We start from the raw sequence: 115343 nt of genomic DNA on the forward strand, positions 1-115343 counted from the left end.
TTATAGTGCTTATAAAACGTTTTTGAGAATACTTCTTTGATAGTCAGTTTTTTGTAGCTTAAATGGGTTGGAGAGAAAGAAAGCAAAGCCTCCTTTTTAACGAATGTAGAAGTATTTTTGTTGCGTAAGTGCTATAGAAATGAGTTTGTTATGGTTTTGTTAGAAAGGAGGGGATTAGTGTATTATTTTCTTAGGAAAAGCTTCAAGTTGGATTTCTGCGCTTATATTTTCATTCTGGTGTTTATCAAAAACAGCTGTTTTTATCTCTTCTTCAGATAGTTTTCCCCAATAGTTGGAGCCAATTTTTAAAACTTCTGTCGCTTCATCTGCACAAGGTTCAAACAACTTAATATGATATTTTTTGTGGTTGTAAAAGTTATTGTTCTCAACCAAAGAAGTGCCTTGATTGTAATATTTACAGGAGAGTTTTAAATTGGTTTTATTGTGTTTAAAATCATTGTTGGCGACCAAAAAAGAGGAACGTTTATTCATTTTGTGCAACTTGATGGCGTAGTCTTCAAATTTTATAAATTGGTTGTGGCTAATGTCAACAATGCCACCTCCCAGCATCCAAACAACAAGCCCAGAATGTCGACCATTACCTGTGAATTTTTTTAATGTATTATTTTTGAAAGTAGTTGTGCCACCCAACATAATAGAATTGCAGCTTGTCATTTTATTTTGCACAACTGTTGCTAGACTTGTATTTCGAACATTTAAAACTCTATTACAATGTTTGAAACAAGATTTTTTAACCCAAATTTCTGCTTGCCGTTCGGTTTGAATTGCAGTATAACAATGCTCAATGGTACAATTAACAAGATTGATATTGCAACCTTTCGATCGAATCAAATGCGTAGGAGCATTACCAGTGCCCTTGAACGAACAATAGATAAAACAAACTCCTTCTTTTGTATCCGGGGTATAATCATTACACTCTTTGGTAAATAAAAAGCCATTCCAATCGGAGCCATTTAATCCTACAAAATATATTTTTTGATTTTTGCTTCCCTTTGCTACCAAATTACCACTAACAATGATTTGAGTTTCTTTCGAAAAGAAAATCTTAGTTCCTGCTTGAATGGTTAAAGTGATGTCTTTTTCAACCAATAAATCAGTTGTGACAACATAAGGGCTATTGGCTTTTGTCCAAGTTGTATTTTGATCAATATTTTGACCGACATAAGTAGTGGCATTTGCACCAAAAAACGTACAAAACCAACTGCAAAAAAATAATACCAGCGATTTTTTACACAGCATGATGGATAGTTGAGAGTTTAAAAGAGGTATTCTGTGTAGTGATAGTAACGATTACCAAGCATAAAGTTGTATGGTTCGCTGTAGTTCTTTTTACTTTTTTAGCTCGCTAGGCTCGTGAGATCACAAGCTTAGTTACCAAAAAGATAAAAAAGCACATTCATACTTAGTTGATAATTAAAACCTTATCTCAAAATGCGCTAAAGTTGTAATTTATTGATTATCAACTGCGCAGCACTCATGAAGTACCACGTAGTAGCAGCGCAGCTAACTATTGAGATGGATTGTTTGTGAAAATACAATATTATTTTGATTTTTCTATTGCTTTATAGTTCAAATTGTTTGAAATGAACCTATTAAGGTGATAAAGCAATGCTAAGGCATTTGGAAGTAAATAACACGTGTCAATTGTTTTCGAATTGTTCTAATGTGTTAAATAATAAGTCTTTGAGATAAGTTTTAGACGTGTGTTTTTTTTGCCATTCAGATAAGGTATCAATTCTAATTTTTTCTTCTTGCAACTGTGCCAATTCATCAATTTGTTTTTGATATTTTAGCGAACGATTAAGTAAGGTTTTATACGCAGCGCCATTTTTCTTAATCAATTCAGAAATTCTTGAATATTCCCCTCGAATGTCACTAGCCAAATCATTAATAGCGTTGCATTTTTCTGTTGCAATCAATTGATTAGGTTGATAGACCAATTCCGCCTTAGTTCGAATGGCATCAATCGATATTTTGAATTGATTATGTAGTTGGTCTAGTTGTTCTAATTCTTGTTCGGCTGTTTCTAGCTTAGAAATCAGGTTCGTATGTAGTTTGTTCTGCTCTTTTTTTAAGGTAGTAAGCTCCTTAGTTTGCTTTTTTAGAAGCTTTTCTATGTTGTCATTTTGTTCTTTTTCTAAAGATTGTCTGTACAGATGTATCTGTTCATCAATTTTTTGGTTCAGTTCTTTTTCTTTTGCTAGAATTAATTTTTCTTGTTCAGCTTTTTCTTGCTCTAGTTTCTTTTGGGCGTTAATTAAATCAATATTTTCTTTTTCTAAAGCTTTGATTTTCTCCTCACACACCATGTTGAGACGTTCTGTTTCTTGCTCTATCTCATTAACTTGTTCTTGATATTTTTCTAAACGATTTTTTAATCTAAAAATAATAGGGTCGCCATAGAAAACCTCTTGAATGTCGCAATATTGTTGTAAGTTGAAGATAATATCATTGAGTTGTTCTTGTCTTGTTTTGACCCAAAAAGCCAATTCTATAGGATCATTTAAGATTTCTGGTTGGTTGGCTAATTTATCCAAGGCTTGGTCAAGTGCTTCCAATTTAGATTGGTTAATTTCCCATGTATTGACCATATTCAGCTTTAGGCCGACCAAATCGGATAGATTTTTTACTTTTTGTGGGGTGTCAAAATTTACTTTAGGAAGTTCTTGTGTTAGCAAATGGAATAGCTCCTTAGAAAAAAGTGGGTCAATATTAAAAGCATTGATTTTTTCTAAGAATACATCAAATCGTTTTTTTACTTCTTTGGGAGCAAATTCAAACTCCTCGGCTGAATGTAGATTACTTAATAAATCAATATAACTATTTAGTTCTGATTTAGAATTTAAACCTAGTTCCTTTCTTGTTTTATCTACTATTTTGTTAAACTGATATTTTAATTTCTGCTGTTGCTGATGGCTCTTATTTTTAATGCTATTTTTTTGTTGTATAAAAACCCAAAATTCTTTGCGTTGATTGATTTGGTTATTTGTTATTTGGGATTTGAAACGCTCTAATTCTTTTGCCGCTTTTGTTTTGAGTTTTTTATAATGCGAATTAACTGTAGACTCAAAATTTACATCTTTAAGCTTTTGTAATTCTCTTTGCTGTTCTGTCTCAAGATGCATCAAAGGTTTTTCATGAATTGATATTTTCCCTTTAATCGCACTAATGGCTTGTTGTATTTTAATTCTCAACGAAATAAAAGACTTAAATTCATATTTATTAAAAGCTGGTTGTTTTTTTAGTTTCTCTAAAAATGTCTTATTGGCTACTTTGTAAGCTTCTAGCTCTTTTTCTCGTGCCGATTCTATGTCTTTTTGTATTGTTTGAGTCCAAGTTTTAAGTTGAGTAATTTGTTGTTCTAAATCAGTTCGTTTAGAGAGATGCTGTTGAATTAAATCCAATTCTTTCTGCACTTTTTTTTCCGACTTATTGTTTAACTTGTTTTTTTGCTTTATTAGAGCTTGTTGTTTTTGATCTACTAATGTGCTTACTAATTTTTGAGTAGAGGCTATGGTTTTGTTGGTAAGTGGGCTTTTATCATCAATCTTTAAACGTTGATAGGTTGACGGAGAAATAATAACCTTGCCAATGTGATCAATGCCATGGCGAAACTTAGTTAAAAAAAGTTGCGGGGCAATAATAAGCAATAGTGCTAAGGCAAAAACAAAAAACATAGGATATGTAAATAGTAAAACGCCAAGAATGATGCTGACTAATATAGACTGAAGTAAGAATTCTCGGTGACTATGAAGGCGTTGTTTATAGGCTTCTTGTAACTCCTGAAGCAATACATTCTTTTGTAATGTTGGAGTAGGAAGGCTGATATCAGCAGATGTAATCCCCTTGTTGGGATATTGAGTTGCTGGCAAAGCAGGAAGTGCAATGGATAATCGATTCAGTAAGCTATTGGGGGTAAAATATAAATTAGATGGTGGAATGGTATTCTTAGGAATTTTAGTAAAGGGTAATTTTAGTAAATCTGCCAAGGTATTGCACCAATCTGCTGGCGAAGGACGAAACGAAGGGTCTTGGGCGCCATATTCGAAGCAATTTTGAAACAACTCTTGTACCTCTTTAGGTATGTGGAGGAATTGCTTATGAGGAGGAGGGATTACTTTAAAAAATGATTGCTTTTGGCTATGATGCACATACAAATCATTCTCAATTTTGTCATTAAGACCAACTAGATTTTCATAAGGAGAATGACAAGAGGCAGCAAAAGGATGTAAACCTAATAATAATTGATAAAAAATAACACCCAAACTAAAGTAATCCCAAGTTTCTAAGATGGTTCCTCTAGGTCCTTTATAATGCTCTGGAGGTGTATATTCGGGCGTTGCTACAGGAGCCGAAAAAATTGCTTTGCCATCTTTGATGACTTCAACCGAATCCATATCTACAACTGCCAACAAACCATTGGGTTGCATCAAAATATTATCTGGTTTTAGATCTACCAAGACATATTGACCGCTTGCATGAATTTGATGAATAACAACGGCTAGATTAAAGCAAGTGCGCAATCTAAGTTTGAGAGCATTGGGTTGCTGAAATGCAAACCGTTGCCAAGCCTTATCGGCTTTGCGAGGAAGCTTGGATAATGTTAATTTTGTGAGCTTTTTGCCTTCTATTTTTAGCAACAAAATACCAATAAATTGTTTGTCTTTATACACTAAATCTTGCACCCAACCAATAGAAGGAGCTTGATTTTTACTAAATGTAATCGGAGGGTGCTGCATCAAATACTGCATCTTTGCCTCCCGTTCTGCTGTACGTTTTTCAGGATAGTAGATTTTAGCAACCATATAACTATACGTTCTTGGGCTAGCAATGGCATAAATTGCTCCCTCTCCACCACTGGCAAAAGGTTTGTCAGAAATTTTTATTTTCTCCTTACTATATTTAGTATAAAAGTGTAGTTTGTTAGACATTAGGATTCTATTCGTTCATGATTTGTTGTAGGTGTAAAGGCACAGAGTAGGATTTATTCTTTAAATATAAAGGATAGATAATTAATACTACACGGATTTTTTAGTTTTTTGATGAAAATATAGAGATTTATCTTTTATTTGATTGATTATGAGTGTTTTGTTGGGTTTTGGCGATGTTGCCTAATTCATTGCGACTGGCACGCAGTAATGAGGCATAGAATACACAAAAAACAGTTTTTTGCTCAATACGCCTGTTTCAATCTTATGACTTATAATCGGTTTGCTTGTCGTCTAGCTGTTCTAGGCGGTTGAACAACAGGTCTTTAATGTAAATTTTGGTTCGATAACTTTCTTTCCATTGTATCAATGTCTCTATTTTAATTTTTTCTTCCTCTGTGTGCAGCGTTTTGTGTTCTATAGAGGTAAGCGCACGACCTAATTTTTCTAGTTGTACCTGTTGTTGTTTGAATTTATCAAGATTCACTAGACCTTTTTTGTATTCTTTCTTATGATTTTTAATATGGTGAATGGTATTTTGATGGCTATGAGCATATTGATGAAATGCTTGTTCAAGGGAAGCGTATTCTTTGTCATAAGCTTGTTTGTATTTGTCATAAACAGCTTCAGATTTGGATTGAACAGCTATTAAATCTTCTTCATATTGTTTAATAAGTAGTGTTTCTTCTTGATTGAGCGCTTCTTGCTTGTCGTTATAATCCTTTTCTAATTGTTCCCAATGCTGTTGTTCTTGTATCAACTGTTGGTGCAATTGTTCGTTTTTAACTTCCCAATCTTTTTGTAGCTTTTGTTGAGCCTCTTGATATGCTTGTGTTAGAGTTTGAATGGAAGTTTCTTTTTCTTGTAACCAAGATTGACTGTATGCATTCAATGCTTGTGAACATTCATCTTGTAATTTTTTTTCTTGTTTTGCTCTGTTAATAGTTTCTTGAGGAAGCAAATTCTCCACGACTTTGTTTAAGTTAGCTTCATAAGCTGCTTTTAATTCGTCAATGGCTTGTTGATGATAAAGGTAACTTTCCATCATGGTAGCCGTTTGAAAAATTTTTGCCGCTGAGAAGAAAGCCGTTTGGAGCTCTGTGTATTGTTCAAGATCTATTTCTATCGTTAGTAGATGTTCTTTTACAGAATCGACCCAATGTTCCATGAATCCACTATCTTCAGATAGTGGAGGATACTGGAGTAACCAATCAAGAGCTTTGTGTACAGCATCAAAAGCACGCATCATACTATCGTAATGTGATTTTATTTTCTTTTGGCGATGACGCAGCGTATAATTGGTAGTATGTCCCAAGCTGGCTTTTTCAATGACAATAGGTGTTGATGTTTGAGTATTATAAGCACTAGCTAATAGAATGGCATTAACGGACGGAATGGAAAGCCCCAATTTTGAAATGGCTGCTTGAATTTTTTGATACTGTTTTTGATATTCGAACAAAGCAAAATTAAGCGCCGTTCCATCCAAGGGTGTTGCCAGTAATCTTAAGGCAGGTTTGTATTGAGAGTTAAACTTACTGCCGACTTTCTTCTTAGCTGCTTTTAGTACTTTTTCTTTAGTAATTAGGTGTTTTTTCATCTGTTTGTGCAATTTTGACAAAAGTATTTTCTGTTGCTGTGTATAAGAAGCATACTTAGGATGATTAAACGCAATAGGATGTAAATCCTGTTGGAGTGATTTTAGGTCTTGTGCAAGTTGTTGATTAACAGTATCGCAGTGGGTTTTGAATTGAGAAAACGAATCAACGTGAATTTGCTTTATTTTTTGCGTATAATCTTCGTCTAACTGTTGGGCACTAACGGATTTTTCAGCGTTGAGTTGTTCTAATTCCTTCTTTAAAAGATCAATCCTTTTTTTGCTCTTAAATTGATGATGGGTATTGTCTTTTTCCAATTGGCGCCCCGTTGATTTGATTTGTTTAAATTGTTTGACAAATTGCTTTCTAATTGCATCTTTTTGACTCCACTCTTGTTGCCTAGCCTTTTCCAAAATTGGTTTTAATATACTCTTGATCCAGTGATTAAATTGTGCTACTTCTTGTTTTATTTTTTCTTGTTTGATCAAACCTATTTTGATTGGCTCCACAAGATTTTGAGTATGTTGTATTTGTTGAAGATACTGCTCCAACATTTTTTGTTTCTCATGCAATTTTACGACTTGCTGTTGATGTTGAAGTTCTTGTTGTTTTTTTGTTCGCAATAAAGCATCGTGCTCAACGTATAAGTTGTGGTTTATTTTGGATGATACCGTTTTGCCTACAGCTTGAATGATATCGTGATTCTTGACAAAGAAAAAGTGAATAGAGATAACGCAAAATAGAATTAACCCTATTAACAACAATCCTTGAAAAAAATAGATAATTCCTGATAGAACACACAAAAGCAGCAAGCCCATCATTAATTTGTTACGTTGCAACTGTATGCTTTGTTGATATGCCTTCAAAAGCAAGTCATAGGCACGATTCTGCGTATTGAGTCCTATTTTAGGATATTGATGCGTCAAGGAATTGGACAGTCCCTCTTTGATAGGAGGGAGGGAGGGAATGCGAATATCTAAGGGAGTATAATCTAAATTTAAATCGAGGTCAGGTACATAGTTGGCTGGTTCAAAATACAAATCAGAAGGTGGAATGTCGATTTTAGGAACCTTATCCGCAGCAATATCAAAAGGCAATTCTAATAATTCTGCTAAGGTACTACACCAATCCAGCGCACTCGGTCTATCAAAAGGATTTTTTGCCCCATTCTCAAAACAAGCTTGAAACAACTGCTGTACAGGAATAGGCAGCTGATGATAATGTTGATGTGGGGGAGGAATAACTTTAAAAGATGCTTTTTTATCAGCATTATGAACATATAAATGATGTTGAATTTTGTCGTGGAGACCTACTAAATTATCATAAGGAGGATGGCAGGACGCAGCAAAGGGATGCAACCCCAAAAGCAACTGATAAAAAATAACGCCCAAACTAAACCGATCCCATGTCTCATGAATTGTTGTTCGAGGATTGGTATAGTGTTCTGGTGGAGTGTATTCTGGAGTAGCCACTGGAGCCGAAAAAATTGTTTTGCCATCTTTGATGACTTCAACCGAATCCATATCTACAATTGCCAATAAACCATTGGGTTGCATCAAGATATTGTCTGGTTTTAAATCTACCAAGACATATTGTTCACTTTTGTGAATTTGATAAATAGCAACCGCCAAATTAAAGCAAGTACGCAAACGGAGTTGAAGTGCATTGGGATCTTGAAACGAAAAACGTTGCCAAGCTTTATCTGCACGGCGAGGTAGTTTGGCTAAGGTTAGCTTGGTGAGCTTTTTTCCTGCTATTTTTATTAATAAAATACCCAAAAATCGGTTGTCTTTGTACACTAGATCTTGTACCCATCCAATAGACGAATGTTGTCCTTTGGTAAAGTGAATTGGTGGATGCTCTAACAGGTATTGCATTTTTTGTTCCCGTTCTTTTGTTCGTTTGTTGGGGTAGAAAATTTTAGCCACCAAATGTCGGTAAGAACGAGGACTTGCAATGGCATAGATAGCCCCTTCACCACCACTAGCCATCGGCTTGTCGGATATTTTGATTTTTTCTTTGCTGTACTTTGTGTAAAAATGTAATTGATTGGGCATTGTCGTTCCGTTCAACAGCAGTTTATATAGTGTTTGACTAAGGTACTTTAAATGTACTTAAGAATTGGTAGAAAAGCTAGTTTTTGTAGAACGTTATTACAAAATAGCCCACTTAAAAGCATTCTTTTGATATTACTTTTAGTGGGCTATTGTCTACTTTTTGGAGTCTTAGAATAGAGGCAATTAAGTGTTATGACTCTAATAAATAATTATAATCTACCCATGCCAAATTCAATTGCAAAACAAGTTGTAGGTAACGCCTTTTAACTTCTATAATTTGCTCCAAACCTTGAAGGACATTCAAATAATCTAATTCTCCAATAGAGAATGCCTGTTGATTGAGAGCTTGTTGTTGTTGTAATGTTGGCAGCAAAACCGTTTCAAAGTAGCTTAGTTGCTTGGTTAATAACCGAATGTTTTGTACCGCTATTTTTTGCTGACTTTGCAATTGTTGTAATTGCCAAACTTTGCGTTGTTCTAGCATTCTACTATTTAAGGTATTAGCTTGAACCTGTGCCTTAATCCCTTTGGCAAATAAAGGAACATTCAAACCAATTTGACCTCCAAAGTTAGGAAATGTTCCCTCTGCTACTTGTAGTTGGATGCCTGTTGATAATTGAGGTAGTAATTGACTTTCAATTACTTCACTCTGCAAATCATTTGCTAGTTTACTTTGATGGATTTGCTCGACCAAAGGATGTTTGTCCAAATTGATTGGCGCAATCCTCGACGAGGAAGGAGTTAATGAAGTGTCAGCTACGTCAATGATGGAGCTATCCATTAATATTTGTTGAAGCAAAATCAATTGGTTGGTATAGTCTTGTTCCAAATTCATTTGTTGCCATTCAATTTGTTGTTTGGCAGATTGTGTTGTGATCAACGGAATTGCTCCAGTTTCGCCAACTTTTGCTCGTTTTTTGGCAATGGTTTCGATTTTATCATAAACGATCAACAATTCTTTGTTAAGCCCTTCTTGACTTTTTAAAAATAACAATTGCTGATACAAAGCAGCAACCGATCGCTCCAGTTGTTTTTGGGTCGCAACCTTTTGCCATTCGCCTGTTTGAGCGAGCGCTTCTTGATACACTGATTTTCGTTTGGCAACCTGAGGCAGGTTGAAATCTTGTTGTGCATAAAGGGCATGCACACCAGTTCCCGCAGCACCAAGTTCTTCCATGCTATACCCCAAACTTAAGAAAGGCTGATTTTTGCCTGCATCTTTTAAAATGCGCTGTTGTTGGATATATAAATCTTGTTGCAAGATCGTTGGATGTTGTGTTTTGACTTGTTCGATTGCTTCTTCTAAGCTAATAACTCTTTGCGCATTTAAACGCCAACACATTATGACAAAGAGTGTTGTTATCAAAATAAATCTATGCATGTGTTTTTTGTTTTAGTAAATAAAAAGTACAAGGAACGACTACTAAGTTGAGTAGAGTAGAAGAAACAAGTCCCCCTACTATGACAACAGCCATAGGGCTTTGGATTTCATTTCCTGCCTGCCCTCCAGCTAAGATCAAAGGAATTAGAGCCAGTCCAGTTGTAGTAGCTGTCATTAAAATAGGGTTGAGTCGATCCAAGGAGCCTTCTACAATGGCTTCTTTTAGCGATTTGCCTTCTTCTAACAAAACTTGATACCTTGAAATGAGTAACATTCCATTTCTGGTTGCAATTCCAAATAAACTAATAAAACCAATGGTACTGGCAATAGAGATAATTCCAGAATCAAAATAAATCATAAAAATTCCTCCAATTAAAGCCAAAGGTAGGTTGGTGAGAATAATAATAGACAGCCAGAATTCTTTGAATTCTCGTAAGATGAGGAAGAAAATAATAACTAAAGAAAACAAGGAAGTTAACAAGAGCATACTCGTTGCTTTTTGCTCGTTCTCAAACTGACCACCATATTCTAGGTGATAACCTTCGGGGAGCTGTACATTTTGAGCGATGGTAGCTTGAATTTCTTCTACAGCACTTTTTAAATCTCGGTTGGCAACATTCGTGGCAATGACTAGTTTTCGGTGTACATTTTCTCGACTAATGCGCTCAGGACTACTGTTGGATACAATTCGAGCTACTTTACCAAAAGGAATTTTATCCCCTTCAAAGTTCTCAATCAAGAGGTGCTCTAGTTTTTCGATTTTGTCCCTTGCTTTTTCTTCCAAACGCAATTTTAAATTAAAGCTACGCTGATTTTCGTATACTTGGACTACTGTTTTTCCACCAATAGCCATGTCAATAAAATTGGCAAATTGCTCTATACTAATGCCACTACGCGCTAACATTTCATGTTTAGGATAGATATAAATGTGAGGAATTTCTGTCTTTTGATCCAAGTTAACATCCACAATTCCATCAATAGAACTAATGTTCTGTTTGATCTCATTGCCAATTTGGAACATTTTGGTTAAATCCTCTCCAAATAACTTAATAGCAACATTAGAACGAGTACCGGAAATCATGTGGTCGATTCGATGTGAGATGGGTTGACCAATGTTAATGGTGACTCCAGGTAGTGCCCCAATTTTGGCACGAATATCTGCCAATACTTCACTTTTAGAACGCTCCTTCATATTTAAAGGAACCTCAATTTCAGAGGCATAATGACTTTGAGCATGCTCATCCATTGATGCACGACCAGTACGGCGACCTACCAAGTCTACTTCTGGTATTTCTAATAATAGTTGTTCTACTTTTGTTCCAATTTTATTGGTTTCTGTTAAAGACGTTTCAGGAGGTACTACTACAGAGATGGTCAAGGAGCCCTCATTGAAATCAGGCAAAAAGGAACGACCTAAACTAGACATTGTAACAATAGAAATAACCAACAAAACAAATGCAACTCCTAATACAACATAAGAACGGTTTAAGCTTAGCTTCAAAACCTTGTTATACAGACGCATTAAGCTGCGAATAACAATATTGTAGTTGATTTTTTGTGTTTCTGTTTCCTCTGCTTGGGCATCTGTTTTGAGTAAGACACTACATAGGGCAGGTGTAATGGCAACTGCTACCAATAAAGAAACGACAATAACGATTAAAAAAGCGATCCCTAAAGGCTGTAAAAGACGTCCTTCAACTCCACTAAGGAAGAACAAGGGCAAGAAAGAAGCAATAATAATCAAAGAAGAATTCAGAATAGAAGACCGGACTTCAAATGTCGCTTCATAGATAATCGTTAGTTTACTGCGTTGTTGATCAATAGGCAAGATGGCATTTTGACGCAGCCGTTTATAAACATTCTCAACATCCACAATAGCATCGTCTACCAATACACCAACGGCGATAGCCAAACCACCCAAAGTCATGGTGTTAATAGAAAAACCTGTCCAGTATAATACTAAAATACTTGTGAGTAGTGATAGAGGAATGGTAATAACGGAAATCAAGGTCGTTCGCCATTCCATTAAAAACAAGAAGAGGACTAAAATAACAAAGAAAATACCTTCCAATAAAACACGCTGTAAGTTATTAATAGAATTTTCGATAAAATCCCCTTGTTTGAATAGTGCCGGGTTTAACTCAACAGAGGTAGGCAAATTTTTGGCAATCTCTTGGACTGTTTTGTCAATTTCTTGAGTCAATTTTAAGGTGTTGGCACTAGGTTGTTTTAGGATGGTTAAGGTTAACGCATCTTGACCATTGATCGAAGCATTTCCTAACTTGGGGGCGCCTCCAATTTTGACATCAGCCAAGTCTCCAACACGGATAGCTACTTCTCCTTCCATTTTAACAAAGGCTTCTTCGATCTCCTGAATAGAGCGAATTCTACCTTTGCCAGAGATTAAATATTGTTTGCCATACTGTTCTAAATAACCACCAGAGGCATTGTGATTTAATTGTTCAATTGCTTGGTATAGTTCTTCTAAAGAAACATGATGCAACTTCATTTTGGCAGGAGAAGCCAATACTTGATACTCCTTTTCTTGACCTCCATAAATAATAACTTTGGCAACACCTTCAACGGTCAATAAACGAGGCTTGATATACCAATTGGCTAAGGTATTCATTTCAATTCCAGATAGAGAGTCGGAAGACATACCGATCATCTGAATTTCTCCCATAATAGAGGCGATTGGTGCCATGACTGGTGTTTTGACCTTGTCTGGCAAATCAGATTGTACGGTTCCAAGACGCTCGTTGACAATTTGCCGAGCACGATAAATATCCGTTCCCCAATCAAATTCTACAATAACACTAGAAAGTTCAGAGGAAGAAGTCGAGCGAATGCGTCGAACATTGGGGGCGCCATTTAAGGCGGTTTCTAGTTTGAATGTAACCAATCGTTCCATTTCTTCGGCAGACATGCCATGTGCTTCTGTCATGACCGTTACAGTCGGAGCAGTTAAGTCAGGAAATACGTCTACATCTACCTGTGTGGTAACCCAAGCACCTGCTAACATTAGCAAGACTGCGATGACCAACACAACAGCTCGATTGTGCAGCGCATTTTTTATAATTATATTTAACATCTAATTTTGATTTATTGTTGAGAACGTGGCAGCATACCCCATGGATTGTTCCTTAGTTTCTGTTGCCGCGTTTATGATGGTTAGTGATTGTGACCAGCGTGTGGATCCACCGTTCCAGCCATAGAGGCTAATTTTACTTGCAAAGCACCTTTGGTAACTACTTTGTCGTTAAGAGATAGTCCAGATAAAATTTCGACTACTTTACCGTCATTAACACCAATTTCTACCACTTGCTTTTCATAACTTTCAGCACTCTTTTGAACAAAAGTTACATAGCTTCCCATTTCTTCGAGGACAGCAGAGACAGGAACCGTTAGGCGCTTGGTATTGGCTTGTGTCATTAAAAAAACTTCCACCATAGCTCCTGGAGATAAATCAGGATGATTGTTAATCTCAAAATATAGTGGAATGTAATGTCCTTCTGCATGGCTGGTCATTCGACCAAAGGAAATAACTTTCCCCTCCAAGTCAGACATTGAATAAGCTCTATCGGTATAAGGATTGACAAAATTAGCATCTACGATGGTGGGTAATAACGAACGATAACGTGGGGAGACATCTACTTTAATTTGCACTCGACTTGTTTTAAGAATGGAGGCAAGAGGCTGTCCTGCTTTGACAAACTGCCCTTCTTGTACTAATAATTGAGATACAAAGCCTGTGGTAGAAGTGGTCACCAAATGGCGTTTTTCTCCTTTGTTGAATAATTTCTTAATGTTGTCAAACTCTGCTTGCGCCAATTCGTATTCATTTAAAGCTTGATCGTATTCTTTTTGACCAATAATATTATCGTCCATAAGCTTCTTTTTGCGATCCAAGTTGGCTTTTTGGCGATCAAGATTCGATTGTGCTTTTATAAAATTCATCTCTAAGTCATCCTCCATGATTCCCTTTCCTGTCACTGTAAAAAGCAATTCTCCTGAGCGGACTGCTGTACCAGAGGTTAGATTTTTTTTGCGGATATTGACAACTCCATCTCGTTTGGCAACCAATGTCGATAAATCAGTGGTAGAAGGTTCTATAATCCCTGAGGTGTGAACGACATTTCCAACAGGTCTTTGTTGAACCGTTTCCACATCAAATAAATTATTCCATGCTTCTTGACGTTGATAGCTAATACTTCCTGTCGGGTCTGCATTGGGATGCGTTCCTTGAAAAGCGGCTTCTTCGTTTTCGAATACAGGGATGTTATTAAGAACCAAAGAGCGTTTGTTTCCTTCTTTGCCAACAACAAAGATTAGTTTGTGTTGACCAGCGTTCGAAAAACTCAATTGTGCTTCATAGATACCTTTAGAGATGCTTTGACTGGGTAACTTTGGACCATTATTAATATGGATACTTAGTTCTGATGAAAGCGGCTGAAAACCATCTAGGGTTGTTAAAATGACTCGTATAGAGTTGGTTTTATTTATAATGAAAGGCGCAAACTCAACAAATAATTCGGTGTTGCCTTCCCATAATGTATAGGTGATGACCTCTAATTCTGGTCCATGATTATGCCCTTCGTGTGCATCGTGGTTGTGACCACTGTGATCATGATCATGTCCTTCATGATCGTGAGAATGGCAACCTGTTATGAATAACCAGCTAGCTACCATTAGTAGCAGGATGAATAATTTCATGTTATAAATGATATTTTGACACTTTGAAATACCTGATGTTGCCTAATTTGTAACCTGATGACGATGTAGTACAGTAGCAGATGACTAGCACAATTGGTAGCCCAAAGTGTTATTTTTAATAATTGTATGTTAGTATTATACTTTGTTGCATTATTCCTCGATTGTTGTTATTAAGGCTTGGAGGATAACGCATAAGTCTAGTTTTAGTGAACATTTACGACTAGATACGAGTCCTTCAAGGTTTTTACAATCAAACTTAGAGGAAAATAGAGTACAACATTGTGAGTTGGATAGTAGCAAACTCCATGGATAAATACACAATAACTTATCTCCTTCTATGTTGTTTGATAAGAAGTATACAAGTGAGATTATAGAAGACAAGTAGCATGACAAAACCGAATTAACAACCTCGTTTTGAGGCGTCATTGGGATGTTCTCTACTTGAAATATTTCCTAGTTAGTGTATTAATTATTGGAATTGCTGTTAGACTACTTGGGGAGGATGCCAAATGTCTTTAGAGAGGAGTTGTTTGTAATTGTCGGTAGGCATTGCCCATTCTGTTGGTTCTAAATTTTGTGTGTTGCCATTAAATGGGAGATTAGAGGCGTCAATAGCTTGGAAGCTAGGGATGTTTAGTATAAAATGACTAATGCCACAAGCACAAAAAGGAGTACAAGCGTGATGGTGGTTAGAACCTTCATCGTGGTGGTGGTGATTTTCATTGGTCACAACCGTTGTATGGGTACATTTTTCGTGCATGTCTATGCCTACTATATTTTCCATGACTTTAGTGTATAGCAAGGTGTGATTGCAAGGCACAACCATTAAACAAGTAAAATAAACACTATATATTATCAATAGAAAATGTTTCATACAGCTAAGATAAACAAAAATGATGCTCAAATCAACAACTGAATCTGCTTTTTTTTGTTTCAAGGCAAAATTAGTGATTGGAAATATACACTTCTTTTTATTAAGGTGTAAATAATTTTTCAATCTACTTAACTTTTGAATCTAAAAAGTAGTACCTTGTGTACTCATAATAGAATACAAGACCTCGCTATAAGAGCGAAGCAAATTAACAAAAGAGTTGTATCAATCAACTTGTATTTTTTATCTAAAAAAGTTTGTCGGAAATGTTTGATATTCAGCATCCTGATCGTTTTGTGAATCGTCATCTGGGCCCCAATAAAGAAGCATTAAAAGATATGTTAGCAACTATTGGTGTAGACTCTTTAGAGCAACTAATAGAGGAAACGGTTCCGTCTAATATTCGTTATAAAAAAGAGTTAAATCTTCCTGAAGCTATGTCAGAGTTTGATTACTTGAACATGCTTAAAGAAGTAGCCGCCAAGAACAAGGTGTTTAAATCATACATTGGTTTGGGATATTACCCAACGATTACACCTCCTGCTATTTTAAGAAACGTTTTTCAGAATCCTGGTTGGTATACTCCTTATACGCCTTATCAAGCAGAAATAGCACAAGGTCGTTTGGAAGCATTGTTGAATTTCCAAACTATGGTGAGTGATTTAACAGGTTTGCCAATAGCAAATGCTTCTTTGTTGGACGAAGGAACTGCTGCGGCAGAGGCTATGTACATGTTTTATAACAATAAAAACAAGCGTGCAAAAGGAGATTTGGCCAATCAAATCTTAGTTTCTAAAAAAATATACCCTCAAACCTTGGATGTTATTTATGCAAGGGCTGAACCATTGGATATTGAGGTCGTTCTAACAGATACTTTTGAGATAACAGATAAAACATTTGCTATATTATTACAATATCCTGACTTAAACGGGGAGGTGGTTGACTATAAGGCAATTGTAGAAAAAGCGCAAGCCAATAAAATACATACTATTGTAGCTGCGGACTTAATGAGTTTGGCATTGTTGACACCTCCAGGAGAATGGGGGGCAGATGCTGTGGTTGGAAATACACAGCGTTTTGGTGTGCCAATGGGCTTTGGTGGTCCTCACGCTGCTTACTTTGCAACAAAGGATGATTTTAAACGCCAAATTCCTGGGCGGATTATTGGGGTATCTATAGACAGTAGTGGAGATCGTGCTTTGCGAATGGCTTTGCAAACAAGAGAGCAACATATTCGACGCGATAAGGCAACTTCTAATATTTGTACAGCGCAGGCTTTGTTGGCTGTTATGGCAAGTATGTATGCGGTTTATCATGGTCCTGATGGTATCAAAGCAATTGCTGGGCGTATGCATACGTTAACACAAATCTTAGATTTGGAATTACAACGATTGGGGTACAAACAGTTAAACAGCTATTATTTTGATACAATAAAAATAGAGATTGATCCTACTCAAAGAGGAAAAATTAAAGATGCGGCTTTGGCAGCTAAAATGAATTTCTACTATGCTGATGAGCAATCTGTTCAAATTTCGTTGAATGAAGTTGTTGACATTCGTGCTGTAGCAGAAATTATAAATGTTTTTGCAGAGTTGAAAGGAGCAGCTGATGTTTCAATAGAACAGTTGGTAAATAAATACAAAGATTTAACCGTAAAAATCCCTGCTGACTTAGTACGAACAACGGCTTATTTGACACACCCAACATTTAATACGTATCATTCAGAAAGTCAGTTGATGCGTTACATCAAGATGTTAGAAAATAAAGATTTGTCATTGGTGCACTCGATGATTTCTTTGGGCTCTTGTACGATGAAGCTAAATGCAGCGACAGAAATGTTTCCTGTGTCTTGGTCTGAATTTTCAGATATACATCCGTTTGCTCCAAGCAGTCAAACAAAGGGCTACGAACAGCTGATTAATGAATTAGAAGATTACTTGTGTGTTATCACAGGATTTGATGCTTGTTCGTTGATGTCCAATTCTGGTGCACAAGGAGAATACTCTGGTTTGTTAGCCATTCGTGCTTATCATAAGTCAAGGGGAGAAGGGCATCGAAATATTGCTCTAATTCCATCTTCTGCACATGGAACAAATCCTGCTTCTGCAGTTTTGGCAGGAATGAAAGTGGTTGTAACAAAATGCGATGAGCGAGGAAATTTGGATATTAATGACTTAGCCGAAAAAGCCGAAAAGTACAAAGATAATTTAGCTGCTTTGATGGTTACTTATCCTTCAACACATGGTGTTTTTGAAGCAAATATCAAAGAAGTGTGCGCTTTGATCCACAAATTTGGAGGAAAGGTTTATATGGATGGAGCGAATATGAATGCACAAGTAGGGTTAACTTCTCCAGGAGAGATCGGGGCAGATGTTTGCCACCTAAATTTACACAAGACTTTTGCAATCCCTCATGGCGGGGGAGGACCAGGAATGGGACCTATTTGTGTGAACGAAAGTTTAGCGCCATTCTTACCCAAGCATGCTTTCCGTATGGTTGGAGGGAGTCAAGGATCACATGCCGTTTCGGCAGCACCTTGGGGCTCTGCTAGCATTTTGCTGATTTCTTATGGATATATTCGATTATTGGGGCGTACGGGTTGTAAAGCAGCTACCGAATATGCTATTTTAAATGCCAATTATATCAAAGCAAAATTAGAGACGGAATACGATGTTTTGTATACAGGAGAGCAAGGACGTGCTGCGCATGAATTAATTATTGATTTGCGTAATTTTAAAGCAGTAGGGGTATCTGCTGAAGATGTTGCTAAGCGTTTGATGGATTATGGTTTCCATGCTCCAACTATGTCGTTCCCTGTTGCGGGGACTATTATGATAGAACCCACCGAATCAGAAGATCAAGCAGAACTAGATCGTTTTTGTGATGCCTTGTTAGAAATTCGCAAAGAAATTGATGAAATTGCAACAGGCAAAGCGGATGCTCAAAATAATGTATTGCATAATGCCCCTCACAAACAAACAGTTGTTGTAAGTTCTGAGTGGGATCGACCATACAGTGTCGAAAAAGCAGTATTCCCGTTGCCTTATTTAAGAACGAACAAGTTTTGGCCACAAATAGGGCGGGTTAATAATGCCTATGGCGATAAGAATTTAATTTGTGCTTGTCCTCCAATGGAAATGTACGAAGAGGTAGAAGCGTAGTCTTATTTTAAGATAAAAGGTAATGAGCTGGTAATTGTGTCATACAATTATCAGCTTTTTTAATATAGGCTTAATATGGAGATAAAAAGCAGTTTGTAGATGCAACGAGTTAACACTTTTTAACGTTTGATTTACATCGGATCGGGTAAGTGTTGAAAAGTTGTAAAGAGTTTTTTTGCGTATAAAATGAGGTGTTAGAGGTGATTTACCGTATAAAAAACTACTAAAAAACCATCTTAAAACAATAAATTCTTTACAAAATGTTAAAATATCTCCGTTAAAATTGACTTGTTATTTTAATTCTTGGTGATTAAAATGTAACTTTGAGAGATTCTCAAGAAATAGAAAGCGCTGTGTATTGTAGTTTTATTACATTTTTAGAAAAGTATAAAGCTACTTTTACTTGTTGGAAGCTATTCTTAAGGTTAATAAAATAATGACGGTCACCCCAACAAGAACAACGTCCTATAGAGGATTACTATTATACGTAATACATATATTATTTTTTTAACTACTAAATCATATAGTTTTGGATAGCAAAAATTTTCCTCCAAGTTTAGCGCAACGATGTTGGCGTTATTCGCGTATCCTCTTACTAGCTTTGGGCTTTTTTGTCTTCGGCAGTCAAGATGCGAACGCTTCTCATTTTGCTGGTGCAGATCTCACTTATGAATGTGTTGGTAATAACCGATACGTTGTTACTCTAACAATATATCGAGATTGTGTTGGTGCAGGAATGGGAACTACAGAATTTATTGGTCTTACGTCTGCTAGTTGTGGGGTTACTCCTCCTAATATTGGTTTGCCAAGAGACACTTTTTATGAAGCATCTCAACTATGTGCTCCTGAATTAGCAAATTCAGCTTGTAAACCAGGTGGAACACTTCCTGGAATTGAGGCACATGTTTATCGAGATACAATTACTCTACCTCAAACTTGTACAGATTGGGTAATTAGTTGGTCTAGTTGTTGTCGAAATGCTGCGATTACAAACTTAGCATTAAACCAAGCTTCTTTTTACATCGAAGCAGGGATTAACAGTACTATATGTAATAGCTCTCCGACGTTTACATCAAACCCAACGCCTTATTTTTGTGCAGGACAATGTTACGATTATAATCACGGTGCTTTTGATCCAGAGAATGATTCGCTGCGGTATGCGATGAGTTGTCCATTGCAAGGAGCTAATAACTGTATTCCTCATGCGGCACCGCAAACAGTTCAACAGCCCTTAGTTACTAACCCTGCGAATAGCTTTGTATTGGATAGTGTGACAGGACAAATGTCTTTCTGTCTTGCACCAAACCAAACACAAATCGCTGTAGCAGCAGTAACAATTTACCAAATTATTAATGGCGATACAATGGGATATGTACAACGTGATATTCAAATGGTTGTTTTGAATAATGCGAACTGTACCTCTCCAGTAGGTTCTAACTCTCCATTGGTATTAAACGGAGGTTCTTATGATACGACAGCAAATACATTTGTTGTTTGTGCAGGGGAAACTTTAATCTTCGAATTGATTTTGACAGATCCTGATGGAGATACGATTCAAATTAATCCTGCAAATACGAACATTAATCAAGTATTTGGATCTAGCGCTTCGCTTATTTTACAAAACACAGCTCCTTTTAGACCAGATAGTGCAAAACTATTTGTTCAAGTACAAGCAGTTCCATCTAATATTGGTGTCAACCAGTTTACGATAGGTATTACCGATGGTGCTTGTCCTATTCCAGGAGACCAAATTTTAGGTTATAACTTGATTATACCAGGGGTTGAAGTGACAGCTTCAGATACCACAATTTGTCCTGGTATTGCCCAACAAATACAAATGAATGCGAATAGTTTCTCCTCGGTCGGAGCATTAGCAGCAGGAACTTTCTCTTGGACTCAATTATCAGGTCCTAATATAACATTTAGTGATGATACAATTCCTAACCCATTAGTAGACGTTCCTTCAACAACTTTAGATGGAGAAGTAATTACTTTACAAGTTACCTTTACAACAACACCAGACCCTGTTACAGGGACAAGTTGTGTGACAACAGATTCCGTTTCTATTTTCTTAAGTGCTTTACCACTAAGTTTGAATGTTTTTGCAACGGATACCTCTTTATGTCCGAATAATCAGCCTGATACAGTTTCGTTTAATACAGCGATTTCTGGACCAGGTATTGATTTGGTAAATGGGGTGTATTCTTGGACAGCCAATCCATCAAGTTATTTAGGTAATTTGACAAGTACTAGTATCAACAATCCAGATGCGATTGTAAGCGGAGGTCCTGGCGATGCGGTTACTTATGCTGTTAATTACACGTATGGATTATGTACAGGTTCAGATAGCATTCAATTAACTTGGAGAAATGCTATACCTCTAGTGAGTGCTGCTCAAGATACTATTTGTCCTGGAGATACAACTCAATTAACAGCTGTACTTTCAGATTCTATTATTGTAATTGACCCAACAGCATGTAGCACTTACACCGTAGATCCAATTCCATACGGACCTGTTGCAGGTTCGGGAACTTCTGTATCATTGACAGATGATGCAACGACAGGAGCATTACCAATTGGGTTTAGTTTTGAGTTTTTCTGTAATACTTATACACAGTTTGTTATTAGTTCAAATGGATTTATTTCATTTGATTTAGGCTCGCCTAATGGTTGTTGTTCTGGACAGCTAGTGCCTAATAATGGTTTTGGACCCAACAATGTCATTGCCTTAGCTTGGGAAGATTTGAACCCCAATAATGGTGGTACCATTGAATACTTTACAGTAGGTACTGCACCGAACAGACAATTGATTGTTAACTATATCAACGTACCTCGTTTTGGTGGTGCTAGTAACGTGTCAGGACAAATTGTGTTGCACGAAGGAACAAATATAATTGATATCCACAGTACTTCTATTACAGGTGCTGCATTTGATATTACTACACAAGGTATTGAAAATAATGATGGTACAGCAGGTTTTGCCGTGCCAGGTCGTAATGGAGTTGCTAACTGGTCGGCAAACAATGATGCTTTCCGTTTCACACCAGGTGTGGCATTCTTATTTGGACCAATTACATACAACTGGACACCAGGATTTGCTGTTTCTGATGCAGCAGCATACAACCCAGATGCATTCCCTCCGTCTACAACTACTTTTGTAGCACAGATTAACGAAAAGGGATGTATCTTAACAGATTCGGTAGAAATATTTGTGAATAGCCAAATTCCAGTTCCAACTGTTTCTTGTGGTACGCCTGCTAATCAAGCAACAACTGTATTGTTTGAGTGGGGTGGTTCTCCAGGAGCAACAGGATGGGAATATAGTTTAGATTCAGGTTTGACTTGGACTCCTAGACCATTGGCTGATAGTTCTTACTTAGTTACAGGATTGACAAATGGCGATTGTGCTAATATTTTAGTTCGTGCTGTTGGTGGTGCAGGTCCTTGTCCAACAAATGCCGCTGCATATTTAGAATGTTGCACGACACCTTGTCCAATGCCAACGACTTCAACAATTACTAATCTAACTTGTAATGGTTCGAACGATGGAACGATGACAATTGATATTGATGGAGGGGTTTTAGGAGATCATCCTAGTTATACCGCAACTTTATTTGACACTTCTGGTGCTCAAATAGGAACTCCATTTGTTACTCCTGCTGGAACATCACCAGCAACAGCTACCTTTACAGGGTTATCTGCGGGAGTATATTATGCTTACTTGACAGATACATTTGGTTGTTTTACCAATTCTGATACATTAGTAATTACAGAACCAGATACACTGATTATTTCTTTAGATAATACAACTTTAACGACTTGTTTTGGCGATGCAGATGGAACAGGAACTGTTCTTGCTACGGGAGGAACTCCTTCGTATAACTTCCAATGGGATGCTGCTGCAAATGGACAAACAACGGCTACAGCTACTGGATTGGCACGTGGCAACTATGATGTAATTTTGACAGATGCGAATGGTTGTATGGATACTTTAACAGTAACTATTAATTCTCCATTCCCTGCTGCTCCTGCAATTACGTTAAACTCTACACCAAGTACAAGTTGTGCTGGAGATGGTACGGCTACTGTTTTTGCTACCTTTAATATGGTAGGTAGTGCCAATGACTATACTTACACTTGGGCTAACAGTACTTCTACTGGACCAACAGCTACTAACTTGCCTTCAGGTATGGCAATTGTTACGGTAACAGATGTGAATGGTTGTCAAGCAGTAGATAGTGTTTTGGTTACAGGTAGCCCAACCGTAAGTATTACAGCTATGCCTGTAATTAATACTGGATGTGGTACTTCTGTAGGACAAATTACTGTAGCGGCTACCGGTGACCCTGCGGGATATACTTATCAGTGGTCTCCAAATGCAAATGGACAAACAACAGCTTTGATTACTGGTTTAGGCTTGGGTACATACGATGTTACTGTAACAGGTATTTCAAATGGATGTACAGCAACTGGAACAGCAATCGTACAAGAGGCAAGCCCATTGAACGTTGTTGGATTTAATGTTACTAACCCAACTTGTGGTGGTAGTGATGGAGATGCTACTGTACTAACAGTAGGAGCTACCGGCGCTTTATCTTACAATTGGTCCAATACTCAAACAACCAACCCTGCTACAGGTTTGGCTGCGGGAACATATTTTGTAACCGTTACAGATGCAGCGACAGGTTGTTCTGCAATTGGTGATACTGTATTGATTCAGCCTAATTTCTCAGCTAGCTTTACAGCACAAAATGATCCATCTTGTAACTTGTCAAATGGTAGTATTACGGTGACAGGTACTGTGACAGATGGTCCTGCTGGTCCATTTACATACTTGTGGAGTGATGGACAAACAACAGCAACGGCTACTGGTTTGAGTGCTGGTGTGGCATATACTTGTGATGTTACTTATCAAGGATGTACACAAACAGTAGGTCCTTTGACAATGAACAGTAGTACCTTACAAATTGCAATTACAGATAAAGATGATATTATTTGTAACGGAGACTTGTCTTCTTATGCAAATGTAACATTAGTAACAGGTGATTCAGCAACAACTACTTACTTGTGGTCTAATGGAGCAACTACTCAGAATATTTCTGGAATGCCTGCTGGAACATATACTGTGACAGCAACATCTGGTTCTTGTACCGTAACACAATCTATTACAGTAGTAGATGTTACGTTGACTGTTAATGCATGGATTGTAAGTGCAGGTCAAAAAACAGCAACTATTCAAGTAAATGATGTTGTTCCTATTAGTGGAGGGGTTGTGACAAATCACGCTAACCCTGTTTATACTTGGTCAGAAAGCAACCCTGCAATCGTAGATATTACAGATTCTACGGCAATTGCTACTGATGCAACAGGTAATCCTGGTAATGGTAGTTCTTGGTTGACATTCTCTGCAACAGCTGGACCTTGTACGGCTGTAGACTCTGTAATGGTAACTGTAGAATCTTACATGGGAATGCCAACAGCCTTTACGCCAAATAACGATGGAATTAACGATTTATTCCAACCTGCTGGTTTGCAAATGTCTGATAAGGTAATTCAATTTAAGATTTACAACCGTTGGGGACAATTAATGTATGATGATACTGTTAATCACTTCTGGGATGGTACATTTAATGGAGTACCTCAACCACAAGATGTGTATGTTTATGTATTTGAATATATTCCTTCTGTAGGTAACCCAATCTTAATTAGAGGTGAATTTACATTGATACGATAAGAATCAATTATTATCGAAATATATTAAAGCGACTGCCCAATTCGGGTGGTCGCTTTTTGTATGTAGTATGTGGTATTAGGTAAGTAATCAAAAAGAACTTTTGTACAAATACTTAAGGTTGAATTTTTCGAAAAGTAAGGTTGATTCTAGGTGTTGTAATACGTTTTGTTTTAGCAATTTGGTGTTGCCATTTATGTTGACTATCTCCTTGCATAAGCAAGAGACTACCCGGTTCTAGCAATACGGTAGTTTTTATTTTATGATTTTCTTTTTGGCGCAGTTGAAATTTTCTGGCAGTCCCCAAACTAATAGATGCTATTGTAGGTTGTGTTCCTAGTTCTTTTTCATCATCGCTGTGCCACCCCATACTATCTTGACCATCTCTATACAAGTTGGCAAGTACAGAGTTAAAATTTAGTTGTAATTCATGTTGTAATTTTTCTCGAAGCTGCTTTAAATCATTGTCCCAACCTTCTGCGGTTAAAGTCGTTTGAGAATAGGTGTACTGAATGTCTTTATCACCATACCAAGCAATCAGCCTAGGTTGCCAAATAGTCTTCCCAAACATACGAATAGGGTATTGTTGCCAATCTAAATTATGAAGCAACTTTTGATACAATACTTGGGCTTCAACTGTCGATAAAAAATTATTGTAATAAAGAATGTTATCTGATTGGCTTAATATAGAAATGGCTTTATTTTTGGAGCTCTTCATCTAAAAAAGGATTTTTAGTTGATATTTCAAAAGTGAATAATTATCTTGTATTAGCTCTCCATATATACAACATATATTCTGAAATATTAATTGATAAATTAGCAGAATAAATACTTAGAACTACTTTTAAAAGAAGATTACTGGATTAAAGATACAACTTTAAGACAACTAGATGTGTTTATTTAGTGACAGACAAAGTTTATTTTTACCCACAAAAAATTAAATAATATCGATTAAAATCTACTAGCAAGACCGCTAATAGATAAAAACACACACGTTATGGCAAAAGCAGGAAAGATAGTAAAAACAGTTCTCAAAGTAATAGGCGTTATTCTTATTCTAATTATTGGGGCACTGATAGCAATTCCTTATTTCTTTAAGGATGAAATTCTGGATAGAGCAAAAGAATTTGCCAATGAACAAATTAATGCAGATTTAGATTTTGATAATGATCAAGTGAGTTTATCATTGTTGTGGACATTCCCTAATTTTAGTTTTAATATTGGTGATTTATCCGTAACAGGAAAAGAGGAGTTTGAAGGAAAAAAGTTGGCTCAAATAGGCAATTTTTACTTTACACTGAATCTGATGGATGTTTATAATGGAGAATATCGCATTAATGGTGTTACTCTAAGTGATGCGGATTTGTATATAAAAGTATTGAGAAATGGTAAAGCAAATTATGATATATTCGAGACCGAACCTTCGAAAGAAGAAAAAGGCGGAAGCAGCGATTTAGAATTGGCTATTGATTATTGGTCGGTAGAAAATACAAATTTTGTTTATGATGACAGAACAGCTGAGATTTATGTTGAAGTCAAAAATTTGAATCATAATGGTAGTGGTGATTTCTCAACAACTGTATTTGATTTGGAAACAGAAACAGATATTGAGGCATTAACGATTGCAATGGGGCAAGTTTCTTATTTGAAAAAGGCAGCAGTTAATGTAGATTTTAATGCCAATATAGATTTAGGGAAAAAGGTCTACAAAATTCAAGATAATACCTTTCGTTTGAATGACCTTGTCTTGAAATTGGATGGAGAGGTAGCTCAACCATCTGAGGATGATTTGAAAATGGATTTGAAATTCAATGCTCCGAATACAGCATTTTCAGAAGTCTTGTCTATGATTCCAGCAGCCTATACCAAAGATTTTTCTTCTGTTAAAACCAAAGGAGATTTTAAATTTAACGGCTATGCAAAAGGAATTTTAAATACTAAAAAAGAAAGTTATCCTGCGTTTGGAATTGATTTATCGGTCAAAGATGCAGAGTTTCAGTACCCTGATTTGCCATTGCCTGTAGAAGATATTAATACTAAGATATCGGTAAAAAGTCCTTCTTCAAATTTAGATAAGATGGCTATTGATGTGAGCCAGTTTCATGTTAAAATTGGTTTGAACCCTTTTGATGCTATGCTGAAACTGCGTACTCCTATTAGTGACCCTGATGTGGAAGCTAAAATAGATGGTACTATCAATCTGACCGAATTAGGAAAGGCATTTCCAATGGAAGGTGTTTCAAAGCTTTCAGGAATTGTTAAAGCCAACTTAGAGACCAATACAAAGATGTCTTATGTCAATAAGAAACAATACGATAAGGTTAAGATGAAAGGCTTGGTGATTGTTTCTAATGCTAACTATGTATCTGCGAATTTGCCTCCTGTAAAGATTCATACAATGGCACTCAATTTTACGCCGAATAATGTTGATTTACAGAATTTCGATTTAAAAGTAGGGAAAAGCGATGTCAAAGCTAGCGGAAAGTTAGATAACATTTTAACCTATTTTTCTAGAGATAAAATCATGAGAGGAGACCTAAAAGTCATCTCTAATATGCTAGATTTTAATGAAATTTTAGAAGCAGCAGGTGGGGCAACTTCTACTTCAGAAGAGTCCTCTAAAACCACTTCAGAAGAAGAGTTAGCAACCAGTATGCAAGATACGACAAGCTCCAAAAAAGCACCAATCTTTGATAGTTTTGAATTTGGGATGGATGTAGACTTGAAGCAGGTAAAGTATGATGTTTATGATGTTAAGAACTTTACAGCTAAAGGTAGTTTTGCACCAATGAGAGCAGAACTAAAAGATATGAGCTTGATGATTGGGAAAGTAGATTTGAGGGCAAAAGGTACTTTGGAGAATATTTACGGCTATTTGTTTGCGGATGAAATCATAGATGGAGAACTCACTTTGTATTCTAATTATATGAATTTAAATCAGTTTATGTCTGAGGATGGAACGGCTGTAGAAAAAGAAGAAGAAATTAATGAGGTGCCTGATGATTTGAGTCAAGTGGAAAATGATCTAGAACCAATGCAAATCCCTGGCAATATTAATTTTACGCTTTATGCAACGTTTAAAACATTGATTTATGATACTTATAATCTGAAGAATGTTCAAGCAGAGGCGCATGTTTATGATCATATATTGGATATTAATGCGTTGAGAGCAAATGCTTTTGGTGGTGCAATGGCTATGAATGGGAAGTATGATACGCAAGACCCTGCTAACCCCAAATTTAAGTTTGGGTACGATGCCTCAAAGGTAGATATTCAAAAAATTGCAAAACAAGTAGGGCTGTCTAAACGATTTTTGCCAATCTTAGAATCTGTCTATGGGCAGTTCAATTCTGAATTTGAAATCAATGGTGTTTTGGATAAAAATTTATACCCAGATTTAGGCTCTTTGTCTGCGAAGGGAATTTTAAAGACATTTAATACTACGATTAAGAATAACAAAAGTTTGGACGCCTTGAGTGATAAACTTAATATGGAAGATTTAAGTACATTGGATTTAGGAAATACAACCAATTTCTTTACCATAGAAGATGGACGTTTGAAAATTGATCCTGCAACGTATGCCGTAAAAGGAATGGATATCATTTTTGGAGGGTCACATGGTTTAGACAATACGTTGGATTATGATATGAAAATGCGTGTTCCTCGTGAGCTTTTATCTAAGAATGCCGCAGGCGCAGCTGCGAATAATGCTGTCAGTGCAGGTTTAGGAGCTTTGGGCGCACAAGCAGATAAATTAGGTATAAAGATACAGGATAGTGAGTATTTAAATCTAAATGTAGGTGTCGGTGGAACGGTTAAGAAACCTAAATTTAATGTCAAATTATTAGGAGCAGGAGGAAACGGTGACAAAGGGTTGGCTGGGCAAGCTGTGGATGCTGTTAAAGAAGAAGCGCAAAAGGTAAAGGATGAAATAGAAGCAAAAGCAAAGGCGGAAGCAGAACGAATTCGTGCAGAGGCAGAAGCAAAACTAAAAGCAGAACAAGAACGTTTGAAAAGAGAAGCAGAAGAAAAGGCAAAACAGTTGGCACAACAGGCGGTAAAAGATCCAAGCTCTGTTGTTGATAGCTTAAAGAATATCGACCCAAGTAAGATTATCAAAAATCCTGGAAATATTCTTAAAAATCCTGGTGGTCTTTTGGGCGGAGATAAAAACAAAGATGGGAACAAAAAAGGAGACGATAAAAAAACAAATCCTTTTGGTAAATTTAAAAATCCTTTTGGACCGAAATAGCTTTTTTAGCTTTGAATAGAATGCTCTGCTCTTAGGAAATATTTGTCTTAGGAGTAGAGCATTTGTTTTTATTGGAAGTGCTGTATTCTGGGCAAAGGGAATTTTTTATTGTTAAAATGGTTTATATCATTATCTTTGTGAAACTAGAAGCAGATAGGATTATTATCTTTTAAAGATCTTGATTTTAAATAGTGAAAAGACAACGTCTAGCAAATTATTAACAAGAGTAACATGAACATAGAATTAACAATAAAGGAAAATGTATCTAAAGCCATTGAAACGCTTTATGATAAAAAAATAGAACTAAATCAGGTTCAAATCAAACAAATTCCCAAGCACTTGGAAGGAGACTATAGTGTCATCACATTTCCTTTTGCCAAAGTATTAGGAAAGAAACCTAACGAGATTGCTGCTGAATTGGCTACTCAGTTAATGGCGCAAAGCAAGGTGATTGCAAATGCTATTTCGGCGGGACCTGGTTTTTGTAACTTGAGTATAGGAGATGCCTATTGGACCGATTTTGTGAAAGAGGTTTTAAAAAGTGAAGCTTATGGACAACATCCTTCAAAAAACGAAACGGTGGTGGTCGAATATTCTTCTCCAAATACGAATAAACCGTTGCATTTAGGGCATATTAGAAACAATCTTTTGGGCTATGCAACGGCTGAAATTCTTAAGGCAGCGGGATACGATGTGAAAAAAGTTCAAATTATCAACGATAGGGGGATTCATATTTGTAAGTCTATGTTGGCTTGGCAAAAATGGGGGAATGGCGCAACACCTGCCTCTAGCGAAATGAAAGGAGATCATCTCGTTGGTTTCTATTACGTGGAATTTGAAAAGCATTTTCAACAAGAGTATTCGGCTTGGCAAGAAACAGAAGTTGGTCAGCAGCATTTGACTGAATGGCTATCCAATGAAAAGAATGTTAAAAAAGCAGAAAAAGCCATTGAAAAGCAAAAGCAAAAAGCAATAAAAGAGGCAGAAAAAAATGATATTCCTGTTCCAACAGAAAAAGAATTAAGCCTTAAATACAATTTGAAAAACTATTTTTATAAAGAGGTTTATAAGAATAAGTATTTTAATAAATATAGTGTATTGGGGACTGCAGCTAAGAATATGCTTCAAAAATGGGAGGCAAATGATGCAGAAATCAAAAACCTTTGGAATACAATGAACAACTGGGTTTATGAAGGGTTTAAGGAAACCTATGAAACCTTAGGGGTTAATTTTGATAAGTTGTATTACGAATCCCAAACCTATCTGTCGGGCAAACAATTGGTCGTTGATGAATTGAAGTCTGAAAACTCTATTTTCTTTAAAAAGGATGATGGTTCTACTTGGATAGATTTGACCGATGTCAAATTGGATGAAAAAGTGGTCTTGAGAAGTGATGGAACATCTATGTATATTACACAAGACTTGGGAACTGCTGCTTTGAGATTCCAAGATTTTGGAATGGATAGAATGGTGTATGTTGTGGGGAATGAACAAGATTATCATTTTAAGGTGTTGTTTGAAACCTTGAAACGTTTGGGGCATAGCTTTGCCAATAATTGTCACCACTTGTCATACGGAATGGTCAATTTAACAACTGGTAGAATGAAATCTAGAGAGGGAACGGTAGTGGATGCCGATCATTTGATGGCTGATGTTATTGCAAATGTAAAAGCGGAATCTGAAAGTAGAGAGAAATTGACGGAGTTAACGGAAGCTGAAAAGGTGAAAATTTGGGAGGCAGTTGCTTTGGGAGCTTTGAAATTTTATATCTTAAAAGTAGAGCCTAGAAAAACCATGACATTTGACCCTAAGCAATCAATCGACTTGCAAGGACAAACCGGACCTTATATTCAAAATGCACACGTAAGAACGCAGTCTGTTCAGCGAATGGTGGTAGAGAAAGGGATAGAATTGGTGTCGTATGATCATTATCAATTGAGCGATGTAGAGCGTGATATTCTTGTCTTAGTACACGAATTACCAAGTACTATTGAAAAGGCGGCTCAAAATTACAATCCAGCAGATATTGCGAATTATCTCTACGATTTGGCAAAAGAATTTCATAAGTTCTGGGGAAATACAACGATTTTGGATGCGGCTAATCCTGCGGCAACTTCCTTCCGTTTAGATATGAGCAAAGCGGTGGCGGTAGCACTCAAAGCTGCGGGGCAGCTAATTGGTATGCAAATGCCAGATAGAATGTAGTGAAAAACGATTTTAGTGATCATAGAGCAATCTAGCATTTTGTGTTAGATTGCTTTTTTGTTGTAGAGAGGACTTATTTAGATTCCAGAAAATAATTTCCAACCTTGCTTTGAATTTCAAATAATTGGTTAAAAAAATACTAAAAGTCCTTTTTTCAAATACTAAAATATAAAAAGTAGAGTTTACTTAAATAGGGAAATAGAAATTGTCATACGACTTTTTATTACTTACAACACACTTTGTTTGTTAAGTCAGAGAACAGGAAATAAACGATCGAATAGATACCTTTGTCTGAAGAATCCCTTATTTTTAAATAAAACAATACTTACTTATAAGACAAACTAATACATTGAACGAATAACTTACCGAGGCTAGGTGAGTTGTCAAAGGATTACAAAACAAGTTTTATAAAGTCTCTTAAATAGAGTAGTAGTTCGTTGATTTTTTACTTTTTTACCAAAAAGATAAAAAAGCACATTTATATTAGTTTGATAATCAAAATTTTAATGCAAAACGCAGCAAAGGCGCAACTTGCTGATTATCAAACTAATAAAGTTTTTCAACGAACTATTGATAGAGACAATTAGGGATTAATCATTCAATGTATGCAATTATTTAAGATTGTTTTTATTGCCGTTTGGGCAATATCCACTCAACATTTGGTCGCACAAGAAATAGAGGCAGGGCTATTGGCTTGTGAAACAGCTGATACACCAGACTTATTGGCGCCACCAATTTCCAATATTGAACATTATTACAAAGAACTGATCGCTAAAGAAGGGCAAAATGCACGCTATCGTGCAAGTGATTTAGCTTTGCAAAAATACGGCTGTGACAAGGAAGAGTACAGTGCCAAACTGTATAATTTACTAGCAGAAGAAGCCTTTTTGATGCAGAACTATGAGGTGGCGAAATTGTACTATGACAAAGTTCTAGAAACAGAATTTGTGGCAGATTATTTTGCACAAGGTTTAGTTGCAGATCGAGCTAAATTAACAGCATTAGTGGGGCTTCGTAATATTGCCATGCAAGAGGAAGATTATTCAACTGCTTTGATTTTTCATCAGAGTTATGTCGACTCGTTGGAAAAAAATTGGAGAACCATTGCTGCACAGAATAAATTGGAGCACGATAAAATATTTGCAAAATGTTATCAAGCTTTAGGGCAGTCGGAACAAGCCATTAATTATTTGATGCCTTATGCTTTTGGTGCAGTAGCAGGAACTTATGGTACGATTGATAAAGAGGCGATTGACTATCTAACAGATTTGTTACGCACAAAATATCCTAAGAAAATATACAAACAGTTTCTAAATAATATAGCAATGCAAATTTATAGTGAGGAAAAAGGAGGGAAGGTGCTGTTTTTTCTGCAAGTCCTAGATAATAAGATTTATTTCCAAAATGATTCGGCAAATTATCAATATCGAGTGGCAGAAAACGCCTCATTGAGGGGGCAGGCAGTGGCACATTATCAACGAAAATTGTTGAATTCTTATTTTTATCAAAGTCTATTTCGGTAATTGTAAACTGTTTTAGTGTCATAATGGCACCTTTGATGAAAGTTTTAATGTCATTTTGTCATTTGTTTTTGTGTTTTTTGTACTTTTTGTCGCTTTTTGTTCTTTTTTTTTGATTGGTATTGGATTTGACTAATAGAAAAGCAACAACACAACAAAAAATATTTTAACAATACAACCATTAATCATCTTGTTCAAATAGATAAACGTTGAAAGATGATTGACATTAAACAACACAACAATTATGAGATTAGTAACAAGAAATTTCAATAGACCAACAATCAATACTTTTCCTAGTTTATGGAACGATTTATTTGCGGATGACTTTTTTGCCAAGCAAGCTAAGAACAAAAATACCTGCAATCCAGTTTATACCAACACACCAGCGGTAAACATCAAAAATAGAGCAGGGCATTATTTTATCGAAGTGGCTGCACCTGGCTTCAAAAAGTCAGACTTTTCGGTAGAGTTAGAAGATAGTACCTTGACAATTGCTGCAAAGAAAGTTGAGGAAAAAGCGACAGAAGGGGCAGGCGAAAAAACAGAAAAAGAGAGCTATACGCATCGTGAATTTACAAGCCGTTCTTTTAAAAGAGCATTTACTATCCCAGAAAAAGCAGTCGATGTTGATAAAATTGAAGCAAGTTATGAAGCTGGAGTTTTGGTTATTTCAATTCCTAAAAAGGAAGTAGAAGAAACAAAATTAAATATTGATGTTCTGTAAGCACTACGCTGTTGAAACCACGCAGTAGCAGCGCAGCAAACTAAGTAAAGCGATTTTGCGAAGTAAATCGTATTAGTAAGAATAAACGCACAAGTTTCCTTGGTAGCTACTTAGATAGAAAGAAGCGTAGATGATGTATACAATAGAAGATAAGCAATAAGTAGTTGCCAATTGTTCACCCTTTAAAACAAGAAAATAATGAGTAGTAGTAGTAATTATAGGTTTCAAGTCGTTTCGGATTCGTTCCGAAACGACCATTTTTCCATCTCAAAAGATGTGGGGGGAGTTGGAAAAGTACGTCCCAATTTAGAAGCGGTTGATTTTATGCCAAAAGTAATCTCTAGAGAAAAAAATAAAAGTTAAACAAAACTAGAGGTTTGGATGTTATAAAGACATAGAAATTACAACAGAAGAGTGGTCGTTTAAGACTATTTAAAAATAAGAAGGTCGCTTTGCGATAGATACGAAAATTAGCACCCCAAGGTGCTATAGGTCACGTTAAGACAACCCAAAGAAAAAAAATGTGCTATCTTGATATATTCGAGATGGCTTTTTTTGTTTTAAGAGGCACCTCTATTTTTAGAAATGATAGACAATTCCATTTATAAATTGATACCTCTTTCGAAAAAAAAAAGTTAAACAAAACGCAAATTTTTTCAAAAAAAGTTAAACAAAACTGGAGGTTTGAGTGTTATAAAGATATAGAAATTACAACACAATAGTAGTCTAAGACTACTTAAAAATAGGAAGGTCACTTGACGATAGATGCGAAGATTAGTACCAGTAGGCGCTATAGGTCACGACAAAGAAACCTCAAAGAAGAAATTATGCTGTCTTGATATATTCGAGATAGCTTTTCTTATTTTAGGAAAGAAAGAGTTTAATGAAAAAAAGCAATCATTTCTTTAGCGACAAGATTTTCCAAGCCTTCTTTATGCCCTAGTAAATTATCATCAATAAATTGCTGTAATAAACAAAGAATCTCTTTTTCTGCTTTAGATTGCAAAGGAAGCATGGCATTGTTAAGATATATTCTACGAGGTGTTGTATAAGGAATTAAGTCATCGTCAAGGTTGGGTAAAAAATCAATTTTAATTTTTTGATTTGTATGTAATTCAAGTTGCAGCATTAAACTGCAAGGTTGGGGTGGAACCCAAGCATGAACTTGTTTGATTTCGGAGTAGTTGGGAATAAAGAAAACGGTCATATTGGTGCGGTGATGTTTATGTTAGCAAGCTCAAATCAAGTCTTGTTTTTTCATCCATTTTCTAGCTTCACGATAAGTAAGAGGCGACAACAAGTCTTGGTAAGATGTTGTAAAGTGTATCACCGCTTCTGCGTTAGTTTTGGAATATTCTCTCAATGCCCAACCACTAGCTTTCTGAACAAAGAACTCTTTGGAATCTGCACGACCTAAAATATAATCGAATAAGATTTGTTGATTGGTTTTATCTTTGTATTTTAATTGAAATATAATTGCTACCCTTTGCAACCAAAAATTGTCTGACTCAATCCATTTTTGGGTATAAGGAATGGTGTGTTTTGGATATTTTAAAAGCATTGCTCCAATAAGCCTTGGAGCTAAATAATCTACTGTATCCCACCAAGATTTTTGAACCACAAGTTGTTCCCATAGGTTTAACCAACTAGGAGATGATTTTTTGATAGATTGATGCATAAGATCTAATGCGTGGTATTGTAATTCACGATAAGGACTTTCCCATAAAGCCTGAACAAGTGAGGGAAGTTCCTCTAGGGTAGGGCGTGTTCTTGTTTCCCAAAACGATTTACATAATTTTTGGCGAGCAGGTTTTTTTAATCCAAAAAAATCAAATTGATTGCGCATATAGCCAGCCATAATAGGGGCGTCTACTGGGTTTTGGTGAGCACTTAGAAAAGTGCTTAACTCTGCTGTGATTTGTTGTGAATCCATGTAGAAAACGATTTGTAGCAACCAATTGAGAATACGGTGATTATTAAAATCAAAAATAAAATAAAATTTTTTATTTAATTAAACAGTTAGTTAAAATTTGACATGATTTTTGCTGTTGAAAAGGTACAAAAAATCAATCCATTTATAAAAAAAAAGATAGCTTAGAGAAGACTTCAAACTCAAGTTTATTTTACAAACGGGACTAGTATATATGTATAAAATTGGCGTTAGCAAGGTCGAGATGACCTATTTTAAAGAAGGAGCAGGAATGTTAGGGTATGGCATGCATTTTCATAAAATAGAAGGTGTAGAAACTCCCCAATATGCACGTGCTTTTGTTGTTGAAAATGACCATAAAAAAGTTGTTTTTGTGAATGCAGATTTCTGTTTTTCAACAAACTATCTTAAAACCAGAGTGCTTACTCGTTTAGTGTCGGAAAAACCAGAATTGGGCTATTCGGATGCAAATGTAATGATTACAGCACAGCATACACACAGTGCGGCGGGTGGGTATACTCAACATTTGGCGTATAATTTTACAACCCCTGGTTTTAAAGAGGATGTTTGTATGCGTTATGCAAATGCTATTTTTGATGCTATTGTCCTAGCAGATAAGAATAAGAAACCTGGCAATATCAGCCATCACAAAGCTATGTTTGATAAGGACGCTGAAATATGTTTTAATCGTTCTATTCGTGCTTACAATCAAAACCCAGAAGTTGGCGTACGTATTCCTATGAAAAAACGTCATTTGGCTGCTGATCGAACCATGAAATTATTGCGATTTGATGATGCTGATGGGAAACCTATTGGTAGTTTGAACTGGTTTGGCGTACACACAACTAGTGTTTCAAATCGCTATCGCAAGGTTTGTTATGATAATAAAGGATATGCAGCTGATATGTTTGAAAATTATCTTCAAGAGAAATATGATAACAAAGATATTGTAACAGGTTTTGCACAAGATGCAGCAGGAGATATTAGCCCTAACTTTATATGGGATCGTAGAAATAGAGAGTACCGTGGAAAGCATTTGGATGATTACGAAAGTGCGGCTTATAATGGAAAACTGCAAAGCGATAAAGCCAAAGAGATTTTTGAATCTGCTTCTAAGATTGGTAAAAAAATAGAAGGCGATATTGATTATTTATTGATGTATGCAGATATGTCGGATGTTGGTATTGACGAATCTTATACAGGAGGGCTAAAACATGAAACGACAAGTGATCCAACTTGGGGAATGTCTTTTTTGGAAGGAACCACAGATGGTCAAGGAGCAGCTAAGATTGTAGGGCAAGCAGTTCGTGTGTTTTTGGGATCAATTCGTCAAGTCGAAGTGATGGCAGCTAGAATGAGCAAAGACGAGGCACGTCAGAAAAGAGTAATTGGTTATTATAATGCGCATCACCCTAAGGCAATTGTTATTAATCATGCAACAGGGGTAACAGCAGGCGCTATACATCCTGAGAAGTTGGTCGTTCCTGGATTTGTTGATCCGTCGATTAAATTTATCAAATTTGCCAATAAGGTAGGTTATGGGAAAAAAACACCTTGGATACCTAAAATTTTACCATTGCAAATTTTTATTATTGGCAATATGGCAATTGTGGGCGTACCTTCAGAAATAACAACGATTGCAGGAGCTCGCTTGCGCAAGACGGTAGCAAATGTACTAGAAGAACGAGGCGTTTCAGAAGTTTTATTGTCTCCTTATGCGAATTCTTATGCAGGCTATATTACCACCTACGAAGAGTATCGTTTGCAATTGTATGAGGGAGGTCATACGCTGTTTGGCAAATGGACTTTAGCGGCTTATCAGATGAAGTTTAGACAGATGGCAGAGGAACTTTTGAAAGCTCCTGAAGATCGAAAGAAGGTTGCCTTACAGCCCGAAATATTCGATATGAAGGATATTTGGACAGGTATGGATGACTTAGGTATATTGGCTGCCTTAGAGGCTACGGATGAATTGCTTGAATCGGGAGAGGAAGAAGAAGAAAAAGACGAAGAAGAAGCGGTTTAATAAACGGTGTTATTAGTAATCACTATCCTAATCAATAATTAATGAAGAAAAGAACTTATCCATATTATAAAAATGCATTTGAAGGACAAGCAATGCCCTTTGCCTATGTTGATTTAGATTTTTTTGATCAAAACATAAAAGATATTCTAGAGCGTGCCAATAGAAAAAATATTCGGATTGCATCTAAGTCGATTCGTTGTGTTCAGTTGATGCGCCGAATATTGGATTATAGCGACCAGTATCAAGGAATTATGTGTTTTACTGCAACCGAAGCGGTTTGGTTGAGTCGCCAAGGCTTTGACGACCTGTTGGTTGCTTATCCTACGTTTCAGGCAAAGCATATTGAAGGCGTTGCCCAAGAAGTTCAAAAAGGGAAAAAAATCTATTTAATGACGGATAAGTTAGAGCATCTTCAGCAGATTAATAAAATTGGTGAACGCTTGAAGGTGAAAATTCCTATTTGCATGGATTTGGATGTTTCTAGTGATTTTCCTGGGTTGCATTTTGGCGTTTATCGATCTAGTTTGTGTACCCTAGAATCTGTTAAAATCTATTTGGAGCAGTTGAAAAAATTCCCTTTTGTAAACTTGAAGGGGATAATGGGCTATGAAGCACAAATTGCAGGGGTGGGAAATCAAGTGCCGCATCAAGGAGTTAAAAATAGGTTGATCAGAATATTACAAAGACGCTCTATTAAGGAAATACGAGAGCGCAGAGGAAAAGCAATCGAGTTGGTAAAGGAGGCAGTTGGTGCACTAGACTTTGTGAATGGAGGAGGGACTGGAAGTGTGGAAGTGACTAGCGAAGAGGAGGGCATTACAGAAGTAGCTGTGGGCTCAGGATTTTATACCCCTACTTTATTTGACAATTACGAGCATTTTCAACATTTGCCAGCGTCAGGGTATGCCATAGAGATTGTGCGCCAACCGCAACAACAAATTTATACTTGTTTGGGAGGTGGTTATGTTGCTTCTGGTCCTTTGGGGATCGACAAATTACCCAAACCTTATCTTCCCGATGGTTGTGAACTCTACCCCAATGAAATGGCAGGCGAAGTTCAAACGCCTATTTATTATAAAGGAAAAGAATCGTTGCAGATTGGCGACCCTATTTTTTTTCGACATAGTAAGGCTGGAGAACTATGCGAGCGATTCAACGAGTTGTTATTGCTGAAAGGAGGTAAAGTAGTAGAAAAAACAGAAACGTATAGAGGAGCAGGGCAATGCTTTTTGTAATGATGCGAATAGTTATTTTTATAATAACCATAAATGCCTAACCATAAAATCAATGGAGGGTGACTAAAGCTATCGGAAAAATATTAAATTTTTTGTAGCTTTATTAGCTACAATAGTTTGTTGATTTTTATACAGTAATTGCTTCCAATTTAACGGAACGATATTGCACGGAGTTAGTTTATAATTCATTAGCTTGTTCTAAACGAAAATTGTGAGAGAGGGCAACTAATTCACTATATTACTATAACATCAATTAATTTGCTGAAATGATAGAAGGACTTATCAAGAGCGTTGCTAAAAAAGGAACCCAATGGTCTAATTGGGCTGGTAATGTAGCGTGTGTTGCGGAGCATATTTTTTATCCTAGAACAGAAGCGGACATAATCGAAGTGATTCAGTTGGCAGCAAGAGAAGGAAAACAGATACGGGTGGTTGGAGAAGGGCATTCTTTTTCGCCTTTGATAGCAACGGATTGCTTTATTCTATCGCTCACTTATATGACTGGAATTATTGACGTAGACAAAGATAATTTGCAGGCAACAGCTTGGGCAGGAACGTCGATTAATAAGGCAAATGCAGCGTTGTTTAAGTTTGGAGTAGCTATGATTAATTTGGGCGATATTGATGTTCAGAGCTTAGCGGGGGCAACGGCTACGGGAACACATGGCACGGGAACTGCTTTCGGAAATGTTAGCACAGAGATTGTTGCCTTTACAATTGTTACTGCCGATGGTAGAATTCTTAATTGTTCTAAGGATGAAAATGCAAGATTATTTGCGGCAGGAAGAGTGTCACTAGGGGCTTTAGGAGTGATTACTAAAATAACTTTTAATGTAGTAGAAGCTTACAAATTGGAATATAAATCCTCTGCCAATGATTTTTATGAAACGTTAGATGCGTTAGAAGCTTACAATCAAAAAAACAGAAATTTTGAATTTTATTATTTCCCATATTCCAATCAATTGCAACTAAAAGAGTCCAATGTCACAGATAAGCCTATCAAACACAATAAAATTTTAGCTCATATCAATGATGTATTTTTGGAAAATACAGTTATGAAATTGGTCTGTAAAGTTGGGGTTGCTTTTCCTAGTTTGACCAAAACATTGGGTCGATGGATGGCAAAAGCAGTGCCCAAAGGTGTTACCATAGATTATAGCCACGAAATTTATGCAACTGTTCGTGATGTGCGTTTCAAAGAAATGGAATATAATATTCCGATAGAGCACTTTAAAACTTGTATTCGAGCGTTCAAAGAGCTGTTGGAGGAAAAGGAATACGAGGTGTTTTTTCCTGTGGAATGCCGTTTTGTAAAAGGAGATGATATTTGGTTGAGTCCAGCTTATGGGCGAGATTCGGCTTATATTGCTGTTCATGTGCCAGCAGCGGCTGAACACAACCCTTATTTTAAAGAGATGGAAGCTTTATTTATGCGTTATGACGGGCGACCACATTGGGGTAAAATGCACACAAGAACAGCAGAGAGTTTATCGGCTACTTACGAAAAATGGGATGACTTTTTGGCACTTAGAGCAGAATTAGACCCTAATGAGCTATTTTTGAATCCTCATCTTAAGAAAGTCTTTGGATTAGAATAGATAATATTGTTCCTTACTTGCCAATTGTAGTGTTTTTAAACACCATCCAATGAAATTTAGGATGGTTTTGATCTTTGTGTTTTAATTCATCTTTCATTTCTTGGTGCAATAGGGGCAAGGCGTGAAAAGGAACCGCAGGATAAGCATGATGTTCGGCATGGTACGGCATGTTCCACATTAAGAACTTGACAAAGGAGGGCGCAGCAATACTTCTCGTTTTTTCTAAAATAGAACCTTCGTGAGGAAGTCCGTTGTGTTCTGCTGCGGTGTAACTTGCCAACATACAATGCCCAATTAATAAACCTACGAACAATCCCCAAAAGCCATTGTTAACAAATAGAGCCAATCCAACGATGCTCAATTGCACCATCAATATTGCCCAAGATTCTAAGACTATTTTTAAACGAACTTCTGGACGGATAAACGGATAGACATTTTTGCGCATAAACTCTGGCATTCCCAAGGCTCCAACAATCGTCATTCCTAGTTTGAACATAAATAGAGGAAAGCCCGATAACCAAGTTAGGTAAAAAGGCAAACTGCTTACAACAGAGGGAATGGCTTTGCCGCCCAATGATATTTCTGGATCTAGACCAGGTTCGTGGGTATGGCGATGATGTGTAAAATGTAATTCTCTGAAAATACTAGAGGGGTAGATATAGCTAAGTCCAGTTATAAAAGCGATGATTCGATTGAGTTGGGGAGACTTGAAGGCTGTGTTGTGTACGCATTCATGTTGACAGGCAAAAAGACTGCAAACTAACATTCCAAATATTAATAAAAAAACAATTAATAGGATGGTAGAATGATTCCAACTCCACACAATTCCTATCCCCATACTTACAAAAAGACTATACATACTTATAAAACGACTTAAAGCAGTCGTATTATTTTTCTTCAAGAGTTTTTGCATGACTTGGGGATTTATATGGGGACTTTTGTAGAAACTTTCTTGCATAATCTTGATGTTTTGGCACTTAAAAACAAAGGCTTAGTGGCATGGTAAAATACCAATTTTTGATCTGAATATTTCTATGAAATAATTTTTTTTGAATAAAAAATTTAAAATCTAAGAAGGATTAATTCCCAGAACCCTTTTTTTTATTAAAAAATTAATATCTTGTTGTTTCGTGCTTGATTTTAAATGCTGTATTTTTTGGCAAGATTATAGCCACTTATAAAGCATTTGATAGCACAGATAGACAAGATATTATATCATAAAAAGGTTCTTTTAGAGACAATTGGAGAAAACTATTCATGGGAATAATATGTTTGGCAAGATGTCGGAGAAAGAACTATTAAAAAATAACGTATTATGCAAGAGGAGAAGAATGGAATTGATGGAACAACGTCTCCCAAAAGAACAAAAGAATGGAATAGCATACACCAAATGAAAGCCTCTAACTCATGGACGGTTTTTAAAGTAATTGCTGAGTTTGTAGATGGTTACGAGCGTATGAATAAAATAGATCCTTGTGTATCTATTTTTGGTTCAGCACGTACCAAACCAGACAATCCTCATTATAAACTAGCCGAGCGTGTTGCTGGCTTGTTGGTAGAAGAAGGATATGGAATTATTACAGGAGGGGGACCTGGTATCATGGAAGCTGCCAACAAAGGGGCAAAAGAGAGCGGTGGTACATCAGTAGGACTTAATATTGATTTGCCTTTTGAGCAAGGTTACAATCCTTATATAGATGTAGATAAAGTATTTAACTTCAACTATTTCTTTATTCGTAAAGTTATGTTTGTGAAGTATGCACAAGCTTTTGTTGTGTTGCCTGGTGGGTTTGGAACCATGGACGAATTGTTTGAGGTATTGACATTGGTGCAAACTAAGAAAATTGCTAAAATTCCAATCGTATTGATGGGTACAGACTTCTGGAAAGGCATGATTGAATGGATCAAAGGGTCTTTATTAGAGAAATATGCTACGATTAGCGCGCACGACTTGGATTTGATTCCAATTACAGATTCGCCAGAAGATGTTGTGAAAATTATTAACGATTTCTATGAAGCAGAGGAGTTAAAGCCAAATCTGCCCTACTAGATCGTTGCAAGAGTACAATGATTTATGATTGTTGCACCTGTTTATAAAACGAAGTTGCAGATTATTCTTCATTGCTTGCACAGCGCCTTTTTTTAAGATATTTAGTCCTCCCAGTTCTTAATTGAGGGGACTTTTTTTATTTTTATTAAAAATGTATAAAAAGGATTGAAATAAGAAACCGAAAATATAATAAGATAGGAATGACAAAAGAAGAATATGTAAGTACTTTTAGGGAAGAAGAATCAGTGGGGTGGCTTTTTTTAGATCGACAGTTGGAAACAGTGTATGGTAGCGTAGAACCTCGACATTATGCTGCTGAAGTGCCTTATGTGATAGGTGGGAATGATCCTTTAGATGGTGTCAGTATATACGATTCAGAGGCACAAAACAAACATTATCATTTGATTACTTATGGAATGTCCGAATTGTATTATGACGAAGAATTAGTTGGTGGAGATTTCAGTAAATGGGGATTTGAATTTACATTTCGATTGAAGCCTTTTGAAGCGGATGAAGGCGATCCATTTTGGGCAATAGAGGTATTGAATAATTTGGCGCGTTATGTATTTGAAACAGGCAATTGGTTTGAAGAAAATCACTTTGTACCTATCAATGAGCCAATTCGATTAGAGACAGATACGGATATTGTTGGTTTAATCTTTGTTCAAGATCCAGAACTAGGCAAAATAGAAACACCTCATGGAGATGTGACGTTTCTACAAATGGTAGGTATTACCTCTAAGGAGTTAGACACCTTATTAGAAAATCCAACAACAGAAGCAGTAGAGGCTTTAGCCAACAACTTGAAAAAAGATAATCCTTTGCTGATTACGGATTTGAACCGAAAGTAAAATGTAACGCACATTCTATTAGTTTGATGCATATTATGCAGCTAACTATTGTGTTACAAAACAGTCAATTTATAGCATACAAAAAGACAGAATAGATGGATTTAATGACACCCAATAAAATAGAAGAAGATAACTTAAGTTACCAAAAACCTCCAAAGGAAATTTTAGATTTAGTAGACGTACCTCGGGCGCCATTTGTACAAGTAGATCGAAAAGGAAAGTATATGCTGTTTATTTACAGGGATAGTTATCAGACAATTGCAGCACTTTCGGAGGAGGAATTACGTTTGGGAGGGTTACGGGTTAATCCTATTACAAATATTGGGAGTCGAACTATTTATTATAATAACCTACAACTAAAATTATTACAAGATAAAGAAATTACGCAGGTCAGTGGCTTGCCAGCAATGCCTAAGTTAGCCAATTTTATTTGGTCGCCCTGCCAAACGAAATTAGCATTTACACACACAACTTCAACAGGAGCAGAAATTTGGGTGTTGGATATGGAAACAGCCCAAGCTCGTGCGTTAACTCCTGCTACTGCCAATGCCAACTTAGGAAATCCTATTGTTTGGTTTGAAGATAGTCAATCGTTGTTGGTTAAACTATTGCCCTCTTCAAGAATGAACTTAATTGATACCGATACCGCCGTTCCTACAGGACCAACAATATCTGTTAGCGATGGTTCTAAGGCACAAAACAGAACGTATCAAGATTTGTTAAAAAATCGAAATGATGAGCATAATTTTGAAGTACTAACAACATCTGAGTTATACAAAGTGGATTTAGATGGTCAACATACAAAATGGCTGGAAGTATCGGGTATGTATCGTTCTTGTTTGGTTTCTCCTAATGGCGAATATGTACAAGTAACGACAATACATCCTCCTTTTTCTTATTTGGTACCTTATACTAGATTTCCACACATAACTCGATTATATACAAGAAAAGGTGATTTGGTTCAAACGATTAATGATGTTCCTCTAACAGAAGATATACCAAAAGGATTTATGTCTGTTCGAAAAGGGCGTAGATTGTTGCAATGGAGAAATGACAAGGCTGCTAGTTTAATTTGGGCAGAAGCTTTGGACGAAGGAGACGCAGGAAAGGAAGTGCCATTTAGAGATGCAGTTTATGAACTGGCAGCTCCTTTTACAGAAAAACCTAGGTTATTACTTAAAACAATCAACCGCTTTGATTCTATTGAATGGGGAAGCGAAACGTTTGCCATTGCGCATGATTATTGGTGGAATACTAGAAATACAAAAGTATACGGATTTAATCCTTCCAATGCGTCAGAGCAACCTGTAGTTATTTTTGATCGAAATTATCAAGATAAATATAGTGATCCTGGTCTGTTTTTGACAGAGAAAAACAAATTCAATCGAACAGCATTAACGATTAAAGAAAATGCTTTGTTTTTAATAGGAGAAGGACATTCCGAAGAAGGACAATTTCCTTTTGTAGATCAGCTAAATTTAGAGAACAACGAAACAAAGCGCCTTTATCAAGCGGAAGATAAACATACGTTAGAATCAATTTATTTTCCAATTGACTTGGAGAAAGGTTTGTTTATTGTTCGTATAGAAGCGCCAACAGCTTATCCGAATTATTATATTCGAAATATTTTCGAAAAGGATGACTTACAGCAAATAACGGCATTTGAAAATCCGTTTAAAAGCATTCAAGATGTCCACAAAGAGGTCATTAAATACACAAGAGAAGATGGCGTAGAACTATCTGGTACCCTGTATTTGCCTATAGGATATGATCGAGCAAAAAAAGAGAAAAAGCCCATGATTATGTGGGCTTATCCTCGCGAGTACAAAGATAATAATAGTGCTGGACAAGTAACAACAAGTTCCAATGAGTTTATCTATCCATTTTATGGTTCGATGGTGTATTGGGTAGCGCGAGGATATGTAGTATTGGATGATGCCTCTTTCCCAATAGTAGGAACAGGCGAAGAAGAACCTAACGATACGTTTAGAACACAATTGGTTGCTAATGCTAAGGCAGCCATTGATGCTGTAGATGCTTTGGGATATATAGATCGAGAACGAGTTGCAGTAGGAGGGCATTCATATGGCGCATTTATGACGGCTAATTTATTATCTCACTGTGATTTGTTTGCAGCAGGAATTGCTCGAAGCGGTGCTTATAATCGTACTTTAACACCCTTCGGATTTCAAAGTGAAGAACGCAATTATTGGGAAGCACCAGATGTATACAATGCTATGTCTCCCTTTATGCATGCGCATACGATGAAAACACCGTTATTACTGATTCATGGAGAGGCAGATAATAATTCGGGAACTTATCCATTGCAGTCGGAGCGTTATTTTAATGCTTTAAAAGGCTTAGGAGCGACAGCGAGATTGGTTATGTTGCCTAAAGAAAGCCATGGTTATAGTGCCAAGGAATCGATCTTGCATCTACTGTGGGAGCAAGATACTTGGTTGGAAAAATACCTCAAATAAAAGAACGGGCTACTGAATACTCCATAAAGTATTCAGTAGCCTGTTTGTAATTAATAATAAGTAAGTGGACAGAAAAAAGTATAGTTAAAAATGTAATTGTTTTTAGTGCTGTTCAAAGAAAAGAATTGAAGTTTTAGCGGGCTAAAACGAGATTTTTTGATGAAGAACAGTGCAAAAAGAATTCTATTTTGCCTATAAATTTTTATGAACGATTACTTATAAGCCTCAATTATTGTAGGTCTATTGGCACCACAATTCTACTTGTCATAGTTATACAGTTTGTAGCGCTCAATCAATTCAATCAAGATAGATGGGTATCTAGGATTGGTCGCATAACCTGCTTTTCGTAACCCTTTTGCCCATCCTTTGTAATCGTTGCGTTTTAATTTAAACAAATCTTTATAACGGCTGCTATTGGTCAAAAAATAAGAGTGTTCTTTGTAAGCATCATTCCCGTTTTTGAATACTCGGTAACAGCTTCCTTTATACTGAATTTTCTTACCTGTCCAACCACTACCACATTTAATTCCAAAGTGATTGTTCGATTTTTTTGCTAAAGGACTACTTCCATAGCCTGATTCCAAAATACCTTGGGCTAGTTTTATACTAGCAGGAATGCCCGTTCGGATGCTTTCAGATATGGCAATACGTTTGTATTGCTCCACATAAGCAACAGCATTTGATGGTCCTTTTATCGTATATTTTGCAGCATTGGAGCTACTAGAAGTTGTCGGAGGTTTGGAACTAGTGGTTGTTCTAGATGTGGTACAAGCACTGGTTAATGCGGTTAAAATACAAATAAAGAACAAATACTTTACGGACATAATCTATTGTGTTTTTAATGCGATTAGAATTATTGTATCGTAACGAATGCTTTGGAGAATTTCGTATTCCTAATTCGTTCGAATGAAGCAAAGCGCAAAAGTAGTATTTCTATTGTTTGGATAGAAATTAGCATGCAAAAATATTGGTATGATCATGCATATTCCAACTTTATGCCAAATAAGAGGAATGCTCCAATTGTCTTGTATACTGTATTCCGTGTTTAAAAGAATAAAAACAATTGTTTTAGAAAGGAGGGTTTACAAAGTAATGTTGATATGTTGCAGAATAAGATCACTAGCACCGCTATTTTGCTGAAAGTAAAGTTGAGCTTGTTGTTGTATGGCACAAGCGATTTCTTTAGATTGTATTTGACGAATACAATTGATGGCAGTTTGAGCATGTTTTATTTCAAATCCAACCCCTATCGCTATTAGATCCTTGGCTTCTTGAAATTTATAATGATTGGGACCAAAAAGAACAGGAATTTCAAAAACAGCCGCTTCTAAGATGTTGTGTATGCCTGCACCAAAACCACCTCCAATATAAGCTATATGAGCATACGCATAGATAGAACTAAGCATGCCGATATTATCTATAATTAAGACAGAAAATTCATCCAACTGAGAATTAGATACAGCAGAAGAATAACGAATACAAGTAGTAAAATCAAACAAACGCTCTATTTCTTTTAGGTGTTTTTCATTAATTTGATGCGGGGCTATGATAAGTTTTTGGTTGGGAAGTGTTTGCAGAACTTTGGCTAAAATTTGTTCATCAGGAGTCCATGTACTTCCAGCTACTAAGCAACGGTTGTTTGAACAAAATGCTTCTATGATAGGAAGGGGGGGGGCTTGTGCTCTTATCTTTAGTACTCGATCTAATCGAGTATCACCAGCCACATAAGCCGTTTGGTAATTAAGTTGATGTAATAAATCTAGGGATGCTTGATTTTGGACAAAAATGGTTTTGAAACAAAATAGCATTTGGCGAAAGAAGGCGCCATACCATTTAAAAAAAGCTTGGTTAGGGCGAAAAGAAGCTGATATAAGATAGGTTGGAATCTGTTGTTGCTGTAAAGTGGTTAGGTAGTGGTACCAAAACTCATATTTTACAAAAATGACTTGCTGTGGACGTACAATCGAAATAAATCTTAGCGCATTTTTTTTTGTATCAAGAGGCAAATAAAACACCCAATCTGCATCCGTATAATTTTTTCGAACCTCATAGCCAGAAGGCGAGAAAAAGGTGAGTAAGATTTTGAAATGTGGGTGTTGTTTTTTGAGCGCTTCTATAAGAGGGCGCCCTTGCTCAAATTCTCCTAAAGAGGCACAATGTACCCAAACAACAGGAGCCGTATTGTTGGCAAAGGTACTATTGAGTTGCTGAAAAATATGCTGGCGTCCATGCCTCCATTTTTGGGCTTTTGAATGACCACCCCAGGCGGCTATACGAATAACTAAAGTGTAAAAAAAAATAGCCGTGTTATAAAAAAATAAAGACATTAAATAGATGTAACTTTCAAAATAGGTGTATTCATAAATAAAAAAAAGGTAATGCCAAGCCCAATGACATTACCTTAAATGTATTTTTTTAGATTTTATTTACCAAGCTCTTTTGCTTGTTTTTTGAAATCTTTTCTTTCGTAAGCAGAAGCAAACCCTCTAATTGATTCACCTAGTTGAGCAACATGTTTCTTCGTCAATGACGCTAGTTGTTCGAAAGAGGTGATACCCGCAGCGCTAAGACTTTCCATCATTTTAGCTCCCAAACCATTAACTCTTGTTAGATCATCTGGTTCTTGAGCTGGTGTAGATGTTTCTTCTACTGTTGGATCGTGTAGTGCAAATTCTGTAATGTTGTTTTCTACAACCTCTTCAATGGTTGTTTTTTTCTCCTCTACAGGAGGTGCTTCTTTTGCTTTTGCAGGTGCTTTGCTCTTGGCTTTTCCCTTCGCTTTAGATTTGCCTTTAGCCTTGGTCTTGGCTTTTGCTTTGTTGTCAGCCTTCTTTTTCTTAGGTTTTTTAGCCGTTTCGGCTAAATCATCTAAGAGACGAGCGATGAGCCACCGGTTCTTATGGAAGAACTTGGCTCTATCCTCAAAAGATGCTCTTTCGATTAGAATTGACATAATTGGTTTCAATTTAATTGTTTTAAAATAAATGTTTTTCAACAAGCATCAGAAAATCACCTTTTTAACGGAGAACATAGTCAAAGAAAATTTACAATTTGACATCAATGCAAAATAGCCCAAGTTGCTCATCAAACTTTCAATTTTTGAGACAAGTACATAAAAGGGCAAACCTGAAAAAATGTTAAAAAACTATATAATGGAGTATTTAGTATCGTAAGTATACAAAAAAAAACGCTAAAAAAGAAAGAATATCAGTAGTATATGAACCCCTCTTTATACTCAAGTATAAAGAGGGGATATTTCTATATTGATAACAAAAAAATGGCGTTATTGTTTACGTTTTAGCAAACCAACAGGCATGTGTTTATCATATTCGCCGTAAATTAAAGGATGTTGAAATCCGTAAGTGAAATTGCGAACATTTTTCTCGATAAATTTATAAAGTTCTTCTACATCAATTACATTGTCTTTTTTACCATGTTCATCGGCACGGTTGGCAGCTCCTTTCATTGCTTGGATAAAATAGTAGCTAAAGACACCTTGTTGTAATTTGTTAGCTTCTAAAGAAATTTCTTCAGAAGCAGAAGACATGATGACAGCCAAGCCACCTTTAACTCCATCAAAACTTTTGTAATAATCTTTGATGCGCTCTCGGACATTTTTGCTTGAACGAGTAGAAGCAAAAGGATTGCCCATCGCTTCGCCTTCGCTGTTATAGTTTTTTAGATAATCTTGATAAGAAATAACTGTGTTCATGTCAAAGCTTCCAGAGTGACAAGCATCGACAGCACACAATTTGTATTTGGCAGGGCTATCTTTTAATAACGAATTAACAAGTCCGTGGTAGAGTAGATTTGAATTGGTACCATCGTAGTCATATGGCAAGAAAGCACCATTTTTACCATGACCAGCGAAGTAGAAAATAATCAAGTCGTTACTATCTGCTTGTTCGTACAAATCTGCTGCGGTATTCATAATATTAAAAGCGGTAGCATCTTGATCCAACAAAAGTTCAATTTGATCTTCAGGAACAGCTCCACCTTCTACACTTCTCAAGAAAGCATACACTCGTTGTGCATCTCTAGTCGTATAGTTTAGTTTTTGAAAATGTTGATAGTCTGCTACTCCAACGACAAGCGCCCATACTTTCATTTTGTTGTGTGTGTACTCTCCATTCAAGAATTTTCCTGTATTGACGTGCCCATTATTAAAATAATAAGAGCCTTGTCCATGTTGAAGTCCATTTGCCCAGATGCCTTTGTAGCGATCACCATTGTAGTAGCGCATTTCACCAAAACCGCTGTATTCGCCCTTAGAGAATTCTCCATTGTAAACATTGCCACGGCTATCTTTGGATTTGCCATACCCTTCTTTACAATTACCAACCAAGCATTCACGGCTGATATCCTCTTTTTGGCGAGCAATTAATTTTCCATCTTGCCACGTTCCCACTTTTATTTTTCCATTTTTCGCCACTCGTGCACCGAGTCCATTTGGTTTTCCTTCTGCCCAATTTCCTTCGTATTTGTCTCCGTTGGCATAAATAAATTTACCTTTGCCAGCGCGAAGCCCATCGACGAAATTTCCCTCATAACGCCCTTGATAAATGTCTCCAACATAATACTCATAAATTCCCCAACCATTTTCACAATTGCCTTCTAGACAACCTTTTTCTTGAGCAAATAAAGAAGTTGTTAAGAGCAATGACAACAAGGTAAGAGCTAATTGAATGTACATAAGCTTATATTCTTTAGGAAGTTTTATAGATTGTTATAAAAAAAATCTAGTATGTGATTCTCAATTCAACAACGGTTGATAGAGAAACAAAACTTAGACTTCATTCGTTTAAAATGATCTTAGAACTTTTAATATACAAACAATCTATCGAATTTGTTTTTTTTTCTTGGAAATGTTGTGTGGTAGATCGTTATTATAGCAAAACAAATATTGTGCTAAAAGTAGAGGAGTACGTACATACAAGAATATAACGAGAAAAGAGCGGAGTTTCTTATTTAGGTACCTAAAGAAATTTATAAAAGAAATAAGAATCCTGTAATCCCAATGTGTTTCTTAGGATTACAAGATATTAAGAAGGGTAATAGCGACAGGACCGCCAATAAACCAAGCGGCTTCTCTCACAAAAGGAGAATTTTCGACTCGATTGGTTGCCGCATCACTTTTGGCGCGCACCATTTGAATGGTTTTGTTCAAATTAGATTTTGTTGCTCTATTGAACCGAATGACATCAGGATGCCTGTTAATAGACGGAAAATGATTCGTATCAACAGTGTCTTCTACCAATAACAATGCAGGTGTTTCAGATTTTAATGCAAACTGCCATTCGTTATGGACGCGCTCTACTTCAGTACTATTGGCAGTAATAATCCCAATAAAAAGATTGGCTTTATTGATCTCATGAAAAGCAAGTTCATTATTGGTTTGTCCAAATTTATGATACCCACCCGTAAGAGCAATGCCATTGGCACGAATCCTTTTAGAGAGTGCGCTGATTATGTTTTGTTCGTCATCTGTGACCGATGGAGAAAAATAGGCTTTCATGTACGTGTTTTTAGTTCAGAAATTACATAACCGTTATGGTTAGAAGTGGTTTAGTTGATCTTATCTATTTGCCAAACCGATTGGTAGTAATGATTAGTTTCTATCTATAAGCTTCTGTAATAAGCAGGAAAAAACTCTGCCAAAATTTCATCATTGAGACGAATTCTGCGTAAAAAATCAGATCCTGTCCAAATTTCATAAGTATATTTCAAGCGACATTTACGTCTAAAGTTTTCAAACATATTACTTACGTTAGAAGTAACACCATTTTTGCATACCAAAAGATACCCATCCGCCCCATATTCATGAATCAAGCTAGGTATATTAACAGAAGCTAAATCTCTTTTGGATAATGAATTGGTGTAAAATTTACATTGAATTACCCACTTGCGTTCAAAAATCTCAATAGAGTCTGATACTCGAAATGTAACGAGAATATCTCGACCACCATCTGTCCCTTCGCCAGAAGGTTCCACCCGTACTTCTGTAATATTGTTGCTACTATCTTGTTGTATATATTTAAAATAGGCTGCAACTAAATCTTCAAATACTTGCCAGTTGGTTATTTCATCGAAACTTAGAATCATAATACCTGTTTGAGCAACGTGTTTTATTTAGGTGTCAAAATATTATTGTAGTAAAATATTATTCACTATTTAATTAAGAATGATAAAACCTGTACTCGTATTAACTCATGTATAACTGATTAAAGATCCATTTGTTACAGATAGTTCCCTGTTTAGTTTTTTAATTCATTTTACGGTTGAAATTGACACAAAAATGATTATTTAGGAATAGAAACCAAATCTCTACGAATTTTAGGTGTTTATTTTAAACAAGTTTAACCTCTTAAAAAGTTCCAAAAGATAAAGATATTCTTGGAATTTTTTTAGTCCTAAACGTATTCTTATCTTGTGCCCATGCCAGCACATTTACATACTATTAACTTATATAAATTTGACGATGTCGTTTCCGCTTTGCAGAAGAGTATTCGACGTTGTGATACTGCACAAGCTTTGTTTTGGGCAGGAGAGCTTAATCAAGGATTTAAGCCTATTTTGTACAGTCGATTGTGGACAATTATTGCAGAAGACATAGGTTTGGCAAGTCCTTTTTTAGCACAAGAGCTCTTTCCATTGTATCAAGCATGGACAAAAGCACAAAATACCAATACAGCATTGGCAGAAGAACTGACGATACGTATTGTTTATACCTTGTCCAAAGCACCTAAAAATAGAGTTGTAGATAACTTATTGTTGTACAATTATTTTCAACCAAGACCTACCAATGGGTGGAAACGAAGTACTGTTACTAAAAGATGGCAAGAAAAAATTCAACATTTATTTAGTGTTAATTTATTTGAGCAGGCAGTAGAGAAAGAAATTGATGTGCAAGCTGCTTTGGTGCAATTGGTTGCTTGTCTAGAGAAGAGGGATGCGACTAATGCGTATTACTTTTGCAATATAATCAATTTATCCACAGAGGAAACGGATCGTTTGCCTTGGTTGTTGCAGTATTTAGGGCTTAACAAACCCTTGAAAATAGATAGCAAATGGAGTAAGAAAATGACTCTTTTTTGCTGGTATATTCTATTTGAAATGGTAAAGGATAAGAAGGAGTTGCTGGATGTATTGAAGGTGTTGTTTCAATTATATTTGGGAAAAATAGGTGCTCCCAATTTGTTGTTAGCCTTTGCTATACTATTGTATTGCAATGAGAAACGACTTGTTCAAGAAACAACTAGATTACCGTTGATTTCAGAAATTCCAAGCGATCTTCAGAATCTTTATTACAATAATCAAGCAACTATTCTAGAGCGACGCCAACTTTCGATACCAGATTATGCCATAGACAAGCATACCGACAGAGGAAAGCCTTCTGCATATGCTCCACACAATATTGCAGATTTGCATACAGAGGCACAAAAAAAACGCATTGCTACTTATCAATGGTCGCCCAAAGAAATTGCTAAATCTCATGGTAATTATAAGGTTTTTGCAGATTACGTCCAGTCTGGGCAACATTCTCGCATGAGTCATTTTTTTCAAGAAGGGGCTTTGTTAAAGAATACTCCTACTAATTGGAAAGGGGAAGATCCTTATAAAAAAGAGGTAGAGCGGTATTTTTTAAGTTTAGAAAAGAAATACAATTATCAAGCTTGTAGTGGTTTTTTTATTCTTGAAAAAATGCGCCCAATTTGGATTCAACAACAAGAACTTTGGAAGTAAATGATTGTTATACAACCGAAAGTAAGTAATCAGAATTATCATTTAAACAATTATTTACTTATTGGAAATAACAATAGTTCGTTGAAACCACGAAGTAGCAGCGCAGCTAAACTTTATTAGTTTACTTCGTGAGTGCTGCGCAGTTGATAATCAGCAAGTTGTGTCTTTGTTGTGTTTTGCGTTAAAATTTTGATTATCAAACTAATATAAATGTGATTTTTTATCTTTTTGGTAAAAAAGTAAACAACTAAGCGATAGCGATCTCACGACCGCAGGGAGCTAATCAACGAACTACTAAAATAATAATTTGTATCGCTAATAAATAGCAATTCTTATGGCAGCTGGAGATTGGAAAGATTTATTGGATGCCACGCAACGTGGCGATTTGGATTTGGTACGTTACCATATCAAAAAGGGGGTTAATCCAAATTATCAGCACCCTGAATTATTGACAACGCCTTTGATTGAAAGCGTTGAGTTTGAGCAAATAGAGGTGGCAAAATTTTTGCTCGAAAATGGAGCTGATGCTAGTATCCCTGCTGGATTTAGCACAGAAACCCCTTTAAAAGTAGCTAAGCGAAAGAAAAATAAAGACTTGATTCGTTTGCTAAAACAGTATGAAAAAAGACCTTTTTGGAAAATTTGGTAGTGCTTGAAGTAACGGATTGGTACTTTTGTCGTTTAGAGGAGGTATGGGGTTCTGTAGGTGCTATTACTATGTTGTGGGAAATTTACCTTTGAGGAAAAATAGTAATATTGGCGACTAGCCCTAATTTATATCAATTCAGCATTTTGTTGTTTTCTAAAACGATTCATAGATGAGCCTTTTATTTGCATTTTTGTTGTCCATGTTGCCTCTAGGAACTATTATATATGATTGGCACACAGAACCACTTGATATTGGATTCAAAGCAAAAGCAATTACTCTTTATCAAACCTGCTTTGTGCAAGATAGTACCGTTTTGCCAATTCCAACGCTAGATAAAAAAGCAACTTACAGAAAAACAAAAGAAGGCATTCGTTCCCAACAAAAAACATTTCAAACCGCTTACAAAAACGCTAGGACAGAAGAAGAAAAGGCTGTTATTCGAACACGTGCACAGCATTATATTACGAAAGCATTGGTAAATGATTTATTTCCTTATTGGTATGGAACAACATGGTCTTTTGATGGTTATTCGGCTGTTCCTAACGAAGGGAGCATAGGTTGTAGTTATTTTGTATCTACAACTTTATTGCATGCAGGTTTTAATTTAAACCGTTATCGCTTGGCGCAGCAAGGACCTGTTGCCGAAGCACAAAGCTTGTCACTAGGAGAGGAGCTAATTCTTATACAACTGACAGAAGGAAATAAGGATTTTGCCAATATAATGAAGGCGAAATGTAAAGAAGGTCTATATTTTATAGGTTTAGGACATAGCCACGTTGGGTATTTGTATTATAGAGAAGGAGAATGCTATTTCATACAATCAAGCTATGGTAAGAGTGGGCAAGTAGAAATTGATTATGCACGAGACTCTGATATCTTGACAGGTTTTTCAGAGTTTGTCTTAACACCAATAACAACTAATGTTGCATTGATAAATGCATGGTTAGAAAGCACCGAAATTAGCATTATAAAAGGCACCGAATAAAAAAAGAAGATTTGAGAAAAAGACCATCCCTCGTTCTCAAATCTTCTTGTAAACTTCTTTTGAAATTCAATTTAAATCTCGCCTACAACAGACTCTGTTACATTGATAATATGATCACCTATACGCTCCAAAGAAGAGAATAAATTGTTGTAAATCATAGCAGCTTTTACCTTGTAGTCAGGATTTCCCAAACGATCTAGGTTGTTCGAACGCAATTGATCTCTGAGGTCATTAATTGCATCTTCCAATTGACGCGCTGCACTTTTGTCAACCGTACTATAGTCCGCTACAGCTAAGTTTCTATTCATTTCCTGAAAAGCCTTATCGACTAATTCCAACATTTGATTTAAACCATTGCGTTGTTCGGGCAAGAAATAAATGCGTTCTTCTATTTTTTGTTCCAATGTCTTGGCAATTTGGAAATAAATATCGGCAATACGTTCCAAGTCATTGGCAATATTCATATAACTTCTCAGGCGAGTAGAAGTGTCAGAAGTGATTTCTTTGTCTGCAAGGTTGGTAATATATTCTGTAATTTCGATTTCCATCATATCCGAAATTTCTTCGTACTTAAACAAGCGTTTGATGGCTTCGTCTTTTTCCTTGTTATTAATGGTATTCAAAGACGTTTTTAGAAATCCGTTCATTCTTCCTATAACATCTCCGAAATGTGCTGTTTCTTTTTGTACAGCATCGGTATTTAATTCAGGGGTTAAATTACCATTGGTGATGAATTGTAATTTTTCCACTTGATTGTCTCCATCCTTATCTTTGACAGTATACGTAGCTGCACGAACCAACAAAGGCACAAAAGGTAAAACCAAACATACATTGATGGTATTAAAAGCCGTATGAAACGCTGCCAAAGACAATGGAATAGCTGCTGCGTCTGCATATGGATTGCCAAATAAATTGGGGAATAAATCCTGCAAGGTATTTGACAAAACTGGTAAGAACCAAGGCAGTACAATAACCATCCAAGCAACTCCAACGGTATTGAATAAAGAGTGTATTCTAGCCGAGCGTCTTGCAGAGGTGTTGCCTATTAAAGAGGCCAACTCTGCTGTAATGGTCGTTCCTATATTTTCACCTAAAATCATTGCTGCTGCAACGTCAAAAGGCAATAGACCATTGGCACAAAGCGTCAATGTAATTGCCATCGAGGCACTAGAAGATTGTACAATGATGGTTAATAGTGTTCCAACAATAACAAATAAAATTCTAGAAAAAATACCCCATTGTGTGTATTGTGCTAAGAACTCCAATGCTTCTGGATTCCCTTTCAAGTCAGGAACCGCACTTTTTAGTTCACTTAAACCTAAAAACAAAATGGCAAAACCAATAATAAACTGTCCCCAGTATTTGACTTTCCCTTTTCCTGCAAAAACCATGGGTACTCCAAAGGCAAACAAAGGTATAGAATAAGCCGATAGTTTGACCTTAAAACCAAGGACTGAAACAATCCATCCTGTAATCGTGGTTCCAATATTGGCACCGATCATTACTCCTGCAGATTCTGTCAACGATAAGAGTCCCGCATTAACAAAACTTACGGTCATTACAGTAGTAGCGGAGGAGGATTGTATGAGGAGCGTGATTAAAAAACCTGTGAAAACCCCTAAAAACCGATTTTGGGTCATGGTTCTCAAAATACTTCTAAGTTGTGAGCCGGCTGCACGTTGGATGCCATCACTCATCATCTTCATGCCATAAATAAAGAAGGCCAAAGATCCTATGATATTAAGAACACTTCCAAAGTTGAAATCCATTTTTTACTTTTTGTTATCTGTTAAACACTGTTGATTGATAAGATCTTGCTTTCCCAATTCACCTATCATCCATTTAATGGGGCGAAAGTACGTAGTTTTTTTGGTATTAGATGGGCATTTTAAATTAAATTAATAAGGATTGCAAGAAGTTATTTTTTTTCATTCTTATAATTAAGAATTACTTAAAGATACCCTTGTTATGTTGTCTTATTTTTAGCTTATTGTTAACTTAATGTTAATTGAAATTAGAGGCGTTTAGGGTGTTGTTTATCAATTGTTTGGAGTAGTGTTTTGGGGCGAAATCAAGGAAAAAAATAATGCTAAGTAATTGTTTTGAAAAAATAATAGGTACCACGTGTCAGCAAGACCGCTAAACTATAATTTTTTTATATAATTCTTGATTCTAAAAAACGCTTCTTAGCGAATGTAGTAGCAGCGATAATAAGATGCTGATGGCTTCGATTTATGCTAAAAAATCAACGGAGTATTAAAGATTATGCATGTAAAAAGTTGTGGGAATAGTTTACTCCTTTGTCCTTCTTTTACTGCGTGAGCCTTTGGGTTCTTGATAAAAGAAGCAAACCACGCAGTAGCAGCGCAGTTAACTATTGACTAAAATAAACCTAGTTTTTATTGTTATTGTAATTTAGCTGCAATAAAAGCTGTAGTCCAAGCAGCTTGGAAATTATATCCTCCTGTAATGCCATCTATGTCCAATACTTCTCCCGCAAAATACAGATTAGGGCAAACCTTGCTTTGCATTGTTTTGGGATGGATACTTTCTAAGCTAACTCCACCACAGGTCACAAACTCTTCCTTAAATGTAGTTTTGCCCTTTACTTCATAACTGTCATTCGTAAGGAGAGCCACTAATTTATGCAATCCTTTTTTACCCAATTCTGCCCATTTTTTATGGATAGGAAGTTCACTTTTTTTCAATAAGTAATGCCAAAGTCGTTCAGGAAGTAAATAAGGACGGTAGTTCGTTAGCAATTTGTTAGGGTGGGCTTTGACAATATCGGATAGTTTTTCAGCAACTAAAGCGTTGTTGAGTTCATTTACCCAATTGACTTGAACGTTGAACGAATAATTACACTCACTAAGCAGACGAGCTCCAAATGCAGAGAGTTTGAGAATCGAAGGACCACTCATGCCCCAATGTGTGATGAGTAGAGGACCATCCGATTTGAGTTTGGTACCTTGGATGCTTGTTTTGGTTTCTTCTACAACAATTCCCATTAATTCTGTGATGTCTTCATGGGGCATATTAAAGGTAAATAAGGAAGGAACAGGCAGTTCAATTTGGTGTCCTAAATCGGCGAGCCACTGAAGTCCTTGTTGTTTGGGAGAACCACCCGTAGCAACAATTACTTTATCAAAGGTTCTAAATTCATGGGCTGTTTTTCCCAGTGTTAGTTTTATTCCATCCGTAGTAGGAGTGAGGGCTTTGACAACTTTGTTTGTTTCGATTTGTACTCCTAGTCGGCGGCTTTCCTCCAAAAAACAATCAATAATAGATTGAGAATTTTGAGAGGTAGGAAAAACACAGTTGTCTTCTTGGATAACCAAGGGAACATTCCTAGACTGAAACCAGTCCATAGTATGTTTGGTATTGAAGGTCGGGAATATTTTTTTTAATAATTTATTGCCTCTAGGGTAAGCTTTGACCAATTCTTTGATTGAAGTACAGCCGTTGGTTACGTTGCAGCGACCTCCACCGGAGATTTTTACCTTAGAAAGTAACTTTTTGGTTTTTTCTAAAATCACAACCTGAGCATCAGGATAATTTTCTTTGGCAGCAATAGCTGCAAAAAAGCCTGCTGCCCCTCCTCCTATAATAGCAACTTTCATGAAGTATACTTTATTTTTAAAATCTCGAAAAACATTGGTTTGAAGCACTGCAAAAGTCGATAAAAAAGCGTTAATTTTATATTAATTAGGCAACTTCATCAAAAATAATGCTTTCAACAGTCTTTTTTAGGAGTTGAATTTTGGGGTAAAACCATAGAAAAGAGACCAACTGTCCTAATATAATAGCAGAAATGAAAGGAAATGGGAGAAAACCTGAAAATCCAATGATTAAAAAAAAGATGGTTGCAAGTACTTGAGGACCACTGCCAATTTGAGGAAATTTTTTTTGAACAGTAGCCGTTCCGTGAGCATCAAGATTAATCTGAACTTTTACGCTATCCCCATAAGTACCTTTAACAATGACATAGCCTTTTTGGTGTGCGTACATATTGGTAATGCCTGCTTTGATTAGACTTTCTTTGATGCTATTGATAGTATGTGTGCGATGATCTAAAGGAAGATTTTGCATAATAGGGGGTGGTTTGAGATATTTTGTAATTAGAGCGTGTTTAAAATTGATCTATATTTTATGAATTTAAACACAGATTTTTAGAAGTTGGAACTAGCCGTCTAAAATAGAAATATTGTAGCAGAAAATCATCAAAGCGTCCCAAAAAGAATTTTTTGATTTTTTGATAAAAAAAGGAAAGTATGGAGCAATGTGTTGCTAATTAATTATTTACATGCTTGCAAGTCTGGGCAGCTTGCAAAAAATGACATATTCCTTTGGTAGATTGCAACATTATATCTACATTCGTTGTTATGAACATTGATTAATATATTCGATTCCAAGTTGTCGATTTTAGAAGCCATTTTGAGCTTTAAAAAGATGACTTAGAAAATACAAAAAACTTTAAAAATGGCACTCGAATTCACAGATAGCAACTTCGAAGATAAAGTATTAAACTCAGGTAGTGTAACAGTTGTTGATTTTTGGGCACAATGGTGTGGTCCATGTAGAGCTATTGCTCCAATTATTGAAGAGTTGGCAGACGAGTATGCTGGAACTGCTTTGATTGGAAAAGTAGATGTAGACGCAAATCAAGAGCTAGCAATGCAATATAGCATTCGTTCAATTCCTACAATTTTAATCTTGAAAGATGGAGAAGTTGTTGAAAAACACGTAGGCGCAATTACGAAGCCTGCTTTGCAAGCTAAATTAGATAAGCATTTGGCATAAACGTTTGATGCGTAAAGAAAATACAGAAGCGATAAAAACTTAAGTTTTTATCGCTTTTTTTATTGTTCCTTACTCTGTTGATTTTTATGTTCTTTATAGAAAAATATAAAAAACAATAGAGTATTAATTGCTATAACATATAGGGTTTGGAACATTTTTGGTATACTTATACTCATAACGATTTAAAATCAGGCTATTCTAAATTATTATCTATGAGAACAATTGTTACACTACTGTTTTTAATATTACCCTTAGTTGGATTGTTAGCACAACAAACAACACCACTATCAGAAGCTGAGTTTGAGGTGCATCGAGCACAGATTGCAGGGCAGTCTTTTGATAGCAAACGACTCTTGAAAGCAAAGGAATTGTCAGATGTACAATATCTGTATGTTAGCCAGATAGAAGCTATCATAAAAGGGTTTTCTTTAGAAAGTAATAAATTGGAATATGCTAAATATGCTTATTCAACAACTTTAGATGCTGCTAATTATCCCAATTTAGTTGCTCTCTTTCGATTGAGCGAATCAAAAGAGGCATTAAAAGGTTTTTTGTCGAAACGCGAAATTCCTGTGGTACCTCAAGCCTCAGAAAAGACAGTAACTATTGAAGAGCCAGCGAGTGACAACGAATCTAGTGTTGTAGAGATTACGACAGGACCTAAACCTATAGACGATCCATCTTTTGCTGCTGCTAAGCGCTCTGTAAGTGAAGAATCTTTTGAGAGTGCTAAATTGCGCCGTGCAAAACAAATTAGTGATGCCAACTATTTGTTGGCAGGACAAGTAAAAGAACTGTTAGATTTGCTAAGTTTTGAAAGCTCAAAGTTGGAGTATGCGCAGTATGCTTATGATAAAACATACGATCAGGCAAATTATGAAATCGTCAAGGAAGGTTTAAAACATTCTAAGAGTAAAGAAACAATGACGGCTTTCTTGAAAAATAAACCAGTGACAACATATCAGCAAAAAAAAGAAGTCGTAAAAGCGAATCTTACTCCTGTAGCTAATACTCAAACACCAAATACACCATCCACGATCGTTATGTCTCAAGGAGATTTTATCAATGCTCAAAATCAAATTACTAGCCAAACCTCAGATTCAAAAAAATTAGAAGAAGCAAAAGCAATTGCCAATAAAAACAACTTATCTAGCGAACAGATCAAGTCTATTGTTGGAATCTTTTTGTTTGAAGATAATCGATTGGAATTTGCAAAATATGCTTATGCTAAAACCGTAGATCAGGAAAATTATGATTTGGTTAAGGCTGCTTTGGAGAAAGAAAATCACAAATTTCTAGAGGATTACATCAAGCATGTTGATAAAAAAATGGCTGAGAATACCTTAGCTACTGGTCCTAGCGAATTATCTTCAGAAGATTTTGAGGCTCTAAAGCACAAATTAAAAGGACTGGCATTGGAGAGTCATAAATTGGAGCGAGCTAAGATAATTGTTGACCGCTCTAAAATTAGTGCCATGCAGGTAAAACAAATTAATGATCTATTTGAGTTGGAAGAAACTCGATTAGATTTTGCTCAATATGCGTATTCCAAGACTTTGAACCCTCAAGACTATTCTATTGTACGTGAGGCGCTGACAAAAACAACGAGTAAGTATGCACTAGATCGATTTATCAAAGCACAAAAGAAATAAAGAATGGTCATTACAATTAAGATGCCATGATATATCTTAGTAGTAAGTACTGCTACTGGAGTTGTTCGGAAAATACATTTTTTTTAGCTCTAAATACTTTAATTAGTATTTAGAGTTTTTTTTGTTATAGCTTGATTAATAGTTGAGTAGGTCTTTTTAGATGTGTTGTTTTATAAAAGAAAACCATAGTTAGAAGTTATAAAAGAAAGATAATTGATAGAAAATATTATAACAAGAATAAAAATAATAGGGAACTAAAAAGCATCGTATATCCTTTAATAGATACTAATCTTTAGAAATACACAAAATCTTAGAACCATGAAGAATTTTATCCTTCTTATGACATTGCTATGTCTAGGATTATGGATTGGTTGTGCTCCTAATTGTCCTAGTGATGCTGAATTGCTAAAAATGACCACTGTTGAAAAATGGACTTGTCTAAAAAAAGGAATGCCAAAGGAACGAGTCTTTAAGATTGTTGGAATGCCTCAAAATTCGAGAAGTTCTAAAACCGACACCGTGTATACTTTTGACTGTTTTTTATGTACAGCTACGTTTGATACCTTACAACAGCTGAAGTCGTGGCATGGTCCATAAAGAAATAAGGCAATAGGGCAAATACGTCCCTATTGCCTTCACCGAATATAAGTGCTTTACCTTGAAGTCTTCACAAGACTTATGAAGCCATCTAAAAAGCGTTTAAATTAAGATTTGCGCTTGCTTATTTTGTGAACAACAGTTTGATTTTTAGTTGAAATTACTACAAAATAGATTCCTGCGTTTAAAGTTGAAACATCAAGATTTGTTGTTCTATTAGAACCAATAAAGGCTTGTTTTACAGTTCTACCTAGTGCGTCAACTATACTTACTTGCAATGGACTTGTAGGAAGAGTTTTGCTTTGTATCGTTAATACATCTTGTGCTGGATTTGGAAAAATATTGAAGTCAGTTTTGGCGTTGATAGCTTCTACTCCCAAACAAATATTAACTGTAATCATGGTAGAATCGGTAGCCGTACAATTGTTGGCATCGGTATAGGTATAAGCAACATAATGGATACCAGGTCCACTGATGGCAGGATCAAAGTTAGCTCCACTAACTCCATTACCACTATAGGAGCCACCTGCTGGCGTAGCAGCTGGAAGTGGGATTGGTGCGCCATTATCACATAATGTATCTGGAGAGAATGCTGTCAAAATAACATTAGGAGAAGGATAGACAACAAGTGTTTGTTGGTGGATACTATCGCAACCCGCTGTACTTTGAAGGGTATCAGAATAGGTGCCTGCCGTCGATTGATATACTCCTGCAATTAGGACACTATCTCCTTGGCAAATGCGAATGGTATCTGTTGATGTAACCGTAGAAATAATGGATAATGTTGTGGTTAAAATAACACTATCACAACCCATCGTATTTTTTAGTGAGTCCATGTAATTACCAGCAGTTGTTTGATATGCTCCACCCAATAAAATGCTATCTCCTTGGCAAATCTGAGCAGTAACACTGACAGAGGCAGGAACAAGAACAATAAGGGTCGTTGATATAAGGCTATCACAACCAGAAGCGGCTTGAAGGGTATCTACATAAATGCCTGTTGTAGTTTGATAAGCTCCTCCCAACAGAATGCTATCTCCTTGACAAATAGTAGCATTGTTGTTAGTTACAACACTTGGAGTAACTGCTAATGTAATTCTAATCAAACTGTCACAGCCGTTGATGGTTTGTAAAGAATCAAAATAAGTGCCTGAAGTTGTTTGATAACTCCCACCTATTAAAACACTATCTCCTTGACAAATGGTTAGAGAACTATCAGAAGTTGATAGATAGACACCTTCTACCCAATTAGAAACGGCACCATTAAGGCTACTATTAATAATGGTTCCATTTCCTACTCCAATTTCTTCATTAATTGTTGTTAGCCCTGCATTATTGCCATTTGCAACTCCTTGATTGAATTTGTAATAAGCAACTAGACCAGTTGGATAATTAGAACAAGCATTATTGTTCATGTCTTCTATAATTTCTTGCGCTGTTCTTGTGGTGTTCCAAATACGAACCTCGTCAATTCTACCTGGAAAATATCTTCCTGTAAACTGAGGATCGTCTCCAAAAAGTAAGTTGTTGGAAGCAAATCCAATGTTACCAGTTAAAGGACCTGTTGCTACCTCTACACCATCTACATACAGACGCATTGTTGTTCCATCATACGTTCCTGCAATGTGATGCCATGTGTTTAGTGCAACGGTACCTGTAGGAGAGTTGATTTCGTTCCAAGCGCCATTTCCAATATTAAAATTAACTTGTCCATTGTTGCCAACACGAAGCATATAACCAAAATCTCCATTACCACTTTTGTTTACAACATTTCCCTGCCATACATTGGTTGTAAAAGAAGTAGAATATACCCATGCTTCTAGGGTAATAGAGGTACCTGTGATGTCTAGACTAGAATGGTTGCCACAATCAGCAAAGTCATTGTTGCCGTCTAAACCTAGTGCATTTCCTTGCGCAAATGCATTGTTACTAAATATCCAAAGAAAACTAAGGAGAACGCTGAATTGGAGTACTGTTTTAAATTGTTTCACTTTTTTAAAATTTTGAGTTATTAAAGTAATCATCTGCTTGTAATCTTGGCATAAAAACTTAACAACTTAAGATTTTGTATTGATGGGTTGGCTAAGTTGGTAGGAGATGTAGTAGCAGACTTTTTAAATAGCTTCAACAAAGAATAGGGAGAACTCTAATTATCTACAATACATCGATCTCTTAGTAGAGAGTTTATTGTGTTTTGGTGGGGTAGAGAGGATAGAGACGCAAACTGTTCTAGGTGAAAGGATGTTTTTAGGTTTCTAAATCGTTTTAGATTGTTGCCAAAAAAATAGTTGAAGGTGAATGAATAAAAAATTTAACCATACAAAGTAAAGAAAAAAATGTTAGAGCTAAAAGAAAATGCAGCGTTAAAAGATGTTAAACATTTGATTTGTAGTTGGTTATTGTGTCAAGTGACGGCATAAAAAATGGCAATGTTCTTAAAAAAACATTGCCACTTAATATATTCTATAAAATGCTTAGATTCTAGTAACGGTAGTGTTCTGGTTTGAATGGACCTTCAACTTTTACACCGATATAGTCAGCTTGCTCTTTAGACAATGTTTCTAATTGAACATCAATTTTTGCTAAGTGCAAACGAGCAACTTCTTCGTCCAAATGTTTTGGCAACATGTATACTTTGTTTTCGTATTTATCGTTGTCTTTATTTTCCCAAATTTCTAATTGAGCTAATGTTTGGTTTGTGAAAGAGTTCGACATCACAAAAGATGGGTGACCAGTAGCACAACCCAAGTTTACCAAACGACCTTCAGCCAAAACAATAATATCGTTTCCATCAATGTTGTATAAGTCAACTTGAGGCTTGATTTCAACTTTAGAATCGCCGTGATTGCTGTTCAACCAGTTCATATCGATTTCGTTGTCAAAGTGACCAATATTACAAACGATTGTTTTGTCATTCATCATTTTGAAATACTCGCCAGTGATGATGTCTTTGTTTCCTGTAGCAGTAACAACGATGTTCGCTCTAGGAATCGCATTTGCCATTGTTTTCACTTCAAATCCGTCCATAGCAGCTTGCAAAGCACAGATTGGGTCAATTTCAGTAACAATAACACGAGCACCAGCACCACGCAAAGAAGCAGCAGAACCTTTTCCTACGTCACCATATCCAGCAACAACAGCAACTTTTCCTGCCATCATTGTATCTGTAGCACGACGGATAGCATCTACTAAAGATTCTTTACAACCGTATTTATTATCAAATTTAGATTTTGTAACAGAGTCATTTACGTTGATAGCAGGCATTGTCAACGTACCGTTTTTCATTCTTTCGTACAATCTGTGAACACCAGTAGTTGTTTCTTCAGAAAGACCGTAAACTCCTTTGGCAATATCTGGGTAACGATCCAAAACCATATTGGTCAAATCACCACCGTCATCCAAAATCATATTAAGTGGTTCACCGTTTTTGAATGCAAACAAAGTTTGCTCGATACACCAATCAAATTCTTCCTCGTTCATTCCTTTCCAAGCAAAAACAGGTACACCAGCTTCAGCAATAGCAGCAGCAGCATGATCTTGAGTAGAAAAGATATTACAAGAAGACCAAGTAACATCAGCTCCCAACTCTACTAGAGTTTCAATCAAAACAGCTGTTTGAATTGTCATGTGCAAACATCCTGCAATACGAGCACCAGCCAAAGGCTTAGCAGCACCATACTTTTCACGTAGCGCCATTAATCCAGGCATCTCAGCTTCCGCCAATTCAATTTCTTTGCGTCCCCAAGCAGCTAGGGAAATGTCTTTAACTTTGTATTGCACTTTATTAGTAGTTTCCATGAAAAAATCTAATTTTTTTATTTAAAAATGAGCTCTGTAGGAGCTTTATCAATGTCAAATCTGTCTGAAATAGACGGATTTACTTTGAAAACTAGTGCAAAGGTATGAAATTCAACGACCAAATACGAATTAAAAAATGTTATTTTTAGTTTAAAATTACCAAAGGGCAAATTTAACCAAATAGCTAATTTGAGATGTACTTAGAATCCTAGGGGTTTTACCTATTTTTCCTATTTTGACAATAAATTTCCAAGGGAGTATTATAACCTTAGTTTTTATTGTTGTGTTTCTAAAAAATGTTTTTGGTTGAGCATAATATTTTCGGCGGTCCATTTAACATTTTGTTGCCACTGGGCTTGTCGAACAGGGCAGTCTTTTTTGGCGCAGATGATACAAGATTGTGGTATACAGGGATCTACGTGAATGAAAAATTCAATGGGTTTTTCAGTGTTTGCAGCTAATAATTCTTCCAATCTATCAACTTCGTCGTGTGCTTGGCGTGTGTCAAAAAACCAAGGAATTGTGATGTGGCAATCGATGTGTAATGCTGTACCGTATTTGATGACTCGTAAATTGTGTACATCAATCCAATCGGAGTGCCTGTTTTGATCTAGAATTTGAACAATGGCTTCTACCAAGGGATAATCTACTTCGTCCATAATACCTGCCATGGATGATTTAATGACATCAATTCCTGTTTTTAAGATAATAAATCCAAATATAATCGCAATAATAGAATCCAACCAAAGCCAATTGGTAATTAAAATGGTTGCCAAGCCTAAAATCATCCCTAAGGTAGAGTAACCATCTGATTTTAAGTGCTTCCCGCTTGCTATCAAGACCATTGAACTGGCTTTTTTGCCTTGTTGTTCAACATAAGCGCCCAATAAATAATTGATTAGTCCTGCAATCGCAGTAATCCAAATTCCTGTGTCAACGTCGTGAATAGGAATGGGATATTGTAAGTTGTAAAGTGACTTTAGTAAAATAATAATTCCAGCTAAAGCAATTAAAACGCCTTCTACTGCAGCAGAAACAAATTCAATCTTGCCATGTCCATATGGGTGATTTTCATCTTTTGGAAGTGCTGAAATATATAAACTGAACAAACCAAATCCTCCTGCTACAACGTTAACAATGCTTTCTAAAGCATCTGTCAAAATTGTATTTGAGTGTGTTAGAAAGTAGGCACTAAATTTTATAACTAATAAAATTACTCCAACAAGTAAGGTGATCCGTTGTGTTGTGATTAGCCTATTGTTCATAATGCAATTATTGGATTAAAAGTTGTAGTGTTTGGCAATATGGCTCTATAGATATTACAAATAAAAACTAAAATTTCGTTAAGCGCTTCATTTGACTTAGGAAAAAACACTTTTAATTGTACTTTTGTGTTTTTATACCGTTTTGTATGGAGGTTCTAAATGGACTTAGAGGTTGAATGATGCCTAGGAATAAGAGTAATCTGCTTGGCGGTTCACTCACCTATTTTGATTTTGACAGATAGGAATTTAGTATAGAGGGAATAGAAAAACCAATCCGCTTTGCGGTTCACTCACTTGAATATCCACTGGATATATAATAGATAGGTATTAAGGAGTTTGATATAGGGATTATTTTAGAGTTGAGAATAGAAAAACCAATCCGCTTTGCGGTTCACTCACTTGAATATCCACTGGATATTCATTTTTTGCGTTGCAAAAAAAACGTTCGTTCATGTTTGATATAGATAAATGGCAGGAGATAATTTTATCGTTAAGTAAGCATAAGTTGCGTACTGGATTGACTGCTTTTGGGGTATTCTGGGGAATTTTTATGTTGGTCTTGTTGCTAGGTGCAGGGAATGGTTTGCAAAATGGGGCGGAGTATGAGTTTAGAGATGATGCAACCAATAGTCTTTGGATATACCCTAGAAGAACTTCGATTGCGCACAATGGTTTGGCTAGTAGTCGTAATGTAGAATTTGATAACTCCGATTATGATTTGTTGAAGGATAAAGTAGATGGTACAGAGTATATCACAGGACGTTTTTATTTGCCTTCGGAATTGGAGAAGATGGTTTATAATAATGTACGGTACAATTTCAGTGTGCGTTGTGTGCATCCCGATCACCAAGTTTTGGAAAATACATTGGTAGAAGAAGGACGTTATATTAATACGATGGATTTAAAGGAGTATAGAAAAGTAGCTGTAATTGGGAAATTAGTAGTCGAAGAGGTGTTTCCTAATGAAAATCCAATTGGCAAATACATTCAAGTTGGTGGAATTAGTTTTCAGGTCGTTGGGGTATTTTCGGACACAGGGGGAGACGATGAAATGCGTATGATTTACCTTCCTATTACAACTGCACAACGTTGCTTTGATACCAAAAGTTCTATCAATCAAATCATGCTCACCACTGGAGACGCTAGTTTGGAAGAGGTCATGGCGTTAGAACAGGAGGTGATCCAAAAATTAGCTATTAAACATAATTTTGACCCTAGAGACAAGCAAGCATTACGGATTCGTAATAGAGTGGAACATTTTCAGTCTATTATGAATTTGTTTAAGATGATTAGCTTTTTTATTTGGGTGGTAGGAGTCGGGTCTATCGTTGCGGGAGTAATTGGGGTCAGTAATATTATGTTAATTGTAGTGAAAGACCGAACAAAAGAAATTGGCATTCGCAAAGCATTGGGCGCAACTCCATTCTCTGTAGTGAGTATGATTTTGCAAGAGGCTGTTTTAATTACTAGTGTCGCTGGTTACTTAGGAATGGCTTTGGGGATCGGTTTAATTCATCTGATTCGAACCATGATGAATACCTACAATATTGATGGCGGCTTTTTTAGAGATCCACAAGTGGATGTAGGGATGGTGATTTTTGCTACTATTATTGTTGTGGTAGCAGGGGCAATTGCTGGTTTAATACCTGCTCTAAAGGCGGCTAAAATTAGTCCTGTAGAAGCCATGCGTTAGGGCTAAAATGTATGGGAATCTTGTATAGAATAATGCTTAACTTTAATTGCGCTGTTCTTACGTGAATACTACGTAGTTAATTTCTAAATTTCTAGAAGCAAGCCTTTAATTGCTTTGTTATTTCGTTGGTGTCAATAGGTAAACTCTACATAGAAATTGATTATCTTCTCTTGATTTTTCTTAGGCGAAATCACCATATTGTGGGGCAGCATCTTTTCTTTTTTCTCTTAACACAGCTCCCTTAGTTACTTTACTCGCTCTGCTGCGTGAGTTCGCTATGCTTGGTAATGGTTCGTTCGTATTCTGTGTTTTATCATAGAAATCGTGAGCGCTTTGCTTTTAGTTAGCAGAACTGCTACTGCGTGGTTTATAAAAATTTTTCTGGACCATTTTCTAATAGCGAAGCCCTCATGAAAGTAATCTCTATTAACGGGCATTTTCATTGCTTCTACAAAATTTACTTAAATAATCTTTAATAGTTAGACTCTTTTGGGGATATAAGAGCTTGTAAGCTTTTGTACTTGACAAATGATGAGTGAATTTACTTTGTTTTGAAATTTTTGTTTCAAAGTGTAGGGTTAGAAAATGAGAACTTGTTGTATTATTAGAGGCGGAATATTGATAAAAAAATGACATAAAAAGATTAAGAATGAACAAGAAGGATATCTATTGTACAGGTACTCATAATTTTTTCTAAATGTTTATTTATCATTCGGAAAGTAGATGTTATACTTGATAGTCTTTGATTATCAGGTAGATATGTTCTTTGGAGCATGTTTGTAAAAGAAATGAGTACCTGTCAAAATGTAATCTTTAGATTTCTTTTTGTAATGTTTGCTTGACATAATGTAATTTTTGAATTACATTTGAAGAGAAATATCATTTTTAGTTAAAAATTATCAATATGGAAACTCAAAATTATTTGTTGCCCAATCAGTTTAAAAAAGTTGGATGGTTTTTATTTACACTTACCTCTTTGTTTACTATTTATTATTTTAGCCAAGATCAAGAACCTCATTTTTTAAATCTAAAAGTATTTGCTTTTGTAACGGATGAAATTATGGGAAATGGAATGTCGTACTTTACGATTATAAATGACAATATAGGGAATGAGATAATAGGTTTTTTTGGTATTTTGGGCTGTTTGTTTATTGCTTTTTCAAAAGAAAAATGCGAGGATGAGCTAGTTGCAAAAGTTAGGCTAGATTCTTTGCTTTGGGCTACTTATATAAATTACTTTATCTTAATGGGTGCCATTTTGTTTATCTATAGCATGCCATTTTTCTGGATATTAGTATTTAATATGTACACGACATTAATTGTTTTTATCATTCGATTTAATTGGATGAGTTATAATCTTAAAAAATCTATTTCAGATGAAAAATAACCTAAAGGTAGAGCGGGCAAAGAAAAATATAACACAGGCTCAACTTGCTGATATGGTAGGTGTTAGTCGACAAACTGTTAATGCTATTGAATTGGGTAAGTATAATTTGTCTACAATTTTAGCACTAAAAATTTCCCGAGTATTTGGGATTTCTGTTAACGAAATTTTTGAGCTAGAAGACTCTGATTTAGAACCTTAAAAAAAGATAAACAACTCAAAAAAGATCATACCAACTAAAAAAGCGCTCCAGAATAAAAGTTATTCGTGGAGCGCAACCCTGTATAGACTATGTTGCTGACCATTGGGACGTTTTTGGGGCGACACAATCTATTTAATTAACACATCTTGTAAACTAATGCTAAAAGCAATAGAACGAAACTAAATCAATAAGGGGATTGATGAAGCGTAGACAGAACATTTTAAGGCAATTTATCAGAAATAGTTTCCTCCCTTTTGGCATTGCGTTGATCGACCAAACGTTCAATGGCATCCCATATAAACTGCGATTTTCGCTTGCCATTTAGCGTTTTCCATATTGTCATCCTAGATACATCTAAGGCTTTGCAAAGGGCTCGTATATCTCCATATTCTAATGCTGCTTTTAGTTTTTTTTGTTCGTCTGTTAGTTTCACTTCTGCTTTTTTCATACATTTACATTTATGTACATTTGGTTACATTGTTTTACATTTGTATACATTGTTTTACACTTGTATACATTTGTTTACATTGTTTTACATTCAGTGAAAGTCGTTTACATTATCCAATATACAATAAGTGAGTTATTTTTGAAACAATTTCTATTTTCTTAACTTATTGTTAACATTTTTTATTTCAATGAAAGAAGCAGATTTAGAATTATACCATAGATTAATTGCAGTTCTCAATCATTTGGGCTGCGATAAGAATACCAGTAAATTTGCGAAAACTTTGGGTGTCAATAGTCAAAATATATCTAATATATACAATCGAAAGACCATTCCTAAACTAAATTTAGTTGCTAAAATTGCTGTTAATTATCCAAAAGCGGTTAACTATCATTGGTTGCTGACAGGAATGGGGGAAATGTTGGAGAGTACAGTTCAAGTAGAGGCTGATAATGGTCATAAAAACATTATCAATGATAATTATGATAGAGATTATAGAACAAAAATAAAAGAGCAGCAGAACACCTATTTATTACAACTCCAAGAAAAAGACCAAACAATCATAGCCTTGCAAAGCGAACTCAACAAGGCAAAAGAAAAAACGATTCAATTGTTAGAAAGGCATTTAGAAAAGTAGATGGTTGAATTTATTTCCATCGATCTTTTCCCCAAAGATGTTTGTCCAAAGGCAAGACATCTGATTTTAGTTCCCAATTTTTAGCCGATAATTCTTTGTAGCCAGGTGTATTTAATCCTGCACGAACATCTGCTACAAAAATTGGATTGGGAGACAAGTAAGCATCGCTGTTGAGAGACATCACAGGTAATTCCAAGCTCAACATAGCAATATCCTCAAAAAACTTAGACTTGTCAATATAGATATTTTGCATGAAGTTGGTATGTGTTCCTTTCCATTGTTCTTCTTCAAAGTCATACAATAACTTTGTAATCAGATAATAATCTCCATGAATAGAAATAGCTTGTAGACTTTTCTTGTGAGTTGCAACACCACTAGGTGTAAAACCTTTGAGGACATACAAGTCACTAGGGACACGAATTTGAAATTCAAAACTTCCTGTACGGCTATTGCCATGAATATTGCTATCTACAAAATTTTGAACAGATTCATTGAGGTAACCTCCCAAAAAGGGCATGATGGTGGCAAAACCACTAGGAACAATTTCCTTTAGGCGCTTTACGATGGAATGGCGAACACTGTTTTTTAGTAAGCCATCAAAACGTCCATAGTCAAAACGAGGGGGACAAGAAAGCTGCTGTTTGTTGTCTTCAATTAAATGCAATTCTTGTAAAATACGTTTTGCACAATATTTCCCATAAGCAATTTCATAACTACTTGCTTCCACAGAGGCAAAACCAGTAAATCCTGCCATACCCTTGCCAGGCAAAGGCATTAATTTAAATTCTTCGCCTTCCTCATAAAAGTTAAACGGAGCGATAGGGATCAGTTTTGTTTTAGAGGTTTTGCCAACCAAATTCATCGCAATATCTAAATTGAGACAGGATAAAACAAATATCCAGTAGCCTACGTGCTCTACTTGAGACGGATTGGGAAGGTAAACAAATTTGTTGATTTCGTCTACCAAGAAGCGCTCGTCTTCAGAAGGAATATAATTGTCTAAAAATTCATGTTCTTCTTTTATAATGCGCAGAAACTCATGTTGTATTTGAAGTGTATTATCAGGCAGATTCAATTTGTAACGAACTTGATCCAATTCAGCAATGGCAAAGTTTCGCATTTCAATGATTTGGGCATCGGTAGGAATTCCCTTAACCGTTGTTCGGTAAAACTGTCGCATTTTTTTGCGGTGCTCGAATTGCTCTAATATCGCAGAAATTTTACCTACTTCAATACTTTGAGCTTCATTCAAAATGGCACTAAGAATATAAGTCATGCCACTAAACAAACGCAAAATAGTGGATTTAGTACTTACTTTAGTTTTACTTGAAAACAACGACCGACCAATACTCAGTTTTTCGTGCGCTTGGATTTTGAATTGATTTTCCAACTCCGTAACATCAGGATCGACAAAGATAAGCTGGCGTTCAAAGTTTTTATTTTCAGTTGTAGTATCAATATAAGAAGCCAAGCGCATGGCTTCTTTGACAGGTTCGTTGTTAAACAACCCTCCATCTACATAGGTAAAAGGATAGTTTTTTTTGTGTTTTAATTCCGTAGCCCATTCCATTCCAAACTCATAGCGATAGCGATTGAGGACAACAGGTTCAAACGCAAAGGGAACAGCAGCAGATGCAATGGCTGTCGCGGTTATTTCACGCCAAACATCGTTATCCCTTAAATTTTTGACTACTTTTTCGTAGGTATTGTTTTCTTTATCGTGTTGTTGTAAGATAATATCCTCTCCATCCTGATATTGTACCCAACGTAGGGGATAATACCGCCCTTCATTTTCTTTGATGGTTTTGAAGTTAATATCAAATACCCTCAACTCACTATGAATTCTATCGACAGAACTATCGTTGAGTGCTTGAATTAGAGATGGTTTTTTGGTATCGTTAAAATGAGTGCGCTTTGATTTTTGAAGAGTGTGACTAAGATTTGCCAAAGTACATCCAAAGAGCACTCTATTTCCTAATAAAATTCTATTTTTGAGCCGCTCTTTGCCATCAATTTGAAATTGAAATAGTTCTACACCCAGTTTATCGACAACCCCTCGATCCATAAAGCTCGCAGAATCCGTCAAGTCTTTATCAAAAGAGCCTGTTCCCAAAAAACGATCAATATCGACTTCTTTTGACCAGACTTTGTCCTGAAACTCTTGAATGGTTTGAGCTGCTAATAGTTGTTCATATTTTTGAGGGTATTGCATCTTTAGCTCAATCAACTTTCCTTCAAATTGTTTAGAAAGCTTTTGTTCTAAACCTTCTCGCAAATCTTCGTAAGAACGGTAACCTAAGAAACGATATTTATCTTTGGGATTGACCAATACTCGAAGCATAATTGCGAGAGAAATCGCTCCAGCACTTGCACCACTAAACACATCAATTTCTATAGCATCGTAAGGAGCATAAATAGGCTGGTTGTTTGGATCCTTTTTGCCAGTATCATACTGCCCATAGACAATTTGTTGCTTAATGGCTTCTGATAACGCTGCACCAGAGAAGGTGCCTAAGGAGACACCGCCTCCCATAATAAATCCTAATCGTAGTGTTTTTGGCATGTTGTATTTGTTTTGGTGAAAGGGGGGATGATCTTTATTATTTGAAGGAATCCCCTATCGCTTACTCAAAATAAAAAAAATATTGTATAAATCTAGTATAGGATTGTGCAGATGTCCGCTTCTCGAAAAGAGTAAGGGGTGAAAAATGCAACTAACTTCTCTTCAAATCCATTTATGATAGCTATCAATAGTAATCTTAAGGGATTAGAAGTTTCACAAAATGGCATCTAGTTCATCAAGAAAATGGACTAAGCATTGGATTTCTTGATGATTTTTAAATACTTTTTTAAAAGTAATGGAAATTTGTTTTGAAGAGGATGAGAAACTGACCAATTGGTTGGATTGGAGTGTTTTATCAATTAGAGGTGTTTTGAGGATTTTTTTACAAATATCTTGATGATTTGCTTTAATAAGATATCTATGATTGGAGTAAGGAATTTTTTTGTTTTTTAAATCCCAAACATTGACCAAGTTGTTGAGCAGAGAGTTTGTTTTAATTTTGATTATAGGAGCTTGGTAAGTGATCCTTTTTTTTATATACGTATAGGTAGTTACCTGTGCAATTCTTGGAAAAATGCTTCCTGCAGCTGATTGAAATTGGCGTGAAGTTTTAATGGTGATTTCACTTTTTTCTGTTTTGAATCTGCTGGTTATCTCAGCACAGAAACCATTATGTATTCCTTCAAATACACCTTTGTTATCTAGTGTAAATGCTTTCCAGTTCTCATATATTGCTTTATTCTTAGCAACAGGATTGGCATATTGAGGGTTGTCTATAAAAAATTGATCCATGGATTTTGATTGCGTTAGGACCAGTGTTTTCGTACTGGAACAAAAAAGGATAGCGATAAGTGTTTTCTTACATTTTTAAACGAGAAAAGTAATTCTCTTTAGAAATTTCGATGGGATTGGCATTAAACCATTCTGCAAATTCGTCAAATGCTGCTTGATGTTCGTCATACCATTGTCCAAATTCTTCTTCGTTTCCCTTCATAAGAAACCAATAATTGTAGGCTTCAAAATAATTTTTTTCTTGAAGTTGTTTATGGAAATCGAATAGGACATTAGGGTAGTTCTTAGCGTGTTCTTTTTGATACCAAAATTGAATGAATTGTTGTCTAATGGCATGTATATGTTGCAAGGACAATTCTTTTTCTACACTGTGCTCTAACAAGACTGGAGTAAGCGCCATGGTCATAACCATACCATAGTTCATTTGAAATGGAATCTTAAAATCTTCATTAGCATTGATGGTTAGTATTTTACTAAATAAAACAGCCGCAGTAGAGTCTGAAGATATATCAATTGCTTTTTTATACGTTTCAAAAAGCAATTGACTCATTTTGACTGTTCGTTGAGAGTTTCTTTCTAGGTTCATAAAAATTTCGCCATACAATACGCCCCAAATTCTTTCACTAGAGTTACAAAATATTTGACCTAGCCAAAAATAGTTCGAAGCAAACGTAGGAGCAACCTCAACCCCTTTCTCCCAATAAGCGATGGCTTGATCGTAATTTTCTCTAGAATATTCTACGATGCCTTGTTCTAGATACATTTTTCCCGAATTAGGAAATATTTCTAAGCCCTTTTGATACACTTCTAAAGCTTTGTCAGGGTTCCCTATCAAATCATAACTATTGCCGAGCAATTGAAAATGTTGTTCTGTAACATCCGCTCTTTTTACCTGTTTTTCAAGTTCAGAAATAGCCTTTTTATAATTTTTTTGAATGTAAAAGATGTAAGCAACTTCATAAGGATATATAATATTTTTAGGGTCGAGTTTTTGGGCTTTGTGTAGTAATTTTAAGGCATCTTTAAATTCGCCTTTATCAATCATTTTTACGGCTTCTTTTCCGTATTCTAATGCTTTTTCTTCATTGGTTTCGGATTGAGCAAAGCTATTCAACGTTATAAACGAAAGAAGAATGATGGTTAGAATTTTAATCCTGTTCATGGGTTTGATTTTTATGTCTGATAAAGCAATGTTGATTTTTAGTCAATAGTTCGTTGAAAAACTTTATTAGTTTGATAATCAATAAGTTGTAAGTTTGCTGTGTTTTGTGTTAAAGCTTTGATTATCAAACTAATATAAATGTGCTTTTTTATCTTTTTGGTAAAAAAGTAAACAACTAAGCTTGCGCCCTCATGAGCGTAGCGAACTAATCAACGAACTACTATTTTAGTATAAAAATAGATCTACTCCCGATAGGAGTAGAGGTATAATAGGGCAGAATAGTTTTTTACCAAAAACTAAGATAATAAATTTAGAACAAACAGAGGAGAAGTAAAATACATTATTGACCCTCAAATAAATTGACAGCAATGTTATTTTCAACATGTTTTTGTAGTAATTGGCGCCTTGTTTTTAAAGCAATTCGATCTCCTGAACTTAAAAAAGTATATTTTTTTTGAAGAATGGCATTCAATTCTTGTTGAATTTGCTCCAAAGGCATCCAATAATGTTCTGCAACAGCAATATCATCAATCAAAGCTTGTTTTATAGTCTTGATTTCTGCATTAAAATAGCCGTTGCTATCCAACGCAACACCAATTTTATCTAAGACATCTATATGAATATTACTACCCAAAAGACTACACATAGTAGTACTATCAACAGGGAGTTGCCAGCCATAAAAATAGAAGGCAATGCTGTCAGAAGGATAACTGGCCAATAAAACCTCAACAAATTGATCATCTTCTAGAGCATCCGTTTGGGTGCTGATCATTTGCCATACGCGTAAGTCTTTGAATAAATAATACTTGTTTTGTGATTCAATATAATGCACCAAAAGACCATCCATCAACTCGTTTAGCCAGAAAAAGTCAGGGAATGTATGAGCCGTTTTTAGATAAACATTCATCTGTTTTTCTAAGCTATCTTTTAGCAATTGAGCACGAGAGTAGAGGGTTCTAAATGCAGGGAGTGTACGAGCCGTTTTTACTTCTTTTTGATAAACTGCTATTTGTTGTGCTAACGAAGCACCAAAAAGAGCAACCGCACGTTGATCCAACACTTTTTCTTTTAGTTGCACTTGCTGAGTCGCATCAAAATTAATGCAAGCTCCATAAATCCAACCCATCTTATTGTCTGACAAGATAATTCGAAGCCAAGGTTCATTATAAGCAACTCCTTCTAACTTCATGGCGGTATTGAATTCACTAATTCTATTGGTAAATAATAAACTATCTCCTTTTGAAAATCGAGCAATTTCTGCTGCCTCAATAGAAGGAGCAGCACGAACAATAGCTTTCTGTGTGGTGACCACTAGAGAAATGGGTTGCCCTTCTAGTTGAAGAATGTTAGGCGTTGTTTGTTCTTGGATGGTGCTATCTTGAGAATTGGATGTAATGGTGGACTCTTGAGGTTCATTTTTACAGGATACAAAACTGTAAATTAATAAAATAAAGAAACTATAGAATACTAGTTTTTTCAACTGGATTAATGTTTTTTACAAAATGGCGGTTTTGAAATAATAAGTTAGAGAGTTGAAAATAAGACTAATTTGTTCCATTTTCAAATCTCTAACTTGATAATCGTTTGTATTCTATATAGATTGATTGTAGCTATTGTTTATCTAACTAGAAATAGTTGTAGGTAATCTTCCAGTGCTGTTAAATCATCTACTTTTCCAATATAACCAATGTAATTATCGGGACGAATAAGGTAGAGGGTAGAATGGTTTAAATGGAGCGTTTGAAAGGCAGGCACATTTTCTGTCTGATCATAAATGATATGTGTCTGAAATAAATTGGCATAATTGTTATCCAAAAATGTTTTGACAGCATAAGCATCTTTATCTTGAATTTTATCTTTATTGCTCAGCCAAATGATAGCATGAAATGTTTGTTCGCCTAATTGCTGGTACAAGCTTTTTAACTTGCCTGTTTTTTCATCTAATATTTCTAAATACGGCAAACGATCACCAGGGTGAGGCGTTTTTTTGTTCAGATAAATAGAACTGTTAGAAACCAGACTATCGGGATAGTTAATACCAACTTGAGAAACGATTTTAAAAGCACGCTGTTGGATAGCTTTGATTCCCATCAAGCGCCCAATAAGCACAGGAGCAATAGTGAGTCGAAACCAATTGATTAAACTACCTTTTTTGACAACACTGCTAAATGCTCTATCTGTACTATTAACCAATTGATTGGCAATTGGCCAACGTTCGTTGTGGTAACTATCCAATAAGGTTTGTTTTGCCTTGCCTTGAACAACTAATGCTAATTTCCAAGCCAAGTTATAGGCATCTTGTAGTCCTGTATTCATACCTTGCCCACCAGCTGGACTGTGTACGTGTGCAGCATCACCAGCAAAGAAAACAGGTCCTTCTTTGAAACGATCAATACAGCGATGGTGCACTTTATAAACAGAGAACCAGTTGGCTTCGCCAAACTCGATATCTAAATGCTGAATATCCTTAATGTAAGAACTGATATCTTCAAACTGAATGTTTTCCTGTTCAGAATAACTTTCGGGCAAGATACCGACCAATCGATAGCGTGTCCCATCCTCATCTGTAATAGGAAAGAAGCCCGTAAAATTATTATCGGCTAAATTGATGTGTATGGCATTGTGATCTTTTTGCCAGAATACAGATGTATCAACAACATAAAAGATATTTTTGTAGGTATCCCCCTTAAACGGGATATTTAAGGCGTGTCGAACAGGGCTGCGACCACCATCGGCTGCAATTACCCAATCGGCATTGATTTGTTCTTGAGTGCCATCTGCTGTTGTTATTTCAACTTGTGCCCCGTTTCCTTGTATTTGAAAACTAGTCATTTCGGTATTAAATTCTACCTGACCACCTTTTTTTTCGATGTACTCCAACAAAAGAGCTTCGTTGCAACTTTGTTCTAAAACAAATACATAGGGGAATGGTGTAAAATCAGCTCCTGTTTCTGATAAAGGCAAGGTTTGGACATCTTGCCCTTTGACCATAATTTCTGCTCTTTGGGCAGGAATACCAAGTTCTAGAGCTTGATCGGCAATATTCATTTGTTCGTATATTTCCATAGTACGAGCTTGTACAGCAAGTGCTTTAGAAAAGGTTGTTGTTCCTTTGCGTTTTTCTATAATTCGATAAGGAATGCCAAAGCGTTGTAGTTGAGCGGCAGCCATAAGTCCAGTAGGACCTGCTCCTATGATAAGTACAGGGATGTTTGATGTTTTCATTGTATATTGGTTTTAAAATCCACTAAACCACTAGTGACTTATTTGAGGTAAGTTTTTAGTGAACTATTATTATGTAACGTGAGTATATGCCCAATATAAAAGGAAAAAGGGAGGTATATTTATTTATTCAATGAATGGAGATTGATTTTCAACGAAGGGAAATATAGAGGCAAAACAGTTACCAAATCATAACGGCAGTTATAAATTCGTGGCCAATGCCTTCGTTGATGAATTTTCTGATTTTATCTTTAGAATAAGAAATTTCTTGGCGAAGAGAGGAGGAAGAGATGCTAATATAGAGTTTACGATTTTTGACATAAATATTTTGAGTGTAACCACTAATAGTAGGTCCCATTGTTTCGTGCCAAAGCTGTTTCGCACGAGCTTCAAAATACTTATCTTGAATACCATAAGCTTTGAGCATGCGCAGAACAACATTGCCAACAGGTTCATCGTTGGTTTTGCGGTAACGCAGTTTTTGATTCTCTCTTTCTATGTTAAAGCTCATGAATTTTAGTTCATTACGTTGTGAAAAATTAAATTATATATACTTCATGCAAAATAAGTTTGTGCCTGCACAAGCGTAGCGAACTAACTAAGTGAAGCGATCTCATAAAATAATTCACAAAGTGTTATTAATTATAAGAATACGTTTTTTTAATAAAAGAAGCCATCCAAACTAAAAATAATTCTTGATACAAATCTTGAGCTTCCTCTACCAATTGTTCGGCGACAAAATTAGTAGAAATAGGCGAAAGAAAATAATACTCTCGCAACCATTTTTTAAATTTTCTAGAATAAAGACTTGGTTCGTAATTTTCTTCATCTTTGTAATAATAAACGCCATCTTCATCAACCATTGGTTCTACATCCAAACTAAGCAATCTTAGTAAGGTAAGCAAGTTGTTAGCGACAACATGGTAGCCACCTTCACTGCCAAAAACAACAATAGGAGCCGTGTTTAAATCTTGATTCTTGTATAGCCAAAACGCATAAAAAGAACCATTGTTGTCCGCTTGTGCAAAGGGGAGGAGCTGGTTCAAAAAATCAACTTCGTTTGACCAAGTTTTGAGTCCAAATTTGTCGTCTACTATTAATTCAAAAGATTCTGAATAATAATCATCAATTGCATGATCTTTTTCAAAAGTTAACAAGTCGACTAAAATCGCAGGGACGGTGTAGCCCATAAAATTGTGGGAATACTCTTTTAATGTCATGTCATGTCTGGTTACAGTGATTGGTAGTTTATGTAAGTTAATAAAAATCGTTAAAATTAGATAGCTTAATTGCCTAAAAATTTTTATTTTCGTTGGAATATTATCTTTCAAAAACGTTTGTTTATAGAAAATTTTATGAAGTTGGTCTATTTTGTGAGAATAAAGAAGTGCTTTTGAAGAACTTGCAAACATCTTGACCTTAAATCAAACCTATCGCATAAATTATATTCATAATATCATAACACATCATCATTAAGATAACCATAGAAGCAATGTATTTAGATCAAATAGAACTAAAAGGAAAAAAGGTATTGGTACGAGTCGATTTTAATGTGCCACTGGACGATAATTACACGGTAACAGACGACACACGTATTCGTGGAGCATTGCCAACTATTGAGTATATTTTGGAGCAAGGAGCAGCCGTTATTTTAATGTCGCATTTAGGACGTCCTCAAAAAAAGACAAAAGAGGATGGTTCTATCAATAAAGAAAAATTTACTCTAAAACATACCGTTAGCCGACTTTCAGAATTGTTGGGCAAATCTGTTGGATTTGTAGGAGATACCGTTGGAAATGTTGTAGAGGAGGCTGTTGAGCGTTTGGAAATGGGAGGCGTACTTGTTCTAGAGAACACTCGTTTTTACAAAGAGGAAAAAAAAGGTGACCAAGATTTTGCAGCGCAAATGGCTAAACTAGCCGATGTATATATCAATGATGCTTTTGGAACAGCACATCGTGCTCATGCTTCTACCTGTACCGTAGCTCAATTTTTTGATAAAGACCATCGAGGTTTTGGTTTTTTGATTCAAAAAGAATTGGAAAGTGCAAAGAAATTAACCGATCATCCTGAACGCCCATTCACAGCAATAGTAGGTGGCGCAAAGGTTTCGGATAAAATATTGTTATTAGAAAAACTAGTAGATTCGGTAGATAATATTATTATCGGTGGTGGTATGGCATATACCTTGTTGAAAGCACAAGGAGGAGAAGTGGGGAGTTCTCTTTTGGAGGAAGATAAATTGGAAGTAGCCAAGGCGTTATTAGAAAAAGCAGCTCTAAAAGGAGTGCAAATCTTGTTGCCAGAAGACTCTCTTGTTGCGGATGATTTTAATAATGAGGCTGCTAGAAAAGTCGTCAACAGTAAAGAAATTCCTACGGGATGGATGGGACTAGATATAGGTCCTAAAGCGATTGAAACGTTTGAAGGTATCGTAACTACTTCTAAAACTTTGGTTTGGAATGGTCCTATGGGAGTATTTGAGTTCTCTAATTTTGCCAATGGAACGAGTCAAATAGCAGAAGCGGTTGTTAAAGCAACCGAAAAAGGAGCATTTTCTTTGATTGGTGGCGGTGATTCGGTTGCTGCAATCAACAAAGCAGGTAAAGCGGATCAAGTAAGTTTTGTTTCGACAGGTGGAGGAGCAATGCTTAAGTTGTTGGAAGGAGATGTATTGCCTGGCGTTGCGGCTATTGTAGATTAAACGGACAACTTTGAGAATTTTAAAATGTAGGTCGTAGGTTATGTTTAGCCCTACGACCTATTTTTTATTACTCGGTTGAAACCATGTAGTAGCAGCGCAGAAAACTAAGCAAAGCGATCTCAGGAAGTAAAAACTAAAAAAGCAACGGAGTATTAATTGTTAAGTCAAGCCATAAATTTCCATTGCTGTAGACATTCCTTTTAGGTAAACTCTATTCAGATAAATCAAATCTAGATTTGGAGAGGCTTTGAGCACAGCTTCTCCAAGGATTAGCTGTTGTTGATAGTGCTGGCACAGGCTTTGTAAACGAGCGGTACTATTGATGGTGTTGCCATAAAAAACACGAAAGCCATTTAGTTGACTTGCGACTACTTCGCCCCAATTGATGGCAGCAGAAAAAGAGGGGAAAAGACCATATTTTTGTTCTAAAAAAGCTCGATTGGTTTCTAAAGCAGCCATGAATTTTTGAAAACAATTAATAGCTTGTTTTGTAGTAGTTGCTTGCGCCCAAGTCAAAATAACGCCATCACCTGCATACTGATGTACCTCTATATTGGGAAAATCTTGCCGAACGAACTCTAGTTGATTAAAACAAAAATTGATAAAAGTACTGTAGGGCAACAGTCCCAACTGATCAACCTTTTCCATAGAACTTTGAAGGTCTATAAAGAGAAATCCTCGTTGCTCTATTTTTAAATTATTCTTTGTCATAATATTAATTTATAAAAGGCTTTTGCTATTTTGCTTTATCACAAAAAAGAAAGCAATAGGTAAACCACGAAGTTATTATAAAACTATTGACCCTACAAGTGATTTTTTAGAAAATTATTTTGACAAACTGTATATCAATATATGTTATAAAAAGGCAGTGAATGATTGCAGTTGTCAAAGCATCAAACTTAAGAAAATAATGGCTGGACAGATCCCAAACAATCCCATTTTAGATGATCAAGTTTCTCCTGGAGGAAATTCTAAGAACTATAAAAGTGCCTTTGCATTATTAACTTCTTTATTTTTTATGTGGGGATTTATCACCGTAGTGAACGATCCTTTGATTTCAGCTTTCAAAAAGATATTTGATTTACAAGCGTTTCATGCGGGCTTGGTGCAATCTGCTTTTTTTATTGCTTTTTTTGTTATTTCTCTGATCTACTTTTTAATCTCTACATCGAGAGGAGAAGACCCTATCAATCGATTGGGATATAAAAAAGGCATGTCTTTTAGCTTAGGAGTTTGTAGTTTGGGGTGCTTTTCTTTTTATCCGTCTGCTTTGGCGGAGTCGTATCCGATGTTTTTAGCTTCTTTATTTATACTAGCTTCAGGAATTACCTTGCTACAAATTTGCGCTAACCCTTATGCTGCTATCATGGGGAGCAAAGAAACGGCTTCTAGCCGCTTAAATTTAGCGCAAGGATTTAATTCTTTGGGAACGACAATTGCACCTTTAGCGGCTTCATTGCTGATTTTTAAGGTATTTACAAATGGAACGGAGCCAACGTTAGATGCCATTTCTTTTACCTATTTGATTACAGGTTCTTTGTTTTTGGTCTTGGCATTGGTTGTTTGGGTAGCAGATATGCCTGCTTATACCAATGCCGAAAAGGTAAAAGGAGGCTTAGCGGTATTGCAGTTTCCTCAATTGAAATGGGGAATTGGAGCCATCTTTTTTTATGTTGGTGGCGAAGTAGCCATAGGAAGTTGGCTAATGCCGTTTATGGAGAATGTATTTGGCTTTGAGCCGACCAAAGCAGGGGCTTATCTGGCGTTCTACTGGGGTGGGGCAATGATTGGTCGTCTGTTAGGAGCGGTGTCCTTAAATACAGATATTGAAGACAATAAAAAATATCCCATGATGGCAGCAATTTCGGTTGTTGTGTTTGGTGTCATTTATTTAATAACGGGCTTAGATCTAGATGCAAATGGTGCGATAGCCTTTGTTGGCTTAGAGTTTAGCGAAGTTGTTTTTTACCTTTTGTTTTTAGTACTTAACTACATAGCATTTATATTGGGCAAATCAAATGCTGCCCGTTCTTTGAGTATTTTTTGTGTGGTGGTTATTGCTCTATTGTTGATAGGGGTATTTAGTGGAGAAAGTAGGTTGGCATTATGGGCTTTGTTGAGTATTGGTTTGTTCAACTCTATCATGTGGTCAAACATTTTTACATTGGCTATTAAAGATTTGGGAATCTATACCAGTCAAGGTTCTTCCTTGTTGGTGATGGCTATTGTTGGTGGCGCATTTATTCCGCCGTTGCAAGGTTTGGTGAGTGATGTATGGGGACCTCAACTTTCTTTTTTAACGCCCATTATTTGTTATGCCTATATCTTGTTTTATGGATTGGTAGGGCACCGAACCAAAGAGGAAATTCCTAATTAAACTAATTTAAATAGTATTGTATTATTCGATATCTAAGATTAGATAAATAATAGATAAAAATCCATCGAACAGATGGATTTTTTTTATTTTTGCTACTTGTAATTAACCGACCATAAAAACACCTAAATTTTGGCAAAAAAGAAAACCACAACAAAAGCAAGAAAACAAACGCCTTTAATGGCTCAATACGAAGAATTAAAAGCTAAATACTCCGATGCTATTTTATTGTTTAGAGTAGGAGATTTTTACGAAACGTTTTCGACAGATGCTATTACTGCCTCTAATGTATTGGGAATTGTATTGACAGCTAGAAATAATGGTTCTTCAAAAGTAGAATTGGCAGGATTTCCTTACCATTCTTTGGATACATATTTGCCCAAATTGGTACAGGCAGGGTATCGAGTAGCGGTTTGTGACCAGCTAGAAAAGCCAAGCAAGTTAAAAAAATTGGTCAAGCGTGGTGTGACGGAAGTAGTGACGCCTGGTGTGACGGTGAACGATAAAATTCTCGACCACAAGAGTAATAATTATTTGGCAGCAATACATTTTGGCAAAAAAGGGCATACTGGCTTGGCATTGTTGGATATTTCTACAGGAGAATTTTTGGTCAGTGAGGGAACGTGTAGTTACATAGATAAATTGCTACAGAGTTTTCAACCTTCTGAAATTATCTTTGCGAAAGCTCGCCAAAAAGATATCCTCAAACATTTTGGAGATAGTTTTTACCAATATGGAGTAGACGATTGGGTGTTTACTAGTGACTATGGTCAAGAGAAATTATTACAACAGTTTGAGGTGAATTCTATGAAAGGATTTGGCATAGAAGCCTTGGAACTGGCACAAGTTGCGGCAGGTTCTATCTTGCATTATGTAGCAACTACAGAAAATACCAACCTAAAGCACATTACCAATATTGCTAGAATTCAACCCGATCGTTATGTTTGGCTGGATAAGTTTACCGTGCGAAATCTAGAGTTGGTACATTCTCCCCACGCCTCGGGGGTGCCTTTGGTCAATATTTTGGATCAAACTGTGTCGCCAATGGGAACTCGGTTGTTAAAACGTTGGATGATATTGCCTCTAAAGGACAAAAATGCCGTTACAGCACGACATCAAGTAGTGCGTCATTTTATTGATAATGGCGATATTGCTACCTTGGTGGATACACAAATACGCCAAATAGGGGATTTAGAGCGATTGATCTCGAAGGTGCCACTTGGCAAAATTGTTCCTAGAGAAATGAAGCAATTGGAATGTGCCTTAATTGCCTTAGAACCAATTAAAGAAGCTCTGTTGGCTTCTGAAAACAAACAACTTCAGTCAATAGGGGAGCGCATACAATTGTGTGCCGTGATTCGAGATCGTATTGGAAAGGAATTGGTGGATGAACCACCTGTAAAACTAGACAAAGGAGGCGTTATTGCAGATGGCGTATCTGATGAGTTGGATGAGCTACGAGATATTATCAAAAATAGCAAACAACATCTGTTAAACATTCAACAAACAGAAGCAGCGGAAACGGGAATTGACAATCTGAAAATAGGTTTTAATAATGTTTTTGGTTATTACCTAGAAGTAACAAATAAGTATAAAAATAAAGGGTTGGTACCAGAGCATTGGGTACGAAAACAGACCTTGACAAATGCAGAACGTTATATTACAGACGACTTAAAAAAATTAGAGGTTAAGATTTTAGGAGCAGAGGAGAAAATTTTGAGTTTAGAGAATCGTTTGTTCCAAGATTTGGTTTTTGCCTTGACAGAATACATCCACCCAATTCAAATGAATGCGGCTTTGATTGCACAGTTGGATTGCCTCGCTTCTTTTGCGAAAGTTGCTATTCTTAATAACTATTGTCGTCCACAAATGAGTGATAGTTTGGTCATTGATGTCAAAGAAGGACGGCATCCAGTGATTGAAAAACAATTAAAATTGGGAGAGGAGTATGTACCCAATGATATTTATTTGGACAATGAAGGACAGCAGATTATTATGATAACGGGACCCAATATGTCGGGTAAATCTGCGTTGCTGCGCCAAACCGCACTGATTTGTTTGATGGCTCAAATGGGATCGTTTGTCCCTGCTAGAGAAGCTAAGTTAGGGATGATTGATAAAGTATTTACTAGGGTAGGGGCTTCCGATAATATCTCTTCTGGTGAGTCTACATTTATGGTAGAGATGAACGAAACAGCCTCCATTTTAAACAATATTTCGGAGCGTAGTTTGATTTTGCTAGACGAAATTGGGCGAGGAACAAGTACCTATGATGGTATTTCGATTGCTTGGTCCATTGCAGAGTTTTTGCATAATAATAACATTGCAACACCCAAAACCTTGTTTGCTACTCACTATCACGAGTTGAACGAGTTGGCAGGGCGTTTCCCTCGCATCAAAAACTTCAATGTGGCGACCAAAGAACTAAACAACAAGGTTATTTTCTTAAGAAAGTTGCAGGAAGGAGGCTCTAAGCACAGTTTTGGAATTCATGTTGCTAAAATGGCGGGGATGCCTCGATATGTGGTGGAACGAGCCAACGAAATTTTAGGACAATTAGAACAAAAAAGTATTGATGCAGGCGATTTGGACGAAAAAATCAAAAAAATTAATGCACCAGCTATGCAGTTGAGTTTCTTTGATGCTGCACCCGATCCTGTTTTGGCAGAACTGAAGGAGCAATTGGAAGAAGTTGATTTGAACCGCTTGACTCCGATTGAATGTATGTTGAAGTTGGATGAGTTGAAGAAACTGTTGGATTAAGGGAATTGTGCTTGAAAACGAACTAATAATAGCCACCTAGATTGCTCTAGGCGGCTATAGCAAAACTCAGGATGGATGAGCTTACTTAGCTTTTTTAGAACGACTTTTGGAAATGCGTTTCTTGGATTGTTGAGCAAATTGTGCCGTTCGGAGTTTTGGTTTGGTAATGCTTACTTTGATAACCCGCTCATCCGATCGTATTTTTTGAATTTCGAACCGTACATTTCCAGATGGTTCGCGCCATGAGTTTTTGGCGTGTAAGGTTTTGGGAAGTGCTATTTCACCTAAAATAGCCGCTGTATTGCCAACAATTCGCCTAATCACCAATACAGGACCATCCAAACCTTTGTTCCAATCATTGGGTCGCATATATTCTAGGTGATAATACCAAGAACCAGAGCTGTTGATTGGTATTTTTGCCCCCAAATGTGCATTGATTCTTCGGTCATTAATAGGAGCCATAAAGAAAGAAGTACCATTGGTGTTGACCCAAGATTTGCTTGCTGTATAAATGCGTCTTTTGTAGAATAAATTTTTGATGTCCAGTTGAGGGAAACTCATGGCAGGACCAAAAGGTTTGTTCCATTTAGGATGGCTGAATGTTTTGATAGCCATCGCACTCATAATACAGTTTCTATCGCCGTAATGTGTTTTGAGATCTTTGGCTAGATCGTGGTCGAAACCCATTCCATGCCCCATTTCGTGTGCTAAGAAAGAGCCGTTGTGCCCATGCGGTGGCGCAGAAACTCGCCCTTGACCATCGGCACTACCATCCAACCAATACTTGCCCCATACAGGGTCTCGCCAATTAATACCAGAAGGCGCATCAGGATGAGAAAAATCATGTGTAAACACAGCAAGTTGTTTGTGGAACCCGTTAACAGGGTCAATGCCTACTTTTCGACAAGCAGCAATTGCTGCATCAATTAGTTTGCCTCTTTTTAGGTCGGTATCCATTGGTTTAAAATCGACTTCTACCCAACCAAAGACCTTCGAGCCACTCACATCAATTGTTCCTAACGAAACCTCATCCCAGTATTCAATCAAGCCTCCAGTTCCTGGGGTATAAATCTCTCTAAAAAATTGCTCTACCGCAGGCACTTCAGGCATACCCTTAAATCGGCAAAGAATAATCGCCCAAGGACGTTTTTTGACACTAGGTCTTGACTCAAAAATGAGATTAGAGGTGTAAGCCCACCAATAAGTTAATTGCGAGGCATTTTTATTAAATCGAGCATCGGTGCGAATGAACTCTTTGTTCTTGGAGTTAAAGAATAAAATGTCATCCCTGTTAGTACCACCTCGTTCATATCTAAAACTCTTATTTCTGACTTTTGATGCTATAATAGCTCCTTTCTTGGCACGAATAGGAAGTTGTCCTTTTTGTACGTGTTCTACCATACGCAAATTTCCATTATTGTATTCTAATGCCAACAATTTGTAGGCTCCCGTGCTGTATTTTCGAATCAGTAAACCATCTTTTGATTTACCATCTAGATTGGCAACAATAACATCGTCGTTTTTGGAGAACAATTTGGTTTTGGAGGTAAATGCCCACCAAAATGTCTTAACTCCTTGACTATTGGTAGCTGTGTCAAATCGCTTAACTTGCCCATTTGTTTTATCAATTACGAGCAAATCATCCCGATTGCGAGCCTGTCCAAAATTTCCAGTTAGTAAGAGTTTGTTTTTAAGATTATGACTACTTAAATTACCTAAGGAGTAACCTGTCATTCTTTTTAGAACGCCGTTGACTTCTTTTTTGTAAAGCTTAATCGTTCCTCGACTACGATTATAAACCATAATCTCATCTGCTCCATCACCATCAAAGTCACCAACGAGATAATGTTCGCTATTTTTGATAAAATTAGGTTGTGTAAACCACCACCACATTTCCGTTAAGTCGTTGCTAATGGCATAACCACGAATGCTGCCATCTTCGAGAATAGCAAAAATTTGATCTTTGCCTTTTTCTCTTCCGTTGACAACAAAATCGCCAATAATGAGGCGTTTGACGGGAGAAGGAAAGCTGTGTGTAAGCAATGGTTTGTGTTCGTGTTCACATTTAAAAATATGAATGTGTCGACCATCGACCTCAATGAGTTCATTTAGGGAATCTCCATCTATATCGCCTAGATATAATTTTGAAGAAAGCAAAATTTGAGAATTGGTTTTCATCTTTGTTTGTTTGGATTTTAAAAATGTCAAAACATTGACAGAATAATATATTAATCTTGGGATTTTTTGATGTAAAATTAGATGAAATAGACTCCGTTAGCTATCCGTAAAAAGACAGAATATAGCTATCCGTAAAATTACGTAGATGAGATGGAATGATGATTTGATGGAATAAAGGAATATTCTAGTGGAGGGATTTTGAGCATTCATTTAATGGGTAATAATTCCTTTGTTGTAATTCTCTAGTTGTTGGCGCCAACGATTAAATTTAGTGCTTTCGTCTTCTTCCCAACGCCCTTGTTGGTAGCGAAAAGCCATCCAGAAGGACTTCTTATTGCCCCTAATTCTTAGAAAATCGTCTTCTTGTGGTTGATAATCAAAATCAAAGCAATTCCGTTGGTTTAATTGCTGGACAACTTCTGATTTTAGTGCTTGTTCACTTTGATTCATTTTATAAATAAATGGTTTGCCTCTTAAGGAGCTAGCTTGTTTAACAGCGTTTTTACGTTCTAGAATCCAACCAATTTCATCGGGAGTTAATTGGTCACTATCACAAGAACAGAGTTTGAAACCTTGGTTTAAGTTACACATGATTTAACGTTTTAAAGTGGTAATGAAATACATAAAAAGCGCATTTAAAGAGTGTAGATGCTTAAACAAAATACGCAAAAGGTAGAAGATATAGTTATAATTTGCCGATGAATGCTGGGGACGAATGCGAATGCAAGGGCATAAGGATAGCATATTTAATAGCCGAAGTTGATTTGAATAGCTTCTGTTTGCTTATTTAAATATCTATCAAAGTAGTTTAAAGAAAAGCCTAGAAAAAACTAATTTTTAAAACAATCTATATACATTTTTAGTTGAATTAACAGGAAATTATTATCTTATTGAATCTTCCAAAGGGTTCGGGACACACCTTAAGACTTACCCCATTTTTAACATTAAAATCTGATCACTTATTGAGATAAGTGGATGGGTAATTTCAAATTAATATTAATTTTTATGAAACAAGTATGGCTTAGTTTGTTTTTGGTAACCATGTTTACAATAGCGTGCTCGGGGTCAGAAACAACAGAAAATAATACAAAACAACGTGAACTTACAAGCACACCCGATCCAACAGAGGATGTTGCGGTAGCAATTACAACTAGTGCTACAGAGCATCCAGAAGGAGAAATCATAGGCAATGAAGCAGCAACGAATGCTGCAACGGCTTCTCCTACTCCCGAAAATGTTTCCAGTACACAAACCGATATTGTTTATCCTACACCAGCAACGAATAAAAGCAATGTGGTGGCTAAAAATGAGCCGATAAAGCCAGAGCCAGAACCTGTACAAGTAGAAGAGACAACCACTACAACAACAACGACTACGACTTCCTCTAAGCCAACTACAAATACTACAACAACAACTTCTAAACCGACATCAACAACTAGTGTTGCTCCAAAGCCTGCTAAACCAGCTTTGAGCCACGATGCATTTGATGCTTTGCTGCGCAAGTATGTCAATAGTAGTGGAAATGTAAATTATGGAGGTTTTCAAAAAGATAAAGCAAAGCTGGCTAGTTATTTAGAGTTGTTAAAAAACAATCCTCCTCAAAGCAGTTGGTCTAAAAATAAAGAAATGGCATATTGGATTAATATGTATAATGCAATCACCATTCACTCAATTGTAGAAAGTTATCCTGTTAGCAGTATCATGAAATTGGAAGGGGGAAAAATTTGGGATAAGAAAAAAATTGTCATTAACGGCGAAAATCTTACCTTAAATAACATTGAAAAGGATAAATTGCTGAAACGATTTAAGGAACCTAGGGTGCATTTTGCCGTCAATTGTGCTGCTGCATCTTGCCCGCCCTTATTAAATAAGGCATGGACAGAAGACAATATTCAACGGTACTATGACAAGCAAGCAAAAGCGTTTATCAATAACCCAAGCTACAATACAGTTAGTGCCAAAAAAATTGAAGCCTCTCAAATTTTTAATTGGTATGCTGGTGATTTTGGTGGCAGCGATAAAGTTGTTCCTTATTTTCAAAAATATTCAGAAACGACCATTAAGGATAATGCTAAAGTTTCGTACAAAGAATACGATTGGAACTTGAATAAGCAATAGACAACCAACTTATCCTAAAAAAAAGCTCTTGGAGATAATGACTCTAAGAGCTTTTTTATTTAATTAACGTTTTATCCCAACGTGTTTTTGTCTTATTTTCGTTAGTAATAATAGTGTTTGCTATGAAGTATGAATGAAGATTATGCAATGAGAAATGTTAGGTGGAGCAGAATAAATATTAACAAAAGTATTGTAGACATTGATTAAATATTGGTTGGCATATATATTCCTCTTTTTTATTCCTTATTTATCCTTAGGACAGGTGGAGGATAGTATTCCTGTAGGAATATTAGAAGTGGAGCAAGCGTATCTTTTGAAGATGTATTCCTTGGACAAAGACAAGCGTTTTTTTAAAAAGCAACGCATTCAGTTTGAATATGAATTGGAAGATACTGCCCAGATACAAAACAAACTTCAAGACATCTTAAAGCAGCTTCATGCCAAAGCTTATTTAACAGCATCTATAGATACGTTTTTCCGAGATGATAGCACTCAGTTTTCAGCTTATCTTTTTGTTGGAGAGCGTTACGAATGGGCGAATCTAAAAAATGGCAATGTTACCGATGCTTTTTTAGCAGCAGTAGGATTTAAAGAGCGACTGTACACCGATCAACCTTTTTATTACAAAGAAGTTGCCTCATTACAAGAAAAGTTATTGATTTATTTAGAAAATCATGGCTATCCATTTGCGCAAGTCTATATTGATAGTGTTCGAATTGTAGAGCAAGAAGTGTCGGCACGCATTTATTTTGAAAAGGGACCGCTTATCTTTTTTGACGCACTAAAGATTGTGGGAAAGAGCCGTTTGCCCAAGCAGAAAAGGAAGAAAAAAGTTCGGATCACAGAAGGTTTTGTCTCTAGTTATTTAGGGATTCGAAAGGGAAAATTGTACAGCGAAAAACTTGTTCAGAAAGTTCAAAATCGAATGAATGCCCTGCGATATTTAACGAGTTATCAAACTCCTTATGTCATATTTAGAGACAATAAAGCAGAGTTAAATTTGTTTTTGATGGACCGCCCTTCGAGTAAAATAGATGTTTTGCTTGGCTTTTTACCTAGCAAAGATGCCGTAACAGGACAACAACGGTTTGATTTTACAGGGAATATTGATATTGATTTGATCAATCCATTTGGAACGGGCAAACGCTTGCAATTGAAATGGCAACAATTGAGCTTAGGAACCTCCGATTTGTTGGTGCGATTTGCTTGGCCTTATTTGCTGAAAACACCCCTAGGAGTAGATCTTTCCTTTAAATTATACAAGCGAGATTCTTCTTATATTGATATTATAACGGATGTTGGGTTGCAATATTTGTTTAATGGGAACAGTTATATTAAGGCATTTTGGATTAATACGACGACTAATTTAATCAATATAGACACCAACTTAATTCGGGCAACTCGGCGATTGCCAAGTATGCTTGATATTGATAACAGTTCGTTCGGGTTAGAATTTTATTATGATAATTTAGATTATAAATACAATCCTAGAAAAGGATTTGAGAGTAAATTAGTGGCTAGCTTTGCTTTGAAAAGAATCCGCCGAAATAATACCATAGAAGAAATAGAAAATCCTTTGGATACGACCTTTAGTTATGCCTCCTTGTATGATACAATAGTCACCAATACCTTTCAGTATCGATTTCTAGCAGAACACAGTCAGTTCTTTCAATTGTGGAAAACCAGTACTTTGATGGCTCGATATCGAGGAGGAATTATCCTTTCCAAAGACCCTATTTATGATAATGAGACCTACCGAATAGGAGGGAATAAATTGTTGAGAGGTTTTGACGAAGAGGCAATTTTGGCAACATGGTACAATGTATTGACGTTGGAATGGCGATTTCTATTTGGGCGAAATTCTTATGCTTATCTATTTGGAGATGTTGCTTATGTTCAACGAAATACAATTAGTACCCAATTGAATGATTTTCCTGTGGGCTTTGGTGTTGGCGTTGCCCTAGAGACCAAGGTAGGCATTTTTGCCCTCAGCTATGCACTTGGAACACAGCAAGGCAATCCAATTATTTTTAATAATAGTAAAGTACATTTTGGATATGTGTACTCGTTCTAATCTAGCTATAAAATAAGAGCAGCTAAAAAGAATAGCTGCTCTGTAACTTGATTTTACAATGTGCTAAAGCGGAGGAAGTGATCTATTTTGAAATAATAATTTTTTCTTTCAATAATTGTTCTCCATCGGATACCACAATTATATAAACTCCATTCTCTAACTCAGAAGCATCAATCGATTGCAACGGACGATTTACAGTAATATTTTTTCTAACTCTACCCATTATATCAAAAATTTGAATGTTGGCATTAGTAGGCTGTGCTTGAAATTGGAGGGTAAAGGTTCCTTTTGAAGGATTCGGATAAATACTGAGTGTATTGCTTGTGATTTCTGTTGTAGTACGAAGGACAGTATTTTGATTCGTAATAGAATTGGAAGTTGTACCAGCTGTTTGCAAATCGTTTTGCGAAGAACTTACACTTGTAGAATTATCTTGTACCGCTTTTCCATGAAAACAACCTGTTGTTCCATCGGGTAGGCAAGCACAAGGTCCTATATGCGCCAAAAACACTTCATTACCATAAAAGCCAGGTTGCAACAAAACAGCTTTGCCCGCTTTAAATTCTAATTTAGAAAAAGAGGTAGTTGATACATCAGACGCTGTAATATAGTTGTTAACAGAGTTATAGCTGTTTGTGATAGGCGATGCTCCAGAAAAAGTTAAGTTATCTTCGCAAGCTCTAGTTACTGTAATACACTCTGTTTTGGATGTTCCACATTCTGGATGATAAACCGTAATACAAATTTCTCCACTAGCTGCATTATCTGTTGTAAAATTGAATTGAGAATTAGCAGCGTCGTATGTATAGCCAAAACAATCAGGATGAGTAACCGAGTAGACCTCAGAACCTGGTTGACTACTAACATTGACGGTGAATTCTGTTTCATTACAAGCTAATTCGACAATGCTTGAAGAGGTAATAACGGACTCATTAATATTTAGGATGGTAATATCCAACTCTACCGTATCCCTTTGAGTACTTACGACATTGCCACTATCATCAAGATCCACACAAATATAGGTAACGGTTAATGTTGCCTCGTTAGACGCTGCTGTTGTAGACCAAGTGAGCGTTACTGGATTAGTACCTGCATAGAGAATCGACACAGGATAATCAAGTTGCCAATCGACACTGTCTATGGCATCACAAGTATGCATGAGCTCATAGCTATTAACAATAAAATTGGATGGGCAAATCTCTGTTGGACCCTCTATGGTTGCTTCTTGAGCCCACACATTATTACAAGCAAGCCCCAGTAGAAACAAACTAATTAGTTTATACATAATAATTTTCATAGTGCTTACTTAATTTTATTTTTCAATACTTCCACTTCTGCTTTTAAGGCTTTATTTTCTTCTTTTAGTTGAATCATATAAAGCGTTAATTCTTCTATTTTTTCTAACAACTTAGCATCCATTTTAGCCACATCAATACCTTCTTTCTGCACTTCTTCTGCACTAGGAACGCCAGGTAAGTGTTTGTGTTCTTTGACAAAGGCATTGACTTGATCCAAAGGCATTAATTGATAATTGTCTGCAAAAACATAATCCGCCCAGTCGGTAGTATTTTTGAGAGCTACTTTTAGTTTTTCTGTCAAAATTCCTTTGTCCACATATAGTTTGTAATCTCCATTGAATGTTGAACTAGCAGTTGGATCAAGACCGATGCTAACTTTTCCATCATTGCGAATAAACAAGTGGTAGTTGGTGCCTGCATATCCTGTAGTCCCACCATAAGGCTTCCATATGTTAAGCCCCTTTGCATGAGGATTGTATTCAATACCCCATTCGCCATGACTTGCTCCTGTTTCTGCACCTAATAGCAGCGAGGCTTGATTGCCATCTAGCAGCGTAAATCCTTCTATATGAGCGTCCAGTCTAGTACCATTAAAATTCCTAACATGCAATGTTGCATTGGGGTTGTTTAATCCAATACCTACTTGACGATCGTTGGTCAGGCTCATTACGGTTTGGTTGATATTGCCATGATGGAAATGCAAGCCTCTGTAGTTCGCGCCCATATCCCAAACATAATTGGTATAAGAAGAACCTGTACCTGAGAAGCGATGGGTTATTTGCAAGCCTGTTGTATAGCTTGTAAATGGAGCGCCTGAAGCGGGTAATCCTGTGTGCGTTTTAAAAATACTGACTTTAGCGGGTGCGCTTGGGAAAAAGCCACTTCCAACAGATATTTTGCCCGTAAAGGTAGCGTCTGTAAATTGAGCAAATAGATTTTGGCTCATCAGCCCAATTCCTAAAACGATCATTATTTGTTTAAAATTCATAATCCTTTGATGTTTTAATTAAAGTTATTTCGAATAAAAATTAATTCACTGTCAAAGTTAAGGTATATGAATATTTGAAAATTGATGTATGTTTATTCGTTAGCGCAAAGGCTTTATCCGTTAGCTTTAAATCTATATTCGTTGAGAATAGAAGATAGGTGCTTGAAGTAGGGGAGAAGTTATAGTTAGTAGACGGCAAGAGTAAGTATTTGCTTTGGAGTAAGAGAAGAAATTAGAATAAAAAGTAGGCAATACAAACGTTGGTTTACGGATAAAAAAAAGCTTTCTAAGTGATTATTCAACCTAGAAAGCTAATTATATTGGGTTACCCCAACTCTACAATCGTCAGACCATCGCCCCCTTGATTGGGTTCAGGATGATAAGAACGTACGATATTTTTATATTCTCTTAATTTCCTATTAACGACCTTGCGCAAGGCACCCGATCCTTTTCCATGAATGATTCGAACCTCGTTGACACTAGCCATTAAAGCATTATCCATGAATTCTTGAATTCTTTCCAAAGCATCTTCATAACGCATCCCTCGAATATCAATTTTAGGATCAAAGTGGGCATTTTTGTTTAAGGTGTCTGTTTTGACAATAGCCGTTCGATGCGTTAAAATTGGATTTTTAATCAACTGCAAGTCTCTCAATTTAACCATCAAATGAAGGTTGCCTAATTCTACCTTTGCTTCTTTTTTCTTGATTTCCTTAACGATTCCCATTCCACCGCCAGAGCGCAATTTGACATAAGAGCCTTCTTCAATGACACCATCATCTTCTTGTTCGTACACCTCATAAATTCCTTCTTTGACGCCTTTTACATCTTCGACCATTTGCTTGCGTTCTTCCTGTGCTTTGTCGAGCAATTTTTTGGCTTTTTCGGCAGCTTTTTCCTTGTTAGAAGCCGTTTTGAGTTCTCTTAAAACTTTTTGAAGTGCTTTGTTGGTCTTTTCGGTTTCAACCAATTCTTGCTCTTTAATTTGAAGTTTTAATTTTTTACGAGAGAACTCCAAATCTCTAAAGGCCGACTCATAGTTTTTGATCAGTTGATCCAATCGTTTTTGATGTTCTAGAACTTGCTCGTGCGCCTCTACAGCTTTTTGTCGTTCTCGCTGCAAATCGACCAAGATTTCATCCAAGTTGTGATTTTGTTTGCCAACTTTGCGGCGAGCGTAGCCGATTACGTGATTGGGCAAGCCACTTTTAGACGCAATTTCAAAAGCGTAAGAACTACCTGGCTTTCCAATTTTCATTTGATACGTAGGAGAGAGGGTATCTTTGTCAAAAATCATAGAGCCATTGACTAGCCCTTTGTTCTCAAAAGCATAAACTTTAAGGTTGGAATAGTGGGTGGTAATAACACCGTAGACTTTTTTCTGATTCAAATCTCTTAGAACAGCTTCTGCAATCGCTCCCCCCATTTTAGGATCTGTACCAGAACCAAACTCATCAATCAATACCAACGTTTTGTCATCTGCCAACTCCATAAATAAACGAGCATTTTGCAAACGAGAACTATAGGTACTCAACTCATCTTCCAAAGATTGTTGATCACCAATATCGGCAAAAATTTGATTGAAGATACCTATCTCAGCTCCTTCATTAGCTGGAATTAACATACCCGCTTGAAGCATCAACTGGATTAAGCCAACGGCTTTCATACAAATAGATTTTCCACCAGCATTAGGACCACTTAAGACCAAAATACGAACGCCTTTCTTAAAGTGTAAATGAAAAGGAACTGTCGGTGTACCCGTTTGCTTATTTTTGATCGATAATAAGGGATGAACGACATTGCGCATCTTGTAATGAGGTGTCAACAAAACTTTGGGCTTTGTAGCTTCTAGCTGAATCGCTATTTGCGCTTTCGCTTGGATGGTATCAAAGCGAACAATAATTTGTTCATATTGCTGCAATTGAGGAATATAAGGGCGTAAGAGATCACTTAATGCTCTTAGTATGTTATAAATTTCCCGTTGATAGTCTCGTTCTAGGTCAAAAATGTCGTTGTTTAGATCTATAACCCCTTCTGGCTCTATAAAAACAGTTTTCCCAGAAGCCGATTCATCGTGAATAATACCTCGTACTTGACGTTTTCGCTCAGCAGGAACGGACAAAACACGGCGACCATTTCTAAAACTTTCTATATTATCTTTTAGCCAACCTTTGCTTTGATAATGGACGATGATTTGACGGAATTTTTTGTCCAATTCTTGGCGCTTGCTACTTTGCATTCTTGCAATGCGCATCAATTCAGGAGAGGCATCAGAGCGAATGTTGCCTTCTTCATCAATAACACGCTGTATTTCTGATAGCAATTCTTTGTCAAAATCAGCTACTCGTATAATGTCAAAGAGGGTTGGATAAAGCGTTTTGGTGCTTTTTCGTTTGCTAAAGAAGCCATAAATCCCATAACAAACCAACAGCGTTTTTGCTACATTACGCAAGCTTTCAACAGACAATACGTAGCCCTCAATGCTCAACATACGCAAATCATCGTTGATGCTGGCATATTGACTCATCGGAAAGTTGTGGTTGTTTTCATACGTTTGAGTATATTCAAATACCTCTAAAAGCCAACGCTCAATTTGCGAAGCTTCCGTACTTGGAATTAATTGCTGAAAATATTCCTTTCCTAATGTACCGTAGCAGTAATCTTCAGTTAATTCTAGTATTTTGTCAAACTCTAAAGTTTGGTATAAATCTTTCGGTGCAAGTTTCATTTCTAATCTATGCTTTGTCATAATTGGTTGCCCTAAAGTTACAGATTTCAATTCTACTAAGAATCAATGTAGGTGTTCACTTAAAAGAGTTGAATTGTAAAATGGAGTAACATCTGTATTGATAGAAGCACTATTATTAAGTTACTCTAATAGCAATGCCTCACAGTTTAAAAACATCTACTGCAAAAATAGTTCACTTCTAGTAGAAATTAATTATTTTTATGAAAGAAGTTGTAGCTTTCATTTAATCCATTCGTGTTTAGGTAACACTCCGCTGCTTTTTTAGTTTTTCTATATTCAAGGGAGCGATGTTCAAGTTATAATTAATAATGAAACCAGAGAAGAAATTTGAATTTAGTGAGGTGATTAATGCCCAGACGGTTAAAAAGATTGGGCATGATATAAAGAAGGTGTGGCAAGATTTTGATGTAAAACAGTTAGAAAAAAGAGTACTTACGAAGCTATCTAGTTTAGCTTTTAAAGATAGAGCTAATTTGATTGCAGACGTACTTTATGAGTTGTTACCCAAGGATTTTGAATTGGCTGGACAAATTTTATTGGATTCTTTTGGCGAACAGTTGGATGCTCCTGACTTTACAGGGCAAAATGCATTTATGTATATGCCGCATGGGGTATATGTCAGTCGTTATGGTTTGGATGCACAACATTTTGAGCTGTCTACGCAGTTTTTATATGAAATGACGAAGCGATTTAGTGCGGAATTTGCCATACGACCATTTTTAAATAAATTTCCTCTCCAAATGATTGGCAAATTGCAAACATGGGTCAAAGATGATAATCAGCATGTTCGCCGATTAGTTTCAGAAGGAACACGTCCACGTTTGCCTTGGGCACCTAGGGTTACGGTGTACGATGATGATTATACTGTCATTATGGATTTGTTGGCAATGCTGAGGAATGACCCTGAATTGTATGTGAGGCGGTCGGTAGCCAATCATCTAAACGATTTGACAAAAGATCGGAAAGACTTAGTACTTGCTCACTTAGAAGTATGGAATAAGCAACCTAATCCTAAAATAGTATGGTTGACCAAGCACGCATTGAGAACCTTGGTAAAAGCTGGAGATGCTGGTGCTTTAAAAATTTTGGGTTTTTCCAACAATCCTGAAGTTAAAGTGCAGCGTTTTGCCTTGGAGAAACAACAATTGAAGTTGGGTGAGCAACTTGTTTTTTCTTTTGATATAGAATCCCAAAGTGCCTACTCTCAACGGTTAGTAGTGGACTATATCATTCATTTTAAAAAAGCAAATGGAAGCCAAGCACCTAAAGTGTTTAAGTTAAAAGTGTTAGAATTGGAAGGGCACCAGTCCATTCAACTTAAGAAAAAACAATTGTTTCAGCAGTTGAGTACAAGGGTTTTATACGAAGGAAGACATCAAGTTGAATTACAAATTAACGGAAAGAGTTTTGGTATTCAAGAGTTTGAACTTGTATTTTAAGTGAGAGGTGTAAGAATATTTGGGGCGTTTTTAATCACATTATTTGGTGGCTTTTTTTGTTGTCAATGTACTTAAGTTTGTTGAAGCCACGTGGAGTAGTACCATTGCTAACTAAGCGATAACAATCTTACAAATAATCAATAAACTACGATCTAACAAAACAACTGCGTCAATGAGATGTCTTTTTCAATCTAAAGCAATTGTGCTTCTAAAGTATTTTTTAATAGGAGGGCTGATTGTATTGTTTGAAGAGAGTAAGGCACAAGATACATTAGTTTTAGATACCTTAGAAATTTATAAACAAAGCAAATCTATACCAAAATCACTAACTAAAACCCCTACGGCTTTAGCTACTTATTTGACTCAAAATTATAAGAGAGAGGATCAAAAAGTACTTGCAATAGCTTACTGGATTGCTACGAATATTCAATACAATTATCAAGCATTTAAACAGCGTTTGCTATCAGAAAAAACTTCTGTAGAGATTTTGCGCTCCAAAAAAGCTTTGAGTCATGAATACGCTCAATTATTCAAAGATATGTGTGGTAGTGTTGGAATACAAGCTGCTATTGTAAATGGTTATACCAAAGGATTTGATTTCTTCTCCAAAGATACTTTGTATCGTGCTGAACATAGTTGGTCAATCGTTCAAATTAATGGTCATTGGCATTTGATAGATTTGACCTATGCTAGTGGTCGCATAGAGTGTCAACAACAGGTATTTGCCAAAGGAATAGTCAAACTATTTAATGGTAGGATAATTCCTCGATTTAAGTATGTTCAAAAATTTAACCCTGCTTGGTTGTTTGTTGCTCCTGATGAATTTATTTTTACCCATTTCCCAAACTTAAAAAGGTATCAATTGCTCAAGCAACCACTTGCCTTTGAGGCATATCAAGCGGGGGGATGGGCCATTCATAGTCATTTGTCTTGGTTTCCCAAAACCTATCAGAGTAACCCCGCTATTGATGCATTTATTCAACAATCTAAAATAGAGCAATGGTTGTTGGAAGCCCAAGAGGCGCATGCTATTAACTCTAGCAATCATCAAGTAAAAGGATACCTTTATTATCTAGCTTTAGATAGTTTGTTTCGTGCGACTTATGATCCTCAAACGAGTGCCTTAATCGCCTCAAAGCGCTATTTGCAAAGAATGGCAGACTATGCTAATATTGCCGAAATAGCTTTGCGTCAGAGTGTTGAAGATAATAATCAAGAATATAAGAACAAAATGGCACAAAGTTGGGCGTGGAAAAAACGTTTGTTTGACAGCAATAGAGGGCATATTCAGCAGCTGCAAAAGCGTTCTCAAAAAAATACAGAACAGGAGGCATTAATTGTAAAAATTGAAAATGATAATTTGAATAGTCAGCAATTGGTAGAAAAGCACTTGCGTCATAAAAAAAGGCAAAGAATTAGATTTAACAATATGGACAAAGCGAATTCTGAAATAGCAATTCAAAATTCTATTATCCATGCTCCTCGGAATGTGTTATTACATCAAACATTAGATTCCTTAGAAGAAGTGGCGAATGCCTTGATGGTTCAAAAAGATTCTTTATTGCAGTTTTTAGACGAAAAAATACAAGAGATTATTTATCCTAAAGAACAGTTGGTTATGCATATTCATCGAGGAAATTTAAAAGCTCTGCGACAAATTGTTGATCAAAAAAAATTAGCGTTGTCCTTGGTGTATGAGGATGCTCAGGTATTGGACAAAGGTTGGTTTAAGAAGAGCCTCTCACGGGCAGATAGTATTAACAAGGTTATTATCGACACCTTTTTGCTTACTTTGTACCAAAAACAATTAGCTTCTCAAAAAAGAATGCAATTGTATTGTAAGTTGATCGATAATCAATTAGAATTGTTACAAAAAGAAAGAAGCCGTAAGACTCAAAGGGCAAATACGCTACAATATTCTATTGGTGTATTCGTAAACTTAGAAAACAAATTATTACAATATAAAGAGCAGTTAAAAAATTGCCTAGGATTTCAGCAGAGATTAATTCGTTGGTTGGAAAATGAAATTCAGTATATGCATCAGACCATACAGGTTTTTTGGAGTGATAATCGCTTGGAACATTATCGACATGTAAAATACATGGAGTATCGCCAACATATTCGTCAAGCTGAAAACGCAAAAATACATTTGATACTTCAAAAGATTACTAAGATTAAACGAATGATAATCGCTGCACAATCTTAGTGCATGGTTTGTTTGACAGGACACCAACAGATGATATAAGTCTAATAGAAAAAACTAATAATATGCTAATCCTGATTGTAATTTAATTGGGAGACTCGAATCCATTTATATAAAACACCACTATGACGATGGCTAAAAAAATAAATCTAGCGACTTGGAAACGATTGCCTCAATACGAGTTTTTTAAGACCTTTGATCAACCTTTCTTTAACATAACCGCTAATATCAACGTAACAGAACTTTATGCGTATACAAAGACAAATCAACTGCCGTATTTTTATACTATGTTGCATACTTTGTTAAAAGTGATTCAAACAATTCCTGAGTTCAGATATAGAATTTATCATGGAGATGTATACGAATATACAAGCATTGATAGTGGAGTAACAATTTTGTTAGAAGACGAAACCTTTATGTATGGAACCGTAGCCTATAAAGAAAATCTTAGGGATTTTATTGTTAAAAGCCAAGCAGATATTGAACATCAAAAAAAAGAAAGAGGTTTTGTGCCACATGGAGAACCTAATGTAATATATGTTTCTGCGTTACCTTGGGTATCATTTACAGGGTTTCAACATGCTCGAAAAACAGGAATGGAAGACAGTATCCCTCGTTTTGTTTTTGGGAAATATTTTAAAGAAGAAAATGAGCTAAAAATGCCGCTTTCTGTTGAGGTTCACCATGCTTTGGTGGATGGCTTTCATGTTGGTCAGCTATTCGAACGTTTGCAAAAAGAAAATTTAAACTTTGTTTAAGGTTCTGATTAGTAGTTGGTTGTGTGTTTTGTTGTTGCTAGAGGTTTAATTGAAGGAGAGATTTAGTGCCAACAAACTAATTTAAAAATAAAACAAAAAAAAATAACAAAAAAATAAACCATCCTCTAGTAAAGCGTAGATGGGGCTTCCCCTTTTTATTTAGAAATATTGAAGTGTTAAATATGCTCCTTTAAAAAAAACAAACTGGACTTTTTAGTTTTAATATAATATCTTTGTGACCGATTTAAGATAAGATGAGTTGTATCAATTTTAATCATTCACTAACAAACCACTTTAAAACTAAGAAAATGACAAGACCTTTAATCACTATTTTATTGTGTATTGTATTTGCGTCAGTATCTATGGCACAAAACCTACAACCTATTAACAAAACAATTTCATTTCAACCTCAATTATCTACTTTTTCGAATGCACCTGAAGCAACGACCTTGAACTGTGTGGACACGATAGAGTTTACATTGGCAAAAGCAACAGGTTTACGTATTCTTACCTTAAATAATGCAACATCTGCACAAGCGGCATCTCAGTATTTTAATGCTGCACAAGCAATTACTATAAGTGGTGCAACATTTTATGCGTTTAAATCAGATGCAACAGGAGGTATTTCTGCGAATGTTCCTGTATCTATTTACTTGGCAGGAGCAGATTCTTTGCCTACAGGGGCACCATTAGCTACTGTTAACGTACCTGTAGATACTACTTTTGGTGGAGGTTCATTAGCTGTTCTTGAAAAAACAGCAAATTTCACAACACCCATAACTATGACACAACCTTATTGTGTTGTAATTGAGAACAATAGCCCCAATGGCGTTGGTCTAGTATACAATGACTATACTAGTGGCGATGGTAGACAACAATGGCTATCTGGAGCAAATATTGGAGGAAACTGGTTGAATTCATACGTTATTAGCATTGGAGGAGCGGCATTGGATGCAGATGTTTTGGTTTACCCACATGTTAGCTATGATTTGACCTCTTCATTTACTTCAAGTAGATCATATATGTGTGCTGCTGGAGTTGTGACATTTACCGATAATTCGTCTGTTATTTTAACAGATCCAATGTACAATAGAGCAGCTTTCTTTAATGCATTAGCTGTATCTTATGCTTATGACTTAGGAGAAGGAAACCCTGTAACAAAAGTTATTGATACGACACATACGTATACAACACCTCCACCATATACCGTTATTCAGTACGATACAATTTTAGGATGGAATACTTTCTGTGCAGCAAGTGACACAACTGTTTTAGCACCAATTACTTTAACGACAACAACGAATACAACGGTGTCTAATTGTGATCAAGCAACAGGTACTGCGACAGTAAGTCCACAATTAGGGGTAGCACCATATACGTACCAATGGGATGCCGCTGCTGCTAACCAAACAACGGCTACAGCAACCAATTTGGCGGCAGGTTCTTATATCGCAACATTTACTGATTCAGAGGGTTGTATAGGTTCAGATACATTTGTAGTTGACAACCCTGTATCACCAACACTTGGAGCAGCTGTAAGTTCTAACTATAACGGTGCTGATATTTCTTGTAATGGAGGTGCTGATGGAACAGCACTTGCAACAGGTACCAATGGAACAACACCCTATACATACCAATGGGATGCCGCTGCTGCTAACCAAACAACGGCTACAGCAACTAACTTGACTGCGGGAACATATGGTGTAACTATCATTGATGCTGCAAACTGTGCTGCTACTGCTACTGTTACTTTGACAGAGCCAACGGCATTGGTTGCTACTGGAAATGCTGTTACAGATGTATCTTGTAATGGAGGTACTGATGGAACTACTTCTACTACTGTAACAGGAGGAACTGCACCATATTCTTACCTATGGAGCAACTCTGCTACAACAGATACTATCGTAGGATTGAGTGCTGGTAGCTACATTGTTACAAGCACAGATGCTAATGGATGTACGGTTGTTGGATCTACTTTGACTGTAAATGAGCCAACATTGTTAACCTCTACAATTCTAGATAATGGAGATGGTACAGCTACTGTTTCTGGAGCAGGGGGAACTCCTGGATACACTTACCAATGGGATGCCGCTGCTGCGAATCAAACAACAGCTACTGCAACAGGATTGACGAACAATACTACTTATAGTGTTACTGTTACCGATGCGAATGGATGTACTTCTGTTTCTAATGTAACTGTAACAATTGTAGGTATAAATGACCTTGAGGTATTGAACAGTCTATCTGTTTTCCCAAATCCTGCTCGCACAACTGTATTTGTAGATTTGGATATGCAAGTAGCCAATGATGTTTCTATCCGTATCGTTAACGTTACAGGACAAACTGTTTTGGAGAAAAACTTAGGTAATATTCAATCAGAAAGAGTTGAATTGAATACTACTGAATTAGCTAAAGGTGTTTATATGATGAACTTCAATATTGGTGCAGAAATGACAACTACAAAGTTGATTATTGAATAGCATCACTATCAAGATACTTTTAGTATAAATGAGAAGCCATATCAAACGATATGGCTTCTTTTTTTTTTACTCAGAGAGCATTTTTAATTTTTTTAATGAAAGGACAATGCTGACTTCTTTGGGGTTGTCTTTTTCTTTTTCATCACTGCCCATATATTTTCTACATTTTAGTTTTCCAATTGGAGGACTTAATACAAAATTTGATGGCTCAACACCAAGCTCTATTAAGTATTCTTTGACACTATTTTGCCTGCCTTTTGAAATTTTTCTATTAATCTCTTCACTACCTTCACAGCTTGTTGTGCCTTCAAGGTAAATGGAGTAGTACTCATCATTTTTTTGTTTTAGCGTTAAGTCCCTAATCATGCTAATTTCTTGTGTAGAGAATGTTTTATGAGGGAAATCCTTTTTTAGTTTGGTGGCTACTAATTTTGAAAAATCTTCAACAATTAGCCGATGTAATTGATTTTTATCGCCTTTGTCTAGAGTAACTTCATTTTTTTCAAATTTTATGGAGGAGTTATCGGTCTCTTTTTTACGTTTTTTTACTTCAAATAATATCGCAGCAACATTATTATCTTTGCTATACTCAGGTATTGAAAATTGAGTATCTACACCAACATTAACAGGAGATAGAGAAGCCCCAAAACTGATGCCTCCAACTTTAAAATGAACTTTTATAGATACTTTGTTTGTGTTTTTGTCTGTGTTGGCATCAACACTAATGTTAGAATTGATACGATTTTTACTGATATTTTTAGTAATCATATCAATGATAGGTGATCCTGAACCTATAGAAAAATTATCAACCATTTTCTTGCCAACTTGCTTGGCATCATCAAAGGATTTAGAATCAATTAGTTGGTTGAAGGAGTCTTTCATGGCATCTATTTTCCCAACAAAGTAGTCGATAAACATTGATTCAATTGAGAATCCAGATTCCATAGAAGAAATATTTTTATTAGTATCAAATACAAAAACACCTTTTTCATCAACATGAAAATCAATGATAACTATCTCCGTTTTTGTATGTTTTTTTTGAGGTACATTTTGGAAAATAAAATCTAGGTTAATCGTTAATTTTAACTGACCACTAGTATTCCATGGAATAGCGTATTTTAGAGTAGTTTCTAAATTTTTAATTTTTATTTTTTTAGGTGCTTCATTTTCAATTGTTAATTGACCTGTAATTCGAGGAATCCACTTATAGTCAGAATAAACTATTTTTATTTCTGTTTTGGATTGAGATTTAGGTGAAGAACTTTCTTCTTGTACCTCTTTTTTCTTCGTCTTGCTTTTTTCTTTTTTCTGCTGAATAAGAGCTACTTTTTTATCAATTGCTTGATGAATCTTTTTGTCCCAATCATCTAAGCGATCGATTATTTTCTGTGCTTTACGTTCTAGAACACCACTAGCTTTGATGCGACCTGAAATGGTTGCAATATCCATAGAGTAGTCTTGTAGTTTGGTGTAGGGTGTTAGTTCTAAATTGCTTTCTACAAATACATTTTCCAATTCAGCAATCAACGCTTTTGCAGCGTTTAGTTTTCTATTATTGGAACGTTTTATTTGCTTTAGTTTAGCCAATTTTGCCTTTGCTTTTTCGATAGAAGCTTGCATTTTTTTTAGCTTTTTGTCTTCTTCGTCACTAATGTAGCCATCAGCGTTAAATAATTCTCCATAATAGCATAATTTATCATCCATGTATTGTAGTTCATCCTCCAATTCTTGAATCTTATCTATTGATGTTGCCATAATTATTATTTAGGTGATTTTTGATAAAATAAATGGGTTTAGTTTCGCTAGCTTGTTCTTCTTAAGCTATTAATTTATATTTGCAGTAAATATCTAATATTGTGAATATACTAGCAACGTAGAATATTGAGAACGTGATGTTTTGTAGAAACTATTGTGAGTGATTTTTTAATTGTATTAGTTTGTAAAACAGCTTTTTAAGGTTGTATTGTTGTGATGAAATACAATAGTTAGCAGCGAACCGAGCTATGCGAGTTCACGACCGTAGGGAGTAACAAAGCTAACTAAAAGCGAAGCGCTCATGAAGTACCACGCAGTAGCAGCGCAGCTAATCAATGAACTACTAAAAATAATAATCGAATGGATAAAGGAGAATTAAAAGCATTTTTAGCAGAAGTAGAAGAAGATGGCATTGCTTTGTTACATAGCAGAGGTTATCAATGGTTCAAAAGTGAATTTTTACCTTATTTAAATTTAGGAGATACGCTCTTAGCCGATCAGGTAGAGCTCTTGGCAGACTGTTGGTACTTGGTTGGTGATGTGTACGATTTTAATGGAACACCCATCAAAGCAATAGAAAGTTATAAAAAGGCTTTGGAATATGATGATGATGTAGATGGTGCCTATCGTGAAATTGCCAATATGTATGAACAAATCGGACAATACACAGAGGCTTTGGAATATATCAATATTGCCATAGACAAAATGCCTGAAGAAGAAGAATTACTTGATGATAAGGCTTCGATTCAAGATAGTATCAATTATACAGTAGAACCTTATCTGACTGCTAAAAATCAAGCTTGGACGTTGTCTGAGCAATTGGCACAAGGAGAAGTGGAAGCCGTTGTTCAAACAATTGCTGCTTTAGAAAGTCCCAATATAGCTGTTTTGCAGTGTTTGGCTAAGGCGTATGGAATGGAATTAAAAAAAGAGGCTTATTTAAAAACTTGGGAGCGTATCCTTCGGACGGAAGGCAACATGACTTTAAATTATGCCGATTGGTTCTATATGCCTCGTTCTATTTATAACAATGAGAAAATATGGTTGCTAATTAAAGAACTAAGTCCGAGAGTCAACGAAGCTATTTTTATTGAGTTTGATAGTTTGAGTGAACATTACAGTGAGGTACTTTCACAAGCCGAAGAACTAAGCCTAATTTGCGACTTTCAGATTCATAGAATTACAAAAAATAAAGCAGCGCTCAAAGAATTGGCTGCCCAATATCCATTGTGGGAAGAAGTGCAGGAGTTGTTAGCTTAAAAAGAGGATGTTTTGCATTAGTTTGAATTGCTAGCCTTTTATTGCAAAAAACTAAAATGATAAATAAGAGGAGTTAACTATTTGAGAGTAACGCTACATTATTCTCAAATAGTTAGCCCAAATAAAAAATGCTAAGAAGGCTGACTGCCTAATGCATAAATAGCAAAGCTAGCCAACCAGTGCCCACCTTCATAATGTCCGTCTACAATTTCAGGCAAAGAGTGGTGAATATGCTGATGAGCAACGGTTTCTAAGTGAGCATATTCAGGCAACGTTTGGGCAATTCCATACAAGCACCAAGCTCGACTAAAATTAACGCCATCCAAATGCACTAAGTGACCGTCGGTACGATCGCTAACAATACCTGGTTCTAGTTTGAAATCGGATTGAGATAATTGCGGTAAAAACTTTTGCAACCAATCAGCAAATTCTTCTTTAGGAAGGACTCTTCTCATAATATCTATTTCCTCCAAGCAAGGAGACAAAAAATCATATCCCCCAGGTTCCCATTCTAATGGACCATTTTCATCTTTCAAGAAAAAATCTTTAGCTCTATTAGTAATTAAATCCTTTAACGCATTGTGTCCAACTGTAGCGGCATAATCATAGGCAAAAGTGAGCCCAAATCCTGTATTGGTATGAGTTCCTATACGAATAGGGTAGTAGAGTTTTGGCAAAAATTCAAGGTAGTTATCAACAATAAGATTAGTTAAGGGCTGCAAATTATTTTCTAACTCTCTAGCAAAGGGAGTATCCCAAGTATGTAATTCTTCTGCTAATTTTAACAACCAAGCCCAACCATAGGTGCGTTCATAGCTTTTGTTTTGAGGTTGTTTGAAGTAGTCAACTTCCTGTAAAATATTTTCTTTAGAAATACGTGCCGCTAATTTTTGTTTAATTGCTTCTGCATTTTCCAAGTTGGGAAACTCCTTAAGTAAACGTACCAATGACCAGTGCCCATGAACGGCCGAATGCCAATCAAAGCAGCCATAAAAAGCAGGGTGCAAAATACTGGGGGCTTTTAAATCTTCAGCTCCCGACAATACTTGTCCCAGTTTGTTTGGATATTCTGTTTCCATACAGGTCAGCGGTAGTTTAGCAAGTCGATTAGCTTCTGTTAAATCCAATTTGGGAGCAGGAATAGATGGTTTAGGAGTCATAGTAGTTGGTGTTGATGTCTTTTCTTTTGAAATGTTTTCAGTAGTTGTTGATTGATTCGAATCACAAGAAAACAATAGATAGACCAAGAGTAAAATAAAAAGGTGTTTCGTTGAGGGCATGATATTTTAGATTGAATAGATGGAATAATTGCTGTTGTTAAGGTGGAAACAACAGCACTTTAGAATACTTCTAATACATAATAGGGAATCTAATACGATTTTCAACGGAGTAATGATAGTTGTAACTATTTTGCTTCAACAATAGAAGTAACTCAAAGGCTTGGAGGTTTATTTTTCTTTTTTCTTAATGCTATACCAAAGACAGTTACAGGAACAAGCAACAAAACATACAAGTATTGAAGGGCTATGGTTAAAAATATTGGAATCAGAAGATACAAACAACTGTAAAATAATACCAAATAAATAATAGAAATATGTACATTTTCTTTTTTGTGATAATCCAAGAAAATTACAAAAGGAAAAGATGTAAATCCAATCACTAGTGGTAGAAATAACAAACTAGAATGAAAGAAGCCAAAGTCAAAAAGAGTAGATTGCATGGGAATAAGTGGAGTTTTTTTGATGATTGGGACTCAATATACAAAACTTTGTAATAAGAGGAAGGAGGCTTTGAGGATGATTTGTTTGTAAAGAAAAGAAAGAGCTATGTTCGCATCGAACATAGCTCTAAAGGTAATATACTTTGAGGAAATACTTTGTTAAGTTTTTGAAAAGCTTTCAGGGGCATCAAAGGTGTTTTCGTTTACATTCACAAATTTGATATTGCTCAATGTTGCAGCACCCAATTCTTTGGTTAGTCCTTCCTCTTTTCTCCATTCCCAAAAAATCCAATTTTGAGCAATAGGAATACCATCGATCATTGTATAATCTTTGTATTGAATGGCATGAGGATCTTTTTCTGCTTCTGCTTGAGTGCTTCCTCCAGCAGTAACGATATAAGCTGCAACATCAATCAAGTGTGTTTCCTTATCGGCATAAGCAATATACCAATCTTCAGGATCATCACCTGTGCCCGCATCAAACGTAAGTTGCTGAGTAAAGTATTCTTTGTCGTTCAACATAGAATTCTCGTAAGCTTTCCAATTGGTTCCAGGGTCACTTAATTTGTATGGATAAAGAAAGAAGTAAGGCCACGTGTAGGCTCCAAAACGGATTCGCTGTGGATTTTCCATTTCTGGAGAATAGTAAACATCATTCTCATTGTAGTAAACCTTATGACCATTTTTATGTGTAATAACTCCTCGGCGAGAATCCGTCGTTGTTAGAATTGTTCCATTGAGACGTTCATTGCCACCAAAAGTTAATACAATATCAAATTGAATGGCTTTTTTAGATAAAAAATCTTCTCTATGGTGCGCTTCTTCGACTTTGGCTACAAAAGCGTTTTCGTTTTGATGCTTCTGGGGAGCCTCTGTTGTTGTTTCTGTTGTTGTAATAGAATTAGAATCTATATCAGAAGCAGCTTTTTCTTCAGGAGAGCTACAAGCAATTATGAGGGTGAATAAAAAAAAGGAAATGATAGATTGATAGTACATGAAAATTAACTTTTATAGATGAAAAAATATAAAGCCCATAAACAAAAGTGCTTTGCTTTTTGTTGTCAGATCCATGTCAACATTTAGAAATAGTTTACAAAGTGTGCTTAAAAACTGGATGTATCAACCATTAAAATTAATTCTGTCGTTAGGATAACTCGAATGGTCGAATTTTTTGACATAACGCAGCGAGTTAGCAACTCTTAAGGGATCAGACGTGTTTGATAAAAGAAGGTAAGAGGTTGTTATTAGAAATACAAATAAAATACTATGAGAAGTTTTGCTTTTTGGGCATTGGTTGTTGTAATGAAAATTTACGTCTATTTTAGTTTGGTTCGATTGTTCAAACGACCATTGTATCGAAATTTGGCGATTGGTTTGGGAGTGATCTCGGTTTTGTCAATGGGGGTAGGTGTATATGCGCTTTTTAATAGCTTTGGAGGAGGAATTAGTTCTGTTTCAGCTTTTGCCAATTATTCTATAGCGTTAATGATTTCCTTTTTAGTTTGCGAATTAATGGTGTCTCCATTCTTTTTGTTAGATGACTTGGTAGGCTTATTTCAGAGAGGTCGCCACTATTTGGGCAAACGCCATCAGAAGGGAATTAAATTTGAGCGACGGAAATTCTTAAAACAAGGCGGTGTATTGCTTGGAGCGATTCCTTTTATGTCTTTTTTATATGGCATTACGTGGGGGAAATACAACTTTACAGTCCACAAGCAGCCTTTAGTATTTGATGATTTACCTGATGTTTTTGATGGGTTTAAAATTGCTCAAATATCAGACGTGCATTCTGGAAGTTTTGATAATAAACAGGCGGTTCAAAAGGGAATTGAATTGTTGCAGGCACAAAACGCAGATGTAATTGTATTTACAGGTGACTTGGTGAATAGTTACGCTTCAGAAATAGAGCCTTATTTAGATGATTTTAAATCATTAACAGCTCCTTATGGTAAGTTTTCAGTGCTCGGAAATCATGATTATCCCATGTATAAACGAATGTTTGATAACGATGAGCATGGTCAGCGAAATTTAGACCGAATTAAAGAGCATCACCAAACAATGGAATTTAACTTGTTATTAAACGAAAGTAGAAAACTAGAGAAGGAAGGGCAATACATTCGTCTAATAGGAGTTGAAAATTGGGGACGCAGCCGACATTTTCCTAAGATAGGTGATTTGGATTTGGCTACAGCAGATTGTGAAGAAAAAGAATTTAAAATATTGATGTCACACGATCCAACTCATTGGGAAGACCGTGTTAAATCTTATGATAAACACATTCATTTGACTCTTAGTGGACATACGCATGGATTTCAAATGGGAATTGACTTGCCCATGTTCAAATGGAGTCCAATTAAGTATGTGTATAAACATTGGGCTGGTTTGTACGAAGAAGCGGGGAAGTTCCTGTATGTAAATAGAGGGTTTGGTTTTTTGGGTTTTGCTGGGCGAGTAGGAGTCTTTCCTGAAATTACAGTATTTGAACTGAAAAAAGGGTAAAATTTCTATGGAACGATTTTTTTTTAAGAAACAACAAGTCTTAATTTTTCAATAGTAGCCCCGTACTAAAATCCTAACAAGGGGCTACTATCGGAAATACTTTTGAATGTTATTCTTCAATATTTTTATCTCCATAAGCCAAGTCTCCTGCATCTCCCAAACCAGGTACGATATAGGAACGGGCGGTCAATTCCTCATCAATTGCTGCCACCCAAATACTTGCTTTGGGTAAGGTTCTTTCCAAATGTTCTATGCCATCTGTAGAAGCAATAGCCGCTACGATGTGAATGTGAGATGGGGTACCATGTTCCAGTATACCTTCAATTGCCGTTGTCATAGACATTCCTGTGGCAATCATTGGATCACAAATGATGAGTGGTTTGCCCTCAATAGAGGGACAAGAAACATAATCCATATGAATTTCAAATGTGCCATCTTTATGTTGGCGGCGATACGTTGTAACAAAGGCATTGTCAGCTTGATCGTAAAAATTCAACAAGCCTTGATGCATTGGAATTCCTGCTCTCAGAATCGTAGCCAAAACTGGAGGAATAGCTAATATTTTAGAATTGGAAATTCCCATAGGTGTTTCTACTTCGAATTCTCCATACTGCAATGTTTTGCTAATTTCGTAGGCAAAAATTTCTCCCAAGCGTTCTAGGTTTTTTCTAAAGCGCATACGATCTGCTTGGATGTCGATGTCTCGAAGCTCTGTAACAAATTGATGTATAAGGGAATTTTGAGCAGATAGATTGAAGATAGGCATGATGATTGATTTTTTTTATAGAAAAACTTAATCCATTGGGGTCTAATGTAAAAAAAAAAGCTTAGATTTTGCTTCACTTGTTGATTTATATTGAAGCGGATTTTAAAAATGAATACAATTGTAATAGGGCAGCAACATTATCGCTGGGAAGTAGAAGTGTTTACATGGTTGGGAGCAATAGAATGCACCATTTATAATGTTGTAGACCTTGCAGCCTGTTTGGTTATTGTCCAAGAAGGAACGGACAAAAGACTATCTTCTCCCCAAAAGGTAAAAGAGTGGATAAATTTTGCCTTGCAAGAGGGATGGTATAGCGAGACAAGAGTGTATAGATTATTTGAAATCAATGGTCACCATCGAATGGTTCGTTTGAGTAATAGTTTGGCACAAGGCGCAAAAGTAGCCTCTACTTTAAGTCAAAAATTTGGAAAATCTACGACTGCCTTAGAAAAAAGTAACCATCAATATAATTTGACAAATCTAGAGCAACAGATTGGTTTGACGTTGCCAACTACACTCAAACAGCTGTATTTGGAATTGGGCAATGGTGACTTTGGTCCTGATTATGGCTTTTTCTTTTTAGAAGAAAAAGAAGGCAGTTCAAAGATTACTTTGGAGCAAGCTTATGATGAAATACATCAAGCAAAAATTAAGGATTGGGACTGGGAACTGTCCAAGCTATTTGTCCCATTTTTGTACTGGGGAGCTGATATTTATTCTTTGATAGATTGTGGTAATCCAAATGGTGCTGTTTATGTATTAGACAAGAACCTAAAACAGGAGAAAACAACTTGGCAGTCTTGCGTTTGGAAACATTGCGATTCGATTTTGGAGTGGCTCGAAAAATGGTCGGAAGGCGATACTTCTGGGCGTTCTCTTTGGTTAGAAATGTATCAATTAAAGGGCTTGTTGTAATAGCTAATAAATAGCTAGGGGTAGTTGGCGGCACTACTATTGTGTAGTCGTTGATTTAAGCTTAGGATTACTTTTGTAAAAAGTTGAGCGGAAGCATTTCCCACTCTTTCCCACCAAATGATTCAAGTTTCCCACTTTTTTCACTTTTTTGAAAAAAAACGCTTTTTTTTTCCACTTTTTTGAAAAAAAAGGGAAAATTTCCCACTTTTTACAAGGGTGTAAACGAAAAAGTGACACACTTTTGGCTGTAGCCCATAAATAAAGGGTTTTGAGAGTCTTAGCTGCTTGGGTGAGACTCATTTTTTTTGCACTAAAGAGAAGAAAAGTGCAAAAAGTGGGAATTATTTTCTACAAAAAGTGGTAGAAAGTGGTAAAAAGTGGTAAAAAATGGTATTTTTGATTTGTTATAACAAACAAAAGATTTTTAATGATACAATTTCTCGGTGAATACAATTGCAAAATGGACGCAAAGGGGCGTCTAAGATTGCCATCGCCCTTGTTGAAACAACTGGGAGATTTGGCACAGGATGGCTTTGTACTAAACCGAGGTTTTGAAAAATGTTTGGTATTGTATCCTAGACAAGCTTGGGACACGATTTCCAAAGATATTCAAAAACTAAATCAATACGTAAAAAAGAATAGAGATTTTGTTCGTTATTTCTTTAGAGGAGCAACTGAGTTAGAATTAGATAGCAATTCTCGACTATTGTTTCCTCGAACAATGCTTGATCATGCTGAAGCGGACAGAGAATTAGTGTTGTTTGCTTATTTTGATAAAATTGAGGTCTGGTCAAAAGAAAATTATGAAGCTTTATTAAATGATGAACCAACTGATTTTGATGCTTTAGCAGAAGAGGTCATGGGCAATTTGAATGGAGGAAGTCAAGATGGAGGAATTGAATTATCATAATCCCGTATTGCTTCAAGAAAGCATTGACGGGTTAGCTATAAAGCCAGATGGCACGTATGTAGATGTTACATTTGGAGGGGGAGGACACTCTGCTTTGATCTTAAAACAATTAGGTCCAAAGGGAAGGTTGTTTGCTTTTGATCAAGATGCTGATGCGGCGGAGAATGTAATCGAAGATGAGCGATTTAAGTTAATACCACACAACTTTCGATTCTTAAAGCGTTTTTTGAGATTAGAAGGCGTTCGGAAAATTGATGGTTTGTTGGCTGACTTGGGCGTATCTTCTCATCAATTTGATACAGCAGAACGAGGCTTTTCGTTTCGTTTTGATGCTTTGTTGGATATGCGAATGAATCAAGGTGCAGATCTAACTGCCGAGCGAGTAGTCAATACATATAATGCACAACAATTGCAGCATATTTTTGGAATGTATGGCGAAGTTCGAAATTCCAAAACACTAGCGCAAACAATTGT

General features: G+C 36.1%; 78 protein-coding genes (1 of these 78 only partly in view). 37 read left to right on the forward strand and 41 right to left on the reverse strand.

Going from position 1 to position 115343, the window contains the following annotated elements; all coding sequences use genetic code 11:
* Positions 1-174: 174 nt before the first annotated feature.
* The 7 genes from CG11_RS02610 to CG11_RS02640 all read right to left on the reverse strand — a co-directional run bounded on the left by CG11_RS02610 (position 175) and on the right by CG11_RS02640 (position 15479).
* Positions 175-1260, reverse strand: a complete 1086-nt coding sequence (locus tag CG11_RS02610; protein WP_052592824.1) for a hypothetical protein — start codon at positions 1258-1260, stop codon at positions 175-177.
* Positions 1261-1661: 401 nt separating this feature from the next.
* The gene (locus CG11_RS02615) at positions 1662-4952 is read right to left on the reverse strand and encodes a hypothetical protein (RefSeq protein ID WP_052592827.1); all 3291 of its coding nucleotides are present in this window, start codon (positions 4950-4952) and stop codon (positions 1662-1664) included.
* Positions 4953-5214: 262 nt separating this feature from the next.
* Positions 5215-8601: a hypothetical protein gene (locus CG11_RS02620; protein WP_052592828.1), complete on the reverse strand. Its 3387-nt coding sequence runs from the start codon at positions 8599-8601 to the stop codon at positions 5215-5217.
* Positions 8602-8791: 190 nt separating this feature from the next.
* Positions 8792-9982 carry a TolC family protein gene (locus CG11_RS02625; protein WP_052592830.1) on the reverse strand — a complete coding sequence of 397 codons (1191 nt, stop codon included), beginning with the start codon at positions 9980-9982 and terminating at the stop codon, positions 8792-8794.
* Positions 9975-13073 (reverse strand): efflux RND transporter permease subunit, encoded by a 3099-nt coding sequence (locus tag CG11_RS02630; protein ID WP_052592832.1) that lies wholly within the window; start codon positions 13071-13073, stop codon positions 9975-9977. Before CG11_RS02630 ends, CG11_RS02625 begins: the two co-directional genes overlap by 8 nt.
* Positions 13074-13153: 80 nt before the next feature.
* Positions 13154-14695 (reverse strand): efflux RND transporter periplasmic adaptor subunit, encoded by a 1542-nt coding sequence (locus CG11_RS02635; protein ID WP_081909441.1) that lies wholly within the window; start codon positions 14693-14695, stop codon positions 13154-13156.
* 484 nt (positions 14696-15179) lie between these two features.
* Entirely contained in the window at positions 15180-15479 is a 300-nt protein-coding gene (locus tag CG11_RS02640) for a hypothetical protein (protein WP_156039635.1), read from the reverse strand.
* Positions 15480-15832: 353 nt separating this feature from the next.
* On the opposite strand from CG11_RS02640, the gene gcvP reads away from it, so the two are divergent.
* Together gcvP and CG11_RS02650 are read left to right on the forward strand one after the other, a co-directional pair.
* Complete coding sequence (gene gcvP, locus CG11_RS02645; protein WP_052592837.1) at positions 15833-18727, forward strand: aminomethyl-transferring glycine dehydrogenase; 2895 nt, start codon at positions 15833-15835, stop codon at positions 18725-18727.
* A 529-nt stretch (positions 18728-19256) separates the two neighbouring features.
* Entirely contained in the window at positions 19257-24461 is a 5205-nt protein-coding gene (locus CG11_RS02650; protein WP_052592840.1) for a T9SS type B sorting domain-containing protein, read from the forward strand.
* A 112-nt stretch (positions 24462-24573) separates the two neighbouring features.
* On the opposite strand, the gene CG11_RS02655 is transcribed toward CG11_RS02650, so the two are convergent.
* The gene (locus tag CG11_RS02655) at positions 24574-25176 is read right to left on the reverse strand and encodes an alpha-ketoglutarate-dependent dioxygenase AlkB (protein ID WP_052592841.1); all 603 of its coding nucleotides are present in this window, start codon (positions 25174-25176) and stop codon (positions 24574-24576) included.
* Positions 25177-25455: 279 nt separating this feature from the next.
* Here CG11_RS02655 and CG11_RS02660 point away from each other — a divergent pair, with 279 nt between their 5' ends.
* From CG11_RS02660 to CG11_RS30070, 5 genes are all read left to right on the forward strand, one after another.
* Positions 25456-28710, forward strand: coding sequence for an AsmA-like C-terminal region-containing protein (locus CG11_RS02660; protein ID WP_052592843.1), 3255 nt, complete (start codon positions 25456-25458; stop codon positions 28708-28710).
* A 231-nt stretch (positions 28711-28941) separates the two neighbouring features.
* Positions 28942-30915: an arginine--tRNA ligase gene (argS, locus tag CG11_RS02665; RefSeq protein ID WP_052592845.1), complete on the forward strand. Its 1974-nt coding sequence runs from the start codon at positions 28942-28944 to the stop codon at positions 30913-30915.
* A 605-nt stretch (positions 30916-31520) separates the two neighbouring features.
* Entirely contained in the window at positions 31521-32438 is a 918-nt protein-coding gene (locus tag CG11_RS02670; RefSeq protein WP_052592847.1) for a hypothetical protein, read from the forward strand.
* 241 nt (positions 32439-32679) lie between these two features.
* A complete protein-coding gene (locus CG11_RS02675; protein ID WP_052592849.1) occupies positions 32680-33159 on the forward strand; it encodes an Hsp20/alpha crystallin family protein in 480 nt (159 codons plus the stop codon).
* A 198-nt stretch (positions 33160-33357) separates the two neighbouring features.
* The gene (locus CG11_RS30070) at positions 33358-33522 is read left to right on the forward strand and encodes a hypothetical protein (protein ID WP_156039636.1); all 165 of its coding nucleotides are present in this window, start codon (positions 33358-33360) and stop codon (positions 33520-33522) included.
* A 517-nt stretch (positions 33523-34039) separates the two neighbouring features.
* Here the strand turns inward: CG11_RS30070 and CG11_RS02680 are convergent.
* Positions 34040-34366, reverse strand: coding sequence for a hypothetical protein (locus CG11_RS02680; RefSeq protein WP_052592851.1), 327 nt, complete (start codon positions 34364-34366; stop codon positions 34040-34042).
* A gap of 30 nt (positions 34367-34396) precedes the next feature.
* Positions 34397-35092, reverse strand: coding sequence for a DNA alkylation repair protein (locus CG11_RS02685; protein WP_052592853.1), 696 nt, complete (start codon positions 35090-35092; stop codon positions 34397-34399).
* A 211-nt stretch (positions 35093-35303) separates the two neighbouring features.
* Between CG11_RS02685 and CG11_RS02690 the strand changes: the two genes are divergently transcribed.
* The 3 genes from CG11_RS02690 to CG11_RS02700 all read left to right on the forward strand — a co-directional run bounded on the left by CG11_RS02690 (position 35304) and on the right by CG11_RS02700 (position 39948).
* Positions 35304-37115 (forward strand): neutral/alkaline non-lysosomal ceramidase N-terminal domain-containing protein, encoded by a 1812-nt coding sequence (locus tag CG11_RS02690; RefSeq protein ID WP_052592855.1) that lies wholly within the window; start codon positions 35304-35306, stop codon positions 37113-37115.
* A gap of 41 nt (positions 37116-37156) precedes the next feature.
* The gene (locus CG11_RS02695; protein WP_052592857.1) at positions 37157-38350 is read left to right on the forward strand and encodes an amino acid deaminase/aldolase; all 1194 of its coding nucleotides are present in this window, start codon (positions 37157-37159) and stop codon (positions 38348-38350) included.
* A gap of 266 nt (positions 38351-38616) precedes the next feature.
* Entirely contained in the window at positions 38617-39948 is a 1332-nt protein-coding gene (locus tag CG11_RS02700) for a D-arabinono-1,4-lactone oxidase (protein ID WP_052592859.1), read from the forward strand.
* Positions 39949-39961: 13 nt separating this feature from the next.
* Here the strand turns inward: CG11_RS02700 and CG11_RS02705 are convergent, their stop codons facing one another.
* A complete protein-coding gene (locus CG11_RS02705; protein WP_081909442.1) occupies positions 39962-40906 on the reverse strand; it encodes a fatty acid desaturase in 945 nt (314 codons plus the stop codon).
* Between the two features lie 432 nt (positions 40907-41338).
* On the opposite strand from CG11_RS02705, the gene CG11_RS02710 reads away from it, so the two are divergent.
* From CG11_RS02710 to CG11_RS02720, 3 genes are all read left to right on the forward strand, one after another.
* Complete coding sequence (locus CG11_RS02710) at positions 41339-41998, forward strand: TIGR00730 family Rossman fold protein (RefSeq protein ID WP_368667153.1); 660 nt, start codon at positions 41339-41341, stop codon at positions 41996-41998.
* 200 nt (positions 41999-42198) lie between these two features.
* Positions 42199-42849: a suppressor of fused domain protein gene (locus tag CG11_RS02715; protein WP_052592867.1), complete on the forward strand. Its 651-nt coding sequence runs from the start codon at positions 42199-42201 to the stop codon at positions 42847-42849.
* A 95-nt stretch (positions 42850-42944) separates the two neighbouring features.
* Positions 42945-45329 (forward strand): prolyl oligopeptidase family serine peptidase, encoded by a 2385-nt coding sequence (locus CG11_RS02720; protein ID WP_052592870.1) that lies wholly within the window; start codon positions 42945-42947, stop codon positions 45327-45329.
* A 257-nt stretch (positions 45330-45586) separates the two neighbouring features.
* Here the strand turns inward: CG11_RS02720 and CG11_RS02725 are convergent, their stop codons facing one another.
* The 6 genes from CG11_RS02725 to CG11_RS02750 form a co-directional block, all read right to left on the reverse strand.
* Positions 45587-46153 carry a glycoside hydrolase family 73 protein gene (locus CG11_RS02725; RefSeq protein ID WP_052592873.1) on the reverse strand — a complete coding sequence of 189 codons (567 nt, stop codon included), beginning with the start codon at positions 46151-46153 and terminating at the stop codon, positions 45587-45589.
* A gap of 258 nt (positions 46154-46411) precedes the next feature.
* Complete coding sequence (locus tag CG11_RS02730) at positions 46412-47656, reverse strand: 3-deoxy-D-manno-octulosonic acid transferase (RefSeq protein WP_052592875.1); 1245 nt, start codon at positions 47654-47656, stop codon at positions 46412-46414.
* A 95-nt stretch (positions 47657-47751) separates the two neighbouring features.
* Complete coding sequence (locus tag CG11_RS02735; RefSeq protein ID WP_052592877.1) at positions 47752-48282, reverse strand: helix-hairpin-helix domain-containing protein; 531 nt, start codon at positions 48280-48282, stop codon at positions 47752-47754.
* 330 nt (positions 48283-48612) lie between these two features.
* Positions 48613-50022, reverse strand: coding sequence for a caspase family protein (locus CG11_RS02740; protein ID WP_052592879.1), 1410 nt, complete (start codon positions 50020-50022; stop codon positions 48613-48615).
* 339 nt (positions 50023-50361) lie between these two features.
* Positions 50362-50844: a hypothetical protein gene (locus CG11_RS02745; RefSeq protein ID WP_052592882.1), complete on the reverse strand. Its 483-nt coding sequence runs from the start codon at positions 50842-50844 to the stop codon at positions 50362-50364.
* A 104-nt stretch (positions 50845-50948) separates the two neighbouring features.
* Positions 50949-51431, reverse strand: a complete 483-nt coding sequence (locus CG11_RS02750; protein ID WP_052592883.1) for a restriction endonuclease — start codon at positions 51429-51431, stop codon at positions 50949-50951.
* 333 nt (positions 51432-51764) lie between these two features.
* Here CG11_RS02750 and CG11_RS02755 point away from each other — a divergent pair, with 333 nt between their 5' ends.
* The 3 genes from CG11_RS02755 to CG11_RS02765 all read left to right on the forward strand — a co-directional run bounded on the left by CG11_RS02755 (position 51765) and on the right by CG11_RS02765 (position 54706).
* Entirely contained in the window at positions 51765-53072 is a 1308-nt protein-coding gene (locus tag CG11_RS02755) for a hypothetical protein (protein ID WP_052592885.1), read from the forward strand.
* 334 nt (positions 53073-53406) lie between these two features.
* On the forward strand, positions 53407-53721 hold the full coding sequence (locus CG11_RS02760) for an ankyrin repeat domain-containing protein (protein WP_052592887.1): 315 nt from the start codon (positions 53407-53409) through the stop codon (positions 53719-53721).
* Positions 53722-53890: 169 nt separating this feature from the next.
* Positions 53891-54706: a hypothetical protein gene (locus CG11_RS02765; RefSeq protein ID WP_052592890.1), complete on the forward strand. Its 816-nt coding sequence runs from the start codon at positions 53891-53893 to the stop codon at positions 54704-54706.
* Positions 54707-54777: 71 nt separating this feature from the next.
* Here CG11_RS02765 and CG11_RS02770 read toward each other — a convergent pair whose 3' ends face one another.
* The 3 genes from CG11_RS02770 to CG11_RS02780 all read right to left on the reverse strand — a co-directional run bounded on the left by CG11_RS02770 (position 54778) and on the right by CG11_RS02780 (position 58795).
* Positions 54778-56475: a Na/Pi cotransporter family protein gene (locus CG11_RS02770; protein WP_052592892.1), complete on the reverse strand. Its 1698-nt coding sequence runs from the start codon at positions 56473-56475 to the stop codon at positions 54778-54780.
* Positions 56476-57111: 636 nt separating this feature from the next.
* Positions 57112-58326 carry an NAD(P)/FAD-dependent oxidoreductase gene (locus tag CG11_RS02775; protein ID WP_052592894.1) on the reverse strand — a complete coding sequence of 405 codons (1215 nt, stop codon included), beginning with the start codon at positions 58324-58326 and terminating at the stop codon, positions 57112-57114.
* An 85-nt stretch (positions 58327-58411) separates the two neighbouring features.
* Entirely contained in the window at positions 58412-58795 is a 384-nt protein-coding gene (locus CG11_RS02780) for a hypothetical protein (RefSeq protein ID WP_052592896.1), read from the reverse strand.
* 390 nt (positions 58796-59185) lie between these two features.
* Here CG11_RS02780 and trxA point away from each other — a divergent pair, with 390 nt between their 5' ends.
* From trxA to CG11_RS02795, 3 genes are all read left to right on the forward strand, one after another.
* A complete protein-coding gene (gene trxA / locus CG11_RS02785; protein WP_052592898.1) occupies positions 59186-59506 on the forward strand; it encodes a thioredoxin in 321 nt (106 codons plus the stop codon).
* A 212-nt stretch (positions 59507-59718) separates the two neighbouring features.
* On the forward strand, positions 59719-61158 hold the full coding sequence (locus CG11_RS02790; protein WP_052592901.1) for a DUF4476 domain-containing protein: 1440 nt from the start codon (positions 59719-59721) through the stop codon (positions 61156-61158).
* Positions 61159-61476: 318 nt separating this feature from the next.
* Positions 61477-61755, forward strand: coding sequence for a hypothetical protein (locus CG11_RS02795; RefSeq protein ID WP_052592902.1), 279 nt, complete (start codon positions 61477-61479; stop codon positions 61753-61755).
* 107 nt (positions 61756-61862) lie between these two features.
* On the opposite strand, the gene CG11_RS02800 is transcribed toward CG11_RS02795, so the two are convergent.
* The 3 genes from CG11_RS02800 to CG11_RS02810 form a co-directional block, all read right to left on the reverse strand.
* Positions 61863-63746, reverse strand: a complete 1884-nt coding sequence (locus CG11_RS02800) for a LamG-like jellyroll fold domain-containing protein (protein ID WP_197043768.1) — start codon at positions 63744-63746, stop codon at positions 61863-61865.
* A 490-nt stretch (positions 63747-64236) separates the two neighbouring features.
* Complete coding sequence (gene ahcY, locus CG11_RS02805) at positions 64237-65553, reverse strand: adenosylhomocysteinase (RefSeq protein WP_052592906.1); 1317 nt, start codon at positions 65551-65553, stop codon at positions 64237-64239.
* 275 nt (positions 65554-65828) lie between these two features.
* Positions 65829-66818 carry a cation diffusion facilitator family transporter gene (locus CG11_RS02810; RefSeq protein ID WP_052592908.1) on the reverse strand — a complete coding sequence of 330 codons (990 nt, stop codon included), beginning with the start codon at positions 66816-66818 and terminating at the stop codon, positions 65829-65831.
* Between the two features lie 451 nt (positions 66819-67269).
* Between CG11_RS02810 and CG11_RS02815 the strand changes: the two genes are divergently transcribed.
* From CG11_RS02815 to CG11_RS02825, 3 genes are all read left to right on the forward strand, one after another.
* A complete protein-coding gene (locus CG11_RS02815; RefSeq protein WP_052592911.1) occupies positions 67270-68511 on the forward strand; it encodes an ABC transporter permease in 1242 nt (413 codons plus the stop codon).
* 904 nt (positions 68512-69415) lie between these two features.
* The gene (locus CG11_RS02820; RefSeq protein ID WP_052592913.1) at positions 69416-69898 is read left to right on the forward strand and encodes a hypothetical protein; all 483 of its coding nucleotides are present in this window, start codon (positions 69416-69418) and stop codon (positions 69896-69898) included.
* Positions 69888-70097: a helix-turn-helix transcriptional regulator gene (locus CG11_RS02825; protein WP_052592914.1), complete on the forward strand. Its 210-nt coding sequence runs from the start codon at positions 69888-69890 to the stop codon at positions 70095-70097. Before CG11_RS02820 ends, CG11_RS02825 begins: the two co-directional genes overlap by 11 nt.
* 220 nt (positions 70098-70317) lie before the next feature.
* Here CG11_RS02825 and CG11_RS02830 read toward each other — a convergent pair whose 3' ends face one another.
* A complete protein-coding gene (locus tag CG11_RS02830) occupies positions 70318-70545 on the reverse strand; it encodes a hypothetical protein (RefSeq protein ID WP_052592917.1) in 228 nt (75 codons plus the stop codon).
* A gap of 187 nt (positions 70546-70732) precedes the next feature.
* Here CG11_RS02830 and CG11_RS02835 point away from each other — a divergent pair, with 187 nt between their 5' ends.
* Positions 70733-71179: a hypothetical protein gene (locus tag CG11_RS02835; protein ID WP_052592919.1), complete on the forward strand. Its 447-nt coding sequence runs from the start codon at positions 70733-70735 to the stop codon at positions 71177-71179.
* A gap of 10 nt (positions 71180-71189) precedes the next feature.
* Here CG11_RS02835 and CG11_RS02840 read toward each other — a convergent pair whose 3' ends face one another.
* The 7 genes from CG11_RS02840 to CG11_RS02870 form a co-directional block, all read right to left on the reverse strand.
* Positions 71190-73742, reverse strand: coding sequence for a patatin-like phospholipase family protein (locus CG11_RS02840; RefSeq protein ID WP_052592921.1), 2553 nt, complete (start codon positions 73740-73742; stop codon positions 71190-71192).
* Between the two features lie 213 nt (positions 73743-73955).
* The gene (locus tag CG11_RS02845; protein ID WP_052592922.1) at positions 73956-74534 is read right to left on the reverse strand and encodes a hypothetical protein; all 579 of its coding nucleotides are present in this window, start codon (positions 74532-74534) and stop codon (positions 73956-73958) included.
* 67 nt (positions 74535-74601) lie between these two features.
* Complete coding sequence (locus tag CG11_RS02850; RefSeq protein ID WP_052592924.1) at positions 74602-75696, reverse strand: lipopolysaccharide assembly protein LapB; 1095 nt, start codon at positions 75694-75696, stop codon at positions 74602-74604.
* A gap of 340 nt (positions 75697-76036) precedes the next feature.
* Positions 76037-77176 (reverse strand): SH3 domain-containing protein, encoded by a 1140-nt coding sequence (locus CG11_RS02855; protein ID WP_052592926.1) that lies wholly within the window; start codon positions 77174-77176, stop codon positions 76037-76039.
* A 137-nt stretch (positions 77177-77313) separates the two neighbouring features.
* Positions 77314-78921, reverse strand: coding sequence for an FAD-dependent monooxygenase (locus tag CG11_RS02860; protein WP_052592928.1), 1608 nt, complete (start codon positions 78919-78921; stop codon positions 77314-77316).
* Between the two features lie 178 nt (positions 78922-79099).
* A complete protein-coding gene (locus tag CG11_RS02865; protein ID WP_052592930.1) occupies positions 79100-79429 on the reverse strand; it encodes a DciA family protein in 330 nt (109 codons plus the stop codon).
* Between the two features lie 127 nt (positions 79430-79556).
* A complete protein-coding gene (locus tag CG11_RS02870) occupies positions 79557-80138 on the reverse strand; it encodes a hypothetical protein (protein ID WP_156039637.1) in 582 nt (193 codons plus the stop codon).
* A gap of 272 nt (positions 80139-80410) precedes the next feature.
* Here CG11_RS02870 and pgk point away from each other — a divergent pair, with 272 nt between their 5' ends.
* Positions 80411-81622: a phosphoglycerate kinase gene (pgk, locus tag CG11_RS02875; protein ID WP_052592934.1), complete on the forward strand. Its 1212-nt coding sequence runs from the start codon at positions 80411-80413 to the stop codon at positions 81620-81622.
* A gap of 159 nt (positions 81623-81781) precedes the next feature.
* On the opposite strand, the gene CG11_RS02880 is transcribed toward pgk, so the two are convergent.
* Positions 81782-82333 (reverse strand): adenylate/guanylate cyclase domain-containing protein, encoded by a 552-nt coding sequence (locus tag CG11_RS02880; protein ID WP_052592936.1) that lies wholly within the window; start codon positions 82331-82333, stop codon positions 81782-81784.
* A gap of 199 nt (positions 82334-82532) precedes the next feature.
* On the opposite strand from CG11_RS02880, the gene CG11_RS02885 reads away from it, so the two are divergent.
* A complete protein-coding gene (locus CG11_RS02885; protein ID WP_052592938.1) occupies positions 82533-83999 on the forward strand; it encodes a sugar MFS transporter in 1467 nt (488 codons plus the stop codon).
* A gap of 177 nt (positions 84000-84176) precedes the next feature.
* Positions 84177-86759, forward strand: a complete 2583-nt coding sequence (mutS, locus tag CG11_RS02890) for a DNA mismatch repair protein MutS (protein ID WP_052593016.1) — start codon at positions 84177-84179, stop codon at positions 86757-86759.
* A gap of 81 nt (positions 86760-86840) precedes the next feature.
* Here the strand turns inward: mutS and CG11_RS02895 are convergent, their stop codons facing one another.
* Positions 86841-88937 (reverse strand): hypothetical protein, encoded by a 2097-nt coding sequence (locus tag CG11_RS02895; RefSeq protein WP_052592940.1) that lies wholly within the window; start codon positions 88935-88937, stop codon positions 86841-86843.
* Between the two features lie 210 nt (positions 88938-89147).
* Entirely contained in the window at positions 89148-89528 is a 381-nt protein-coding gene (locus tag CG11_RS02900) for a hypothetical protein (RefSeq protein WP_052592942.1), read from the reverse strand.
* Positions 89529-89942: 414 nt separating this feature from the next.
* Here CG11_RS02900 and CG11_RS02905 point away from each other — a divergent pair, with 414 nt between their 5' ends.
* Complete coding sequence (locus tag CG11_RS02905; protein WP_052592944.1) at positions 89943-91055, forward strand: DUF547 domain-containing protein; 1113 nt, start codon at positions 89943-89945, stop codon at positions 91053-91055.
* Between the two features lie 214 nt (positions 91056-91269).
* Positions 91270-93129: a BamA/TamA family outer membrane protein gene (locus CG11_RS02910; RefSeq protein ID WP_156039638.1), complete on the forward strand. Its 1860-nt coding sequence runs from the start codon at positions 91270-91272 to the stop codon at positions 93127-93129.
* Between the two features lie 82 nt (positions 93130-93211).
* On the opposite strand, the gene CG11_RS02915 is transcribed toward CG11_RS02910, so the two are convergent.
* The 3 genes from CG11_RS02915 to CG11_RS02925 all read right to left on the reverse strand — a co-directional run bounded on the left by CG11_RS02915 (position 93212) and on the right by CG11_RS02925 (position 98143).
* Entirely contained in the window at positions 93212-94426 is a 1215-nt protein-coding gene (locus tag CG11_RS02915; RefSeq protein ID WP_052592948.1) for a T9SS type A sorting domain-containing protein, read from the reverse strand.
* A 5-nt stretch (positions 94427-94431) separates the two neighbouring features.
* Complete coding sequence (locus tag CG11_RS02920) at positions 94432-95415, reverse strand: hypothetical protein (RefSeq protein WP_052592950.1); 984 nt, start codon at positions 95413-95415, stop codon at positions 94432-94434.
* Between the two features lie 325 nt (positions 95416-95740).
* The gene (locus CG11_RS02925; protein ID WP_052593019.1) at positions 95741-98143 is read right to left on the reverse strand and encodes an endonuclease MutS2; all 2403 of its coding nucleotides are present in this window, start codon (positions 98141-98143) and stop codon (positions 95741-95743) included.
* Positions 98144-98472: 329 nt separating this feature from the next.
* Between CG11_RS02925 and CG11_RS02930 the strand changes: the two genes are divergently transcribed.
* From CG11_RS02930 to CG11_RS02945, 4 genes are all read left to right on the forward strand, one after another.
* Positions 98473-99603 (forward strand): hypothetical protein, encoded by a 1131-nt coding sequence (locus CG11_RS02930; RefSeq protein WP_052592952.1) that lies wholly within the window; start codon positions 98473-98475, stop codon positions 99601-99603.
* 172 nt (positions 99604-99775) lie between these two features.
* Positions 99776-101809: a transglutaminase domain-containing protein gene (locus CG11_RS02935; protein ID WP_052592954.1), complete on the forward strand. Its 2034-nt coding sequence runs from the start codon at positions 99776-99778 to the stop codon at positions 101807-101809.
* A gap of 128 nt (positions 101810-101937) precedes the next feature.
* Positions 101938-102564 carry a chloramphenicol acetyltransferase gene (locus tag CG11_RS02940; protein ID WP_197043769.1) on the forward strand — a complete coding sequence of 209 codons (627 nt, stop codon included), beginning with the start codon at positions 101938-101940 and terminating at the stop codon, positions 102562-102564.
* 308 nt (positions 102565-102872) lie between these two features.
* Positions 102873-105044 (forward strand): T9SS type A sorting domain-containing protein, encoded by a 2172-nt coding sequence (locus CG11_RS02945; protein WP_052592958.1) that lies wholly within the window; start codon positions 102873-102875, stop codon positions 105042-105044.
* 66 nt (positions 105045-105110) lie between these two features.
* Here CG11_RS02945 and CG11_RS02950 read toward each other — a convergent pair whose 3' ends face one another.
* Positions 105111-106748: an OmpA family protein gene (locus tag CG11_RS02950; protein WP_197043770.1), complete on the reverse strand. Its 1638-nt coding sequence runs from the start codon at positions 106746-106748 to the stop codon at positions 105111-105113.
* Between the two features lie 411 nt (positions 106749-107159).
* Between CG11_RS02950 and CG11_RS02955 the strand changes: the two genes are divergently transcribed.
* Positions 107160-108059, forward strand: coding sequence for a lipopolysaccharide assembly protein LapB (locus tag CG11_RS02955; RefSeq protein WP_052592961.1), 900 nt, complete (start codon positions 107160-107162; stop codon positions 108057-108059).
* Positions 108060-108190: 131 nt separating this feature from the next.
* On the opposite strand, the gene CG11_RS02960 is transcribed toward CG11_RS02955, so the two are convergent.
* Both CG11_RS02960 and CG11_RS02970 read right to left on the reverse strand, forming a co-directional pair.
* Positions 108191-109339, reverse strand: coding sequence for a DUF2891 domain-containing protein (locus CG11_RS02960; RefSeq protein WP_052592963.1), 1149 nt, complete (start codon positions 109337-109339; stop codon positions 108191-108193).
* A 599-nt stretch (positions 109340-109938) separates the two neighbouring features.
* Positions 109939-110775, reverse strand: a complete 837-nt coding sequence (locus tag CG11_RS02970; RefSeq protein WP_052592967.1) for a DUF6503 family protein — start codon at positions 110773-110775, stop codon at positions 109939-109941.
* A 270-nt stretch (positions 110776-111045) separates the two neighbouring features.
* Here CG11_RS02970 and CG11_RS02975 point away from each other — a divergent pair, with 270 nt between their 5' ends.
* The gene (locus CG11_RS02975; protein WP_052592969.1) at positions 111046-112278 is read left to right on the forward strand and encodes a metallophosphoesterase; all 1233 of its coding nucleotides are present in this window, start codon (positions 111046-111048) and stop codon (positions 112276-112278) included.
* A gap of 109 nt (positions 112279-112387) precedes the next feature.
* On the opposite strand, the gene upp is transcribed toward CG11_RS02975, so the two are convergent.
* Positions 112388-113044: a uracil phosphoribosyltransferase gene (gene upp, locus CG11_RS02980; protein ID WP_052592971.1), complete on the reverse strand. Its 657-nt coding sequence runs from the start codon at positions 113042-113044 to the stop codon at positions 112388-112390.
* A 108-nt stretch (positions 113045-113152) separates the two neighbouring features.
* On the opposite strand from upp, the gene CG11_RS02985 reads away from it, so the two are divergent.
* From CG11_RS02985 to rsmH, 3 genes are all read left to right on the forward strand, one after another.
* A complete protein-coding gene (locus CG11_RS02985) occupies positions 113153-113959 on the forward strand; it encodes an SMI1/KNR4 family protein (RefSeq protein ID WP_052592974.1) in 807 nt (268 codons plus the stop codon).
* A gap of 427 nt (positions 113960-114386) precedes the next feature.
* Positions 114387-114869: a division/cell wall cluster transcriptional repressor MraZ gene (mraZ, locus tag CG11_RS02995; protein ID WP_052592978.1), complete on the forward strand. Its 483-nt coding sequence runs from the start codon at positions 114387-114389 to the stop codon at positions 114867-114869.
* Positions 114847-115343, forward strand: partial view of a 16S rRNA (cytosine(1402)-N(4))-methyltransferase RsmH gene (gene rsmH, locus CG11_RS03000; RefSeq protein ID WP_052592980.1) — the 5' portion only. Its footprint extends 436 nt past the window's final position; only the first 497 of its 933 coding nucleotides appear in the window; the start codon lies at positions 114847-114849; its stop codon lies off the right edge, out of view. Before mraZ ends, rsmH begins: the two co-directional genes overlap by 23 nt.

Source organism: Aureispira sp. CCB-QB1, from assembly GCF_000724545.1.
GTDB lineage: Bacteria > Bacteroidota > Bacteroidia > Chitinophagales > Saprospiraceae > Aureispira.

Bases quoted from the DNA above. Each gene is read 5' to 3' on its own strand.
- CG11_RS02915 (WP_052592948.1), bottom strand. From the start codon at position 94,426: ATGAAAATTATTATGTATAAACTAATTAGTTTGTTTCTACTGGGGCTT.
- CG11_RS02660 (WP_052592843.1), top strand. From the start codon at position 25,456: ATGGCAAAAGCAGGAAAGATAGTAAAAACAGTTCTCAAAGTAATAGGC.
- CG11_RS02820 (WP_052592913.1), top strand. From the start codon at position 69,416: ATGGAAACTCAAAATTATTTGTTGCCCAATCAGTTTAAAAAAGTTGGA.
- CG11_RS02770 (WP_052592892.1), bottom strand. From the start codon at position 56,475: ATGGATTTCAACTTTGGAAGTGTTCTTAATATCATAGGATCTTTGGCC.
- CG11_RS02700 (WP_052592859.1), top strand. From the start codon at position 38,617: ATGATAGAAGGACTTATCAAGAGCGTTGCTAAAAAAGGAACCCAATGG.
- CG11_RS02945 (WP_052592958.1), top strand. From the start codon at position 102,873: ATGACAAGACCTTTAATCACTATTTTATTGTGTATTGTATTTGCGTCA.
- CG11_RS02640 (WP_156039635.1), bottom strand. From the start codon at position 15,479: ATGGAAAATATAGTAGGCATAGACATGCACGAAAAATGTACCCATACA.
- CG11_RS02620 (WP_052592828.1), bottom strand. From the start codon at position 8,601: ATGCCCAATCAATTACATTTTTACACAAAGTACAGCAAAGAAAAAATC.
- CG11_RS02885 (WP_052592938.1), top strand. From the start codon at position 82,533: ATGGCTGGACAGATCCCAAACAATCCCATTTTAGATGATCAAGTTTCT.
- CG11_RS02810 (WP_052592908.1), bottom strand. From the start codon at position 66,818: ATGAACAATAGGCTAATCACAACACAACGGATCACCTTACTTGTTGGA.
- CG11_RS02925 (WP_052593019.1), bottom strand. From the start codon at position 98,143: ATGAAACTTGCACCGAAAGATTTATACCAAACTTTAGAGTTTGACAAA.
- CG11_RS02920 (WP_052592950.1), bottom strand. From the start codon at position 95,415: ATGAATTTTAAACAAATAATGATCGTTTTAGGAATTGGGCTGATGAGC.
- CG11_RS02670 (WP_052592847.1), top strand. From the start codon at position 31,521: ATGCAATTATTTAAGATTGTTTTTATTGCCGTTTGGGCAATATCCACT.
- CG11_RS02850 (WP_052592924.1), bottom strand. From the start codon at position 75,696: ATGAACAGGATTAAAATTCTAACCATCATTCTTCTTTCGTTTATAACG.
- CG11_RS02720 (WP_052592870.1), top strand. From the start codon at position 42,945: ATGGATTTAATGACACCCAATAAAATAGAAGAAGATAACTTAAGTTAC.
- trxA (WP_052592898.1), top strand. From the start codon at position 59,186: ATGGCACTCGAATTCACAGATAGCAACTTCGAAGATAAAGTATTAAAC.
- CG11_RS02930 (WP_052592952.1), top strand. From the start codon at position 98,473: ATGAAACCAGAGAAGAAATTTGAATTTAGTGAGGTGATTAATGCCCAG.
- upp (WP_052592971.1), bottom strand. From the start codon at position 113,044: ATGCCTATCTTCAATCTATCTGCTCAAAATTCCCTTATACATCAATTT.
- CG11_RS02860 (WP_052592928.1), bottom strand. From the start codon at position 78,921: ATGAAAACATCAAACATCCCTGTACTTATCATAGGAGCAGGTCCTACT.
- CG11_RS02735 (WP_052592877.1), bottom strand. From the start codon at position 48,282: ATGTCAATTCTAATCGAAAGAGCATCTTTTGAGGATAGAGCCAAGTTC.
- CG11_RS02825 (WP_052592914.1), top strand. From the start codon at position 69,888: ATGAAAAATAACCTAAAGGTAGAGCGGGCAAAGAAAAATATAACACAG.
- CG11_RS02685 (WP_052592853.1), bottom strand. From the start codon at position 35,092: ATGGATTCACAACAAATCACAGCAGAGTTAAGCACTTTTCTAAGTGCT.
- gcvP (WP_052592837.1), top strand. From the start codon at position 15,833: ATGTTTGATATTCAGCATCCTGATCGTTTTGTGAATCGTCATCTGGGC.
- CG11_RS02950 (WP_197043770.1), bottom strand. From the start codon at position 106,748: ATGGATGATAAATTATGCTATTATGGAGAATTATTTAACGCTGATGGC.
- CG11_RS02630 (WP_052592832.1), bottom strand. From the start codon at position 13,073: ATGTTAAATATAATTATAAAAAATGCGCTGCACAATCGAGCTGTTGTG.
- CG11_RS02610 (WP_052592824.1), bottom strand. From the start codon at position 1,260: ATGCTGTGTAAAAAATCGCTGGTATTATTTTTTTGCAGTTGGTTTTGT.
- CG11_RS02615 (WP_052592827.1), bottom strand. From the start codon at position 4,952: ATGTCTAACAAACTACACTTTTATACTAAATATAGTAAGGAGAAAATA.
- CG11_RS02710 (WP_368667153.1), top strand. From the start codon at position 41,339: ATGAAAGCCTCTAACTCATGGACGGTTTTTAAAGTAATTGCTGAGTTT.
- CG11_RS02975 (WP_052592969.1), top strand. From the start codon at position 111,046: ATGAGAAGTTTTGCTTTTTGGGCATTGGTTGTTGTAATGAAAATTTAC.
- CG11_RS02705 (WP_081909442.1), bottom strand. From the start codon at position 40,906: ATGCAAGAAAGTTTCTACAAAAGTCCCCATATAAATCCCCAAGTCATG.
- CG11_RS02970 (WP_052592967.1), bottom strand. From the start codon at position 110,775: ATGTACTATCAATCTATCATTTCCTTTTTTTTATTCACCCTCATAATT.
- CG11_RS02750 (WP_052592883.1), bottom strand. From the start codon at position 51,431: ATGATTCTAAGTTTCGATGAAATAACCAACTGGCAAGTATTTGAAGAT.
- CG11_RS02715 (WP_052592867.1), top strand. From the start codon at position 42,199: ATGACAAAAGAAGAATATGTAAGTACTTTTAGGGAAGAAGAATCAGTG.
- CG11_RS02905 (WP_052592944.1), top strand. From the start codon at position 89,943: ATGAAACAAGTATGGCTTAGTTTGTTTTTGGTAACCATGTTTACAATA.
- CG11_RS02635 (WP_081909441.1), bottom strand. From the start codon at position 14,695: ATGAAATTATTCATCCTGCTACTAATGGTAGCTAGCTGGTTATTCATA.
- CG11_RS02760 (WP_052592887.1), top strand. From the start codon at position 53,407: ATGGCAGCTGGAGATTGGAAAGATTTATTGGATGCCACGCAACGTGGC.
- CG11_RS02880 (WP_052592936.1), bottom strand. From the start codon at position 82,333: ATGACAAAGAATAATTTAAAAATAGAGCAACGAGGATTTCTCTTTATA.
- CG11_RS02780 (WP_052592896.1), bottom strand. From the start codon at position 58,795: ATGCAAAATCTTCCTTTAGATCATCGCACACATACTATCAATAGCATC.
- CG11_RS02840 (WP_052592921.1), bottom strand. From the start codon at position 73,742: ATGCCAAAAACACTACGATTAGGATTTATTATGGGAGGCGGTGTCTCC.
- CG11_RS02865 (WP_052592930.1), bottom strand. From the start codon at position 79,429: ATGAGCTTTAACATAGAAAGAGAGAATCAAAAACTGCGTTACCGCAAA.
- CG11_RS02675 (WP_052592849.1), top strand. From the start codon at position 32,680: ATGAGATTAGTAACAAGAAATTTCAATAGACCAACAATCAATACTTTT.
- argS (WP_052592845.1), top strand. From the start codon at position 28,942: ATGAACATAGAATTAACAATAAAGGAAAATGTATCTAAAGCCATTGAA.
- CG11_RS02960 (WP_052592963.1), bottom strand. From the start codon at position 109,339: ATGCCCTCAACGAAACACCTTTTTATTTTACTCTTGGTCTATCTATTG.
- CG11_RS02690 (WP_052592855.1), top strand. From the start codon at position 35,304: ATGTATAAAATTGGCGTTAGCAAGGTCGAGATGACCTATTTTAAAGAA.
- CG11_RS02895 (WP_052592940.1), bottom strand. From the start codon at position 88,937: ATGAAAACCAATTCTCAAATTTTGCTTTCTTCAAAATTATATCTAGGC.
- CG11_RS02765 (WP_052592890.1), top strand. From the start codon at position 53,891: ATGAGCCTTTTATTTGCATTTTTGTTGTCCATGTTGCCTCTAGGAACT.
- CG11_RS02755 (WP_052592885.1), top strand. From the start codon at position 51,765: ATGCCAGCACATTTACATACTATTAACTTATATAAATTTGACGATGTC.
- CG11_RS02870 (WP_156039637.1), bottom strand. From the start codon at position 80,138: ATGACATTAAAAGAGTATTCCCACAATTTTATGGGCTACACCGTCCCT.
- CG11_RS02795 (WP_052592902.1), top strand. From the start codon at position 61,477: ATGAAGAATTTTATCCTTCTTATGACATTGCTATGTCTAGGATTATGG.
- CG11_RS02625 (WP_052592830.1), bottom strand. From the start codon at position 9,982: ATGCATAGATTTATTTTGATAACAACACTCTTTGTCATAATGTGTTGG.
- CG11_RS02695 (WP_052592857.1), top strand. From the start codon at position 37,157: ATGAAGAAAAGAACTTATCCATATTATAAAAATGCATTTGAAGGACAA.
- CG11_RS30070 (WP_156039636.1), top strand. From the start codon at position 33,358: ATGAGTAGTAGTAGTAATTATAGGTTTCAAGTCGTTTCGGATTCGTTC.
- pgk (WP_052592934.1), top strand. From the start codon at position 80,411: ATGTATTTAGATCAAATAGAACTAAAAGGAAAAAAGGTATTGGTACGA.
- CG11_RS02655 (WP_052592841.1), bottom strand. From the start codon at position 25,176: ATGAAGAGCTCCAAAAATAAAGCCATTTCTATATTAAGCCAATCAGAT.
- CG11_RS02790 (WP_052592901.1), top strand. From the start codon at position 59,719: ATGAGAACAATTGTTACACTACTGTTTTTAATATTACCCTTAGTTGGA.
- mraZ (WP_052592978.1), top strand. From the start codon at position 114,387: ATGATACAATTTCTCGGTGAATACAATTGCAAAATGGACGCAAAGGGG.
- CG11_RS02940 (WP_197043769.1), top strand. From the start codon at position 101,938: ATGGCTAAAAAAATAAATCTAGCGACTTGGAAACGATTGCCTCAATAC.
- ahcY (WP_052592906.1), bottom strand. From the start codon at position 65,553: ATGGAAACTACTAATAAAGTGCAATACAAAGTTAAAGACATTTCCCTA.
- CG11_RS02725 (WP_052592873.1), bottom strand. From the start codon at position 46,153: ATGTCCGTAAAGTATTTGTTCTTTATTTGTATTTTAACCGCATTAACC.
- CG11_RS02830 (WP_052592917.1), bottom strand. From the start codon at position 70,545: ATGAAAAAAGCAGAAGTGAAACTAACAGACGAACAAAAAAAACTAAAA.
- CG11_RS02900 (WP_052592942.1), bottom strand. From the start codon at position 89,528: ATGTGTAACTTAAACCAAGGTTTCAAACTCTGTTCTTGTGATAGTGAC.
- CG11_RS02730 (WP_052592875.1), bottom strand. From the start codon at position 47,656: ATGTCTTTATTTTTTTATAACACGGCTATTTTTTTTTACACTTTAGTT.
- CG11_RS02745 (WP_052592882.1), bottom strand. From the start codon at position 50,844: ATGAAAGCCTATTTTTCTCCATCGGTCACAGATGACGAACAAAACATA.
- CG11_RS02955 (WP_052592961.1), top strand. From the start codon at position 107,160: ATGGATAAAGGAGAATTAAAAGCATTTTTAGCAGAAGTAGAAGAAGAT.
- CG11_RS02815 (WP_052592911.1), top strand. From the start codon at position 67,270: ATGTTTGATATAGATAAATGGCAGGAGATAATTTTATCGTTAAGTAAG.
- CG11_RS02740 (WP_052592879.1), bottom strand. From the start codon at position 50,022: ATGTACATTCAATTAGCTCTTACCTTGTTGTCATTGCTCTTAACAACT.
- CG11_RS02845 (WP_052592922.1), bottom strand. From the start codon at position 74,534: ATGGATCAATTTTTTATAGACAACCCTCAATATGCCAATCCTGTTGCT.
- CG11_RS02835 (WP_052592919.1), top strand. From the start codon at position 70,733: ATGAAAGAAGCAGATTTAGAATTATACCATAGATTAATTGCAGTTCTC.
- CG11_RS02935 (WP_052592954.1), top strand. From the start codon at position 99,776: ATGAGATGTCTTTTTCAATCTAAAGCAATTGTGCTTCTAAAGTATTTT.
- mutS (WP_052593016.1), top strand. From the start codon at position 84,177: ATGGCTCAATACGAAGAATTAAAAGCTAAATACTCCGATGCTATTTTA.
- CG11_RS02680 (WP_052592851.1), bottom strand. From the start codon at position 34,366: ATGACCGTTTTCTTTATTCCCAACTACTCCGAAATCAAACAAGTTCAT.
- CG11_RS02985 (WP_052592974.1), top strand. From the start codon at position 113,153: ATGAATACAATTGTAATAGGGCAGCAACATTATCGCTGGGAAGTAGAA.
- CG11_RS02775 (WP_052592894.1), bottom strand. From the start codon at position 58,326: ATGAAAGTTGCTATTATAGGAGGAGGGGCAGCAGGCTTTTTTGCAGCT.